A 113750-nucleotide genomic window follows, 5' to 3' on the forward strand; every position below is an offset into this window, starting at 1 on the left:
GCACCGCCCTCCCGCGGGGGGTTCACACCCGGCTGGGGGGGGTTTTAATACACGTATTAATTTCCTTCAAACCCCGGGGCGTGGGGGCCCCCCGCCCCCCCCGTTCAATTTCTCAGGACTTATTCGGTGACGTCGACGCCGTCAAACCGGTGAATGCCAAGCGGGTCCATAACGAAGCCCGAAACCTTCTTGTTCATCGGCATGAAGACCTTGGAGTGGGCGATGGTCAGCCACGGCGCCTCACGCTTGAACACGACCTGGGCTTCCTCGTAGATTTTGGTGCGCTCGGCGACGTCCGTTGTCGCCTTGCCCTTCTTCAGCAGGCCTTCGAATTCCTGGTTGCACCAGATCGCATAATTGGACTGACCGATGGCATCGCAACCGAGCAGGAACAGGAAGTTGTCGGGGTCGCCATTGTCGCCGGTCCAGCCCAGCTGGAAGGCGCCGTCGCGATCCTTGGCCTTGCCGCGCTGGCGGTACTCGGTCCATTCGTAGCTGACGATCTCCGCCTTGACGCCGACGGCGGCGTAGTCGGCCTGGATCAGTTCGGCGACACGCTGGGCGTTCGGGTTGTAAGGGCGGCTGACCGGCATAGCCCAGATCTTCATCGACAGATCCTTGACGCCCGCGTCGGCCAGCATCTTCTTGGCCGCCTCTGGATCATAGGGATCGTCCTTGATGTCCTTGTTGTAGGACCACATGGTCGGTGGGATCGGGTTGATGGCCGGCGCGCCGGCGCCCTGATAGACCGCGTCGATGATCGCCTTCTTGTTGACCGCCATGTTGAGGGCCTTGCGGACCTCGACCTTGTCGAAGGGCGGCTGCGTCGTATTGTAAGCCATGTAGCCGATATTCAGGCCTTCCTGCTCGTCCACCTTGAGGTTCGTGTCGGCCTGCAGTCCGGCGATGTCGGCCGGCGCCGGGTACGACATGATATCGCACTCGCCTGCCTTCAGCTTCTGCGCGCGCACGGCCGGATCGGGCGTGATGGCGAAGATCAGATCGTCGATCTTCTGGCGGCCGCCATAGTAGCCGTCCCATGCGGCGTAGCGGATGACCGCATCGACCTGGTAGTCGACGAACTGGAACGGACCGGTGCCGACCGGCTTCTGGGTGAACTGCTGCCTGGTGCCGGCCTTGTCGAGCTGGTCGGCATATTCCTTGGAGACGATCGAGGCGAAATCCATGCCGAGGTCAGGCAGGAAGGCGACTTCAGGCTTGTTCAGAACGAATTTCACGGTCAGGTCGTCGACCTTGACGATTTCCTTCAGGAGATCGGGGAAGCCCATGCCGGTGAAATATTCCCAGCCGGTGCCTTCCAGATAGCTGTACCACGGGCTTTCTTTCTTCCACTGGCGTTCGAAGGAAAAGATCACGTCGTCGGCATTGAGGTCGCGAGTCGGCGTAAAATAGTCGGTCGTCTGGAATTTCACACCCGGGCGAAGCTTGAATGTATATTCGAGACCGTCGTCGGAAACCGTCCAGCTCTCTGCGAGGCCGGGCGAAATGGTGGTCTTGCCATGCTCGAACTCGACCAGGCGCGAATAGATAGTGCGCGACGAGGCGTCGAAGTCGTTGCCGCCGCTCCATGGCGACGGGTCGAAGCCGGCCGGCGATGCCTCCGAGCAATAGACCAGTTGTTTTGCATTGGCCATGCCGCCGAGGACGCTTGCAGCCAGCAACGCGGCTGCAAAAGTCAGTTTCTTTTTCATTGAGCACTCCCTGATGTTCTTCCAAGCCCCTCTATCAGGCTCGCGAAGCGCGCATATAAGCACCGTTTTTCTAGCTTTGGAACTGCTTGTTTGCCTAACCCACGGGAAGCAGAAAAAAATTCCGGCATGCGGCGGATTGTGGAAAAAACGAGCCGAATCCGCAGATCACGACATTATTAGCGACCTCAATTTTTTGTTGATCGGCGATGCCGCCAATTCGGGGAATCCAGCCGTTCGGTTCGGCAGCGATGCCAAGAGATGCCCGTCCGAAACCCGGTCGCGGCCGAGAGGTTTGAAGGCAAGTCTTGCCGCACTGCCAGGTGGGCGAGGCTTGCACGGCCGCCGCTAGTGGCAATACATAGATAGATGGACGGCGTGCTGGATTTCCCAGGTTCCGGACATTGCGGCAGCGTGGGATACCTTTGTTCGCCAGGGGCGGCGGTGGCGCTCAAGCGTGCCGAAACAATAAGAACGATTGAGGGAGCGACAGGTGGCAAAACCGGCAAAGACAACAACCCCGGCGAAAGCAAAGGCCGAGGCAACATCGAAAGCGGTCAAGCCAAAAGCGGCCGCCGCCAAGCCGAAGGCTACCGCGAAGACAAGCGCGAAGCCGGCGGCGAAAACCGCGGCTGGAAAGTCTGCCAAGCCGGCAGCCAGTAAGACGGCGACCCCCGCAAAGTCCGCCGCTGCTGCCAAGCCGGCGGCGAAGGCAGTGCCGACTGCGCCAAAACCGCCGGCAGGTCCGGCCAAGAGATTACCGAAGGCGATCACGTCGCTGGCCGCCGGCCTGCCGGAAAAACCGTGGCTCAAGAGTTATCCAAAGATCGTGCCGGCCGAGATCGGCGCCCTGCCCTCCAGCTCGATCGGCGACTTTCTCGTCGCCGCCTGCAAGCAGTTTGCGAATCGGCCGGCCTTTGTCTGCATGGGCAAATCGATCACCTATGCCGATCTCGAGCGACAGTCGGCGGCCTTTGGCGCTTATCTGCAATCAAAGGGGCTGCAGAAGGGCGCGCGTGTCGCGCTGATGATGCCGAACGTGCTGCAATATCCGGTCGCGATGATGGCAGTGCTTCGCGCCGGCTATGTCGTGGTGAACATCAACCCGCTCTACACGCCGCGCGAGCTGGAGCACCAGCTCAAGGATTCCGGCGCTCAAGCCATTGTCATCCTCGAAAATTTCGCCTGCACCTTGCAGGCGGTGATCGCCAGGACCGCGGTCAAGCATGTCGTGGTCGCGACGATGGGCGATATGCTCGGCGGGCTCAAGGGAACAATCGTCAACTTCGTCGTGCGCCGCGTCAAGAAGATGGTGCCGGCATGGTCGCTGCCCGGCCATGTCAAGTTCAACGCCGCATTGAAGGCCGGCGCCGGCGTGGCCTTCAAACCCGCCGAGGTCGCGACCGCCGACATCGCCTTCCTGCAATATACGGGCGGTACGACCGGCATCTCCAAGGGCGCGATGCTTTTGCACAGCAATGTTTTGGCGAACGTCGCGCAGAACGCGCTGTGGGTCGAAGACGCCTACACGGTCAAGCCGAAGCCGGCGCATCTGAATTTCCTCTGCGCGCTGCCGCTCTATCATATTTTTGCGCTGACGGTGAACGCGATGATGGGCATGCAGCAAGGCGCGCAGAACGTGCTCATTCCCAATCCGCGCGACATTCCCGGCTTCGTCAAGGAGCTGCAGAAATACCCGATTCACATCTTCCCGGGCCTCAACACACTGTTCAATGCCCTGCTCAACAATGAGGATTTTCGCAAGCTCGACTTCAAGCCGCTGATCTTGACGCTGGGTGGCGGCATGGCGGTGCAGAAGGGCATCGCCGAGCGCTGGAAGGCGCTGACCGGCTGCCCGATCAGCGAAGCCTACGGGCTCTCCGAAACCTCGCCGGGGGCGACCGCCAACAAATTCAGCGACGGAGCCTTCACCGGCACGATCGGCCTGCCGCTGCCCTCGACCGAGATCGCCATCCGCGACGACGACGGCAACAATTTGCCGCTCGGCGAGGTCGGCGAAATCTGCATTCGCGGACCGCAAGTGATGGCCGGCTACTGGAACCGGCCGGACGAGACCGCCAAGGTGATGACCGAGGACGGTTTCTTCAAGTCGGGCGACATGGGCTTCATGGACGAGCGTGGCTACACCAAGATCGTCGACCGCAAGAAGGACATGATCCTCGTTTCCGGCTTCAACGTCTATCCGAACGAACTCGAGGAGGTGGTGGCGCAGCATCCGGGCGTGCTCGAAGTGGCGGCGATCGGCGTACCGGACGAGCATTCGGGTGAAGTGCCGAAGCTGTTCGTCGTCAAGAAGGACCCGGCACTGACCGCCGAGATGCTGACGGCTTATTGCCGCGAGAACCTGACCGGCTACAAGCGACCCAGATATATCGAGTTCCGCCCCGAGCTGCCGAAGACACCGGTCGGCAAGATTCTGCGACGAGCGTTGCGGAGCTAGGCGCAGCTTGAGCGATTGCATCGCCGGCGCCAACACCGGGGATATAGGTTCGCGTCCAGACCCGGCAGACTTCATCCGGGCGAACATGCGGATCACCGCCGTGCCCGCGCTTCCCGAAATCCAGCTTTACACCGCCCATCCGGGAAGCGGGCTCAGGCGGCTTGTCGAGTGGAACCAACACGGGATCGAAGAAGACGGACCTGAACCGGAGCCACCGTACTGGGCCTATGCCTGGGCCGGCGGCGCGGTGCTCGCCCGCTACATAATCGACCGGCCGGAGACCGTGGCTGGGCGGCGCGTGCTCGACCTCGGCGCCGGCTCGGGCCTTGTCGGCATCGCTGCGGCAAAGGCCGGAGCCAGCGAGGTCGTCGCGACAGAGATCGACCGCAATGGCGTGGCCGCGCTCGGCCTCAATGCGGCTGCGAACGGCGTCGCTATCATGATCATTGGCGAAGACATCACCGGCGGTCCGCCGCCACCAGTGGATATCGTGATGGTCGGCGACCTGTTTTACGCCCACGATCTTGCCGGCCGGGTCGTTCCCTTCCTCGACCGCTGCCTTGCTGCCGGCATCGCCGTGCTGATCGGCGATCCGGGCCGCGCCTATCTGCCCCGCTCGCGGCTTCGCCTGCTGGCCGAATACGAGGTGCCGGATGTCGGCGCCGGCAGGAATGCGGCGATGAAACCAAGCGGCGTGTTTTCGTTCGAGCCGGATAGCTGCGCGCTCAAGCCGTCTCGCTGACTCGGGCCGCAAGAAAATCGGGCAGATCGGCAACCGAATCCAGGATGACGTCGGCGATCTGCGATAGCGATTCACGTGTGCCGGTGCCGGACAGCACGCCGATCGCCAGGCCGCAGCCGCCGGCGCGCGCCATTTCCAGATCGTGACGGTTGTCGCCGACCACGGCGATCGTTGCCGGCCTTAGCCCTGTCAGATCCGAGAAGGCAAGGATCGTATCCGGCGCCGGTTTTGGATTGGCCACCGCGTCGTAACCATAGGCGGCTTCGAAAAGCTGCGCGACGCCCAGCGTGACCAGGGTCTTTTCCGCGCCGCTGGTTGAGTCATTGGTGGCGACGCCAAGCCGGTAGGATTTTCTGTGAAGCAGCCCAAGCGTCTCGACCACGCCCGGCAGCGCCACGGCCATCGCCGATCCTTGCGCCGAGGTGATGGCATTGAAGCGGGCGACGGCAAGCATCTGGTCCTCATCGGACAGCCGCGGGAACCACAGTTCGACGACATCCATGTTGGTGCCGGAGGCAAAAATCGAATCCGGCTTGAAGCGCTTGGCGGCGAAATCGAAGCCCGCCGCCGCAAGCAGCCTGTCTGCTTTCCAGCGATCGCCTTCGGCCGCATCCATCGCCATGAAGTCGGCGATGCCCAGCCATGTCGCGTTGAAATCTACGAGCGTGCCGTCCTTGTCGAACAATATTCCCTTGATGTCCGCCAAGCTTTTCACTCCGAGCCACGCAAGCGGTGGATGTGTTCCACCAATCCAGCCGTCGAGGCATCCCGCTTTGCGGCATTCTCCTTGCCTTCAACGACGGGCAGCAGCCCGGTCGCCAGTTCCTTGCCGAGTTCGACGCCCCATTGGTCGAAGGAGTTGATGTTGAACAGCGTGCCTTCGACGAAGACGCGATGCTCGTAGAGGGCAATCAGCCGTCCGAATGTGTGGGGGTCGAGCTTCCTGTAGAGGATCGTCACCGAGGGGCGGTCGCCGGAGAAGACGCGGTGCGGAGCAATCCTGTCGACGTCGGCGGGCTTCATGCCTTTCGCCAGCATCTGCGCGCGGGCTTCCTCCAGAGTGCGGCCCTTCATGAAGGCTTCCGACTGCGCCAGGCAGTTGGCGAGCAGAAGGTCGTGGTGATGCTTCAGTTCCGGCTCGTGGCCGACGGCGGCGGCGAGGAATTCGACCGGGATGAAGTCGGTGCCCTGGTGCAGCAGCTGGAAGAAGGCGTGCTGGCCGTTGGTGCCGGGCTCGCCCCAGACCAGCGGGCCGGTCGGCGTCGTTACAGCGCCACCATCCAGGGTGACGCTCTTGCCATTCGATTCCATGTCGAGCTGCTGCAGATAGGCCGGCAGCCTGGAAAGGCGCTGATCGTAGGGGATGACGGCACGAGCCGGATATTTGCAGATCACGCGGTGCCACCAGCCGATCAGGCCCATCAGCGCCGGCAGGTTCCTCGCCAGCGGCGCGGTGCGGAAATGCTCGTCTATCTCATGCGCGCCGTCGAGAAAGGCGTGAAAATTCTTCGGGCCGATGGCAATCATCACCGGCAGGCCGATAGCGCCCCAGACCGAATAGCGGCCGCCGACCCAGTCCCAGAAGCCGAAGACGCGGTCGGGTGCGATGCCGAACTTGGCGACCAGCTCGAGCGCCGTCGAGACCGCGGCGAAATGCTTGCCGACCGCTTCCTTGCCGAGCGCCCTCTCGACCCATCTGCGCGCCGTCTCGGCATTGGTCATCGTCTCGACGGTGGTGAAGGTCTTGGAAGCGATGATGAACAGGGTGGTTTCGGCAGAAAGGCCCTTCAGCGTGTCATGGATATGCGCGCCATCGATATTGGACACGTAATGCGCGCGCGGGCCGTCATGATAGGGCGCCAGCGCCAGCGTCGCCATGGCCGGGCCGAGATCGGAGCCGCCGATGCCGATGTTGACGATGTCGGTGATCTTCTTGCCGGTCGCGCCGGCCGCATTGCCGGAACGTACCGCATCGGCGAAGGCGCCCATCGCGTTGAGCACGGCGAGGACTTCCGCCTTCACGTCCTGGCCGTCGAGCACGATGCCCTTGCCGGTCAGATTGCGCAGCGCCGTGTGCAGCACGGCGCGGTCTTCAGTGACGTTGATCTTCTTGCCGGCAAACATCGCAGCGCACCGGCCTTCGAGGTCGGCGGCCGCAGCCAGCTTCTCCAGCAGTTCCATCGTCCACGCATCGACCGCGCATTTCGACCAGTCGAGCAGCAGGTCGCCGTCGCTGGCGGAGAATTTCTCGAAGCGCTGCGGATCGGCGGCGAAAGCCTCGCGCATCGAGCCCGATTTGGCCGCACGATGATCGCGCAACGCGTCGAGCTGCTTTTGAAAGGACGATTGATCCACTGCTTCGCTCCGGTCTCTTGAGAGGCATCTTATCAGGCCGGATGTTTCCGGCGCGTGTCGTCGCGGCAAACTATCGGGTCGAATTCCATCTGTTTCAATGCGCAGCGATGCCGCAGCGCAGCGCGGGCCGGCGCAAAGGATCACTGGCATAAATCCCAGCGATCAGAAAAATTGATTGGCGCAACACCTTGTGCCACCGGTACATTCGACTGGTCCAGCCAAGTGAAAATAGCTGGCCATCGAGGAACATCTCCCATGCCACAGCGAAACGACACGGCCATATGGTCCGGCCTGTTCCGGATTTCGGCGGAATCCGGTCAGACCCTGCAGGCGCAGATCCGCCAGGCGATCGTCGCCGCTATCCTCGACCGGCAGATCGCGGCTTCGATGCCGCTTCCGTCCTGCCGGATTCTTGCCGAGAAACTCGGCGTCGCGCGCGGCACCGTGGTGCTGGCCTTCCAGCAGCTGGTCGACCAGGGTTTCCTGGTGGCGCGCGAGCGGCGCGGCCACTTCGTCAATCCCGAAGTGCTGGCGACGCCGGCCAAGCCGCACCAGAAGGCGCCCGACCAGGCCAACGAGATCGACTGGAAGGCGCGCCGGCAGATCGCGGCCAGCGACATGCCGCCGCCGGCCAAGCACGACAACTGGATCAAGTCGTCCTACCCCTTCGTCTATGGCCAGTTCGACCCGGCGCTGTTCCCGACCGCCGAATGGCGCGAGTGCAACCGCATGGCGCTGGCGGTGCTCGAAATCCGCAACTGGGCGTCCGACATGGTCGACCGCGACGATCCGCTGTTGATCGAGCAGATCCAGGCGCGGCTGCTGCCGCGACGCGGCATCTTCGCCAACCCGGACGAGATCATCGTGACGCTGGGCGCCCAGAACGCGCTTTACATGCTGGCGACGCTTTTGATGACGAAGGGCTCCAAGGTGGCGATGGAAGACCCCGGCTATCCCGATGCACGCTCGATCTTCCGGCTGGCCGGCGCCGACATCCAGCCGGTTCCGGTCGACCACTCCGGCATCGTAACCTCTGCCATTCCCAATGATTCCGGCTTCGTCTTCGTCACGCCCAGCCACCATTGCCCGACCATGGTGCCGCTGTCGGCCGAGCGGCGGCAGGATCTTTTGGCGCGCGCCAACCGCTACAACCAGATCATCATCGAGGACGGCTATGACAGCCAGCTCCTGGACGAGGCGCCGCAGCAGGCGCTGAAGAGCCTCGATCGTTCAGGCCGCGTCGTCTATGTCGGCTCGATGTCGAAGACGCTGGCTCCGGGCCTCAGGCTCGGCTACATCGTCGCCTCGGCCGGGCTGATCTCCGAGCTTCGGGCGCTGCGCCGCTTCATGCTGCGCCATCCGCCGGCGAACAACCAGCGCGCCGTCGCGCTATTCCTGTCGCTCGGCCATCACGAGGCGCTGGTGCGGCGGCTGTCGAGCGCCTTCGACGAGCGGCGCAAGCGTCTGGTCCATGCGATTTCCGCCTTCCTGCCGGAGTGGCGTTCGACCGATTCGGCCGGCGGCACGTCGCTCTGGCTCGAAGGGCCACGCGGCACCGATTCGCGCGGCCTGGCCGAGGCCGCGGCGTCGCGCAGCGTCATTATCGAGCCCGGCGACCGGTTCTTCGACCGCACCGACAAGCCGTCGCGTTTCATGCGCTTGGGCATTTCATCGATCGCGCTGCAGCACATCGAGCCCGGTATCCGCGAACTGGCGACGGCAGCTGGACGAAGGCCGGCAGCGGCTTGATCGCCCTCCCCCGACCGGAGCTTGGCGCATGTAGCGCGGCTCCGGTTCTTTAGCACCTTGGCATATGCGACGGGACCGGCTGGCACATAGGCTGTGCCAATGCCGGCGGCATAGTCGCAGTATAAGGGGACGAAGCAGGCCGATGGTGGACCAACCGCCGCGCCCGCTTCGCAGCTAAAGGTGGAGTGCCTTCATGCCGGTGGCTCATGAGAAGCAGGATTCGTCCGCAGACCAGCGTTCGCGGCGTTCCGGCGGGCGCGAGGCGCGCCGCGCCATGCGGGCGGCACCGCTTGCCGACGACATCAAGCCGGTGCGCGCCGGCCTTGAAGGCGGAAGCTACAGCCCGCTTAGCGGGAACGATTGCGAACGTATCCACGAAGCCGTGCTGACGCTTCTGGAGACAGTCGGCTTCGCCAATGCCATCCCCTCCTGCATCGAGGCGCTGACCAAGGCCGGTGCGAGCCTCAGCGAAGATGCCCGTCTGCGCTTTCCCCGCGGTCTCGTGCTCGACACGATCAAGAAAGCGGCACGGCATTTCACCCTCTACGGCCAGAATCCGAGGCACGACATGGTGATCCAGGGCAAGCGCGTGCATTACGGCACGGCCGGTGCTGCGGTGCACCTTGTCGACGTCGAAAAGCGTGAGTATCGCGAGTCGCTGCTGCAGGACATCTACGATGCCGCGCGCTTGGTCGAAGGGCTCGACAACATCCATTTCTTCCAGCGGCCGATGGTGCCGCGCGACATTCCCGACCCGCTCGATATGGATTTCAACACGCTCTACGCCTGCGTCATGGGCACATCGAAGCATGTCGGCACCTCGTTCACTGTGCGTGAGAACGTCAAGCCGGCGCTCGACATGCTTTATGCGATCGCGGGCGGCGAAGAGAATTTTCGCGCGCGGCCTTTCGTCTCCAATTCGAACTGCTTCGTCGTGCCGCCGATGAAGTTTGCCGAGGACGCCTGCGGCGTGCTCGAAGCCTGCGTGGAGGGCGGCATTCCGATCCTGCTGCTGTCGGCCGGCCAAGCGGGTGCAACAGCACCGGCGGCGATTGCCGGTGCTGTGGTGCAGGCGGTCGCCGAAGTGCTCGTCGGCCTTATCTATGTCAACGCCATCAAGCCCGGCCATCCGGCGATCTTCGGCACCTGGCCGTTTGTCTCGGATCTCAGGACCGGCGCCATGTCGGGCGGTTCGGCCGAGCAGGCGGTGCTGACCGCGGCCTGTGCACAGATGGCGCAGTTCTACGACCTGCCAGGCGGTTCGGCCGCCGGCATGACGGATTCGAAACTGCCTGACATCCAGTCCGGCTACGAAAAGGGCATAACCGACGTGATGGCCGGTCTCGCCGGCCTCAACCTAGTTTATGAGTCGGCCGGCATGCATGCGTCGCTGCTCGGCTTCTGCCTGGAGAGCCTGATCATCGACAATGACATGCTCGGCCACTGCCTGCGCTGCGTGCGCGGCATCGAGGTGACGGACGAGTCGCTGTCGATCGACACCATCGCCGATGTTTGCCTGAAAGGGCCGGGCCATTATCTCGGCAACGAGCAGACGCTGCGGCTGATGCAGACCGAATATTTCTATCCGGCCGTCGGCGACCGCTTTTCGCCGAAGGAATGGAACGAGAAAGGCAGGCCCGACATCTTGCAGCGGGCAATCATCGAGAAGAAACGCGTGCTTGCCGAACGCTTCCCGCGCCATGTGCCGAAGCCGGTCGACGACAGATTGCGTGCCCGCTTCGGCGATATGATCAAGCTGCCGCGCAGCGGCATGGGCGGTTGAGCTCTACCCGCTCACCGCCAGCAACAACACACCGGCCAGCGCCGATCCGGCAAGCGTCGGCAGCATGCCGATTTTCAGCTTCAGAATGGCGATCATGGCGGCACAGGAAAGCAGCGCCGCGCGCCAGTCGATCGACGCGAGCACCGGCACGTCCATTCCAAGCCCGACATTGCGCACTTCGCCGAAGATGACGTGTAAGCCGAACCAAAGCGCGAGGTTCATGATGACGCCGACGACCGCAGCGGTGATCGCGCCGAGCGCCGCCGACAGCGCCCTGTTGCCGCGCAGCGCTTCGATGTAGGGCGCGCCGAGGAATATCCACAAGAAGCACGGCGTAAACGTCACCCACAGTGTGAGCAGTGCCCCAAGCGCGCCGGCAAGCAGCGGGGCGAGCGCGCCGGAGTGGCGGAAGGCGGCAATGTAACCGGCGAACTGCAAGACCAGGATCAGCGGGCCCGGCGTGGTTTCGGCCAGCCCAAGGCCGTCGACCATTTCACCGGGTGCGAGCCAGCCGAAGGACTCGACCGCTGCCTGCGCGACATAGGCAAGCACGGCATAGGCGCCACCAAAGGTGACGACCGCCATGAGACTGAAGAACCCACCGATTTGCGTCCACACGCTGGCAGAGCCGGTGAAAGCCCAGATCAGCAGAACAGGCCCGAGCCAGATCGGCAGCCAGATCGCCAAAATGCGCGGCGCATGCCATCGCGTCGGCTTGACGTGGGTCAGTTCGCCGCGCTCGAACATCAGATCGACCGCGCCCTTGATGTCGGGAACATCGCCTTTGCCCTGCGATGTGCCGGAAAAAAATGCCGGTGCAATGCGGTTGCCGATCCAGCCTGTCAGGCCGGCAAGCAGGACGATCAGCGGGAACGGCACGTTTAGCGCGTAGATGGCGATGAAGGCGGCGAGTGCGATCGACACCATGATCCGGTTCTTCAGCGCACGTCGCCCGATCCGGATCACCGCCTCGATGACAATGGCGAGCACCGTCGCTTTGACCCCGAAAAACAGCGCCTCGACGAAGGGTATATCGCCGTAGAGCGCATAGAGGCTGCTCAAGACGAGCATGACAAGCGCGCCCGGCACAACGAAGAGAATGCCGGCAACAAGGCCGCCGACTGTTTTGTGCAGCAGCCAGCCGATATAGATGGCAAGCTGCTGAGCCTCGGGGCCGGGCAGCAGCATGCAGTAATTCAATGCATGCAGGAAACGCTGTTCGCCGATCCAGCGCCGCTCCTCGACCAACTCCTTGTGCATGAGCGCGATCTGTCCTGCCGGGCCGCCGAAGCTGAGCAAGCCGATTTTCGCCCAGAGCTTCACGGCCTGCCGGAAGCTTGGCACAGCCGGAGCTTGGATCTCCGCCGGATCCTTCGAAAAGACGGCGCTCACGACGGTTTGCCCGCGCCGAGACTACCCGCGCCTGCGGCCGGCCAGTTATGCGTTTCCTCGGTGGCATCACGGCACCATCGGAAAAACGCATCGTAAAGCAGCATACCCGCCTCAAGCTGCTCCAGATCATCGCGAAACATCCGCGACAGGCCAAGCGAAGCGGCCAGGAACCCGGCTGCCTGGGGAACCAGACCGAGGTCCGCAGTGTCGGCAGCGCGTATGATCATGGCGAGGCGATCGAGCGGCTCGGATTCAAGCCCGAACTCCTCGATCATGGTGTCGAAGGTGCAGCGTTCGCCGCGGTGGCTCCAGAACACGGCGTCGATGTCGAACGGCACGGCGTGAAAACGATCAGCGACGGCCGACACTTCGGCCGCCTCGACGAAGAGGAAGACCGCGTGAGGATCGATGAAGCGCCGGATCAGCCACGGGCAGGCGATGCGGTCGATCTTCGGGCGAGCCCGCGTGACCCAGACTGTGCGGCCCTTTGCGTCGAGGCGCGGAATCTTTTCAGCGTGGACCAGAAGCCCCTTGGCATCGCGCCAGGCTTCAAACCCGCCTTCGAGCGATTCGGCGGCAATGCCCTCGTGCCGCAGCCATGCGGCCACCCCTTGCGAGAGCTTTTTTCCCTGTTGGCAGACGACCGCCACTTGCCTGCCGGTGAAATCGGCAGCCCAGGTGGAGATGGTCTTGAAGTCACGCCGGGTTGAACCTGGCAGCAGGCGCGGATCGGAATTGTAGTCATCGTCGATGCGGACATCGATGATCGCGGGTGCACCCGGCAGACCAATCAGACGGGATAGTTGCGGTACGGTGATGGTTGTTGTCGACGGCATGGCGTCCACCTCCTTGAGAGAGAAGCTTGGACGCGAACATTGGGCTGACGCCTCACGGGGTCGTCGCGATTAACCCCTTGCGATGATCGTGGATTTGTCGCGCTCGCTTGTCAAGCATTCTGCCGGCTGTTGACACATCCAGTTTGCGAGGCCGCCCGAAGACCAGGGAGAAAGGGCCGGGCCTTGGCGCATGCCAAGAGCCGCAGCACCGACTCATTCGTGTTTGATCGTCTTGGCGCACTCGTTGAGCAACTCCAGCGCTCCGGCAACGCCTTCGGTGCGAAAAACCAGCGGCTGTTCGACACCCGTCACTCGCACAGTCATCGATCCGGCACCGGCGATTGCCTTCTGCTCCTCGCTCGTCAGAGCATAGTCGAGATCGACGATATAATCGACCGTGGTCATCGCCGTCATCACCAGCGGCGTGTCGACGTTCCCAAGTTGCAGCGTCGCAGTCACGGGCATGTCGTCCTTGACGGCACCCGGCCACAGGAACACGCGCATGACAATTCCCGTCCAGTCGCGCGTGCGGCCGAACTTCAGGCCGTTATAGGGGGTGGCGGCGAATTCAACCGGATCGCGGTTGGACGCGTCGCACCAGCGCCCGGCGACCGCAACGGTCCAGCGATCGGCCGTTACCGGAAATTCGGTGGCGGAGGCGACGGACGGCAACAATGCAGCAGCCAGGAAAAGAGCTGCACGCAGCAGTTTTCCTGGCCGCCTCATGCGACGGATCCTGGTCAGTGATTGTCCCTCGGCACGCCGCTGGTATGCGCCACATCCTGGTATTTCACCGCCGGCTTCAGCACCATGCCTTCGGAAAACTGGTCGACCATGCCACGCTGGATCTCCTGCCACGGCGTCTGGTGCTTGGGATAGTGATAGCCGCCATTGTTCTGCAGCTCGGCGCGCCGCCGCGTGATCTCGTCGTCGCTGACGAGGATATCGGCGGTGCCCTTCCGCAAATCGACGCGGACACGGTCGCCGGTCTTCAGCAGCGCCAGCCCGCCGCCGATGGCGGCTTCCGGCGAGGCGTTGAGGATCGAGGGCGAACCCGAGGTGCCCGACTGGCGGCCGTCGCCGATACAGGCCAGCGCGTGGATGCCCTTCTTGATCAGATAGGCCGGCGGCTGCATGTTGACGACTTCGGCGCCACCCGGATAGCCGATCGGGCCGGCGCCGCGCATGAACAGGATGGTGTGCTCGTCGATGCCTTGTGCCGGATCGTCGATGCGGGCGTGGTAGTCCTCGGGCCCGTCGAACACCATGGCGTTGCCCTCGAAGGCTTCGGGATCCTTCGGGTTTGACAGATAGCGCTCGCGGAATTCGGGCGAGATGCCGCTGGTCTTCATGATCGCCGAATCGAACAAATTGCCCTTGAGATTGATGAAGCCGGCATTGGCTTTCAGCGGTTCGGCAACCGTGCGGATGACATCGAGGTTCTCGTTGACGGCGCCGCTGCAATTGTCGCCGATGGTTTTGCCGTTGGCGGTCATGGCTTCCGGATAGGGCAGCAGGCCGCCTTTCATCAGTTCGGCGACGACGGCCGGCACGCCGCCGGCACGATGATAGTCTTCGCCGAGATATTCGCCCGACGGCTGCAGATTGACGATGAGCGGAATTTTGAGGCCGATCTTTTGCCAGTCGTCATTGTCGAGCGGCACGCCGAGATGGCGGGCGATGGCGTTGAGGTGGATCGGCGCATTGGTCGAGCCGCCGATCGCCGAGTTGACGACGATGGCGTTCTCGAAAGCCTTGCGGGTCATGATGTCGGACGGCTTCAGATCCTCATGCACCATGTCGACGATTCGCTTTCCCGTCTCGTAGGCGATCTGGCCGCGTTCACGATAAGGGGCGGGGATAGCGGCCGAGCCCGGCAATTGCATGCCGAGCGCCTCGGCCAACGAATTCATCGTGGTGGCGGTGCCCATCGTGTTGCAATAGCCGGTCGACGGCGCCGAGGAGGCGACGATGTCCATGAACTCGTCATAGCCGATCTCGCCGGCCGACAGGCGCTGGCGCGATTCCCAGACGATCGTGCCGGAGCCGGTGCGCTTGCCCTTGTGCCAGCCGTTGAGCATCGGGCCGACCGAAAGCGCGATGGCCGGAATGTTGACGGTGGCCGCAGCCATCAGCATGGCCGGCGTCGTCTTGTCGCAGCCGATGGTGAGCACCACGCCGTCGAGCGGATAGCCGTAGAGCACCTCTACCAGGCTGAGATAGGCAAGGTTGCGGTCGAGCGCGGCGGTCGGCCGCTTGCCGGTTTCCTGGATCGGGTGACACGGGAACTCGAAAGGAATGCCGCCCATCGAGACGATGCCCTCGCGCACCCGCTTGGCCAGTTCGATGTGATGGCGGTTGCAGGGCGACAGGTCCGAGCCGGTCTGGGCGATGCCGATCAGCGGCTTGCCGGACATCAGCTCGGCCCGCGTCAGCCCGTAATTCAGGTAGCGCTCCAGATAGAGTGCCGTCATGCCCGGATTGTCGGGATTGTCGAACCACTCCTGCGAGCGAAATTTTTTCTTGCTGGTGGGGGCGCCTGCCATCATGGTCTCCGTATTTGTATGACAAATCGATATGACAACGCGCGGGAGCAGGCAAGGGCACGCGTCATCCGAATCCGCACTTTGGTGCGATAGACATGCATCTGCCCCCGCGCTAGACGGGATCGAGGTTTGTCAGTCCGCTATCCGGGAGATTTTGATGGCTTTGGTGATCGAGGGCGAGGAACGCATCGCCGCACCCCTGCAAAAGGTGTGGGAAGCGCTGAACGACCCGGATGTTCTGAGACAAACCATTCCCGGCTGCCTAAGCCTCGAGAAAAGGTCGGACACCGAGATGGCAGCGACGGTGGTGCTGAAGATCGGACCGATCAAGGCGACGTTCAACGGCGAGGTGACGCTGAATAATCTCAACCCGCCGCATTCCTACACCATCCAGGGCGAAGGCAAGGGCGGCGTCGCCGGCTTCGCCAAGGGCGGCGCCGACGTCACGCTGACCGAAGACGGGCCGGAAACGACAGTGCTGAGATATGCGGCCAAGGCCGATGTCGGCGGCAAGATCGCCCAGCTCGGCAGCCGGTTGATCGAATCGACGTCGAAGAAACTTGCCGGGCAGTTTTTTTCGAGCTTTGGCGAGAAGGTCGGCGGCTCCCCTCCCCCTTGAGGACCCCTTGAGGGGAGGGTGGCCCGCAGGGCCGGGTGGGGTCCGCAGCGACGTGCTCCGTCTTTTTTAAGTTTAAGTTCGAAGGTCGAGGCGGTTGAGGCGACCCCCTCCCGCCGCGCTTCGCGCGGCACCCGCCCCTCAAGGGGGAGGGGTCACTCGAAGACGATGCTCGGCACCGCGGCTTCGGCCGCGCCGCGCTCTTCATTGACCCTGTCCCAGACCTTCGCGGCGATGTCGCGATAGATTTTCGCCTCGGCGCTATCGGGCTTCGAAACCACCACCGGCGTGCCAGCATCCGAGCTTTCGCGGATACCCATTTCAAGCGGCACTTCGCCGAGGAAGGTGACGCCGAGACGCTCGGCCTCGCGGCGCGCGCCGCCATGACCGAAAATGTCGTAGCGTTTCCCCGTATCGGGAGCGAGAAAATAACTCATATTCTCGACGATGCCCAACAGCGGCACGTCGACTTTCCTGAACATGTTGAGGCCTTTGCGCGCATCGATCAGGGCGAGGTCCTGTGGCGTCGAGACGATGACGGCGCCGGCCAGCGGCACTTGCTGGGCCATAGTCAGTTGCGCGTCGCCGGTGCCGGGCGGCATGTCGACGACGAGCACGTCGAGCGGGCCCCATTCGACCTCTCGCAGCATTTGCGTCAACGCCGACATCACCATCGGCCCGCGCCAGATCATCGGCGTCTCCTCATCGACGAGGAAGCCCATCGACATGACCTTGAGGCCATAATTCTGCATCGGCTTCAGGATCTTGCCGTCGATGGTCTGCGGCCGACCACGAATGTTGAGCAGACGCGGCATGGACGGGCCGTAAATATCGGCATCGAGCACGCCGACCCGCAACCCGTTGGCGGCAAGCCCAAGCGCGATATTGACGGCAGTGGTCGACTTGCCGACGCCGCCCTTGCCGGAAGCGACGGCGATGATCGCCTCGATGCCGGGCACGCCGCGCTTGCCCTGGCTGTGCGAGGCGGGTGCCTGCGGGGCGGGACGCGCAGGTGCAGCCGCCGGGGCGGGCCTCTGAGCAGGTCTTTGCGGAACCGGCGCCTCCATGCCGCCGCCCTTCTTTTCCGCCGTCAGCGCGACAACGGCGCCGGCGACACCGGGGATCGCCTTGACGACACGCTCGGCGGCGGCGCGCAACGGCTCCATCTCCTGGGCGCGGGCGGCGGGAACAGTGATCGAGAAGAACACCTTGGCATCGGCAATGAAAATCTCCGAAACCATGCCGAGATCGACAATGTTGCCGGTGAAGTCCGGTCCGTTGACCGTCTTCAGGCGCTCGATGACGATTTGCTTGGTGACGGGCATGGCAATTTTCCTGGGTGTTCGGCGCTTCAGATAGTGCAGTTTCCGACCAGAACCAAGTCGTGGAACAACGGTTGCCCGGTGTGACCGGGAAACCGGGTCCCGCGAACGGGCATTCCGGCGGGATGACCCTTCGCCGAACAGTCCATGCGACCTATTTCAGTGATCGCATAGGGAACGACAACCAGGGAAGGAGACGATCATGCTCGCCAACAGCAATGCGACGGCCAATCTCGCGGTGAAGGATTTGGCCAAGGCCAGGGCCTTCTATGAGGACATCTTGGGTTTGACGGAGATTCACAATGAGGGTGGCGAACTGATCGTCTATAAAAGCGGCGATACCAGCATCAACGTGTACCGTTCGAACTTCGCTGGGACCAACAAGGCGACGGCTGTGACCTGGATGGTCGGCGACGAGATAGACAATATCGTCAAGGCGTTGAAATCGAAGGGCGTCGCCTTCGAGCACTACGACATGCCCGGCCTGGCGCTGGAGGGCGATATCCATGTCGGCCAGGGCATGAAGGTCGCGTGGTTCAAGGATCCGGACGGCAACATCCTGAACCTGGTGGACAGGTAGGTTCGGCTGCGCTCAATGGGGGCGGCTGCAGACGCCGGCCCGTTCACATCACTTTGCCAGGCCGACCGCGAAGTAGGTAAGAGCCGCGATCGCGGCCGTGGCCGGCAGAGTGACGATCCAGGCGATGACGATGTTGCCGGCGATGCCCCAGCGAACGGCAGAGACGCGGCGGGCAGCACCGACGCCGATGATGGCGCCGGTGATCGTGTGGGTGGTCGACACCGGAATACCGAGCCAGGTGGCGGCGAACAGCGTGATCGCGCCACCGGTCTCGGCGCAGAACCCCTGCATCGGGTTCAGCCGGGTGATCTTCGAGCCCATCGTGTGGACGATGCGCCAGCCGCCGAGCAACGTGCCAAGCGCCAGCGCCGACTGACAGGTGATGACGACCCACAGCGGCACGTAAAAATTCGCGCCGAGCATGCCCTGCGAATAGAGCAGCACGGCAATGATGCCCATGGTCTTCTGCGCGTCGTTGCCGCCATGTCCGAGCGAATAGAGCGAGGCGGAAAAGAACTGCATGACGCGGAAGGTGCTGTCCACGGCGAACGGTGTCTGCCGCACGAACAACCAGGAGACCGCGAGGATCAAGACGAGCGCCAGCAGAAAGCCGGCCGCCGGCGATAGCACGATGGCCGCCGTCGTCTTGCCCAACCCGGCCCAGACGATGGCGCCGGTGCCTGCCTTGGCAACGCCGGCGCCGACCAGTCCGCCAATCAGCGCGTGCGAGCTGCTGGACGGAATGCCGACGAGCCAGGTGACGATATTCCAGACGATGGCGCCGACAAGTGCTGCGAAGATCACTGCCGGCGTGACGATGCTGGCGTCGATGATGCCGGTTCCCAGCGTCTCCGCGACGTGAAGACCGAAGAACATGAAGGCGATGAAATTGAAGAAGGCCGCCCAGAACACAGCATAGTGTGGCCTCAGCACGCGGGTGGAGACGATGGTGGCGATGGAGTTGGCGGCATCGTGCAGGCCGTTGAGGAAATCGAAGAACAGCGCGACGGCGACAAGGCCGACCAGCACGGGAAAGGCTATCGCGACTTCCACTAGACGTTCTCGATGATGATGCCGCTGATTTCATTGGCGACGTCCTCGAAGCGGTCGACCACCTTTTCCAGCTCGCCGTAGATCTCGCTGCCGATCAGATAGGCCATCGGGTCGCTGCGGCCGTGCCGTTTGAACAGGTCCTTCAGGCCCTGCTCGTGCAGGTCGTCTGCCCGGCCCTCCGCGCGCATAACCTCCTCGGCGATGGCGTTGAGGCGCACCGTATGCGCCCCGACCTTGCTGAGCAGCGGGATTGCCTCGGCCACCAACTTGGCGGCCTCGACGATGACGCTTCCCATTTCCTGCATCAGCGGGTCGAATTCTTTCTTTTCGAACAGCCTTACCGTCTTGACGGTCTTGTGCATCATGTCGATGGCATCATCCATCGACTGGATCAGGTCCTTGATGTCGCCGCGGTCGAAGGGCGTGATGAAGGAGCGGCGCACGGCCAGCAGCAATTCCGCGGTGATCTGATCGGCTTCGTCCTCGAGATCGATGATCGTCTGACACCAGCGGTCGACGTCGTTGCCCTGAAGAAGCTGCTGCAGGGCCTCGGCGCCACCGACCACGGTACGGGAATGCCGTTCGAACAGGTCGAAGAAGCGATCTTCGCGCGGCAAAAGCTTGCGGAACCAGCCCAGCATGTTTGACCTCCCGTGGTACCAGTGCATGACCCAGGTTCCATCCACATAGCGCCGCAGTTCGTCGCGGGAAACAGTAAGCCGGCTGAAAGATGTGGATGCGGGCGATTTGCACATGCGGCTTGCGGACGAAGACAATTTCCCCGACCTTGCGCGCTACGATCGGACACATGGTCCGTGACAGGCTCCCGACGGCATGATCGACAAGCTGGAATTCTTTATAGCACTTGCCAAGGAGGAGCATTTCGGCCGCGCGGCGGAGGTGTGCGGCGTCACCCAGCCGACGCTTTCGGCCGGCATCAAGCAGCTGGAGGGCCAGCTCGGCGTGATGCTGGTACTGCGCGGCTCGCGCTTCCAGGGGCTGACGCCGGAAGGCAAGCAGGTGCTGGTGTGGGCGCGCCGCATCGTCGGCGACACCCGCACCATGCGCGAGGAGATGCGGGCGGCGCGCCACGGCCTGTCGGGGCGCATCCGCATCGCGGCGATCCCGACAGCGCTGGCCATGGTGGCGCGATTGACGACGCCGTTTCGGGCAAAGCACCCCGGCGTCACCTTCTCGGTGCTGTCGCGGACCTCGATCGAGGTGCTGTCGCTGCTCGGCAATTTCGACATCGACGCCGGCATCACCTATCTCGACAACGAGCCGCTCGGACGCGTCACCAGCGTGCCGCTCTATGACGAGCGCTATCAGCTGATCACCGCGGTCGGGAACCCGTATTTTGACCGCGACAAAGTGACATGGGCCGAGCTCAGCCAGCTGCCGCTCTGCCTGCTGACGCCGGACATGCAGAACCGCCGCATCATCGACCAGCATCTGGCCGAAGCCGGCGTGCAGGTGCGGCCGACATTGGAATCCAATTCGATGATCGTGCTGTTTTCGCATATTCGTACCGGCAAATGGTCGTCGATCATGCCGCTTAACCTTGCGGAAACGTTCGGTTTTTCCGAGCCGATCCGGGCGATTCCGATCGTCGAGCCGGATGCCAGCCACACGGTCGGGCTGGTGGCGGCACCGCGCGAACCGCACACGCCGCTGGTCTCGGCGCTGTTGGACGAGGCGATGGCGCTGGCGGACGATTTCCGCGGCCGCCGCTAGGCTAGACAATGCTGGTGAACGCGATCGATAGAAGGTTTCTATCGAGCAACGGATCGGCTTTATTGATTTGGCGGGTTTCCTCTGATTTCCTAAGCACTTAGCGGAAGATCGCTACGACAGGGAGGGCGCTGCATGACGATGCAGCCTGCAAGTACCGAGATCGCATCGCGCACGGCGGCGATCATCCACGAGCTAAAAGGCCTCGAAGGCCCGCTGTTGCCCATCCTTCACGGCATCCAGGAAGAGTTCGGCTATGTGCCGCAGGACGCGCTGCCGGTCATCGCCGAGGCGCTGAACATCTCCAGGGCCGAGGTGCACGGCGTCGTCACCTTCTATCACGATTACCGCAGCCGGCCGGCCGGCCGGCATGTGCTGAAGCTCTGCCAGGCGGAAGCCTGCCAGTCGATGGGTTCGGATGCGATTGCCGCCAAGCTCAAATCATTGCTGGGCATCGGTTTCCACGAGACAACCCACGACGGTTCGGTGACGCTGGAGCCGGTCTATTGCCTCGGCCTTTGCGCCTGCTCGCCGTCGGCGATGCTGGACGGCGAGGTGATCGGGCGGCTGGACGACGAAAAGCTCAATGATATCGTTGCCGAGGTGCGCTCATGATCCCGCGTATCTACATTCCCGGCGATTCCGGCGCGCTGGCGCTGGGCGCGGAAAAGGTCGCCAAGGCGGTTCGTACGGAATTGGCCGAGCGCGGCATCGAGGCCAAGATCGTGCGCAACGGCTCGCGCGGCGCCTATTTCCTCGAGCCGATGGTCGAAGTGGCGACGGCCAATGGCCGTGTCGCCTATGGGCCGGTGAAGCCATCCGACGTCAAAAGCCTGTTCGACTGCGGCTTCCTCACCGGCGGCCATCACAAGCGCTGGCTGGGCGCACCGGACAAAATCCCGTTCCTGGCCAGACAGACGCGGCTGACCTTTGCGCGCTGCGGCGTCACCGATCCGCTGTCGCTCGATCACTACAAGGCGCATGACGGGCTGAAGGGCCTGCAGAATGCCGTGGCGATGACGCCGGCCGACATCGTCAGCCAGGTGACCGAGTCCGGCCTGCGCGGTCGCGGCGGCGCCGGCTTCCCGACCGGCATCAAATGGAAGACGGTGCTCGATACGTCGGCCGACCGCAAATACATCGTCTGCAATGCCGATGAAGGCGATTCCGGCACGTTCGCCGACCGCATGATCATGGAAGGCGACCCGTTCGTGCTGATCGAAGGCATGGCGATCGCCGGCATCGCCACCGGCGCGACCAAGGGCTTCATCTATATCCGCTCCGAATATCCGCATGCCGTGGCGGTGATGCAGAAGGCCGTCGAGATCGCCCGCAAGGCCGGCGTGCTCGGCGTCAATGTGCTCGGCTCGCCCAATTCATTCGACATGGAAGTCCGCGTCGGCGCCGGCGCCTATGTCTGCGGCGAGGAGACCGCGCTGCTCGACAGCCTCGAGGGCAAGCGCGGACAGGTGCGGGCCAAGCCGCCGCTGCCGGCGCATAAGGGCCTGTTCGGCAAGCCGACGGTGATCAACAATGTCATCTCGCTGGCCTCGGTGCCGGTGATCATGGACAAGGGCGCTGCCTACTACAAGGATTTCGGCATGGGCCGTTCGCGCGGCACCATCCCGATCCAGATTGCCGGCAACGTGAAGCATCCCGGTCTCTACGAGGCTGCGTTCGGCATGACGCTGGGTGAGATCATCGACGACATCGGCGGCGGCACGGCGACCGGGCGTCCGGTCAAAGCTGTGCAAGTGGGTGGCCCGCTCGGCGCTTATTTCCCGCGCGCGCTGTTCGACACGCCGTTCGACTACGAAGCGTTTGCCGCCAAGGACGGGCTGATCGGCCATGCCGGCATCGTCGTTTTTGACGACAGCGCCGACATGCTGAAGCAGGCACGCTTCGCCATGGAATTCTGCGCCATCGAGAGCTGCGGCAAGTGCACGCCCTGCCGCGTCGGCTCGACGCGCGGCGTCGAGGTGCTGGACCGGCTCGCCCAGAACGTCGAACCGGAAAAGCAGATCGCATTGGTCACCGACCTTTGCAACACGATGAAGTTCGGCTCGCTTTGCGCGCTGGGCGGCTTCACCCCATATCCGGTGATGAGTGCACTCAACCATTTTCCGGACGACTTTCGGCCGACGCCGGTCGCCGAAGCAGCGGAATAGGAGCGGACAGGCATGAACGCGGCATTCGACATCAAATCGCTGGTCCAGGAAATCGACTACGGCACACCCGCCTCTGAAGCCGAACAGCAGGTGACGCTGACCGTCGACGGCAAGTCGGTGACGGTGCCGGCGGGTACGTCGATCATGCGCGCTTCGATGGAAGCGGGCGTCGAAATCCCGAAACTGTGCGCAACCGACATGCTGGACTCGTTCGGCTCCTGCCGGGTCTGCCTCGTCGAGATCGACGGGCGCGGCGGCACGCCGGCCTCGTGCACGACGCCGGTCGGCGAAGGCATGGTCGTGCATACGCAGACCGACCGGCTGAACGCCATCCGCCGCGGCGTGATGGAGCTCTACGTCTCCGACCACCCGGTGGCGTGGGGCGAGACGGCCGGCACCGGCGCCAGCGAATTCGACAAGGTCGTCAGGACGGTCGGCCTGACCGAGAACCGCTACGGCGTGGACGGCCGCAACCACGTCATGCAAGAAAACGGCGTGGCGCCCGGCCATGGCTCGCTGACCATCGACTATATCGCCAGCGATGAATCGAACCCTTATTTCACCTACGATCCGGCGCAATGCATCGTGTGCTCGCGCTGCGTGCGCGCTTGCGAAGAGGTGCAGGGCACGTTCGCGCTGACCATCGAGGGCCGCGGCTTCGAATCCAGGGTCTCGGCCGGCATGCACGAGGCGTTCGTCGATTCCGAATGCGTGTCGTGCGGTGCCTGCGTGCAGGCCTGCCCGACTGATGCGCTGAGGGAAAAGACCGTGCTGGCGAAAGGCCTGCCCGAGCGTTCGACCGTCACCACCTGCGCCTATTGCGGCGTTGGCTGCTCATTCAAGGCCGAGGTCAAGGGCGACGAGGTCATTCGCATGATGCCCTACAAGGCGGGCAAGGCGAACCACGGCCACTCCTGCGTCAAGGGCCGCTTCGCCTATGGCTATGCGACGCACAAGGACCGGATCCTGAAACCGATGATCCGCGAGCGGGTCAGCGATCCGTGGCGCGAAGTGTCGTGGGAAGAGGCGCTCAGCCATACGGCGAACGAATTCCGCCGCATCCAGTACCAGTACGGCCGCACCTCGATCGGCGGCATCACCTCCTCGCGCTGCACCAACGAGGAGACCTACCTCGTCCAGAAGCTGGTCCGGCAGGGCTTCCGCAACAACAATGTCGACACCTGCGCCCGTGTCTGCCATTCGCCGACCGGCTATGGCCTCGGCCAGACCTTCGGCACCTCCGCCGGCACGCAAGATTTCGATTCGATCGAGCAGACGGACGTCATCCTGCTCATCGGCGCCAATCCGACCGATGCGCATCCGGTGTTCGCCTCGCGCATGAAAAAGCGCATGCGCCAGGGCGCCAAGCTGATCGTGCTCGATCCGCGCCGCACCGACATCGTGCGCTCGGCCCATGTCGAGGCGCAGTACCATCTGCCGCTGAAGCCGGGCACCAACGTCGCCATGCTGACCGCGCTTGCCCACGTCATCGTCACCGAAGGCCTGTTCGACGAGGCCTTCATCCGCGAGCGCTGCGACTGGGACGAGTTCCAGGACTGGGCGTCGTTCGTGGCACTGCCGGAAAACAGCCCGGAGGTCGTCGGCCAGCTTGCCAATGTCGATCCCGACGACATACGCGGCGCAGCGCGGCTCTACGCTCGCGGCGGCAACGGCGCGATCTATTACGGCCTCGGCGTGACCGAGCACAGCCAAGGCTCGACCACCGTCATCGCCATTGCCAACCTTGCCATGGCGACCGGCAATATCGGCCGGCCGGGCGTCGGCGTGAACCCGCTGCGCGGCCAGAACAATGTGCAGGGCTCCTGCGACATGGGTTCGTTCCCGCACGAGCTTCCCGGCTATCGTCATATTTCAGGCGACGCGGTGCGCGCGATCTATGAGAGCCTGTGGGGCGTCAAGCTCGACGAAGAGCCCGGCCTGCGCATCCCCAACATGCTGGACGCAGCCGTCGATGGTTCGTTCAAGGGCCTCTATGTGCAGGGCGAGGACATCCTGCAGTCGGACCCCGACACCAAGCATGTCGCCGCCGGCCTGGCGGCGATGGAATGCGTGGTGGTGCACGATCTCTTCCTCAACGAGACGGCCAACTACGCGCATGTCTTCCTGCCCGGCTCGACTTTCCTCGAGAAGGACGGCACCTTCACCAATGCCGAGCGCCGCATCAACATGGTGCGCAAGGTGATGGAGCCGAAATGCGGCTATGCCGACTGGGAAACGACGCAGGAGCTCGCCAAGGCGCTCGGCCTCGACTGGACCTACACGCATCCCTCCGAGATCATGGACGAGATCGCCAAGACCACGCCGAGCTTCGCCGGCGTTTCCTTCGACCTCCTCGACAGAGTGGGTTCGGTGCAGTGGCCCTGCAACGAGAAGTCGCCGGAAGGCACACCGATCATGCATATTGGCGGCTTCGTGCGCGGCAAGGGCAAGTTCATCCGCACCGAATATGTCGCGACCGACGAGAGGACCGGGCCGCGCTTCCCGCTGCTGCTGACCACCGGCCGCATTCTGTCGCAATACAATGTCGGCGCGCAGACCAGGCGCACCGACAACGTGGTCTGGCATAGCGAGGACCGACTGGAGATCCATCCGCATGACGCCGAAAATCGCGGCCTGCGCGACGGCGACTGGGTGCGGCTGACCAGCCGTTCCGGCGAGACGACGCTGCGCGCGCTGATCACCGATCGGGTGTCGCCGGGCGTGGTCTATACGACGTTCCACCATCCCGACACCCAGGCGAACGTCATCACCACCGACTTCTCCGACTGGGCGACCAACTGCCCGGAATACAAGGTGACGGCGGTGCAGGTCGGCGCGTCCAACGGCCCGTCGGAATGGCAGCGCGACTATGACGAGCAGGCAAAGCAAAGCCGACGCATCGCCTCGCTGGAAGCAGCGGAGTAACCTTGACCGCGCGCCGCAAAGCCATTGCGCAGATCTCGCGGCTGGCGCGCCGCGCCGGCGGCACTCAAGCCGCCAACCGGATGGTGCCGGAAGAGACGCCGGTGGCGTTCTCCTTTGCCGGCACCACGCACGCTGTGATGATGGCAAGCCCGGCCGATTTCGAGGATTTCGCGCTCGGCTTCTCGCTGACCGAAGGCATCATTGCGGCACCTGATGAGATCGAGGCGATCGAGGTCGAGGATCATGGCGCCGGTATCGACATCCAGATCCGGCTGAAGGACCAGGCCAACACCCGGTTCGAGTCGCGGCGGCGCAGGCTGGCCGGCCCGGTCGGCTGTGGGTTGTGCGGCATCGAATCGATCGAGGAGGCGATGCGCTCGGTCGATGCGGTCGGTGTGTCAAAGCTGACACTTCAGGCCGACGACATTGTCCGCTCGGTCAAGCTGCTGTCGAAGCTGCAGCCGCTGCATGCCGAGACCGGTGCCGTCCACGCCGCCGGTTTTTACGTCCCCGGCAAGGGCATCGTCATGGCGCGCGAGGATGTCGGCCGCCATAATGCGCTGGACAAGCTGGCCGGGGCGCTGGCCAGAGCCGGCATTGACGGCGCCAGCGGTGCCGTAGTCGTCACGTCGCGCGTTTCGGTCGAGATGGTGCAGAAAACGGCGGCGATCGGCGCGGCCGTCATCATTGCCGTCTCGGCGCCGACCGCGCTTGCCATCCGCACCGCGGACGACGCCGGCATGACGCTGGTGGCGCTGGTGCGCGGCGACGATTTCGATATTTTCACCCACCCTGACCGCGTGGTTTCCGGAGTTGCCAAGCATGTCGCATGACGAAGGCCACCTCATGAGCACCAGCGAGAAGCTGGTCCGCATGGCCAACCAGATCGCTGCCTTTTTCCACTCCAAGCCGCGCGAGCAAGGCATTGCCGGCGTCGCCGAGCACATCAACAAATTCTGGGAACCGAGGATGCGCCGGCAACTGTTCGAGATGCTGGACAGCGGGCGCGAGGGCTTCGACGAGCTTGTCGTCGCCGCCGCGCCCAGGATCAAGCGGCCGAGCCGCGCCTGAGGGCGCCGGTTTTAGCGTCGGCGGAGCGAAGACCGAGACCGCCGCGTCACAGAAGTAGCCGCCGCCGGCCTATATTCACTCGCTCTAAAGTTTCATCTGACGCAAGCCGCGCGCCTCTGCTATGATCGGCGATAAGAAATCGTCGGGTCGAGCGGACAAATCTCGTGAGGCCGATCGAAACTCGATACGCGCTTAGCGGCGACGTGCGGATCGCCTATCAGGTGGTCGGCCAGGGATCGTTCGATCTCGTCTTTGTGCCGGGCTTCATTTCCAATCTCGACCTGCACTGGGAAGACGAGGGCTACAGCCGGCTGTTGAAGCGGCTTTCGGCGTTCTCGCGCCTGATTCTGTTCGACAAGCGGGGCACCGGTCTGTCCGACCGCGTCGATGCCCACCACCTGCCCAGCCTTGAAACCCGCATGGACGACGTGCGCGCGGTGATGGATGCGGCCGGCAGCGGCCGCGCCGCCTTGCTTGGCGCTTCGGAAGGCGCGCCGATGGCAATGCTGTTCGCCGCCACCTACCCGGAGCGGACGCGGGCGCTGACGCTTTATGGCGGCTATGCGCATTTCCACAAATGGGTGATGCCGCCGGAACGCCTTGAGGCGTTCATCGCGACGGCGGAGACCGCATGGGGCACCGGCGCCACCCTGCCGCATTTCGCGCCCGGCCGCGTCGACGATCCGCGTTTCGCCACATGGTGGGCGCGCTTCGAGCGGCTGTCGGCGAGCCCGACCGCGGCAATCGCCCTGGCCCGCATGAATGCAGCTATCGACGTGCGCGGCGTGCTGGCGGCGATCAGCGCACCGACGCTGCTCATCCATCGCCGCAACGACGCGCGCGTCGACCCGGAGGCCAGCCGCTTCCTGGCAAGGAAGATCCCGAATTCGCGGCTGGTCGAGGTGGCCGGGCGCGACCACCCGATCTGGACCGGCGATATCGACCGGGTGGCCGATCTGATCGAGGAATTCCTGACCGGAGCGCGCGCCGTTGCCGAGGCCGAGCGCGTGCTGGCTGCACTGCTGGTCACCCGGATCTACGACACGGCGCGGCTTGGCGACCGCATGTGGAGCGAGCGCAGCCAGCGTTTTCAGGAAACATGGCGGCTGCTGGTCGGGCGCCATGGCGGCCGCCCGGCCGGCACGCATGGCGAGCTGATGATGGCGCGCTTCGACGGCCCGGCGCGGGCCGTACGCTGCGCGGCGGCGCTGCGCGATGCGGCGCAGGAGATCGGCGTCCTCAGCGCGCAGGGCGTGCATGTCGGCGAGGTCGAGTTGCGTGGGCCGCCGACGGGGTTGACGGCGCGCGTGACGATGCAGCTTGCCGCGCATGCCGGGCGCGGCGACATCCTCGCTTCGCGGCTGGTCGCCGACCTCGCCGCCGGTTCAGGCCTTCATTTCAATGACGCCGGGCGCATCGCGCTTGACGAGCTGGATGAGCCGCTGGCGCTGGTGCAGGCGACCTCGGAACAGCATCTGGAGCCGGCCTGCCGGCCGAAGGCCAAGGCTGCCGAGCCGGCCGCACTGACGGCGCGCGAAAGCGAGGTGGTGAACCTCATCGCCGATGGCAAGAGCAATGCCGCGATCGCCGCCGAACTCGGGCTGAGCGAACACACCGTCAAGCGCCACGTCGCCAATATTCTGCTCAAGCTGGACCTGCCGTCGCGGGCGGCGGCGGCGGCGTTCTCGGCCCGGCACGCTGGCCCGCACGGGCCATAGGAGCCATGGCGCTTTCGGGCGAAGCGGCCGGGCATGCGTAAGCGCTATCACTTCGTCCCATGCAGGCCAGGCGGATATCGCCGGGAAAGGCGCTGCGAAGGGAGGAATAAAATGCTGAAGTCGACACTCAAATCACTGGTGCTGGCGGCAGGCGTTGGCGCGCTGTTGGCGATCGTTCCTGCCAAGGCCGAAGACGCCTCGGCGACGGCTGCCTACAAGGACATCCAGGCAACGCTCGGCTCGGTACCGGACATGTTCAAGACGCTGCCGGACGTCGCCGTTGCCGGCGCCTGGGCCGAGATCAAGGGCGTGCAGCTCAACCCGAACACCGCGCTCGACGGCAAGACCAAGGAATTGATGGGCCTCGCCGTCGCCTCGCAGATCCCCTGCCAGTACTGCATCTATTTCCACACGCAGGCGGCCAAGCTCAATGGCGCCAGCGACGAGGAGATCAAGGAGGCCGTGGCGATGGCGGCGATCGTGCGACACTGGTCGACGATGCTCAACGGCAGCCAGGTCGACTTCACCGCCTTCAAGAAGCAGTCCGATGAGGTGTTCGCGGCCGTCAAGGCCAAGTCGCAGTGAAAGACCACTGCCCGGCGGCGAGCGCCGGGCGGTTCTGATCAATTGAACGCCCGGTGAAGACGGGCCAATGGAGGATAAAATGCTGACCAAGACACAGACGGTAGACGGTGCGGCGATCAAGAAGGCGATCGAGGGCCGTGACGGAAAATTGCTGTCGAGCTTCTATGCCGACGATGCATTGGTGCGGGTGATCGACCGCAACAACCCGCCGAGCAAGCCGCGTGAAATCCACGGACGCGCGGCGATCACCACGTTCTGGGACGACATCTGCAGCCGGGCGATGACCCACAAGGTCGACACCACCATCGCCGACGGCAACAGTCTCGCCTTCACCCAGGCCTGCTCCTATCCGGACGGGACCAAGGTGTTCTGCGCGGCGATGCTGGAGTTGAAGAACGGCCTCATCGCACGGCAGACGGTCGTGCAGGCCTGGGACGAGTGAGGCGGCCATGTTCAGCGCCAGATGGCAGATCGACGCCAGGTTCGGGCACAAGCAGACCGTGCTCGACCTGTTGAAAAAATGGGAACGCGAGATCGGCTCGCAGGTCGGTCTCGACGACCTCAAGTTCCAGATCATGACCGGATCGATCGGCGCGCGGGAGGCGACGATCGAGTCCCACCACCAGGTCGAGAGCCTCGCCCAGCTGGAAGAGTTCTTCGCCAGGATCGGCAAGATCGACGCGCACGCCAAATGGGGCAAGGAGATGGAGCCCTATGTCGTGTCGGGCACCAGCCTATGGAACATCTACCGCATCGTGGAATAGCTGTCCGGCCATCTCCCTTCTCCCCGTCACTTACGGGGAGAAGGTGGCGGCAGCCGGATGAGGGGCAGCGCCCACATCTACAATTACGGAGAGCAACCCCTACTCGCTCTCGCCGTCCAGCGCCGGCACCGACACGCCGGCAAGCTCGGCCGCGAGCAGCCGCGACGCACTGGCGCGTGCGATCCGCAGCATCAGCGCCTTGCGCGTCGCCGCTGCCATGCGGTGCTCGGGCGCATCGCGCAAAATCTCGGCACCGTAGCCGTCGGAGAGAATGAAGCCGCACTCCTCCGGAAAGATCTCCTGGGGTACGCCGGGATGGGTGGCGAAGAAGAAGCGGTCGGAATGCAGCCGGTAGTCAGGCCATTTGCGGTCGACCCTGAAATCCTCGACCGAGGATTTGATCTCGATGATCCAAATGTCGCCGTGGCGGGTCAGCGCGACGAGATCGGCGCGCCGGCCGGTGGCCAGCGACAGTTCGGGCAAGACATGCGCGCCCATATCCCTGAGCAGCCGCTGCACGCCGCGCCTGACCAGCATGGCGCGCTCCGACTGGCGGCCGTCGATGAGCGGATTGAGGGGAATCGGTGAGATGATCGGCATGGCGGCACCATGCCAGATTTTGTTCACGATTTGAACCTGTTTTTGATGGGCGATTACGCACTTTACAAACACGGCGATGTGCCTGATACCTTGAATCCACAGTAGGAATCCGGGTTATGAGTGTCCTTTTCGAGCCACACTTCCACAACGAAGAAGCTGCTTTCGAACGGCTGGAGACGGGCAAGAAGGCCCGTTAGGCAATGGCTGAGTCACAATGAGCGTCGTGAGCGGTGTGGTGCTTTGTACGTCTTCTGTTGAAGATCGATCGAGCCCGAACGGCCTGCCCATTCTCTTCGAGAGCATACAGGAATGGCTGGCAGAGCGCGCCCCCTTCCAACAACTTAACAGCGTCGAGGATAGCTTTGGCGGCAGCAAGCACCCGCAAATGTTTGTAGCCGGTGGTGGCTTCAACCATTTCCCTGAAGACGATTTTGCGGCCTACGTGATGTTGTTGCCTTGGCAAAACCCAGAAAACGTTGTGCTGGTGATCGAGCCCGAAGAAGGGCCTACCCGTGTCTTCAGGCCTTCCTGTTTGTAAAGTACATAATTGCCTTTTGAGAAACGATAGAGGCCCACCCTACCCCAAGGCGGGCCGCTCGCGTTAGCAATGCAATTCCTACGGGTGAGGGGAGCTATGTTTTCGCGAGGCGTCGCCGTTGATCTAATATTCACCGCTGCAGGCCCGATAGTGGTCGCAGCTTAATCAAAAAGGTGGCGAAGCGTGGTTACTGAGAATGCAAGTTTGACGGTCGAGCAGACTAGGCTCAATAGGATGCTCACTCGGGGCATCGTATTTTCCGTTGTTTGGCTTGCCGGTTTCGGGTCTTCTTATGCGCTTTACCAGGGGCTTCTGGCGCGACGGATGATAAAAATGAATCCCATGCTTCGGGGAAATGGCCGCGCCTGGTGGTGCATCATTGTGGGGGGCTTGGGGCCGCAGCCTTATGTGCGATAGTTGGCGCCGGCATTTTCAACGCCATGACACAACCCTAGGTCAAACATCGCCTGCCGATCCGGTGTTGGGTCCATATTGATATGGAGGTCCCGTTCAATGAGTGCATAAATGCGTTTGGTCTCACCCCGCGCGCCCTGCCTATGAGGGCGGTACTCCGGACGAAGATCGTGCGGACTTTTCCGGCGATTATCTGTTCGACAAACCCAAAGACGAATAGGAATATGGTCCTCGACCGGCCGGCATCAACATTTTAAGATGCGTCTATAATTGATTACAGCGGAACAAATCAGCGCCGGTGGGCTGGCTGGAGGTCTGAGTGGGAATTGAACCCACTACGTCGGTTTTGCAGACCGATGCGTCACCGTCCCGCCCTCAGACCTCGGTGCCTCTATGCCCAATCCATCAGCGCAGTCAACCCGTCGATGCCAGGATACCCAGCCGTCGCCGAAGCACGCTTGTCACCAGCCGTCCGCCACCCGCATATCCTCCAAAATCGGGCAGTCGGGCCTGTCGTCGCCGTGACATGCGTAGATATTCGACTTTTAACTAGCCGGCATCATGCCCTCCAGGGCAATGATCCTGGTCTTTGCGGAGCGTTCGCGGATGGCTTTGAGCCGGCCGTATTCTGGAGAGTCGTACCATGCCATGAGGGAGGCCATATCCGGGAATTCGACGATGACGAGGCGATGAGGCTCCCAGTCGCCTTCCAGCACTTTGGTGGGTCCGCCACGAGCGATATATCTTCCTCCGTAGCGCGCTTCGGTTGCCGGCACTTCCCTGCGGTATTCCTCGAAAACGGCGGCGTCGGTTATGGCGACATCAGCAATAAGATATGCTGCCATTGATCTTACTCCCTCAAGGAGGGGATTGAAGCACGTCCATTAGCATTCCCGCAACTAAGCCGGCCGAACTACCCAGCCTAGGGGATGGCCGGCCGTATATTTTTGACACACCGGCTCGGAAACGACTCGCGTTCCCCCGGATCGCGGCGCTTACTATGTCTTCGTGGGGGGCAGCTCTGGGAGGAGACGAACCATGCCGATGTATCTCACGCAATTCAGCTACGAGCCCGGAACCTGGGCGCGCTTGATCGAAAACCCCGAGGACAGACGCGAGGCTGCCCGTTCCTACATCGAGTCGGTCGGCGGAAAGCTGCACGGCTTCTGGTACGCCTTCGGAGAGCACGATGGCTGGAATCTGTGGGAGGCGCCGGACAATGTGTCCATGGCATCTGTCATGCTTGCCATTGGTGCGGGAGGCGCGCTCAGCTCATACCAGACCACCGTGCTGTTAAGTGTCGAAGAGACGATGGAAGCCCTTGGGAGGGCGAAGTCGATCCGGTATCGCCCACCGGGATCATAAGGACGCCTTGCGGCTTTGCCGAGTTTCGAGGCATAGCCGCCGGCCGCGCCCTGCTGCATCGTGAATTCGTCGACGCGGTTCTACGCCGCCGCCGAAGCACTCTTCTCGCCGGCCGGCGCCGCCCGCGCAATATCCTCCAAAATCGGGCAGTCCGGCCTGTCGTCGCCGTGGCAGGCGTGGATCAGCTTCTGCAGGGTTGCCCGCATCGACTGCAGCTCACGTATCTTGTCCTCGATTGCCGTGACATGCGCGGCGGCGATCTCGCGGACGTCGTGGCTGGCGCGGCTGCGATCCTGGTAGAGCGCCATCAGCTGGCGGCAGTCGTCGATGGAAAAACCGAGATTGCGGGCGCGGCGCAGAAACGCCAACCGGTGGATGTCATCGCCCGAATAGTCGCGGTAACCGTTGTTGGCACGCGCAGGCGAGATCAGGCCGATCTCCTCGTAGTAACGGATGGTCTTGGCCGGCAGGCCAGAACGCTGGGCAGCGTCACCGACATTCATGGTGATTTCCTCGTCTGCTGGTTCTTGTTCTTGGCCCATTGATTTTGCAGCATAATCCTGCGGGGGCTGTTGCCGAAATGCCATAGTCGCTGGTTTACCGGCACGCAAGCCCATGGATATAGGCATCGCCCGCTTGGCAAGCAAAGCAAATGCCAGCATGAATGAAGATGAAAAAGCGGCCGACTCGAGCCGCTGTTGTTTGGGCAGGGCATCGGACCTTTTCATGCGCATGAAGTCACTTGCAATCGTCGCGGCCCTGGCGCTGTCGACGGCTGTCGCCGGTTGCAGCACCATCGGCTCGCAGATCTTCACCAACGACTATGGCGCGGTGACCGATGCCGGCTATCACCTGCCGCGCATCCCCATCGAAAAGGTGCCGTTCAAATACCGCCGGCAGATCGTCGACTACGACACCAAGGAAAAGCCGGGCACCATCATCGTCGATACGCAGAACAAATTCCTCTACTTCGTCATGGGCGACGGCGAGGCGATGCGCTACGGCATCGGCGTCGGCCGTGAGGGTTTCGAGTGGCACGGCACCGCCCATATCGCGCTGAAGCGCGAATGGCCGACCTGGACGCCGCCTTCGCAGATGATCAGGCGCCAGCCGGAGCTGGCCAAATTTGCCAGCGGCATGGATCCGGGACTGAAGAACCCGCTCGGCGCGCGCGCCATGTACCTGTTCAACAAGGGCGGCGATATGGGCTACCGCCTGCATGGCAGCCCGGAATGGAATTCGATCGGCAAGGCGATGTCGTCGGGCTGCATCCGGCTGATGAACCAGGACATTATCGACCTCTACGACCGCACCTCGGTCGGCGCCAAGGTCATCGTCTTATAAAACTATCCTTACGCGGACCGTCTAGGCAACACAGACGTCGCAAACAGAAAACCGGGCACTTGGCCCGGTTTTTTGTTTTTTGCCGTTTGTATTTGGAAGCGCGGAAACCGCGTCAGGCTGTCGGCGGAGCAGAAATATCAGGAGACCTGTTCGACGTGCTGCACTTCCGGCACAAAGTGCCGGAGCAGGTTCTGGATGCCGTGCTTCAGCGTCGCCGTCGACGACGGGCAGCCGGCGCAGGCGCCTTTCATGTGCAGGAACACGGTGCCGTTCTCGAAGCCGCGGAAGGTGATGTCGCCGCCATCCTGGGCCACCGCCGGGCGCACCCGCGTGTCGAGCAGTTCCTTGATGGTGATCACCAGCTCCTCGTCGGCCTTGTCGTAGAATTCGCCGGTCTGGCTGGTCTCGGCGGCGGGGCCGGCCCTGGCCATCACCGGGGCGCCGGACATGAAATGCTCCATGATGGCGCCGAGGATCGCGGGCTTCAGATGCTGCCAGTCGGGGCCGTCCTTGGTCACGGTGATGAAATCATAACCGAAGAAGACGCCGGTAACGCCGGGAATCTCGAACAGCCGGCCGGCCAGCGGCGAAGCCGTCGCGGCACTGTCGGCATCGCGGAAATCGGCGGTGCCTTCAACAAGCACTTCCTTGCCGGGCAGGAATTTCAGCGTCGCCGGGTTTGGCGTCGACTCGGTCTGGATGAACATGGCCGTCTCCGTGCCCGTTTCGGGCAACTAGTTTGGAATAATTCTAATTAGGCTTTATCCGCCCGACATTCAAGCGAAAGGCATCGCTGCAACCGGCCGCAGGCGGAATGTTTTACCCCCGGCCCCGAGCGAGGCGCGCTCAGGCGAGGCTGTCGATCTCTTCGTCCGACAGGTTCTGCGGCACCACGGTGACCGGAATGGGAAACGCGGCGCCCTTGCCGGCGACCGCGCCGACCAGCGGCCCAGGCCCTTCCTTGCCGGCGCCTGCCGCCAGCACCAGGATGGCGATGTCCTGGTCTTCCTCGATCAGCTTGTGGATCTCTTCGGTCGGCTTGCCTTCGCGCACCACCAGCTCCGGCTCGATGCCGAGCTTCTGGCGCACCTTGTTGGCGTAGCTGTCCAGTGCCGCGCGCGCCGTGGCGGTCGCCTCCTCGCGCATGATCTTCTCGACGCCCAGCCAGTGCTGGAAATCGTCGGGCTCGATGACATAGAGCAGCACCAGCACGCCGCCCGTGCTTTGCGCCCGCTTCGAGGCGTAGGCGACGGCGCGCTCGCATTCCGGCGTATCGTCGATGATCGCCAGGAACTTGCGGCGATGACCGGCTTCGCGGCTGAGGCGTTTGGAGACCATATTCACCCTGTTCGATGGTTTCGGTTCGCAATCTGCCACCGCCACAGCCCGCCCGCAAGCGACCGGCGGCTGTGGCGATAGGGCGCCGCTCTAAGCTCAGCCTTGCAGCAGGCCGATAATGTCGCGCACGGTCTTCATCGTCGCTTCGGCCAACGTACCGGCGCGCTCGCCGCCATCCCGCAGCACCGCGTCGACATAGGTGCGGTCGCCGGAGATGCGGCGCATCTCGCCGGCGATCGGCGCCAGCTTTTCCACCGCGAGATCAGCCAGTGCCGGCTTGAACACCGAAAACTGCTGGCCGCCGAACTCTTGCAGCACCGCCTCTTTCGATATCTCGGCAAGACCGGCATAGATGCCCACAAGGTTTTCCGCTTCCGGCCGGCCGGCAAGGCCGTCCAGTTCGCCCGGCAAGGCTTCCGGGTCGGTCTTGGCCTTGCGGATCTTCTTCGAGATGGCATCGGCATCGTCGGTCAGATTGATGCGCGACAGGTCGGACGGGTCGGACTTCGACATCTTCTTCGAACCGTCGCGCAGCGACATGATGCGCGCCGCCGGGCCGCCGATGACCGGCTCGGTCAGTGGGAAATAGCCGTTCACGGTCTCTTCGCCTACCTGCATCTCGACGCCGACACCAAGCGCTGCGATGCGGTCCGAAAAGTCGTTGTTGAATTTCTGCGCAATGTCGCGGGTCAGCTCCAGATGCTGCTTCTGGTCGTCGCCGACCGGCACATGGGTGGCGCGGTAGACGAGGATATCGGCGGCCATCAGGCTCGGATAGGCGAGCAGGCCGAGCGAGGCGTTCTCGCGGTCCTTGCCGGCCTTGTCCTTGAACTGCGTCATGCGGTTCATCCAACCGATCCGCGCCACGCAGTTGAAGATCCAGGCGAGCTCGGCGTGCTGCATCACCCGCGACTGGTTGAAGACGATGTGCTTGGCCGGATCGATGCCGGAGGCGAGAAACGCCGCGGTGATCGAACGCGTCTGGTCCTGAAGGTCCTCATAGACGAGCTGCGCGGTCAGCGAATGCAGGTCGACGACGCAATAGATGCAGTCGGAGGTGTCCTGCAGGGCGACGAATTTCTTGATGGCGCCGAGATAATTGCCGAGATGCAGATTGCCGGTCGGCTGGACGCCGGAAAAGACGAGTGGCTTGAAGGCGGTCATGGTGTTTCCTTGGCTTGTGGAGGGCCGTTTCGCGCGCGGCGAAAGTCTTGCGACGGCGCGCTTATGGACGAGAGCGAGGAGACGATCAAGAGGGTGTCGACTGGACGGCGCAGGGCTTTGGCTTCGGCCGAGCAGAAGGCTGTTTGAAGGGGATGTCGCCGATCAGAAACAAAAACCCGCCTTGCGGCGGGTCCTCGGCGCGAATCAGCACCATAGCCAAATTAGTAGCATAGCTGCCGGCACAAAGCAAGAACAAAATAGCTCGCCTTGGCGATTGCGTTCAATTTGGCTCAGGCCCGCATTGACGCATTGATGTAGATAGCTACATAACATTTGCTACACACAACGGAAGCAAAACAATGACGATCAACATCAACAACAAGGAAGCGGACAGCCTGACGCGGGCTTTTGCCAGGCTTGAAGGTGTCGGCATCACCGAGGCAATCGTGATCGCCATGCGCGAAGCTCTGGAGCGCCGGCGCAACCGCGAGACGCCGCTGGAGACGGCGGCACGGCTCCGGGCTGAGTTCGGTATTGAGCTGAGCGAGCAGGCGCGCAACCCGCTGCCGCGCTCGGTCTACGACGAATTGTCCGGCGAAGACTGATGTTCATCGACGCAGCCGCTATCGTTGCAATACTGAGCAACGAGCCCGAAGCCCAGCGCTGCGCGCAGGCGGTCATGAAAGCGTCGGCTCCGTTCACGTCGGCGATCGCGGTTTGGGAAGCCGCGATGGCGCTTTCGCGATCGGAAAAGCTGGCCATATCGGTCGCCATAAGCCTGGAGATAGTCAGCCGTTTTCTCGAAGAGCGTGGAATCACCTTGCGGGAGCTTCCGCCTGCCTCGGACGCAGCATCTCTGTCTGTCGAGGCTGCGTCGCGGTTTCGCGGCAACGCTGGCCGCCTGAACATGGCCGACTGTTTCCACTATGCCTGTGCGCGCTACTACGCCGTTCCGATGCTTTCGACGGCGGACGAATTCCGCTTCACGGATCTGGAGACTGTTCCTTGACCGGCTGGGACCCCTTCCGCCCGATATTGCGCCGGATCATGCCGAAATCGGCGCCGCCGGTGGCGAAGGCGGTGACGAAGTAAAGCAGCGCCCCGCCGGCGACGAGCGCAAGCAGGGTTACCGCCTTGATCACCAGCGGCGAGCCGGAGGCGAGCCTTGCGGCGAACCAATGCTCGGCAAAATAAAGCGCCGCGGCCATCACCGCCGCCGACAGCACCAGCCGCGGAATGCGCTTCATGAGCGGCACGTCGCGGCCCCAATGGCCGCGCCGGACCAGCACGGCGAGCAGCATGAACGCATTGACCCAGCCGGCGACGGCGGAGGCAACCGCGATGCCGGGCGCGCCCATCGTCGGAAACAGCGTCAGCGCGGTTGTAACGTTCACCGCCACCGAGATGGCGGCGAAAATCATCGGCGTGCGCGTGTCCTCGCGGGCGAAATAGCCTGGGGTGAACGCCTTGATCAGCACGAAGGCCGGGAGGCCGAGGCCGAAAATCGCCAGGATTGCCGCGACCGTCGGCGTCGAATTGTTGGCGGCAAAGGCGCCGCGCTCATAGACCAGCCGCACGATCGGCTCGGACATGACCAGCAGCGCCGCCGCCGCCGGCAAGGTCATGAACAAAGTGAACTCGACCGAGCGGTTCTGCAGATTGGCCGCCTCGATCAGATTGCCTGACTTCAGCGCCCGCGACAGTTCCGGCAAAAGCACGATGGCGACGGCGACGCCGACGACGCCCAACGGCAGCTGGTAGATGCGGTCGGCATAGGCCAGCGACGACACCGCGCTGTCCTGGGCGGAGGCGATCGCCGTGCCGATCAGCTGGTTGATCTGGGTGATGCCGCCGGTGATCGCCGCCGGCAGCGCCAGGATCAGCAGCCGCTTGACGTTCGGTGTCATCTTCGGCCGGCGGAAGCCGATCGAGATGCCGGCATGGCGCACCGCCGCCCAGACGATCGCCAGCTGCACCAAACCGGCCGCCAGCACACCCCAGGCCAGCCCGAAACCGACGGTGCGGGCGTCCGAACCCTTGTACCAGGCATAGGCAAGCACCGCGATGAGGATGACGTTGAGGAACACCGGCGCCACCGCGGCGGCGAAATAGCGGCGCAGCGAATTCAGCATGCCGGCCATCATGGCGCCGAGCGACATGCAGATCAGGTAGGGGAACATGACGGTTGCCAGCGCGACCGTCGTTTCGAATTTTCCCGGCGTGTCGGCAAAGCCCGGCGCCACCAGGTAGCGCACGATCAGCGGCATCGCCAGTTCCATGGCGATGGTCAGCGCCAGAAGCGCCGTGAACAAGACGCCGAACACCTCTTCGGAAAAGCGCTTGGCGCCGTCGGTGCCGTGCGTTTCGATCTCCTTGGCGAATAGCGGCACGAAGGCGGCGTTGAAGGCGCCTTCGGCGAACAGCCGGCGAAAGGTATTGGGGAACTGGAAGGCGGCGTTGAAGGCGTCGGCGATCGGCCCGGTGCCGAGTGCCGCAGCCATCAGCATCTCACGGCCGAAGCCGAGGGCGCGGCTCATCAGCGTGCCGGAAGCGACCGTCGCGAATTTCTTGACAAGGCTCATGCGCTTGGAGACTGCCTGTAGGATTGGGGCAAATGGAAGGTAACAGTCACTCGGCGGCCGCTTTGGTCTTGCCGCGCTCGGACGCCGTGCCTTCGAGCACCGCGATCAGCCTGTTGCGAATGGTCGCCGTGCGCGACGGGCTGTCGATCTTCTGGCCGGTGAGGTCGGTGACGTAGAACGTGTCGATGACCTTTTCGCCGAAGGTGGTGATGTGGGCCGAGGCGATGTCGAGCGACAGGTCCGACAGCACGCCGGTGATCTCCGACAAAAGGCCTGGCCTGTCCAGTCCTTCGACCTCGATCACCGAGAACCGGTTCGACAGGGTGTTGCGGATCTCGGCCCGCGGCGGGATGCGGAAAACCTTGGCGCCGCGCCGCGGCTTGGTGCGCTTCTCGATCATCTCCGGCAGCCAGCTCTTGCCCGACAACACGTCCTCGATCAGCCGGCCGACGCGTTCGGCACGGCGGCGCTCGTCTTCGTCGAGGTCGAACTCCCTCGAGATCAGGATGGTGTCCAGCGCGCGGCCGTCCGAGGTGGTGAAGATCTGCGCGTCGACGATGTTGCCGCCGGCCGCCGCACAAGCACCGGCAATCACCGAGAGCAGGCGCGGATGATCCTGCGCCAGCACCGTGATCTCGGTCACCGCCTCGAACTGGTGGGTCTTGACCATGGTGGCGAGCTTCTTGCCGGCGTGGTCGGCCTCGCGGATGAATTCGGCATGGCGCAGCTGGTCGGGAAGATCGACCGCCAGCAGGTAGTTCTCGTAGTGCTGGCCGACATAACGCTTGCGGGCCTTTTCCGGCCAGTCGGCAAGCGCCTCGGCCAGTTGTTCGCGCGCCGCCGCCGTCCGCTTGGCGCGCGACACCTCCGAAAACCCACCGGTCAACAAAAGCTCGGTCTCGTAGTAGAGCGTGCGCAGCAACTGGCCTTTCCAGCCGTTCCAGACGCCCGGCCCGACGCCACGGATATCGCAGACAGTAAGCACCAGCAGCATCTTCAGCCGTTCGACCGACTGCACGATGGCGGCAAAATCCTCGATCGTCTTGCGGTCGTTGAGATCGCGGGTCTGCGCCGTCATCGACATGACGAGGTGGTTCTCGACCAGCCAGGCGACCGTTTCGGTGTCGGCCGGCGAGAGCCCCATATGCGGGCAGATGCGCCGGGCGATCCTGGCGCCGGCCTGCGAATGGTCCTCCGGCCTGCCCTTGGCGACGTCGTGCAGAAGCACGGCGACATAGAGCGCCTCGCGGCTCTTCTTCAGCCCCGGCATCAGCGTATGGGAAAGCGGATGGACCTTTTCGCCGTCGCCGCGCTCGATCTCGGCCAGCACGCCGATGCAGCGGATCAGGTGCTCGTCCACCGTGTAGTGGTGGTACATCGAGAACTGCATCATGGCGACGATCTTGCCGAAATCCGGGATCAGCTTGGCAAGCAGTCCGGCCTCGTTCATGCGCCGCAGATTGAGCTCGGCGTTGCGGTCCGAGGTCAAGATGTCGAGGAACAGCCGGTTGGCCTCCTCGTCGCGCCTGAGCGCCTTGCCGACCAGGCCGAGCGAGCGGGTCAGAAGCTTCAGCGCATCGGGGTGGAATTCCAGGCCGTGCTTGTCGGCGAACCAGAACAGCCTGAGCAGGTTGACCGGATCGCGTTCGAACACCTGGTCGTCGGCGATGTTGATGCGGTGGTTGTCGACGATGAAATCAGCCGTGCCGGCAAGCTTGCGCTTGCGCCGCGAGAAGGTGAGAAAGATGCGGTTGAAACCCGGCACATGCTTGGCCTGCTCCTCCTCGAGCGCGGCGCAGAAAATGCGGGTCAGGTCGCCGACGTCCTTGGCGACGAGGAAGTAGTGCTTCATGAAGCGCTCGACCGCCGACAGGCCGGGATGGGTGGTGTAGCCCAGCCGCTCGGCGATGTCGCGCTGGATGTCGAAATGCAGCCGCTCCTCGGCCTTGCCGGTGAGGAAATGCATGTGGCAGCGCACCGCCCACAGAAAATCCTCGGCCTTCTGGAATTCCCGGTATTCGGCGTCGGTGAAGACGCCCTTGTCGACCAGTTCTTCGCCGGTGCGCACCCGGTAGAAATATTTGCCGATCCAGAACAGCGTCTGCAGGTCGCGCAGGCCGCCCTTGCCGTCCTTGACGTTGGGTTCGACCAGGTAACGGCTCTCGCCGGCCTTGGCGTGGCGCTCGTCGCGTTCGGCAAGCTTGGCCTGCACATATTCGGGGCCGGTGGTGCGCACCACCTCGTGATCGAAGCGCTGCAAAAGCTCGTCATAGAGCTTTTGCTCGCCCCACAGGAAGCGCGCTTCAAGGATCGAGGTGCGAATGGTGATGTCGGTGCGCGACAGCCTGAGGCACTCGTCGATGTTGCGGGTGGCGTGGCCAACCTTCAGCCCGAGGTCCCACAGCATGTAGAGCATGTATTCGACGATCTGTTCGCCCCAGGGCGTCTGCTTGTAGGGCAGCAGGAACAGGAGATCGATGTCGGACCCCGGCGCCAGCGTGCCGCGGCCATAGCCGCCGACGGCGACGACCGCCATGCGCTCGGCTGATGACGGGTTTTTGACACGATAGACATGGGTGGCGGCGAAATCGTAGAGCGCGCGGATGATCTCGTCCATCAGATGCGACAGCCGGGCGGCGCAGGCGGTGCCGCTGCCATCGTCCATCAGCATGCGTTCGGCGACAGTGCGCCCGTCGGCGAGCCGGCTTTTGAGAAGCTTGAGAACGCCGCTACGTGCGGCCTTGCCGGAACCGTCGCCTGCCGTGGCCGCGGTCAGTTCGGTCATCTCGCGGCGCAAGGCTTCGCCGTCGATCAGTTCCTCGAGCTTCAGTGATATTCTTGCCATGGATGCCGTTAGGCCTCGCCGTTTCGGCGGCGTCTATAGCGCGTTTTCGCGGCGCTGGGTATGGGGCGGACGGACGCGTGCTCCGTAGCGGTGGAACGGGACGATCCTATCGTCCCCGCGGTCGGTTCAATTTGGCCTATGGCGCGAAAAGTCGAAATTGGCCCTTGACCTTCCAGTCACTGGAAGCACTACCTCCGCCCCAACATCGAAATACAGAGGCATTTGGCATGACGCATTCCGACCACGATCATCACCCCCATGGCCATGGCAGCTGCTGCTCGGCGAAGGGCGCTTCGACCGCCGCCGTCGTCCGCGATCCGGTCTGCGGCATGACCGTCGATCCGGCTGCCGGCAAGCCAACGGCCGAGCATGGCGGCCATCGCTATCATTTCTGCAGCGAAAGCTGCCGCGCGAAATTCGTCGCAGAACCGGAAAAATACCTGACGGCCATTGATCCCGTCTGCAGCATGAGCGTCGATCGCGTCACGGCCAAGCACTTTTTGCGGCATGAGGGCCAGGGCTTCTATTTCTGCTCGGCCGGCTGCAAGGCGAAGTTCGAGGCCGAGCCGGCAAAATACCTCGGCGACAGGCCGGCGCCGCAGGCGATGCCGAAAGGCACGCAATACACCTGCCCGATGCATCCGGAAATCATCCGCGACAAACCCGGCTCCTGCCCGATCTGCGGCATGGCGCTGGAGCCGATGGGCGTGCCGACCGGCGACGAGGGCCCGAACCCCGAACTGGTCGACTTCACCAGGCGCCTGTGGGTGAGCGCGGTGCTGTCCGTGCCGTTGCTGGTCATCGCCATGGCACCGATGCTCGGCCTGACGTTTCAGGCCTTCATCGACGAGCGGGCGAAGGTCTGGCTGGAACTGGCGCTGGCCAGCCCGGTGGTGTTGTGGGCGGCATTCCCGTTCTTCCACCGCGGCTGGGACTCGGTGCTCAACCGCAGCCCCAATATGTGGACGCTGATTTCGCTCGGCGTCGGTGCCGCCTATCTCTACAGCGTCATCGCCACGCTGTTTCCAGGCCTCTTTCCGCACCAGTTCCGCGGCCATGACGGCACCGTGCCGGTCTATTTCGAGGCGGCGGCGGTAATCGTCGCGCTGGTGTTCCTCGGCCAGGTGCTGGAATTGCGCGCTCGTGAGAAAACCGGCTCGGCGATCCGTGCGTTGCTCGACCTGGCGCCGAAGACGGCGCGGCTGATCGGCGCGGACGGCTCCGAGAACGACGTGCCGCTCGACACGGTCAAGGCCGGCGACCGCTTGCGCATCCGCCCAGGTGACGCCGTGCCGGTCGACGGCATTGTGCTCGAAGGACGCTCCTCCATCGATGAATCGATGATATCGGGCGAGCCGCTGCCGGTCGAAAAGACCGAAGGCGACAACCTCACCGGCGGCACGCTCAACAAGAACGGTTCGCTGATCATGCGCGCCGAAAGGATCGGCGCCGAGACGACACTGGCGCGCATCGTCGAACTGGTCGCCAAGGCGCAGCGGTCGCGCGCGCCGATCCAAGGATTGGCCGACCGCGTCTCGTTCTACTTCGTCCCGGCCGTCGTGCTGGTCGCGATCATAGCGTTCGTCGCCTGGGCGATCGTCGGACCGCAACCCAGCCTGGTCTTTGCCATCGTCTCGGCGGTCTCGGTGCTGATCATCGCCTGCCCCTGTGCGCTCGGCCTTGCCACGCCGATGTCGATCATGACCGCCACCGGACGCGGCGCGCTTGCCGGCGTGCTGATCAAGGAAGCGGCGGCGCTCGAACGCTTTGCCTCGGTCGATACGCTGATCGTCGACAAGACGGGAACGCTGACCGAAGGCCGGCCGCGACTGACCGACGTCGTCGCCGTCGAAGGGATGGCGCAAGACGATCTCCTGGCGCTCGCCGCCGGGCTGGAAAAAGGCTCGGAGCATCCGCTGGCCGAGGCGATCGTCGAAGGCGCCCGCGAACGCGGGGTGAATACTCCCGAGGCCGGCGGTTTCGAGGCCGTCACCGGCAAGGGCGTTTCCGGCACGGTTTCGGGGCAGAAGGTGGCGCTCGGCAATGCCGCGATGATGGCCGATCTCGGCATCGACACGGCGTCGGTCCTGGCCAGCGCCGAGGCGCTGCAGGCCGACGGCAAGACCGCGATGTTCGTTGCCGTCGGCAACAGGCTCGCCGGCCTCGTCGCCGTCGCCGACCCGATCAAGGCGACCACCGCCGAGGCGATCAAGGCGCTGCATGACAGCGGGCTGAAGATCGTCATGGCGACCGGCGACAACGAGCGCACGGCCAAGGCCATCGCAGCCAAGCTCGGCATCGACGAGGTGCGTGCCGGGCTTTTGCCCGAACAGAAGAACGCGCTGGTCGAGGAGTTGCGAGCCGGCGGCGCCGGCGTCGCCATGGCCGGCGACGGCGTCAACGATGCGCCCGCGCTCGCCGCCGCCGATGTCGGCATCGCCATGGGCACCGGCGCCGATGTTGCGGTCGAAAGTGCCGGGATTACGCTGGTCAAGGGCGATCTCAACGGCATCGTCAGGGCCCGCACGCTGGCCCGCGCAACGATCCGCAACATCCGCCAGAACTTGTTTTTCGCTTTCCTCTACAATGTGCTTGGCGTGCCGGTTGCTGCCGGCGTGCTCTATCCGCTCACCGGCACGCTGTTGTCGCCGATGCTGGCGGCGGCGGCGATGAGCCTGTCTTCGGTTTCGGTCATCGCCAACGCATTGCGGCTCAGGACGTTGAAACTCTGAGTCAACTGCCCAGATAGACCCTGTTCAAAAAAGGAGACGATGAATGACCTTGGCCAAGAAGATCGTGCTGCTGATGATGGCGGCGGGAATGCTGCTTGCCGTTTTCCTCGAAAGCGTTCCGGCGCAAGCCGAGGAGATGAAACACGACATGGGCGCGATGGGCGCGCAGAGCCCTTCGACCGACGGCTACAAGGCAGCGATGGACAAGATGCATACCGACATGATGGCGATCGAATATTCCGGCAATGCCGATGTCGATTTCGCCCGCGGCATGATCCCGCATCACCAGGCGGCGATCGACATGGCCAAGGTCGAGCTTGCCAATGGCAAGGATCCGGAAATCCGCAAGCTGGCCGAAGCGGTGATCGCCGCGCAGGAAGCCGAGATCAAGCAGATGCAGGACTGGCTCGCTGCCCATCCGGTGAAGTAGCGGTTCACGCCGTCAGTGGGAATCCAGGAAAGAGGCTTCACCTGGATTTCCCTTGGCGGCTATGATGCCGCCCGACTGGAGCATGCCATGCCATCGACCATAAGAACGACCACCCTGCCCTTCGGCGAAGCCGTGCCGGTGCTCGGCCAGGGCACCTGGAAGATGGGCGAGGATACCCGCCGCCGTGGCGATGAGGCCAATGCCCTGAAGCTCGGGCTGGACCTCGGCATGACGCTGATCGACACCGCCGAAATGTATGCCAGCGGCGGTGCCGAGGAGGTGGTGGCGGAGGCCATCGCCGGGCGCCGCGACGAGGTCTTCCTGGTCTCCAAGGTGCTGCCGTCCAATGCCTCGCGCACCGGCGTGCCGCAAGCCTGCGACAAAAGCCTGAAACGGCTGCGCACCGACCGCATCGATCTCTATCTCCTGCATTGGCCGGGCAGCGTGCCGCTGGCGGAGACGGTCGAGGCCTTCGAGGCATTGCGGCACGCCGGCAAGATTCGCCACTGGGGCGTCAGCAATTTCGATACCGATGAGATGGAAGAGCTGACCAGCTTGCCGGGCGGCAACAACGTCCAGATCAATCAGGTGCTCTACAATCTGTCGCAGCGCGGCGTCGAGTTCGATCTCGCCCCGTGGAGCCGGCAACGCGGCATGCCGCTGATGGCCTATTCGCCGGTCGATCAGGGGGTATTGGCGCGCAACGCCAGGCTCGAAACCATCGCCGCTCGCCACAACGTCACCTCGGCGCAGATCGCGCTTGCCTGGGTGATGGCGCAAGAGGGTGTTATCGCCATTCCGAAGGCCGGCAAACAAGAGCATGTCCGGCAGAATGTCGCGGCGTTGGACATCGAGCTTACGAGTGAAGATTTCGCAGAAATCGACCGCGCTTTTCCACCACCGAGGCGGAAGCAGGGCTTGGCGATGATTTGAGGGTTGCGGCGCGGGACCAGAAACTAAGGTTGCGATCCTTCGCGCCCCCCTCTGTCCTGCCGGACATCTCCCCCACGAATGGCGAGATTGGACGTCGCATCGGCTTTCACCAACTTCAAACATCGAAGAAAAAGCGCTATCAGCGAAGCTGCCAATCTCCCCCCCCAAGTGGGGGAGATGTCCGGCAGGACAGAGGGGGGCGCGAAGGAATGCCGACAGACGGCGGGCTCAGCCAGCGACGGCTACTTCCCCACCATCCCCTTCAGCCTGTACAGCGCCTCCAGCGCCTCCCTTGGCGTCATCTCGTCAGGATTGATCTCGCCTAGCGCCGCGCCCAGCCCATCACTCTTTGCCGGCTGCTGCGCTTGCCGCTTCGCCGCCACGGAAAACAGCGGCAGGTCGTCGACCAGACGGTTGGCCTTGCCCGAGACCTCGCCCGCCTCGAGCTGGTGCAGCACTTCCTTGGCCCGGCCGACGACGGCTTCCGGCAGGCCGGCCAGCCGCGCCACCTGGACGCCGTAGGAACGGTCGGCCGCACCCTTGCCGACCTCGTGCAGGAAGACCACGTCGCCTTCCCATTCCTTGACCCGCATGGTGACGTTGTGCAGCCGCGGCAGTTTTCCGGCCAGCGCCGTCATTTCGTGGAAATGCGTGGCGAAGATCGCCCGGCAGCGGTTTTTCTCGTGCAAATATTCGACCGCCGCCCAGGCGATCGACAGCCCGTCAAAGGTGGCGGTGCCGCGGCCGATCTCGTCGAGGATGACCAGCGCGCGTTCGCCGGCCTGGTTGAGGATCGCCGCCGTCTCGACCATCTCGACCATGAAGGTCGAGCGGCCGCGCGCCAGATCGTCGGAAGCGCCGACCCGCGAAAACAGCCGGTCGACGACGCCGATATGGGCGCTTGCCGCCGGCACGAAGGAGCCGGTCTGGGCGAGAATGGCGATCAGCGCGTTTTGCCTGAGGAAGGTCGACTTGCCGCCCATATTGGGGCCGGTCAGCAGCCAGATCGCGCCGGCCTTCGCGTCGCCTTGCGGCGACAGATCGCAATCATTGGCGACGAACGGGCCTTCGCCGGAACGCCGCAGCGCCTGTTCGACCACCGGATGGCGTCCGCCCGAAATCTCGAAGGCAAGGCTCGCATCGACCAGGGGCCGGCACCAGGCCTCGCTTTCGGAAAGCAGGGCCAGTGCGGCCGAAACGTCGAGCACGGCGAGCGCTTCGGCGCCGGCGCGGATCCTGTCGGCCTGGCCGACGACTTCCGCCGTCAGCGCCTCGAAAGCGGCAAGCTCGATCGCCAGCGCCCGGTCGGCCGCATTGGCGATCTTCGATTCCAGTTCGGCGAGTTCCGTGGTGGTGAAGCGCATGGCGTTGGCCATGGTCTGGCGATGGATGAAGCGCGCCTTGGCGCCGTCGCTGCCGGTCATGATTGCATGATGATTGGCGGTGACCTCGATATAGTAGCCGAGCACATTGTTGTGCCTGATCTTCAGCGAGCGGATGCCGGTCTCGTCGATCAGCGAACGCTCCAGCCCGGCGATCACTTTTCGCGACTCGTCGCGCAGTGCCCGCATCTCGTCGAGTTCGGCGTGGTAGCCGCCCCGGACAAAGCCGCCGTCGCGCTTGAGCAAAGGCAGCTCGTCGCTGAGCGCCTGCGTCAGATGCGCCGCCAGCGCGCTGGGCAGTGCCTTGATCGCCGCCAGCGCCGCTGCCAGTTCGGCAGGCAAGGCAGTTTGCCCGAACAGTTCGGCGATGGCGCAGGCTGCCTCGAAACCGGCGCGCAGTGCGCCGAGATCGCGCGGACCGCCGCGGTTGAGCGCCAGCCTGGACAGCGCGCGCGGCATGTCGGCAACGCTTTTCAGGCTCCCCCGTACCGCCTGGCAGAGGCGCGTCTCCGAGCGGAAGAACGACACCGAGTCCAGCCTTGCACCGATCGCCGCCGGGTCGGTCAGCGGCGCCATCAGCCGGTCGGCGAGCAGCCTTGCGCCGCCGCCGGTCACCGTGCGGTCGATCGCCGTGAACAGCGACCCGTCGCGGCTGCCGGACAGCGTGCGCAGCAGCTCCAGATTGGCGCGCGTCGCCGGGTCGATGAACAGGGTCGAGCCCTGCTCCTCGCGCTCGGGCCGCGACAGCGGCGGCCGCTCGGCCTTCTGCGTCTTCTCGACATAGGCGATGACGCCTGAGATCGCCGACAGCTCGGCGCGCGAAAACGTGCCGAAACTGTCCGGCGTCGCCACCTCGAAGAAGCGGGCGATGCGGCCGGCAGCGGAAGCCGAATCGAACAGCGACGGCGGCTGCGGGCTGGCGACGCGGCCGAGCACGTCGAACACCGGTTTCAGCTCCGGGTCGTGGAACACCGGCTCGGCGACGATCAGCTCGCGCGGGTCGACGCGGAAGACATCGGCGAGCAGCCGGTCGGCGGTGGTTTCGGCGACGCGGAAGACACCGGTCGAGATCTCGGTCCAGGCCAAGGCAAAAGCGTGATCTGCCCCACCTTTCACCCGTCCCAGCGCCATCAGAAAACTCGATTCCGACGGCGCCAGCAATTTGTCCTCGGTGATGGTGCCGGGCGTCACCAGCCGCACCACGTCGCGGCGCACCACCGATTTGCCGCCGCGCTTCCTGGCCTCGGCCGGATCCTCGATCTGCTCGCAGACGGCGACGCGGAACCCCTGGCCGATCAGCTTCTGCAGATAATCGTCGGCCGCGTGCACCGGCACGCCGCACATCGGGATGTCGAGCCCCTGGTGCTTGCCGCGCTTGGTCAGCACGATGCCGAGCGCCCGGCTTGCCTTCTCGGCATCGTCGAAGAACAGCTCGTAGAAATCGCCCATGCGGTAGAACAGCAGCGAATCCGGGTTCGCCGCCTTGATCTCGATATACTGCTCCATCATCGGCGTCGCCGGCGCGAAGGCCGGCGTGGCGTTGTCGCTTCGAATGGGCGTCTCGTCGTTCAAGAAGCTGCTTCCAAAATTTTCCAAGCCATGCTTGGCGGTTTACAGCGGCGAAGTGTAGCCTTAATCCCGAACCTTCCACAAAAGAAAGCATGCGCACCCATCTCAAGCGGTGCCGTACGGGCGAGGAAACCGAAAGTATCATGGCCAAGAAAACCGAAAGCAACGGGCCCTCCGTCAGCGCCCAGGAGGCGTTGGAATTCCACGCCATGGGCCGTCCCGGCAAGCTGGAGATCGTCGCCACGAAACCGATGGCGACGCAGCGGGATCTCAGCCTCGCCTATTCGCCGGGCGTCGCCGTGCCGGTTCTCGCCATCGCCGAGGACCCGAGCCGCGCCTTCGACTACACGGTTCGCGGTAACATGGTCGCCGTCATCTCCAACGGCACCGCCATCCTCGGTCTCGGCAATCTCGGCGCGCTAGCCTCGAAGCCGGTGATGGAAGGCAAGGCGGTGCTGTTCAAACGCTTCGCCGATGTCGATTCCATCGACCTCGAGGTCGACACCGAGGATGCCGACGAATTCATCAACTGCGTGCGTTTCCTCGGGCCCTCCTTCGGCGGCATCAACCTTGAGGATATCAAGGCGCCGGAATGCTTCATCATCGAGCAGCGGCTGCGCGAGCTGATGGACATCCCGGTCTTCCATGACGACCAGCACGGTACCGCCATCATTTCGGCCGCCGGCCTGATCAACGCGCTGGAAATCACCGGCCGCGACATGAAGACCACCAAAATGGTCTGCAACGGCGCCGGTGCTGCCGGCATCGCCTGCATCGAATTGATGAAGGCGATGGGCTTTGCGCCCGACAATATCATCCTCTGCGACACCAAGGGCGTCGTCTTCCAGGGCCGCACCGAAGGCATGAACCAGTGGAAATCGGCGCACGCGGTCAAGACGGAGGCGCGCTCGCTGGCCGAGGCGCTGGACGGCGCCGACGTCTTCCTCGGCCTCTCGGCCAAGGGCACGCTGACCACCAAGATGGTGCAGTCGATGGCCAAGAACCCGATCATCTTCGCCATGGCCAATCCCGACCCCGAGATCACGCCGGAGGAGGTCGCCGAGATCCGCACCGACGCCATCATGGCGACGGGGCGGTCCGACTATCCGAACCAGGTCAACAACGTGCTTGGCTTCCCCTATATCTTCCGCGGCGCGCTGGATGTGCGGGCGACCACCATCAACGACGACATGAAGATCGCCGCGGCCAAAGCGCTCGCCGAACTGGCGCGCCAGGACGTGCCCGACGACGTCGCCGCCGCCTATCAGGGCATGCGGCCGAAATTCGGCCCAAACTACATCATCCCGGTGCCGTTCGATCCGCGCCTGATCTCGGCCATTCCGATCGCGGTCGCCAAAGCGGCGATGGACTCCGGCGTCGCGCGCAAGCCGATCCTCGATCTCGACCGCTACGCGCAGGAGCTTTCCGCCCGCCGCGACCCGATCGCCTCGACGCTGCAGCGCATCTATGACCGCGTCCGCCGCCAGCCCAAGCGCATCGTCTTTGCCGAGGGCGAGGAGGAGCAGGTGATGCGCGCCGCCGTCTCCTATGTGAGCCAGCGGCTGGGCACCGCCATCCTGCTCGGCCGCGACGACGTCATCAAGGAGAACGCCAGGCATGCCGGCATCGAGCTTGGCAAGCAGGGCATCGAGATCATCAATGCGCGGCTGTCGCGCCGCAACGGCGTCTACACCGACTATCTCTACGAGCGCATGCAGCGCAAGGGGTTCCTGTTCCGTGACTGCCAGCGGCTGATCAACAACGACCGCAATCATTTCGCCGCCTGCATGGTGGCGCTGGGCGATGCCGACGGCATCGTCACCGGCGTCACCCGCAACTATTCGACGGCGCTCGACGATATCCGCCGCGTCATCGACGCAAGGCCCGGCCATTGCGTCATCGGTGTGTCGATCGTGCTGGCGCGCGGCCGAACCGTGCTTGTCGCCGACACCGCCGTGCACGACATGCCGAATGCCGTCGAGATCGCCGACATCGCAGAGGAGGCCGCCGGCTTTGCCCGCCGCATGGGCTACGAGCCGAGGCTTGCCATGCTCGCCTATTCGACCTTTGGCCATCCGCAGGGCGAGCGCTCCGAGCGCGTCCAGGAGGCGGTGCGCATCCTCGACAAGCGGCGCGTCGATTTCGAGTATGACGGCGAAATGGCCGCCGACGTGGCGCTCAACGCCCGTGCCATGGCGCAATATCCGTTCATCCGCCTCACCGGTCCGGCCAACGTGCTGATCATGCCGGCCTTCCACTCGGCCTCGATCTCGACCAAGATGCTGCAGGAGCTCGGCGGCTCGACCGTCATCGGCCCGCTGCTGGTCGGCTTGAACAAGCCGGTTCAGATCGTCTCGCTGAATGCCAAGGACAGCGACATCGTCAACATGGCGGCGATCGCGGCGTATAGCGCGGGGGCTTGAGGAGCGAGCTTACCCTCCTCTCGGTGGGGAGGGTCATGCGAAGGCGACGCCCATCGAGGGGCACGGCTATCACATAAGGGGGTCCCCCTCATCCGGCCGCTTCGCGGCCACCTTCTCCCCGCTGGGGAGAAGAGGCTGGCATCAACGCTGGCGACCTCCTCTCCCCTCGGGGAGAGGTCGGATTGCCCCGAATTGCCCTTCGCAATTCGGTTGGCAATCCGGGTGAGGGGGCACTTGCCGATCTGCGATTGTCCTGCCATCGAGCGAGACCAAGCGCTCCTACAGCAGCCCCGCCTGCTCGGCCTCTCGGCGCAAATCCTGCCTTGGCCTTGGGCCGATCTGCTGGATGACCAGCCCGGCGGCCAGCGAGCCGAGATCGCCGCACTGCTTCAGGCTGCGGCCTTGCGTGTAGCCGTAGAGGAAGCCAGCGGCGTAGAGGTCGCCGGCGCCGGTGGTGTCGACCAGCTCCCGGATCTTGGTCGCCTCGATGGTGACCGTCTCGTCGCCGCGCACGATCACCGAGCCCCTTTCCGAGCGGGTGACGGCGGCGATCTTGCAATCCTTGCGGATCCGGGCCAGCGCCTCGTCGAAGGACGCGGTCTGGTAGAGCGACTTGATCTCGTGGCTGTTGGCAAAGACGATGTCGACGGTGCCGGAGCGCATCAGGTCGAGGAACTCGTCGCGGTAGCGGTCGACGCAGAACGAATCCGACAATGTCATCGATACTTCGCGCCCCGCCGCATGGGCGAGCTTCGCCGTCTGCCGGATCGCCTCCTTGGCGCGCGGCGGGTCCCACAGATAACCCTCGAAATAGGTGACCGCCGCGCCCGAGGCCTTGTCGGCCTCGACGTCCTCCGGGCCGAGTTCGATGCAGGCGCCGAGATAGGTGTTCATCGAGCGCTCGCCGTCCGGCGTGACGAAGATCATCGAGCGCGCCGTCGGTGGTTCGCCGTCGAGCGGTTTTGTGTCGAAGGCGACGCCCTGCGCGTGGATGTCGTGCGCGTAAATCTCGCCGAGCGCGTCGTTGGAGACCTTGCCGAAGAAGGCGGCGCGACCGCCGAAGGAGGCGACGCCCGCCGCCGTGTTGCCGGCGCTGCCGCCCGAGGCTTCGATCGCCGGGCCCATGCGGCTGTAGAGCAGTTCGGCGCGCCTTGTGTCGATCAGGTTCATCGCGCCCTTGATGATGCCGTTGGTCTCCAGGAACGCCTCGTCGCACTGGGCGATGATGTCGACGATGGCATTTCCGATACAAAGCACGTCATAGTCCGGCATCAATTCATGTCTCCGCCAAAAACCCACCGGCTTTCTGCCACGCCGGGCGCGGGCGGGTCTAGCGGTTTGATGCGGCTTTGCCTAGACCGCGAGTTATAAATCCGGGCAGAACGCAGATGCTTCGCATTGTGCGGTTGCGCTTGCAGCCTGCGCTATCTCCGCCTATTCCGGGAGACATCAGCCACGGGCACGTTTGACATGGGATTGGAAACGCCGTGATCCTCGACGCTGCCCGCGCCGCCTTGAGCCGGCTGTTCTCGCCCGAATTCCGTTCCGTGTTCCTGAAGACGCTGGGGCTGACCTTGCTGGCGCTGGCGGCGCTGTGGTTCGGGATAAAGAGCCTGTTCGAATGGCTGGCCTGGCCGTGGATCGATGCATGGCTGCCCAGCCTGCCGTCGTGGGCCGGATGGCTGGGCGTCATTGTCGCCGGGATCGGCCTTGCGCTGGGCTTGGCGCTGCTCATCGCGCCGGTGACGGCGATCATCGCCGGCCTGTTCCTCGACGACGTCGCCGAGATGGTCGAGCGCACCGACTATCCCAACGATCCGCCCGGCCGCGCCGTGCCGGCGCTGCGCTCGCTGGTGCTGGCGATCCGGTTCTTCGGCGTCGTCATCCTCGGCAACATCCTGGCTCTGCTGCTTCTGCTGGTGCCAGGCATCAACATCGCCGCCTTCTTCATCGTCAACGGCTATCTGCTGGGGCGCGAGTTTTTCGAGTTCGCCGCCATGCGCTTTCGCCCGGAGGCCGAGGCCAAGGCGCTGCGCAGAAAGCACTCGGTCACCGTGTTCCTGGCCGGTCTGGTTGTCGCCGCTTTCCTCGCCGTGCCGCTGCTCAACCTTCTGACGCCGCTGTTCGCCGCCGCCATGATGGTGCATCTGCACAAGGCCATCTCGGCGCGGGAAGCGAGCTAGCGCAGCAGAAAGCCGCGCCCCAGTTCGTCGTCGTCCTCGACGATGAATTCGGCTCGCCCGCTATAAAAGGCGCGGCCGCCGACGCGGGCGATGATGGCGTCATGCGTCCCGGCTTTGGCCGTCCGCGCGACCGCGCCGGAAAAGCGCGAGCCGGCGATGCTCTCGAACAGCCGCGTCCGGCCAATCTCGATCTGGCCTTTGGCGTGCATTGCCGCCAGCCGCGCGGTAACGCCCGAGCCGGTCGGCGAGCGGTCGACCTCGGCCTCGGCGAAAACGCAGATGTTTTTGGTCGGCGTATCGGAGAACGCATCCTGTCCATCGGTCAGGATCGTGCCATAGAGGAAAGCAAGGTCGGCATGGTCGGGATGCGACAGCGGCAATTCCGCTTTCAGCTTCCCGGTCAGCGTCGTTGCCGCGTCGACGAAATCGCGCACGCGGTTCTTGCCGAACGCCAGCCCGAACTGGCGGCAATCGGCCAGCGCATAGAAGGCACCGCCATAGGCAACGTCGAAGCCGACCGCACCATAGCCCGGCAGCTCGATGTGCTGGTCGCCAGCAAACAGAAACGCCGGCACGCTTTCGAAGGACACCGCACCGGCCTTGCCGTCCTTTACCTCGACCGCAGCCGAGATCAGCCCGCATGGCGCCTCGATGTTGACCGTCGTTAGCGGCTCGCGTGCCGCAACCAGCCGCTCGTCGACGGCGTAGCGGCCGAGCGCGACGATGGCGTGGCCGCACATCGTCGAATAGCCCTCATTGTGCATGAACAGCACCGCGAGGTCGGCGTCCGGCAGGTCGGGTTCCACCAGCAGCGCGCCATACATATCGTAATGGCCGCGCGGCTCGAACATCAGGATCTTTCTGAGGTGATCGAGATGGTCGCGCACATAGGCACGCTTTTCGAGGATCGTGCCCTTGGGAATATTGGGGTAGCCGCCGGTGACGATCCGCAGCGGCTCGCCGCCGGTGTGCATGTCGATGACGGTGAGCGTCATTCGCCGGGCTTGGCAAACAGGGCCTGCAGCTTGCCGAACGGCATGGCTGCGCGGGTGAAGCCGAAGGTGCCGTCCTGCTGGATCTCGCGCGCCGCGGTCTCCAGCATGCCGAAGGCGAAATTGGTGAGCCAAGGCCCAAGCGAGATGCGCTTTACCCCCGCCATGGCAAGATCGGCGATGGTGAAGCCGGGCCTGGCCATGACGTTGACCGGCTTGGTCAGCGCCGAGCAGACGGTTCGCACCATCTCGATGTCGCCGAGGCCCGGTGCATAGAGCACGTCGGCGCCGGCCTTCTCGAAGGCCTGCAGCCGCTTGATCGTGTCGTCGAGATCGGGCTTGCCCCACAGGAAATTCTCAGCCCGAGCGGTGAAGACGAAATCGCGCTTCAGTGCCCTGGCCGCTTCGGCCGCCGCCGCGACGCGCTCGACGGCATGCGAAAAATCGTAGATCGGCTTGTCGGGCTCGCCGGTATGGTCCTCGATCGAGCAGCCGGCGAGGCCCGCCGCCTCGGCGGCGAAGATGGTCTCGCCGGCACTTGTCGCGCTATCGCCCTTGCCCTTTTCGAGGTCGGCCGAAACCGGCAGTCCGGTCGCCGCCGACACTTCGCGGCAATGGTGGATCATTGCCTCGAACGTCACCGCGCCGTCCGGCAGGCCGCGCGAAAAGGCAAAGCCGGCGCTGGTCGTGGCCAGCGCGTTGAAGCCGAATGAGGCCAAGAGCTTGGTCGTGCCGACGTCCCAGGAATTGGCCATGACGAAGATCGATGCATGCAGGTCGCGAAAAATCTTTCCCTTATCCATGGATGCTCCCCTCCAGTGCGGACTATGAAGGAAATTCTAGCCCGGCGGCACGCGCCGGGCAAACAAATGCGGTTGGCTCAGAAGCGTTTGGCGTTCTCTCCTGCCAATCGGTCCAGCGCATCGGAATCCTTGACGTAGCGCGAAGCATTTTTGTCCCAATGGTAGGTGACGGAAATGTCGCGCGAAGACGCCTTTGGCGGCTGCTGGCCATCGCAGCTTTCATCGCCCGGCACCGTCGCGTCGGTCACCGTGACCTTGATGGCTGCATAGGGCTGGCCGTCGGCAATCGCCTGGAAGGCCGCATTCTGCGTCCTTCTGTTGGTGCAGAGGTTTTCGTCGAACGTATAGATCATGTCGATCAGCTCGAACCTGTCGTTGCGGACCATGACCAGCGGCGTGATCACATAGCCCTGGCTCGAATTGAAATGCGTGCTCGTATTGATGATGACGTCATCGCCGAGCCCGATCGATAGCCTGCCCGGATCGCGAAAATAGGTGCTGCGGTCGACGGCGACATTGACCGCGTCGAGCAACGCCGGCTTGCCGGCGATGTCGTAGAGTGCCAGCACGGCATAACCTTCGGCACTGTCAGGCGAGTCGCCGAGGTCGAACAGCATGGTCAGCCGGTCCTTGCCGCCGGCCTTGATGCCGAGCACGCCGGCGTTGGAAAGACCCGACGTCGCCGGCGGCGAGCCGCCGTAGTCCGGCCCAGCGATGTGGCGCATCTCGATCGGCATCGATCCCCGAAAAAAGCCGTCCTTGTCCGCGGCCAGATCGGGAATGACCATCCTGGCGAGATCGAGATAGGTGATATCGCCGTGGCGGGGGACGGCGCTGCCGAGCTCCGGGAAGCTGACGGCCTCAGCGCTGGCCGTCGTCCAGAGACAGGGCAGCAGCAGGCAGGCAAAGAGGAAACGAAGCCGGGGGAAGGTCATGCGCGCGCTCGTTATGTCGGGCGCGCACAAGCTAAATCATTTTGCGGCCAAGAGGAAACACCTGGCGTTGCGTCACTATGCTGGTTTGGCTTCGGTCGCCAGAGTCTGCTGGAACACCGGCACCAGCTGATCCATGGCGGCTGCGAGCCACGTGCCGAGTTCGTCGGGCAGAGTATCGTGGATCCAGACCAGGCGGCTCCGGCCCTCGCTCTCGGCGAAGACCTGCATAGAGGTATTATCGTGGGTGACCTCGTCGCCGAGCCATCCCCACACGATCCGCCGGTTCTGCTCGTCGCGGGCGATGAGCCGCTCTCGTACAACTTTGCCGTCGGCAAAAGTAAGAGCCCGCACGTCGCCCTCATCCACCCGGCAGTCGACGAAAACGCCTGGGGCTATCCGTTGGGCGCCGCCGGCGAAGTCGCCGACCGTCGCCCATACGCTTTCCGGTGAAGCATCTACGATGATTTCCCTGACTATCGAAGCCATTTTCGCTGTTCCTCTGTTAGCGGGTAGACCTGTCTGTCTGTACAAGGCATGTCCGCAGCCCGAACCAATGGTCGACCCGAAAGCCTTGCGCGCCGCCGCATCCTCGATACGGCGACCGCGCTGTTTTCTCTGGGGGGAGTCCGCGCAGTCGGCATCGACCGCATCATCGCCGAGGCCGGCGTTGCCAAAGCGACGTTCTATCACCACTTCGCGGCCAAGGACGATCTCGTCCGCGCCTATATCGAGGAGCTCAGCAAGGGAGGACGGGCCGCCATCGCGAGCCTTGGCCGACGGCCAGCTCGCCAGATGATCCTTGCCATATTCGATCTCATTGCCGATGCGGCAGATCAGCCGGGCTACCGCGGCTGCCCGTTCCAGAATGCCGCTGCCGAATATCCCGACCCCAGCAGCTCGGTTCGCCAGGCGATCGATAAGCATCGTCACTGGAAGTGGGGCATCCTCAAGGACCTGCTGATCACGGACGCAAATCCCGATCCGGACCGCACCGCAGACGCGCTAACAGTGGCGGCCGACGGCCTCCTTGTCGTCAGTCATCTCGACAGGCCGGCCAATCTGCGCACTCTCATACGCGACACGGTCGACCGAGTACTTGGGGCGCCGCGCCCGGTCTGAAATCGAGGGGGATTTGCGCGAGGCGACGAGAGCATTTGCTGGGACCGTCCCGTAAGGCGACACAGCGTTAAGGCATGTAGCCTCAACAAAGGCCCGATCAGTGGATCGGCACCAGCCCGGCCAGTTCACGCATGTCGTCGAACAGGATACCGCCGGCTTCGATCAGCCCGTCGTGGTCGGAAAGCGGGTCGCCGTGGTAGGAATAGACGCGCATGCCGGCGGCGATGCCGGCTGTCGTCCCGGCCACGCTGTCCTCGATGACGATGCAGTCGGCGGGCGCGAAGCCCATCGTCGCTGCCGCATGCAGGAAGAGGTCGGGGAACGGCTTGCCATGGGAGACCATGGTCGAGCTGAACAGCGCGTGCTCGAACAGCGGCAGCAGCCCGGTCTGGCCAAGCGTGATGTGCATTTTCGATACCCGTGCCGACGAGGCGACGCAGGTGGCGATGCCGGCGGCGTGCACGGTTTCGATGAACTCGCGAACATAGGGGACGGCCTCGACGCCATGCGCGAACAGGTCCGGCAGGCCGGCGTTCCAGCGCTCGACGAAATCGGCGCCAAGACTGACGCCGGTCGCCTCGACTTCCTTCTGCACCGAGACCATGCTGCGGCCGGAAAAATTCTTGCGGCAATATTCGAAGCTGGCCGGAAAGCCTGCCGAGGTCAGCCATTCGGCGAGCCGCCGGTTGGCCAGGTTCTCGGTGTCGACCAGAACCCCGTCGCAATCGAAGATGACGAGCTTGGGTATTTTCATTAAGCGGTCCCGGTCGATCCGAAGCCGCCCGAGCCGCGCGCCGTGCCGCCGGCCAATGTGCGCTCCTCGACGGTCGCCTGCGTCACCGGGGCGAAGACGATCTGGGCGATCCGCATGCCGCGCGTCACCGCGAAATCCTCGTCGCCGAGATTGATCAGCAGCACCTTGACCTCGCCGCGATAATCGCTGTCGATGGTGCCCGGCGTGTTGAGGCAGGTGAGCCCGTGCTTGAAGGCGAGGCCGGAACGCGGCCGCACCTGGCCTTCCACGCCCTCCGGAATTTCCAGGATCAGCCCGGTAGGCACCAGCGCTCGCTTTCCCGGCAGGATCAAAAGCGGCCGGTCGTCCGGCACCGCGGCGCGCAGATCAATGCCGGCGGCGCCCGAGCTCTCATAGGCGGGGAGCGGCAATCCCTCGCCATGCGGCAGCCTGACGAAACCGACGGCCGGACCGATGACGGAGGAGGGATAAAGTGCTGCGCGCATAAGGCTGATCCTATCGTCGCGAACGCCGATCCAGTCAACTCGGCGGCAATGCTATCAACGGCTTTCTTTCAGCACAGTTCCGCTTCAGCGCAGTTCCATCGGAACGACGGTGGTCTCCTTGATCTCCTCCATGACGAAGGAGGCCGAGACGTCCGACAGTGCCACCTTGGCGATCAGGCGCTGGTAGAGCCGGTCATAGGCCTTCACATCGGCGACGCGAGCGCGCAGCACATAGTCGAGGTCGCCGGACATGCGGTAGGCACCGGTGATCTCGGCAAAGCCGGTCACCGCCGCCCGGAACTTTTGCAGCCAGTCGGGATCGTGATTCGAGGTGCGGATCAGGATGAACACGGAAAGGCCGAGCCCGAGCTTATCGGCATCGACAAGCGCCACCCGACCGGTGATGACGCCGTCTTCCTCCAGCCGCTTGACCCGACGCCAGCAGGCATTGCGTGACAGCGATATTCTTGCCGAGAGCTGGTCGACGGATAGCGTGCCGTCGCGTTGCAGCTCGGCCAGCAATCTTCGGTCTATTTCGTCGATATCCGGCATCCTGTGGGATGTTTGTCTCAAAATTCAGCCTTATACAAGGATAAATTGAGACGAATGAACCGAGCGCCCATGTCAGGATACTCATGGCCGGCTCTTCATGCCGGCAGGAGGGATTCGACATGACGGCACGGCTCGCAAGACTTTTCACCTCTCACCCGGCCACGGTCGGCGAGAGCTATTTCGGCCATATGGCTTTCGCGGCATGGTTCTCGTCGCGATTGTTCATGGCGGCTTTTGCCGCGCTCGTTCACGCTTTCTTGCCGTTCTTGTTCGAGTCTACGGCAAGCGGCATCATCCGCGAGCTCTACGAGCGGACGCACCACCGAGGACGTTAAGCCGTGGAGGTGCCGATTGCGGCAAGGCCGCGGGACAGCGCCGACCCCTCAACGGATCCCGGCAGCGCAATCCCGATCAAGCGCCGCCCGTCGTCGAAATGCTGAGCCAGGCTTGAAGCCGCGCCGCAATCCGCCATTTTGAGGAGCGCGGCGCGATAGCCCGGAGCACTCCCGATGGATATCGTCTTTTCCTCGACCACCAAACTGGCCTCCGCCATCCGCGACGGCAAGATTTCCGCGCTGGAAGCGATCGACGCGCATCTGGCGCAGGTCGACAGGCACAATGAGGCGGTCAACGCCGTCGTAACCCTCGACCGGGAAGGCGCGCGGCAACGCGCCGCAAAGGCCGACCAAGCGCGGACGCGCGGCGACGCACTCGGGCCGCTGCACGGCGTGCCGTTCACGCTGAAGGACATGCACGAGACCGCGGGCATGAAGACCACCGTCGGCTTCCCGCCCTTTGCCGACTATGTCGCGAGGCAAGACAGCCCGGTCGTTGCCCGGCTGAAAGCCGCAGGCGGCGTGCTGGTCGGCAAGACGAACGTGGCGACGATGCTGGGCGACTGGCAGTCGAACAATCCGCTGTTCGGCCGCACCGGCAATCCCTGGGATCTCCAGCGCACCGCCGGCGGCTCCAGCGGCGGTGCGGCGGCGGCGCTCACCACCGGTATGACGCCGTTTGAGGTCGGCACCGACATGCAGGATTCGATCCGGCTGCCTTCTGCCTTCTGCGGCGTCTATGGCCTCAAGCCGACCGAGCATCGCGTCTCGCTGGCCGGCGCGTTTCCCGATCCGGGCGGGGCATCGCGCAGCGTGCGGCTGATGTCCTGCCTCGGACCGCTGGCGCGCAGCGTCGAAGACCTGGCACTGATCTACGGCCTCATTGCCGGGCCGGATGGAAGCGACACCGACCTTGCGCCGGTACCGGTCGAAGACATGCCCGAGCTGGATCTCAAAAATTTGCGTATTGCCGTCGCGCCGTCCTTCCCAGGTTTTCCAGTGGCAGGCGAAATCAGTGCGGCGGTCGAAAGTCTGGCAAAGGAGCTTCAGTCGGCAGGCGCGATCGTCGAGGAGGCCAAATTGCCGAAGCTCGACCTGCACGACGATCTGGAGCAAGGCGGCGCGCTGATCGGCATGATGCTGGAGACGGCGCAGCCCGAACCACCGGAGAAGCCGACGCCGGTCTCGCGTTGGTTCGAGGCGCTCGCCCGCCGCGACCGCTCCATCCTGGCCTGGGATCGGTTCTTCGAAGACTGCGACGCCTTGCTGTGCCCCGTCGCCATGGTCACCGCCTTCCCGCATTGCGAGCCGGGAACGCCGATCGAGGTCGACGGCAAGAAGCAAAGCTACTGGATGCTGCCGGCCTATGGCGCGGTGTTCAACTATAGCGGCCATCCGGCATTGTCGCTGCCATGCGGGCAGGACAGCAATGGCCTGCCCATCGGCCTGCAACTGGTCGGCAAACGCTGGTCGGAGGCGCGGCTGCTCGGGATCGCCAGGGCAATCGAGCCGCTCACCGGCGGCTTTCGCAGGCCGCCCGGCTATTGAGAAAACCGCGTAAGGCCATAGGGCGCAAGCAGCGGATCGCGCTCGCCTTCGAGGATTTCACGGGCGGCGAACAGGCCGACTGCGGGCGCCAGCGTGATGCCGGAATGCATGACCGCGACGTAAACGCCGCTCCTGCCTTCCGCGCGCCCAATGATCGGAAAGCCGTCGATCGGCGTCGGCCGATAGCCGACGGTGTGGAAATCGAGTTCCAGCCCGTCCGCGCCGCGCAGCATGGCCTTCATCGCTGCAAACAGGTTGCGGGCGGTGGCTGCGGCATCCATGCCAGGATCGGCGCCGCCGAAATCCGAGCCGGCGATGATGCGTCCCTCCGCCGTCTGGCGCATGTGCAGGCGGTCGCCGATCACCAGGCCGTTGAGCAGCTTTTGGTGCGGCCGCGAATGCACGATCAGGCCGGGTGGTGTCTCGATCGGCAGTTCTATCCCGGCTGTTGCCGCTATTGCCGGAGAGCCGGCTCCGGCCGCGATCACCACCTCGTCGGCGGCGATCCGCCCGCCAGATGTCTCGACGCCGGTTATCCAGCCGTTGGCCTGCACAAGCGCGGTCGCGGTAACTCCCATCAGCAGCCGCGCGCCGCGCCGTTCGGCCTCGGTCAGCAGTGCTTGCGTGGCAGCGACCGGCTCGGCGACACCTTCCTCGGCGACATAAAGGGCGAAATCGGGAAGCTCGGTCACATTGGGCTCGATGCGCGCTGCCCCGGCGTGGTCGACACGCTCGATGCCGTAGCCCCATGAGGAATGCTCGGCGGCATAGGTTTCAAGCTCGGCACGCTGCAGGTCCCAGCGGAGGCCACCGCACCATTGCAACGGGATGCCGGGCACCTCGTTCGCCAATCGCCTCCATTCGGCCATCGATCGGATCCGCAGCCGGAAGTACGGCTCTGGATTGCCCCAGCTGGCATTGATCCAGGCAAAGGAATTCGGCGTCGCGACGCCGCCGGCGCCGCTGTCGGCAATGACCGTCACCTTTGCCCCGGCCCTGGTCAGGTGCCAGGCGATGGAGGCGCCGATGATGCCGGTGCCGACGACGATCATTTCTTTCGCCAGTGTCATGCTTCACTCCTCGTTCCAACGCGACCACTCCGATGCCATTGCCGAGGGGTTCTGCCAAGAGAGCGCGGCATCAAACACGCTTCTTAACTCTAATACGTACGTACGTATTATGTCACGATGGCTAGACATTCACTTCGCGAAAAACTCCTCGACACTGGTTTCAAAACCATCTGGAATTCCGGCTATTCGTCCGCCGGCATACGCGACATCGTCGCCGCGGCCGATGCCCGCCCGGGCTCCTTCACCAATCATTTTGCCTCCAAGGAGGCATTCACCAGCGAGGTGCTGGACCGCTATTTCGCCTATGTGAGCGGTTTGGTGGAACAGGCGCTCGCCCGGGACGGCACGGCCCCGGTCGGGCGGTTGCGCCGCTATCTCGACGTCATCACTTCGAAACTGGAGGTACATGGCTGGGCACAGGGCTGCATGATCGGCAATCTCAGCCTTGAGACCGCGGCTCACAGTGAGGCGCTGAGGCTGCAACTCGTCGCCATCTTCGAACGCTGGCGTAAGCCCTTCGCCGAATGCATCGCCGAAGGCCAGGCGGCCGGCGATATCACGGACGCGTTCGATGCCGGGGACCTCGCCGATTTCCTTTTGAGCTCCTGGCAAGGCGCGATGCTGCGCATGAAGATTGAGCGTAGTCCCGAACCGCTCGAGCGTTTCAAGAACATCGTCTTCAAAACAGTCTTCGCAAAAAGGAGCTGATCCGATGAACCCGAAACTCGAAAAGCTGGAAGCCCGCATAATGGTGCCGCGCTCGCAAGTCGCGGTACTCGATTCCACCATGTCCTATATCGAGGCAGGCGCGGCCGGTCCGACGGTGCTTTTCCTGCACGGCAACCCGACGTCGTCCTACATCCGGCGCGACATCATTCCGCATGTGGCGCCGTTCGGCCGCTGCATCGCGCCCGACCTGATCGGCTGCGGCCAGTCCGGCAAGCCGGACATCGACTACCGCTTCTTTGACCACGTCCGGTATCTCGACGCTTTCCTTGAGGCGCTTGGCATCACCAACATGATGGTGGTCGCGCAGGACTGGGGCACCGCACTTGCCTTCCAGCGGCCGCAGCGGATCCTCGGCCTGGCCTTCATGGAATTCATCCGCCGCTTCGAGAGTTGGGACGATTTTCGCCAGCGTCCGCAAGCGCGCGAATTGTTCAAGGCAATGCGTACGCCTGGCGTCGGTGAGAAGCTTGTTCTGGAAGACAACGTCTTCGTCGAAAAGGTGCTGCCGGCTGCTGTGCTGCGCACGATGAGCGATGAGGAAATGGCCGCCTACCGGGCGCCGTTCCCGACACCGCAATCGCGCAAGCCGATCCTGCAGCTGCCGCGCGACCTGCCGATCGAAGGCCAGCCTGCCGATGTCGCTGCCATCAGTGAGCACGACCATCGGGCGCTCCGGGCTTCCTCCTACCCGAAGCTGCTTTTCTCAGCGGATCCGGGCGCCCTCGTTTCGCCGCAGGCGGCACGGGAATTCGCAGCCGGGCTGAAGAACTGCCGCCTGATCGACCTCGGACCCGGTGCGCATTATCTGCAGGAGGGACCATGCCGACAAGATCGGCGCCGCTATTGCCGAGTGGATTCCCGAGATAGCCACCGAGAGCTATGCCGCCGAACCGGCCTGACGCCGGAGTGTAAACCAGCAGCCGCGGCCGCCGGAGAGGTCGACAGCTTAGCTCTGCCGGTGCCGGGCGATGGAGGCGCCGATGATGCCGGCGTCGATGACGATGATGTTCTTGCTCACGGCAGTGCACCTTCAATCGCCAGGACTTTCTTGCCCTCATGCCATCGTGGTACATACTTGCCAAGAACGTTGCCGGGACCGCTCTCGAAGCGCGGTCGATGACGATCGCCTCACTGGAAACGTTCAGCTCAATCACATGAGGGTCATTTGCGCCGCTGGATAAAAGGGCTGGTTTTTGCTGCAGCCGGAGCCGCCATTGTCTATGCCGTCTTCTTCGGCCCGCTGCCGTTCGTTCGATCTTGGTGGCAGGACGACAACTGGCTGGATCCTTTGCATAAGCGCCATCGCATTGCTGACCGTTTGGTGCTGACCGCGGCGTTGGTTGGGAAATCGCGGGCAGAAGTTGTTGCCATGCTCGGCGAGCCGCCGAAGACGGACTATTTCGAGGACTGGAGTCTGGTTTATGTTCTTGGTTCGGAAAGGGGATTTTTTTCGATCGACTCTGAATGGCTGGTTATGCGCCTGGATGACGCTGGCTCGGTCACGCAGGCGGCTATCGTCAGAGACTGAACCTGCTGCCGGGATATCAGCGGTGTTTCCGTTCGACAGGCAGGGAAAGCGCTGCTAGAAGCCCGCGCCACAGACAGGATTCCTGAAATTGGCTGAAGACATCGAACAAGCGGTATCGCGCCGCCGCACTTTCGCGATCATCGCCCACCCCGACGCCGGCAAGACCACGCTGACCGAAAAACTGCTTCTGTTCGGCGGCGCCATCCAGCTTGCCGGCGAGGTCAAGGCCAAGAAGGACCGCATCCAGACCCGGTCCGACTGGATGAAGATCGAACGCGAGCGCGGCATCTCGGTGGTCACCTCGGTGATGACCTTCGAATATGAGGACACTGTCTTCAACCTGCTCGACACGCCCGGCCACGAGGATTTCGCCGACGATACCTATCGCACGCTGTCGGCGGTCGACAGTGCGGTCATGGTCATCGATGCCGCCAAGGGTATCGAGCCGCGCACGCTGAAACTGTTCGAGGTATGCCGGCTGCGCGATATCCCGATCATCACCTTCGTCAACAAGATGGACCGCGAAAGCCGTGACCCGTTCGAGATCCTCGACGAGATCGAGCAGAAGCTGGCGCTGGACACGGCACCGATCACCTGGCCGATCGGCCGCGGCAAGACTTTTTCCGGCACCTACCATCTGGCGCTGAACGCGGTGCGCAAGGGCGACGCCGAGAAGGAGCGCACGCCGGTCAATGGACCCGATTCCAACCGCGTCGCCGGCCTGTTGCCGGAGAACGAGCGGGAGGCCTTCATCGAGGAGCTGGAGCTGGCGCGCGAAGCCTGCCGCCCGCTCGACCTCGATGCCTTCCGCGAGGGCCATTTGACGCCGGTCTATTTCGGCTCGGCGCTGCGCAATTACGGCGTGCGCGATCTGATCGAGGCGCTAGGCGCCTATGGGCCGCCGCCGCGCGCGCAGGAGGCCGACAGCCGCAAGGTCGAGGCGACCGAGGACAAGATGACGTCCTTCGTCTTCAAGATCCAGGCCAATATGGACCCCAACCATCGCGACCGCATCGCCTTCGTCCGCGTCTGTTCTGGCAAGCTCGAGCGCGGCATGAAGGCCAAGCTGGTGCGCACGGGAAAGCCAATGAGCCTGTCGGCACCGCAATTCTTCTTCGCCCGCACCCGCGTCACCGCCGACGAGGCGTTTGCCGGCGACGTCGTCGGTATTCCCAACCACGGCACGCTGCGCATCGGCGACACGCTGACCGAAGGCGAGGAGATCCTGTTTCGCGGCGTGCCGAATTTCGCGCCAGAAATCCTGCGCCGCGTTCGCCTCGGCGATGCCATGAAAGCCAAGAAGCTCAAGGAGGCGCTGCACCAGATGGCCGAGGAAGGCGTCGTGCAATTGTTCTCGCCGGAGGACGGCTCGCCGGCCATCGTCGGCGTCGTCGGCGCCCTGCAGCTCGATGTCCTGAAAGAACGCCTGAACTTCGAATACACGCTGCCGGTCGATTTCGAGATGCCGCGTTTTTCCGTCTGCCGCTGGATATCGGCCGACGACAAGGCCGAACTCCAGCGCTTCATCGAGGCGCATCGCGGCGACATTGCCCGCGACCTCGACAACGATCCGGTGTTCCTCGCCCAGCACGCCTTCTCGCTAAACTACGAGGCCGAACGCTGGAAGGCGATCCGCTTCGCGGCGGTCAAGGATTACCAGGTCCGCGACAGAGCGGCTTGATGCGCCACCTTGCCTTCTCCCCTTGTGGGAGAAGGTGTCGCCGAAGGCGACGGATGAGGGGTGTTCCAGGAAACACCAACGCCTCGTTACGTCCAACACCCCTCAACCGTCTTGGCGCTCCGCGCCAATCCACCTTCTCCCACAGGGGGAGAAGGGGAAGAGCGCCATCGCTCACCCCCTGGCTGCCTCTTCGATCTTCGCGATATCAATCTTGCTCATCTGCATCATCGCCTGCATCACCCGGCCAGCCTTTTCCCTGTCGGGATCTTGCAGCAGCCTGGGCAGTTGCTCCGGCACGACCTGCCAGGAGAGGCCGAATTTGTCCTTCAGCCAGCTGCACTGGCTGGGCTCGCCGCCGCCCTCGATGAGCCTGTTCCAGAAATGGTCGACCTCTTCCTGCGTCTTGCAGTCGATGGAGAGCGACACTGCCTCGGTGAACTTGAATTGCGGCCCGCCGTTGAGCGCCTGGAACTGAACACCGTCGAGCTCGAACGAGACCACCAGCACCTTGCCCTCACGATCGCCGCTGCCCTTGGGCCAGCGCGTCACGCTCAGCACCTTCGAGTTCTTGAAGATGGAGACGTAGTGGTTCATGGCCTCCTCGGCCTGGTCGTCGAACCACAGGAAGGTGGTGATCTTTTGCATTCTCTTGCTCCTCGGGCTGGTTTTGGCTTTGCTTTCACTCGTAAAACGGCCGGCTGGCGATCAATGCCCTGGTCCCCGCCGTTTGACCCAAGGACGCTCGAGCAAACCGCGATCCGACAGCACCTCTGACTTTTTTACTGGGTGGACCGGCTTGCCGCCTTTGGCCCGAGATCACGGCCGCTCGTTCCACCATGCAGCCAATATCTGGCGCAGCGCAAAATTGTGGCCAGACCAGAGCGTGGCGTCTATAAGGCCTGCGGCTCAATTCCGGTTTTCCGCGCCCCCGCTGGCGCGACGCAGACAGCAAGGACAGTTCAATGCCCGCCTACCGTTCCCGCACCACCACCCATGGCCGCAACATGGCCGGCGCACGCGGCCTGTGGCGCGCCACCGGGATGAAGGATTCGGATTTCGGCAAGCCGATCATCGCGGTGGTCAATTCCTTTACCCAATTCGTGCCCGGCCATGTCCATCTGAAGGATCTCGGCCAGCTGGTTGCCCGCGAGATCGAAAAGGCCGGCGGCGTCGCCAAGGAATTCAACACCATCGCCGTCGATGACGGCATCGCCATGGGCCATGACGGCATGCTCTATTCGCTGCCGTCGCGCGAATTGATCGCCGACTCGGTGGAATACATGGTCAACGCGCACTGCGCCGACGCCATGGTCTGCATCTCGAATTGCGACAAGATCACGCCGGGCATGCTAATGGCGTCGCTGCGCCTCAACATCCCCACCGTCTTCGTCTCCGGCGGCCCGATGGAGGCCGGTAAGGTGGTGCTCGCCGGCAAGACCCAGGCGCTCGACCTGGTCGACGCCATGGTTGCGGCCGCCGATGACAATATCTCCGACGAGGACGTCAAGATCATCGAGCGCTCGGCCTGTCCGACCTGCGGCTCCTGCTCCGGCATGTTCACCGCCAATTCGATGAACTGCCTGACCGAGGCGCTCGGCCTCTCGCTGCCCGGCAACGGCTCGACGCTGGCCACGCATGCCGACCGCAAGCGGCTGTTCGTCGAGGCCGGTCATCTGATCGTCGATCTCGCCCAGCGCTATTACGAGCAGGACGACGACACCGCGCTGCCGCGCAGCATCGCCTCGAAGGGCGCCTTCGAGAACGCAATGACGCTCGACATCGCCATGGGCGGCTCGACCAACACGGTGCTGCACATCCTCGCCGCAGCACACGAGGGCGAGGTCGACTTCACCATGGAGGACATCGACCGGCTGTCGCGGCGGGTTCCGGTGCTGTGCAAGGTGGCTCCGGCCAAGGCTGACGTCCACATGGAGGATGTCCATCGCGCCGGCGGCATCATGGCGATCCTCGGCCAGCTGGATAGCGCCGGGCTGATCAACCGCGACCTGCCGACGGTGCATACGGCAAGCCTTGGCGAAGCGCTCGACCATTGGGATATCTCGCGCACCACCAGCCAGAATGTCCGCGATTTCTTCCTGGCAGCACCCGGCGGCGTGCCAACGCAGGTCGCGTTCAGCCAAGACCGCCGCTGGGACGATCTCGATCTCGACCGCGAGAAAGGTGTTATCCGCTCGGCCGAACATCCTTTCTCCAGGGATGGCGGCCTTGCCGTGCTGAAGGGCAATCTCGCGCTCGACGGCTGCATCGTAAAGACCGCCGGCGTCGATGAATCGATCCTGAAATTCACCGGCCCGGCGAGGGTGTTCGAAAGCCAGGACGCCAGCGTCAAGGCGATCCTGTCGAACGAGATCAAGGCCGGCGATGTCGTCGTCATCCGTTATGAAGGGCCGCGCGGCGGCCCCGGCATGCAGGAAATGCTCTACCCGACCAGCTATCTCAAGTCGAAGGGACTCGGCAAAGCCTGCGCGCTGGTCACCGACGGCCGCTTTTCCGGCGGTACCTCCGGCCTGTCGATCGGCCATGCCTCTCCCGAGGCGGCGGAAGGCGGGCTGATCGGACTGGTGCATGAGGGCGACACGATCGAGATCGATATCCCGAACCGCACTATTAGGCTTGCTGTCGACGACGCGGAACTCGCCGCCCGCCGCGTGGCCATGGAGGCCAAGGGAACCGCTGCCTGGAAGCCCGAGGAAAAGCGCAAGCGCAAGGTGACGACAGCCTTGCGCGCCTATGCGGCAATGGCGACAAGTGCTGCCAAGGGGGCGGTGAGGTATGTGCCGGAATAGGTGTGATTCTTCAAAGGGATGACGGCAGATGGATTTCGACCTTGTGGTGCGTGGCGGCACGCTGCCCGACGGCAGGATTGCCGATATCGGCATCGTCGGCGAGACGATCGCGGCGATCGAGTCCGAACTCAACGTCACCGCCGGCACGGCGATCGACGCCCGTGGCAATCTGGTCTCGGCGCCCTTCGTCGATCCGCATTTCCATATGGACGCCACGCTTTCGCTCGGCATCCCGCGCATCAATGTCTCGGGCACGCTGCTGGAAGGCATTTCGCTGTGGGGCGAGCTGAAGCCGCGTCTGACCCACGAGGCGGTGCGCGACCGTGCGCTCGCCTATTGCGACTGGGCGGTGTCGATGGGCCTGCTCGCCATCCGCACCCATGTCGATGTCTGCGACGACCGCCTGCTGGCGGCGGAAGCGCTGCTCGACGTGAAGAAGACGGTTGCGCCGTATATCGACCTGCAATTGGTTGCCTTCCCTCAGGACGGGTTTTACCGCTCGCCGACGGCGCGCGACAACACCATCCGGGCGCTCGACATGGGCGTCGATGTCGTCGGCGGTATTCCGCATTTCGAGCGCACAATGGCCGACGGCACGCGCTCTGTCACCGAGCTCTGCGAAATCGCGGCCAAGCGCGGCCTGATGGTCGACCTGCATTGCGACGAGACCGACGATCCGCTGTCGCGCCACATCGAGCAGCTTGCCTATGAGACGCAGCGCCTGGGATTGCAGGGCAGAGTGGCCGGCTCGCACCTGACCTCGATGCATTCGATGGATAATTACTACGTCTCGAAGCTGTTGCCGCTGATTGCCGAGGCCGGCGTTTCAGCGATCCCCAATCCGCTCATCAACATCATGCTGCAGGGCCGCCATGACACCTTCCCCAAGCGCCGCGGCCTGACGCGGGTCAAGGAGATGCTGGCGCAGGGCATCCGCGTCGGCTGGGGTCAGGATTGCGTGCTCGATCCCTGGTATTCGCTGGGCACGGCAGACATGCTCGACGTCGCCTTCATGGGCCTGCACGTCGCCCAGATGTCGAGCCCGGCCGAGATGGCGCGCTGTTTCGACATGGTCACCAACGTCAATGCCGCCATCATGGGCCTCGACCACCTTGGCCTGGCCGTCGGCAAGCGCGCCAGCCTGATCGTTCTCGATGCCGGCAGCCCGGTCGAGGCGCTGCGCCTGCGCCCCGAGCGTCTCTGCGTCATTGCCAGGGGCAAGGTGGTGGCCGAGCGCAGCCGGCAGGACACGCGGCTTTCGATCGCCGGAAGGCCGGGCACCGTGAACCGGCGCCACGCTTAGTCCAGCCGATTTCCGCCGCTGGTCTTACCGAATTCTCGATTTTCGCCTCGTCACGGCCGCTGCTAGCGACTACGACGCGGGTCACCGTATCCACGGCGAGGAACCGGTAACGGAATGGCGCAGCCCGCAGCCCAGAATTCGGCGATCAGGAACGTGCTGCTGGCCGGCATCCTGCTGATGCTCGCCGGCGATTTCCTGTTTGCGCTGAACGACGCGATGGGCAAGTGGCTGGTCGCCAGTTTTTCCGTCGGCCAGGTCGTGCTGATCCGCTCGATCGGCGCGTTTTTCATACTCGGGCCGATGATTGCACATCAGGGTGCGGCCAAGCTGTTTCGCATGGAGCGGCCGGAGCTGCAGCTGCTGCGCGTGGTGATGACGACGCTCGACACGGCGCTGTTCTATGCGGCAGTCGTCTATCTGCCGCTCGCCGATGTGATGAGCTTTTACATGGCCGGGCCGATCTACGTCGCGGCGCTGTCGCACTTTTTACTCGGCGAACGGGTCGGCTGGCGCCGCTGGGCGGCTATCCTGGTCGGTTTCTGCGGCGTGCTGATCATGCTGAGGCCGTCTTCGGCCGCGTTCTCGCTGTCGTCGATGTTCGCACTCGCCGGCAGCATTTCCTTTGCCTTCGCCATCATCCTCAACCGGCGGCTGCGCGGCACCAGCGACACGTCGCTGGTCACGTGGCAAACCATCGGCACGCTGCTGGTCGGCGCGGTGCTGACCATCGGCAGTTGGAAGGCGCCGTCCTCGCTCGATTTCGGCGCCATGCTGCTTCTCGGCATTGTCTCCTGCGGCGCGCATCTGATGATCACCAGGGCGTTGAAGCTTGCGCCTGCCTCGACCTTGGCGCCGCTGCATTACAGCCTGCTTTTGTGGGCAGTGGTCTTCGGCCTGGCCTTCTTCGGCGATGTGCCTGGGCCGCGCATCCTGGTCGGCTCGGCCATCGTCGTGCTGGCCGGCCTGTTCATCTTCCACCGCCAGAAGGTGGTCGACACCGTGCCGCCCGAAAACGTGCCGAAAGGTGTCAATTAATCCCGGCGCACCGCCGCGAGATGCCGCGAAAATTCCGGCGTCTCCATCAGCGCCTTGCAGCGCGCAAACCGGCCGTCGGCATAGGCGCGAAAGTCGTCCGCCGGATTTTTGTTGGCAAGCTGGATCAAGCCCCAGAGCGTCCACAGCAGATCGCACATCGCCTTGTAGATGACGATGCGGCCGCGCTCCGCCGGTGTCGGCTCACCGCCGAAATAGGCCAGCGTCATCTCCTCCTCCTGCGCGGTGTCGAATTGCCCTTCGACGCTGAGGTCGCCAAGGTCCCAGAGCGGATCGTTCATCCCGGAATATTCCCAATCGACGATCCACATCCTGTCGCCGGTATCGAGAAAGTTTTCGCAGAGCGGGTCGCAGTGGCAGGCGACGATCGGCAGAGGATGAGCGGTGAGTGCCGAGCGCACGCTTTCGGCCTCGCGGACCACGTCATGGTAGCCGGAAGGCAGCGCGACATCCTTGGTCGACAACACCTTCAGGTAGTCGTCGATCATGGCGAACAGCTCGAAGCGGAAGGGAAACACTGCGCCGGATGTGTGCAGTTTGCGAAAAGCCTTGCCGGCGCGTGCCGGGCTGCCGGAGCGGGTCTTGAACTTTTCCGGCGACATCGTCTTGGCGCCCGCAACGAACCGCGTCACCAGCACGCCGGTCCGGGCATCGACATGCAGCACTTCCGGACTGACGCCGGCCTTCGCCGCCTCCCGCGCCGCCACTGCCTCGTTGGCGCGGTTGATATATTCCTCGGTGCCCTTGCCGGGGATGCGCAGGCAGAAATCTCCCGCTCTGAAGACGAGATTGGTGAGGCCGCCAAGCCGTTCCAGCGGTCCCTCGTAGCCGGCCAGCACCGGAATGGCCGCAAGCGCCGCGCGTGCCTCGTCCACCATCACCTCTGCCTCCCTTTCACGGCTTTATTTATCGTGGAGACGGTTCCACAGTTTTCGCCGCTTGGCTATCATAGCGTGGCGTGCGATCCACTCCAGCGCGGCGCGTCCTTTCTGGATGCGCAAAGGACGCGGTAGCACATTGATTTTGCGGCGGACGGAACAGCAATGGCAAACAGCAAACATCAGAGCGCGCTCGCCGCAGCCTATGCGGCGAAGCGGCCGGAAGACGTCGCGGCGCTCTACGACAGTTGGGCCGGCACCTATGACGCCGACATGTCGGCGGCCGGCTATCGCCATCCGACCATCTGCCTTGCCTTGCTGGCCCGCCATTTGCCGCGCGGCGCCGCACCTCTCCTCGATGCCGGGGCAGGCACCGGGCTTATCGGCGAATGGCTTGCCATCACCGGTTATCCGCAGGTCGAGGCGCTCGACATCTCGGAAGGCATGCTGGCCCAGGCGGCGCGCAAGGGCGTCTATTCGGCGCTTCACTGCTTGGCGCTTGGCGGACCGCTGCCGTTCGTGGACGATGCCTATGCCGGGATCATCTCCGCCGGCGTCTTCACTTCGGGCCATGTCGGAGCCGAGGGGCTGGACGAGCTGATCCGCATCTGCCGGCCGGGTGGGGTGATCGTGCTGACGGTGAAGAACACGCTGTGGGATGCCGGGTTTGCCGCGCGGATCGCCGAGCTCGAGGTGCAAGGCATCGTCACCCGCGCCGAAGAAACGCCGCCCTATGTCTCCATGCCGGGCGAGTCGTATACCGTGCCGAGTCGGGGGCTGGTGCTCAGGGTGAGCTGAGGCGAAAACCGGAAGGCTCTACGCCTTCACCTTTGCCCCCGACGGGTCGTAAAGCGGCTCGAGATAGATCTTAGCCGGCGTCCGTTCCATTGCCACCACCAGCTCGTAGTCGCCGGAGGTGAGGAAATCATCGCTGACGCCGTCGGCATTGCGCACATAGCCATAGCCGATGTTCTTGCCCACTGTGTAGCCATAGCCGCCGCTCGTGAGATAACCGACCGCCTCGCCGTTGCGCAGGATGGTCTCACGCCCGAGCAGGACGACGTCCGGATCGTCGACCGTGAAGCCGGCAAAACGTTTCCTGGGCGCCGAACCATCGAGCTTTTCAAGCGCCCGCCGGCCGAGGAAATCGGTGTTTTTTCTGAGCTTCACCGCCCAGCCGAGGCCGGCCTCCTGCGGCGTGTCGTTGGGCGTGATGTCGGCGCCCCAGGCGCGGTAGCCCTTTTCCAGCCGCAGTGATTCCAGCGCCCGGTAGCCGACCGGGCGGATGTCGTAGGTCTCGCCCGCCGCCATCAGCGCATCGAAAACCTCGCCCGTCGCCGCGATCGGCGCATGCAATTCCCAGCCGAGCTCACCGACATAGGTGACGCGCAGTGCCCGCACGATGTGGCCGGCAATCGCGATCTCGCGAACATGGCCGAACGGGAAAGCTGTATTCGACACATCCGCGTCGGTCACATCGGACAGCACGTCGCGGGCGCGCGGCCCCATCAGCGACAATGTGCCAAAATCCTCGGTAACATCGGTCAGCTTCACGTCGAGCCGCTTGCCGATATGATCGGCAATCCAGGAGAAATCATGCGTGCGGAACCCGGTGCCGGTGACGATGTAGAATTTCTCCTCACCGAGCCGCGCCACGGTCAAATCGGCCTCGATGCCGCTGCGCGTGTTGAGGAGCTGCGTGTAGGTCAGCCGGCCGACCGGTTTGGCGACGTCATTGGCGCAGATCCAGTCCAGCGCCTTCAGCGCGTCCGCGCCCGTCATTTCGTACTTGGCGAAGGATGACTGGTCGAAGATGCCGATTTTTTCGCGCACGTGGCGGTGTTCGTCGCCGACCGGCGAAAACCAGTTCTGCCGGCCCATCGAATAGACGTCTTTCGGCTCGAACCCTTCCGGCGCGAACCAGTTCGGCCGCTCCCAGCCGAGCTTCGAGCCGAACACGGCGCGATGTTTTTTCAGCCGTTCATAGAGTGGAGAAACGATGCGCGGCCGGCCGCTGACATATTCCTCATGCGGAAAGCCGATCGTGTAGTGCTTGCCATAGGCTTCAAGAGTGCGGTCGCGGACCCATTGCCGGTCGCGGTGCAGATTGGAGAAACGGCGGATGTCGACCACCCACAAATCAAGCGGCGCCTCGCCGTCGACCACCCATTGCGCCAGCACCCAGCCGGCGCCGCCGCCGGATGCAATGCCGAAGGCGTTGAAACCGGCGCCGACGAACATATTCGGGCATTCCGGCGCCACGCCGAGGATGAAATTGCCGTCCGGCGTGAAGCTCTCCGGCCCATTGATCATCTGCTTGACGCCGACATTGGCGAGCGCCGGGACGCGCTCGATCGCCTGGCTCATATGCTGCTCGAAATGATCGTAATCATCGTCGAACAGCCGGAACTCCCAATCGTCCGGCACATCACCACCGGGCAGACCGGTCGTCCAGGCCTGCGGGTTCGGCTCATAGCCTCCCATCACCAACCCGCCGACCTCCTCCTTGAAATAGGTGCGGCGGTCGGGGTCGCGGATCGTCGGCGCGTCACTCGCCAAGCCGTCGATCCTTTCGGTGATGATGTATTGGTGCTTCACGGGCTGCAGCGGCACGTTGATGCCGGCCAGCGCACCCACCTGCCGCGCCCATTGCCCGGCGCAGTTCACCACCTTGTCGCAGGCGATATCGCCCTTGTTGGTCCTTACCTTGACGATCCGGCCGTTCGTCATTTCGAAGCCGGTGACCCGCACCTCCTCGAACAATTTTGCGCCATGCATGCGCGCGCCCTTGGCCAGCGACTGGGTGATGTCGGAAGGGCTTGCCTGACCGTCGCTCGGCAGCCAGGAAGCGCCGACGAGGTCGCCGGTTTCCAGCAGCGGCCACATTTCCTTGACCTCGGCCGGCGACAGCAAATGCATATCCATGCCGAAGCTCTTTGCCGTCGTTGCCAGCCTCTTATACTCGGTCCAGCGGTCGGCATTGGTGGCGAGGCGCAGGCAGCCAGTCATCTTCCAGCCGGTGGCGAGGCCGGTTTCGGCTTCCAGCCCCTTGTAGAGATCGACTGAATATTTGAGCACCCGCGTGATCGACGCCGACGAGCGCAGCTGGCCAACCAGCCCGGCGGCATGCCAGGTCGAGCCCGAGGTCAGTTTGCCCTGTTCGAGCAGCACGATGTCGGCCTTGTGGTCGCGCGCCAGATGGTAGGCCGTCGAACAGCCGATGATGCCACCACCGATGACGACGATGCCGGCCTGCGCGGGCAAGGTCATGTTCGCATCCCGTATTTCGTCCTGTAATTTTCCAGGGCGGCTTCGAGCCGCTTCAGGTTTTCGTCGGCGTAGTCGGCGTAGTCGACGCCGGGCGCGTCGAGGTAAAGCTCGGAAACCATGCCCCACATCGCCTCGCGCAGCAGCGACGCGCATTGCATGGCGGCGTGCGATCGCCGTATCGCTTCGTCCGGCTCCTTCATGAAATAGGCGGTCAGGAAGGCGAAGGATTCCTCGTCGCTCATGCCGGCATTCGAGGCCGCACCGGCAAGGTCGAACATCGCCGTATTGAAGCCGGCATATTCGAAATCGATGAGCCACAGCCTGTGGCCGTCGTCGATTATGTTAGCCGGCAAGAGGTCATTATGGCCGAAGACGATCGGCAGCAGTTTTTGCGCGCGCTCGAGCTCGTCCGCCAGCGTCAAAAGGCGGGGCAATTCGCTTAGCTTGCGGCTGCCGCCTTCCTCCAGCGTGCGCGCATAGTCGCGGATGACGTGAAACACCCAGAACATGAAGCCGGCGCCGGAGACATGACTGGGCATCTCGCGGTGAAAGCCGCGCAGCAAGGCGGCAACGCGGCCGAGATCGGCGCGCACGTCTTGCGCAACATAGGCCTTGGCGCCGAGATACTCCGTCACCATGACGCCGGGTCCGGTGTAGTGGACGGCTGGAGCGAAGCCTGCCGCGTGCGCTGCCCGCGCGGTCATCATCTCGCGCTCGCGAAAGACATGGTGGAACGGATAGTCCTGGCCGAGCCGCACGACATGCCGTCCGGCCGCATCCTTGACCAGATAATTGGCGTTGCTCAGCCCGCCCGGCAACGGCGCAATGTCGATGTTGCCGGTCCAGCAAGGCAGCGCGCGGATGCGGTCTTCGACAGTCACGATCTCGTCCAACATTGGGTCAATTTTCCACGCATGTCATCGCTGGCCAGCGATGACAATCGGACGGAGGAATGGAGGCAACGCGAAGATCTCGTCGGTGCAGATTTCGGGATCGATATCCCGCACCGCACCGACGAGCCCCTTTGTGCCGGGTTCTTCGACCCCGGCATCCGCCCCCGCGGATCCTAAAATTTCGGTTCCCTTGCACCCGACAATTTCCCAGGCGTTCGGGCAGGTTCCCAGGCGTTCGGGCAGGTTCCCAGGCGTTCGGGCAGGCGATTTTTTGTCCGGCTCAGCCGTCGTCCTCCGTTCCGAGCCTGTCACAGCGATAATGTCGCGCCACGCTGGAGACGTTGTCAACGCGAAATTGTGGTGTTTTCTGCTTTTTTGCCCGAATTTTGCGAAATTTCTTGGAGTTAGTGGCATTTATGCCGTAGAAACGGTCAATGATGCAACAATCCGACCGGATGGAACCCATGGTCCACTCGAAGCGGCATGGCGAAATCCTGCGCCTCCTCAAGGAGGAAGGCACCGTGACCATTGCCAGCCTGGCTGACCGGCTAGGCGTCTCGCTGGAGACAGTGCGCCGCGACGTCAAGCCACTGACCAGCGACGGTTCCATCCTCAAGATGCACGGTGCCGTCGGCCTGCCGTCGATTGCCGGCGAAGCGCCGTTCGAGCGGCGCATGCGCGAGAACGCGGATGCCAAGCGGGCAATTGCCCGCATGGTCGCCGCCACCATCCGCGACGGCGAATCGATCATGCTCGACACCGGCACCACCACCTCTTTCCTGGCCCGGGAACTGCTCGGCCACCGGCGGCTGACGGTCGTCACCAACTCTTCCGACATCGCCCGCACGCTGGCCACCGTCAACGGCAACAAGGTCTATATGGCCGGCGGCGAGCTGCGCAGCGATTCCGGTGCAGCTTTCGGCGTCTCGGCCATCGAATTCGTCAGCCGCTTCTCCGTCAGCCATGCGGTAATTTCGACCGGTGCCGTCGATGCCGTCACCGGCGTCATGGACTATGATCTGGAAGAGGCGGAGTTCGCCCGCATGGTGCTGTCGCGCGGCCAGCGTTCGCTTGTTATCACCGACCACAGCAAATTCGGCCGCCACGGCCTGGTTCAGGTCTGCGGCTTCGACGGCTTTTCCGAACTCGCCACCGACCGGCGGCCGCCGCACGACATCGCCGCCGCCCTCGCCGGGGCCGGCGCGCGGCTCAGCGTTGCCGATGGCGAAAGCGAGGGCTGAGCTCTATCGGGAGATTGGCACCAGCACCCACTTCCCAGCGCCGCCTCTGCCGTGTTTAGTCCGACCATGGCTTTCACCATCCGCCAATTGCAGTTCTTCATCGCCGTCGCCGAGCAAGGCACGGTGTCGGGCGCCGCCCAGAACCTGTCGATCTCGCAATCCTCGGTCACCGAGGCGATCAAGGAGCTGGAGCACGATCTCGGCGTCGAGCTGTTCGAGCGCCACCCGCGCGGCTTGAACATCACCCATAAGGGTCACCAGTTCCTGCGCCATGCGACGAAGATCCTTGCCGACGTTTCCGATGCGCGCCGCGCCTTCTTCGGCGAACGGGTCGCGGCAAGCGGCCGGCTGCAACTTGGCGTCACCTCGCTGGTCGCCGGCTATGTGCTGTCCGATCTTCTTGCCCGCTACCGCCGCGCTTTTCCGGGCGTCGAGGTCTCGGCAATCGAGGACAATGGCGACTATCTCGAGCATCTGCTGATCGGCGGCAAGCTCGACATTGCCGTCATGGTCACCTCGAACCTGCGCGACCGCACGGCGCTGCAGTCCGAAATCCTCGAAGTCTCGGCCTACCGGCTATGGCTGCCGCTCGGCCATCCCTTAGCCGGCGCCGACATCATCGGCATCGGCGACATCGCCTCGGAACCGCTGATCATGCTGACCGTCGACGAGATCGAGGAGAATACCGGAAAGCTGCTGACGGCGATTGGCGCCAAACCGCATGTCGCCTTCCGCACCCGCTCGGTCGAAGCGGTGCGCAGCCTCGTTGCCACCGGGGCCGGCGTGGCGCTGCTGCCCGACCTCGTCTACCGGCCGTGGTCGCTGGAAGGCGACCGCATCGAATCGCGCGATATTTCGGGGTCGTTGCCGGTCGTCCAGGTCGGCATGGTCTGGCGGCGCGGCTCCGGCCTGCCGCAGGCGGCGCGCGACTTCGTCGGGCTTGCCCAGTCGCAGCGCATGGTGCGCCAACGGCCCGAAAAGATCACCCGACAGCTATCGGAAAAATCGATATCGGCTTTCTGATAAATGAATTTGCGAAACCGGAAAATTCACAGCACTTTCCATCAGGGAACAAAGCTGCCGTTAGAGCGACGTGCGTCCAATTGGACGCACATAGTATGCTCTAAGACTTTTAGTTTTCGCATCGGGCTTTTCCGAAAATCGATTCCGATTTTCGGGCCGATGCGAGGAGCACGACGCTTAGAGCCGCGCATCCAACGTTTTTGAACGGGCGCATGACCTTTCCGAAAACCGAAACCGATTTCGGGGTTACGCAAAAATGGGAGATCGACGATGAATTCATTGCTGAAATCATGCACTGCCTTGACGGTCGCGCTGACCTTCTCCGGCCAGGCCATCGCCCAGGTCAAGGAGCTCGGCAAGGGTGAAGGCGAGGTCAATATCGTCGCCTGGCCCGGCTATATCGAGCGCGGCGAAACCGACAAGGGCTACGACTGGGTCACCTCGTTCGAGAAGGAAACCGGCTGCAAGGTCAACGTCAAGACCGCCAACACCTCCGACGAGATGGTCTCGTTGATGAATGAAGGCGGTTTCGACCTTGTCACCGCCTCGGGCGACGCCTCGCTGCGCCTCGTCGCCGGCAAGCGCGTCCAGCCGATCAACACCGACCTCATCCCGAGCTGGAAGACGGTCGACGACCGGCTGAAGGATGCACCCTGGTTCACCGTCGGCGGCGTTCATTACGGCGTTCCCTACCAGTGGGGGCCGAACGTGCTGATGTACAACACCGAGGTGTTCAAGGAAGCGCCGAAGAGCTGGAACATCGTCTTCGAGGAAATGAACCTGCCCGACGGCAAGTCGAACAAGGGCCGCGTCCAGGCCTATGACGGGCCGATCCACATCGCCGACGCCGCCAACTACCTGATGTTCCACAAGCCTGAGCTCGGCATCAAGGATCCGTACGAGCTGACCGAGGACCAGTACAAGGCCGCGCTCGACCTGTTGCGCGTCCAGCGTACGCTGGTTGGACGCTACTGGCACGACGCCGCTATCCAGGTCGACGATTTCCAGAACGAAGGCGTCGTCGCCTCCGGTTCATGGCCCTATCAGGTCAACACGCTGATCGCCGCCAAGAAGCCGGTCGCCTCGACCATCCCCGAGGAGGGCGTCACCGGCTGGGCCGACACCACGATGATGGAAGCCGATGCGGCCCACCCGAACTGCGCCTACATGTGGATGGAGCATTCGCTGTCGCCGAAAGTGCAGGGCGACGTCTCCGCCTGGTTCGGCTCGCTGCCGGTGGTGCCCGCGGCCTGCAAGGGCAACGAACTGCTTGGCGAAGCGGGCTGCAAGACCAACGGCTACGACAATTTCGACAAGATCAAGTTCTGGAAGACGCCGGTCTCGAAATGCGCCACGCAGAACGACCAGTGCGTACCCTATTACCGCTGGGTGTCGGACTATATCGGGGTCATCGGCGGGCGGTGAGTTCCCTCACCCTTCCCCTTGTGGGGAGGGTCGACGCGTAGCGTCGGGGGTGGGGGTTCGCCTCGACAAGTTCTTGCTTGTAAAATCACCCCCACCCGCGGCTTCGCCGCGACCTCCCCCATCGAGGGGGAGGTGAAGTGCCGCGCCATCCGCTGCGTCCTTTGGGAGGCGGTGAGGGCGATCTCGATAAAGCTAACCGGCAACAGACTGACAGCCTATGACATCAGCCGTTTCGTTCCAAAAAGTCTCCCGCCATTTCGGCAACGTGCGTGCCGTCGACGCGGTCGATCTCGATATCGTGCCGGGCGAGTTCTTCGCCATGCTCGGGCCTTCCGGCTCGGGCAAGACGACCTGCCTGCGCCTCATCGCCGGCTTCGAGCAGCCGACGGCAGGCTCGATCTCGATCTTCGGCGAACGCGCCGAGGGCGTCCCGCCCTATCGCCGCAACGTCAACACCGTATTCCAGGACTATGCGCTGTTCCCGCATCTCAACGTGCTCGACAACGTCGCCTATGGGCTGATGGTCAAGGGCGTCCGCAGACCGGAGCGGCAGAAGGCGGCGGAAGAGGCGCTGTCGCTGGTGCGGCTTCCCGGCTACGGTGCCCGTCGTCCGGGCCAGCTTTCCGGCGGACAGCGCCAGCGCGTCGCGCTCGCCCGCGCGCTGGTCAACCAGCCCAAGGTGCTGCTGCTCGACGAGCCGCTCGGCGCGCTCGACCTCAAATTGCGCGAAAACATGCAGGAAGAGTTGAAGTCGCTGCAGAAGGCGCTCGGCATCACCTTCGTCTTCGTCACCCACGACCAGGGCGAGGCGCTGTCCATGGCCGACCGCGTCGCCGTCTTCAACGACGGCAAGATCATGCAGATCGGGACGCCGGAAGACATCTACCAGCGCCCGAAGACCCGCTTCGTCGCCGATTTCGTCGGCTCGTCCAACGTGCTGCCGCCGGATTTCGTCCAGCGTTATGCCGGCCAGCACCGCTGGGGCAGCCTGCGCCCTGAATCCATTCGCATCGGCCGGGCGGCCAAGGGCGACGGCGTTGCCGCCCGCCTGGTGTCGACCAATTATCTCGGCGCTACGACAAGGCTCGCGCTGGACGCTGAAGGGTTGCGACTGCATGCCATCGTGCCGGCGGGTGCTGCCTTGCCCCGGGAAGGCGAGGCGGTCGTGCTCACCTTCAACCGCGAGCATTTGCATCTGATGGACGAGTTGGGCTGATGGCGCTGAAGCTGGCTAATGGGCTGGAGGGGGGCGCGAAGGATCGCGGCCTCTCATATGCCCTCCGCCAAGACAGAGCAGTGTCGTGACCATCGCCGCGCTCAACTCCAATCACACGCCCGCCATCTTGCCGGGAAGCGGCGGCATGCGCGGCGCGCTGTCGGATATTTTTTGGCGCAAGCCGAAGCTGCTGCTGCTCCTGATGCTGCTGCCGCCGGTTCTGTGGCTCGGCATCGTCTATATCGGCTCGCTATTCGCGCTGTTGCTGCAGAGCTTCTTCTCGATCGACGAATTCTCCGGCTTGATCAACCGGGAGTTCACGCTGAAGACCTATGGCGACCTGTTGCAGGCCGCCAATCTCGACATCATCCTGCGCACTGTGACGATGGCGGCGCTGGTCACGCTCGCCTCGGCGATCATCGCCTTTCCCATCGCCTATTACGCGGCGCGCTATGCGCGCGGCCGCTGGAAGGCGCTGTTTTATCTCGGCGTCATGCTGCCGCTGTGGTCGAGCTACCTTGTCAAGATCTATGCCTGGAAGCTGATCCTCGCCAAGGAAGGCATCCTGACCTGGCTGCTCGCCAAGCTGCATCTTCTGTGGCTGCTCGAGGCCTGGCTGTCGCTGCCGGTCGTCGGCGGCAATTCGCTGTCGGTGTCGTCAACCGGCACCTTCATCGTCTTCGTCTATGTCTGGCTGCCCTTCATGATCCTGCCGGTGCAGGCAGCACTCGAGCGTGTGCCGGGCAACCTGGTCGAAGCCTCGTCCGATTTGGGAGCCTCGCCCGGCCAGACCTTCCGCAACGTGCTGTTTCCGCTGGCGCTGCCGGGCATCGTTGCCGGCTCGATCTTTACCTTCTCGCTGACGCTCGGCGACTACATCATCCCGCAGATCATCGGCACGTCGCGGCTGTTCATCGGCCAGGCCGTCTATTCGCAGCAAGGCACCGCCGGCAACATCCCGCTCGCCGCCGCCTTCACGGTGGTGCCCATCGTGATCATGGGCTTCTATCTCTGGGGCGCCAAGCGCATTGGGGCCTTCGATGCGCTCTGACCGCGGCCAGTCGGCTCCGCTCGGCCTGAAGATCGCCGCCACGGCTGGCCTGCTGTTCCTGCACCTGCCGATCCTGCTGATCTTCGTCTACGCCTTCACCACTGAGGAGAAGAGTTTCGTCTGGCCGCCGCCGGGCCTGACGACGCAATGGTTCGCCGTCACCTGGAACCGGCCCGACGTCTGGCAGGCGCTGTCGCTCTCGGTCCGGGTCGCCGCCATCTCGACTACTATCGCGCTGGTCCTCGGCACGCTCTGCGCCGCCGCCGTGTCCCGCACAAAATTCTTCGGCCGCGAAACCATCTCGCTACTGGTCATCCTGCCGATTGCGCTGCCCGGCATCATCACCGGCATTGCGCTGCGCTCGGCTTTCGCGCTCGCCGAGATCCCGTTCTCGTTCTGGACGATCGTGCTCGGCCACGCCACTTTCTGCGTGGTCGTAGTCTACAACAACGCCGTCGCCCGTTTCCGCCGCACTTCCGGCTCGATGATCGAGGCGTCGATGGATCTCGGCGCCGACGGTTTCCAGACCTTCCGGCACGTCGTGCTGCCCAACATCGCCACGGCGCTGCTGGCCGGCGGCATGCTTGCCTTCGCCCTGTCCTTCGATGAGGTTATCGTCACCACCTTCACCGCCGGCCAGCAGCAGACGGTGCCGATCTGGATGCTGGAGGAATTGATCCGCCCGCGTCAGCGTCCAGTCACCAATGTCGTGGCGATGGTCGTCGTGCTGGTGACGCTGCTTCCCATCCTCGCTGCCTATTATCTGACCCGCGACGGCGACCAGATCGCCGGTTCGGGCAAATGACCTCACACGTTCATAAGGGAGAGACTTCCATGGACACGCAGATGCTGATCGGCTCGAAGTTCGAAAGGGGCACCGAGACCGAGGAACCGATCCTCAATCCCAAGACCGGGGCGACCATTCTCAACCTGCCCGAAGCCAGCCCGGCGCAGATCGAGGCGGCGGTGCTTGCGGCCGAAAAAGCCTTCGTCACCTGGTCGCGCACCACGCCGGCGCAGCGCGCCGGCTATCTCCTGAAGATCGCCGATCGTATCGAGGCTGACGCGAAGGATTTCGCCGACCTCGAGGCGCTGAACTGCGGCAAGCCGATCAATGCCGTGCTCAATGACGAGACCCCGGCGATCGTCGACTGCTACCGCTTCTTTGCCGGAGCGGTCCGCTCGATGCCAGGTGTGGTCGCCGGCGAATATCTGCCCGGCCACACCTCGATGGTCCGGCGTGATGCCATCGGCATCGTCGCTTCCATCGCGCCGTGGAACTATCCGCTGATGATGATGGCGTGGAAGCTGGCGCCGGCCATCGCCGGCGGCAACACCGTCGTCTTCAAGCCGTCGGAGCAGACGCCGCTGACGGCGCTGAAGCTGGCTAAAATCCTTGCCGAGATCCTGCCGGAAGGCGTCGTCAATGTCGTGCTCGGCCGCGGCGACAGCGTCGGCAACACGCTGATAAACCATCCGAAGGTCAACATGATCTCGATCACCGGCGATGTCGCCACCGGCAAGAAGGTGCTGCAGGCCGCCGCCAAGTCGGTCAAGCGCACCCATCTCGAGCTCGGCGGCAAGGCGCCGGTCATCGTCTTCGACGACGCCGATCTCGGCGCGGTGGTCAACGGCCTGCGCGCCTTCGGCTACTACAATGCCGGCCAGGACTGCACCGCCGCCTGCCGCATCTATGCCGGCAAGAAGATCTACGACAAGCTCGTCGCCGACCTCTCCTCTGCCGTCTCGACCATCAAGTATAATCGTCCCGACGATACCGAGAACGAGATCGGGCCGCTGATCTCGCGCCGCCAGCGCGACCGCGTCTCGAGCTTCGTCGAGCGCGCCTCGGAGCTCAAGCACATCGAGATCACCACCGGTGGCAAGCCGGGCGAGGGCTCCGGCTTCTTCTATCAGCCGACCGTCGTCGCCGGTGCGCTGCAGGAAGACGAGATTGTGCGCCGCGAAGTGTTCGGTCCGGTGGTCTCGGTCACCCGCTTCTCCGAAGTCGACGAGGCCGTGAACTGGGCCAATGACAGCGACTACGGCCTGGCGTCATCGGTGTGGACCAAGGACGTTTCGCGCGCCATGGCGACGGCGGCCCGCCTGCAATATGGCTGCACCTGGATCAACACCCATTTCATGCTGACCAATGAGATGCCGCATGGCGGATTGAAACAGTCCGGCTACGGCAAGGACATGTCGCTCTACGCGCTGGAGGACTATACCGCCGTCCGCCACGTCATGGTTGCGCACGGGTAGGACCCGGACGCGGGAGAAGGCGGCCTGAAGGGCAGGAAGGGGCGGCGCGACTATTCTTGCGGCTCCTCCGCCTCCTCACCCGCCGCCGGCGCGATCAGAAGCACAGCGGCGCCGAGGATCGCGGCAATGAAAGAGCCGGCGAGGATGCCGACCTTGACCGCATCCTGCAGAGCGACGTCGCTGGCGAAGGCGAGCAGGCCGATGAACAGGCTCATGGTGAAGCCGATGCCGCAGAGCAGCGAAATGCCGATCATGTGCAGCCAGCCGGCATTGACCGGCAGATCGGCAAAGCCGAGCCGGATGGCGAGCGCGGAAGACCCGAACACGCCGACCAGCTTGCCGGCGACGAGACCCGCGGCGACGCCGAGCGTCAGCGGCTCGACCAGGGCGGCAGCGCTGAGACCGCTGAGCGAAACGCCGGCATTGGCAAAACCGAAGATCGGGATGACGAAAAAGGGTACGATTTTGTGCAGGCCGTGTTCGAGCCGGTGCAGCGGCGAATGGTCGAGATCGTGGCCGCTGCCCGGCGAGATCTTCAGCGGTATGGTGAGGGCCAGCGCGACGCCGGCGAGCGTGGCGTGGACCCCGGATTTCAGCACCAGCACCCACAGGACGACGCCGAGCACGATATAGGGCAGCAGCGTCAGCACCCGCATGCGGTTGAGCACCACCAGCAGCGCGATGACGGCGAAGGCGGCGCCGAGATAGGCGAGCGACAGCCCGCTGGTATAGAACACCGCGATGATGAGCACGGCGCCGAGATCGTCGATGATGGCGAGCGCGGTGAGGAATATCTTCAGCGAGCCCGGCACGCGGCTGCCGAGCAGCGACAGCACGCCGAGCGCAAAGGCGATATCGGTGGCGGTCGGGATCGCCCAGCCGGACAGAGCGGCCGGATTGTTGCGGTTGATGGCGACATAGACCAGTGCCGGAACCGCCATGCCGCCGGCGGCGGCGATGCCGGGCAGCACGCGGCGCGGCCAGGTGGAGAGCTGGCCGTCGAGCATCTCACGCTTGATCTCGAGGCCGACCAGCAGGAAGAACACCGCCATCAGGCCGTCATTGATCCAGTGCGAGACGCTGAGCGGTCCGAGATAGGCGTGAAGGGCGGAGAAATAAGCCTCGGCGAAAGGCGAATTGGCGACGATCAGGGCAAGTGCCGCTGCCGCCATCAGGATGAGGCCGCCGGCCGCCTCGCTGTCGAGGAATTCGCGAAGCATGGAGACCCGCCGCTTTTCGTCCTGCATGTTGTCTCCGTCCTGCGGCCGGCAGGGCCGGCGTCATTGCGCGATGATGCGCAAACACCGACAGCGGGGCAAGTCTGTTGTCGGACCCTTTAACGCGGCGCGCGCTTGGCGAGAATGCGTTGCAGCGTGCGGCGATGCATGTTCAGGCGGCGTGCGGTTTCCGAGACATTGCGGTCGCACATTTCGTAGACGCGCTGGATGTGCTCCCAGCGCACCCGGTCGGCCGACATCGGATTTTCGGGCGGCGCTGCGCGTTCGCCCGCCGTGCGGGTCAGGGCAGCAAAAATATCGTCGGCATCAGCCGGCTTCGACAGATAGTCGATGGCGCCGAGCTTTACCGCCGTCACCGCGGTGGCGATGTTGCCGTAGCCGGTGAGGATGATGGCGCGGGCGTCGTCGCGCTTCTCGCGAATGGCGGCAACGACGTCGAGGCCGTTGCCGTCGGCGAGCCGCATGTCGACCACCGCATAGGCCGGCGGATTGGCGCGCGCCTTGGCAACCGCCTCCTCGACACTCTCCGCCGTCTCGACCACAAAACCCCTGGTTTCCATGGCGCGGGCAAGCCGCGTCAGGAACGGCTTGTCGTCGTCGACGATCAGCAGCGAGGTGTCATCGCCTTCGACCATTGCGCCAATCGTTTCATCGCTACTCATCGTGCTGACAATCCTGCTGCCTGATTTTTACGCAGATATAGTTTCGCGACGCTATTGTCCAATTTACGCAGTATCGAACATGCTGGCCGAAGCCGATTCGGGGTTGAGAAAGACGCTGCGCGGCCACGATATCTGAACGATAGCCCCCTCGCCCGGCTCGCTCGAATTGCGAAAATCGAGCGTAGCGCCGGAGCGCTCGAGCAAGGTCTTGGCGATGAAAAGCCCGAGGCCGAGACCGCCGCCGGCTTCGGTGCCCTGGCGCGTCGACATATAGGGCTCGCCGATGCGGTCGATGATTTCCGGCGGAAAGCCCGGCCCGTCATCGATGATCGAGAAGCTTACAGCGGCCTCGCTCCAGCTCCAGCCCACCGTAACGCTCTTGCGGGCGAAGTCGACGGCGTTCTCGACCAGATTGCCGAGGCCGTAGATGACGCCGGGATTGCGCCGCCCCACCGGTTCGGGACCGATGCGCTGGCCAGGCCGAAGCTTGATCGAGATGCCGAAGTCGCGGTGCGGGGCCGTCACTTCCTCGACCAACGAGGTCAGCGGCAAGCGCGAGAGATGTGCCTCGCTCTCGGAGGACAGGCTGGTCAGGCGCTTCAGGATTTCACGGCAGCGTTCGCTCTGCGAGCGCAGCAGCTTCACGTCCTCGCCGTATTTGGGATCGGCGCCGAGCGCCTTCTCCATCTCCTTGGCGACAAGCGTGATGGTGGCGAGCGGCGTGCCGAGCTCGTGCGCGGCGGCCGCTGCGAGACCGTCGAGGGCCGAGAGATGCTGCTCGCGCTGCAGCACCAGTTCGGTGGCGGCGAGCGCGTTGGCGAGCAGGCGCGCTTCCTCGGCCACCCGGAAGGCATAGATCGCGGTGAAGGCAATGGAACAGAACACCGCCATCCACATGCCTGCGACATAGATGAACGGCATCGCCAGCGGCGCGTCCTCATGCCAGGGCAGCGGCAGGTGGTGGAAGACCAGCAGCGTCGCCGCCACCATGACAAGCGCGCCGAGGATGGCGGTCAGCCGCAGCGGCAGCGATGTCGCCGAGATGACGACGGGCACCGTCATCAGCAGTGAGAACGGATTGGTGAGGCCGCCGGTCATGTAGAGCAGGCCGGCAAGCTGCAGGCTGTCGAAGGTCAGGATGGCAAAGGCCGAGAACGGGGTAAGCCGATGCGCCGCCGGATAGCGGAAGGTCAGCAACAGGTTCATCCAGGCCGAACAGGCGATCAGCGCAAAACATATGCTGACCGGCAGCGGGAATTTTAGCCCATAGGCGACAACAAGGACGGTCAGGCTCTGGCCGACGATGGCAAGCCAGCGCAGCCTGATCAGCGTGTTGAGGCGCAGCCGCTGGCTTTGCTGGAAGTCGGGCGCGTGCAGAATGTTTATCATGGCCGGATTATAGAGCGGAAACCGCCGGAGGTCTTTTCCGAAAACCGGGACCACTTTCCGCTGACGCGGACCTTCGGTTTGGGATCATGGTCTGGGAAGCATCAGGTACCACGTGGCTTGGCGCGGCGGGTGGCGGTGGCGAGAAGCGGGTTCTCCGGCCAGACATGCTTGGGATAGCGGCCGCGCATGTCGGCCCGCACATCGGCCCAGGAGCCGCGCCAGAAGCCGGGCAGGTCGCGCGTCGTCTGGATCGGCCGGTGCGCCGGCGACAGCAGTTCGAGCGTCAGCGGCACCTTGCCGTTGGCGATCGCGGGATGCCGGTCGAGGCCGAACAGCTCCTGGACGCGGATCGCCAGCACCGGCCATTCGCCGTCATAGCGGATCGGCAACCGACTGCCCGACGGCGCGTCGAAATGGGTCGGCGCGAATGTGTCTATCTTGCGCTGCAATTCGTGCGGCACCAGCGTCATCAGGCCAGCTGAAAGCACGCCGGGATCGATCGCCGCAAACGACGCCGCGCCGGAAAGGAACGGCAGCAGCCAGTCGTCGAGGCGCTCGATGAGCGCGGCATCGGAGACATCGGGCCATGGCGCGCCGAGGCCGCGATGCAGCCAGCCGAGCCGCTGCCGCAATGTCTCCGCTTCCCTGCTCCACGGCAACAGCGACAACCCGTGTTCGCGCAAGGCGTCGAGAATGGCGCGATCCGCGTCGGCACCGCTCGGGGCCGGCAGCATGCGTTCGGACAGCGTGATGGCGCCAAGACGAACCGTTTCGCGCACCCGCACCGCACGCCTGTCGCGGTCGAAGCTTACGTCGCGGCGGGTCTCGATCTTTTCCGCGAGCGCGGATCGAATATCGGCCTCGTCGATTGCCGCCGCCGCGGTGATGCGGGCGTTCTGCGCCTTGCCCTGCAGGTCGGCGACGACGAGCCAGGTTTCGCCTGCCAGCGGATCGGCGGCGTCGAGCATGGCGCCCGAGCCATTGGCAAGCACGAAGCGGCCGCGCTCGCCGCGCGCCCTGGCAACGCGATCCGGCCAGGCATGGATGAGGAGAGCGCCGACGCTACCCTCCCCCTTGAGGGGGTCCGAAGGACGGACGAGACCCGTGGCTCGCGCCGGCACGTCGATCCGCGAAGCGGAGCGGCGTCGGGTCGGGTCGGGGACGCCATCGGCGACCCGTCTCCCTCGCGTCGGCGCGCTCGCCGACCCTCCACTCGAGGGAAAGGGTGAAACCTGCTTTGCCAATCGCTCGGCAAGCTGCCGGGCGGCGGTGGCGCGCGGCGATCTTTCGGCGCGAAAGCGCATCAGCCGTCGTTCGAGGTCGGCGCCGTCGCCACCAAGGCCGCGCTCGGTCAATAGCACGGCGAGCATCGCCGCCTCGAGCGCCTGGCCGGTCCTTGTAGCCTCGGCGACCATGTGGGCGAGCCGCACCGGCAGAGCCAGCCTGCGCATCGCGGCACCTTGCTCCGTCAGGCGCCCTGCCGCATCGACGGCATCGAGCGCGCGCAGCAGCGCCCTTGCCTCGTTGAGCGCCGGGGCCGGCGGTGGGTCTAGGAAAGACAGGCTCGTCGGGTCGGCAACGCCGAAAGCCGCGCAATCGAGCGACAGGCCGGAAAGATCGGCTTCGAGGATTTCCGGCGGCGTGAAGGCTGGAAGTGCCGCCGTCTGCTCGGCTCGCCATAGCCGGATGGCGACACCCGGCTGCGTGCGCCCGGCACGGCCGGCGCGCTGGTCGGCGGAAGCGCGGGAAGCACGCACCGTCTCCAGCCGCGTCAGGCCGCTGGCCGGCTCGTAGCGCGGCAGCCGCGACAGGCCGGAATCGATGACCACACGCACGCCGTCGATGGTGATGGAGGTTTCGGCGATCGACGTCGCCAGCACCACCTTGCGGCGGCCGGGCGGCGCAGGCTTGATCGCCGCGTCCTGCGTCTTGTTGTCGAGCATGCCGTAGAGCGGCACGATGTCGGTGTCGGCATTGACCTTGCCGGCCAGCCGCTCGGCAGTGCGCTCGATCTCGCGCTGGCCGGGCAGGAAGGCAAGCACGCTGCCTTCCTCCCCGGCAAGCGCCGAGCGGATCGCCTTGGCCATGGCATCCTCGATGGCGATGCCGGCCGGTCGCTCGTCATAGCGAATGTCGACCGGGAAGGCGCGGCCTGCGCTCTCGATCACCGGCGCGCCGGAAAGCAATCTTGCGACACGCGCGCCGTCGAGCGTCGCCGACATGACCAGCAGCCTGAGGTCGGGCCTCAGCGCACCCTGCACGTCGAGTGCCAGCGCCAGCCCGAAATCGCCATCGAGCGACCGCTCGTGGAACTCGTCGAACAGTACCGCCGAGACACCGGGCAGTTCGGGGTCGTCAAGGATCATGCGAGACAACACGCCTTCGGTGACGACGAGGACCCTGGTCTTGGCAGAAGCGCGGTTTTCCATGCGCATGGCATAGCCGACCGTTCCGCCCGGCTCCTCGCCGATGAGCTCGGCCATACGGCGGGCGGCAGCGCGAGCGGCGAGCCGGCGCGGCTCAAGCAGGATGATCTTTCCAGCGCCGAGCCATCCAGCGTCGAGCAGCGCCAGCGGAACCAGCGTCGTCTTGCCGGCGCCGGGCGGCGCCACCAGCACGGCGCTGTTGCCTTGGCCGAGCACTTCTTTGAGGGCCGGCAGGACAGTGGAGACCGGCAGGTCCGGCAAAGGTTTTGTGGTCATTGTCCTAGGATGTGTACCAGGTGGCAGCGATCGCATATCAGCGGTGCTGGTCGCCCCGCAACGTTGGCGCCAGCTCAAAGCCGGGTCCGCGAAAAAGGGTTCCAGCGCACCGTACCAAGCCGCACCTCCTCGCGCACCATCGTCAGCAGGCCGGAACCGCCGACCACGGCGAGCCCGACCAGCGACAGAAAATCGGGATATTCCCTGAAGAACACGGCGCCCAGGACCACCGCCCAGACGATCTGCGAATAATGCGTCGGCGCGATGCGGTTGGCCGGTGCGTATTTGACCGCCAGGAGATGCAGCAGCTGGCCGCCGGCGGTAAACGCGCCGGCCAGCACCAGCCAAGCCCATTGCCTTCCATCCGGCAGCGAGAACGCGGTAGCCGCCGCACCGACGCCGTTGAAGAGCAGGCCGTAGCCGATCAGCACGCCGAGCATCGTCGTGCGCTTCTCCTGCGCGGCGAGCGAACGCATCAGGATGACATTGGCGGCGGCCAGGAAGGCGATGATGAACGCAGCCAGATGACCGAGATGCAATTCGCGAAACCCCGGCCTGACAACCAGCATGACGCCGGCAAAGCCGGCGACCACCGCCAGCCACCGCCATGGGCCGACCTTCTCCTTGAGGACCAGCGTGGCCAGAATGGTGACGAACAGTGGCGCCAGGAAGATCAGCGCATAGACTTCCGCCAGCGGGATGGTGGTGAAGGCGTAGACGCTGAGCACGCCCGATGCGATGCCGGCCAAGGCGCGGGCCTGCACCGCCCAGGGCCGGTTGGTCCGCCAGAAATCACGCCAGCGCTCTCCAGTCGGCCTGGCAAAGAGCAGAAAGCAGCCGGCAAACAATGTCGAGAAGAAGCCGATCTCGAAGACGTTGAACTGCCCGCCCAGGCTTTTGACAACGGCGTCGCTGCACGAATAGCTTGCATATGCGATGAGGGCGAGCAGAATTCCGTTGGGCACGTTTTTCCATTTCCGGGAGAGATGAGAGTGAAGATATTGGCGCTTGGCGCGCATCCGGACGACATCGAGATCTTCATGTTCGGTACGATGGCCGCCTATGTCGCGCAAGGCGCAGAGCTCTTTTTTGCCATAGCCACCGACGGCGCCAGGGGCGGCTATGGCGATCCGGCTGCGCTGGCCCGCACGCGCCGCAAGGAGGCGACTGCGGCGGCCGGTCTGCTTGGCGTGACGCCGCGTTTCCTCGACTTTCCGGACGGCGCGCTGGTGGCGGATGCCGCGCTAATCGGGGCGCTGAAGGCGCTGATCGGCGACATAGGGCCGGATCTGGCGATCACCCACGCGCCAAATGACTATCATGGCGACCACCGCACGCTGTCGGACGGCTTGCGCATCGCTGCGTCATTTTCGGTCCCGGTACTGCATGCCGACACGCTCGGCGGCACCGGGTTTTTGCCGACGCATTACGTCGACATCTCCCGGCATTTCGATCTCAAGGCGGAAGCGATCCGGGCGCACCAGTCGCAGGACCCCGAACGTTTCGTCGACACGGCACGCACACAGAACGCCTTTCGCGCGGGCCAGTGCAACGGTGCGTCCGGCGCCTTCGCCGAGGCCTTCCGCTTCGAGCCGGTTTTCCCCTTCGCCGACATCCGCGCCCTGCTGCCGCCGCCCCCGGTGATCCGTCCGGTGACGGTCAGCGACAAGATGGTCAAATGAGCCGGCACCCCGCGTGCCAAACAACCTGACAGAAGCCGCCTTTCCTGAACCAGCGCCCGGAGCCGACGCGCCATGCTGCGGTGCAGCGACGAATTCGCTTGCCTTGTTTAGTAAAAATTGCATCACTAAACAAATTACTAAACATCCGGCGCGTTGCCCCGCCGTTGTGTTTGGGCCCCCGAGGAGGGGTTAGCGGGCTCTTGAAACCGTCATCCGGACGCGTTTCGCAAATGGGAGGAAGGCATGAAATCGACCTTGAAACTGGCGTTGGGACTGGCCTCGACACTCTTTGCGTCGACAGCCGTTTCGAACGTCGCGCAGGCAGAAGATCTGACGCTTTGCTGGGCAGCCTGGGACCCGGCCAACGCGCTTGTGGAATTGTCCAAGGACTTCACCAAGGAGACCGGCATCGGCATGAAGTTCGAGTTCGTGCCGTGGACCAACTATGCCGACCGCTTTCTCAACGAGCTGAACTCGCACGGCAAGCTGTGCGACCTGATCATCGGCGACAGCCAGTGGATCGGCGGCGCTGCCGAGAACGGCCACTACGTCAAGCTGAACGACTTCTTCGACAAGGAGAAGATCAGCATGGACGATTTCGTGCCGGCGACCGTCGTCGGCTACTCGGAATGGCCGAAGAATTCGCCGAATTACTGGGCGCTGCCGGCCATGGGCGACGTCGTCGGCTGGACCTATCGCAAGGACTGGTTCTCCAAGCCTGAGCTACAGAAGGAATTCAAAGAGAAATACGGTTGGGATCTCGGCCCGCCGACGACCTTCGACCAGCTGAAGCAGATTGCCGAATTCTTCCAGAAGCGCGAGATCGACGGCAAGACCGTCTATGGCGCCTCGATCTATACCGAGCGGGGCTCCGAAGGCATCACCATGGGCGCCATGGACGTGCTCTACAGCTTCGGCTTCCAGTACGAGAACCCGAAAAGGCCCTACGAGATGGAAGGCTTCGTCAACTCCGAGAAATCGGTGAAGGGGCTGGAGTTCTACAAGGCGCTCTATGATTGCTGCACCCCTCCGGGCGCTTCGAACAGCTACATGGGTGAAGGCGTCGATGCCTTCAAATCCGGCCAGGTGGCGATGCATATGAACTTCGCCTTCACCTGGCCAGGCTTGCAGAAGGACGAGAATGTCGGCGGCGACAAGATCGGCTACTTCGTCAATCCCAAGGGTCCGGACGGCGACCAGTTCGCCCAGCTCGGCGGCCAGGGCATCTCGGTGGTCTCCTATTCCGACAAGCAGGAAGCCGCGCTCAAATACATCAAATGGTTCGCCAACAAGGACGTGCAGTCCAAATGGTGGTCGCTCGGCGGCTATTCCTGCCTGAATGCAGTCGTCAAGGACCCGGGCTTCCCGGCCAGCCAGCCCTACGCGCAGACCTTCCTCGACTCTATGGCCATCGTGAAGGACTTCTGGGCCGAGCCAAGCTATGCCCCGCTGTTGCAGGCATCGCAGAAGCGCTTCCACGACTATGTCGTTGCCGGCCAGGGCTCGGCCAAGGACGCGCTCGACGGCCTGGTCAAGGACTGGACCGAGGTGTTCCAGGACGACGGCAAAATGTAACCGGCTCCTCCCGAGCCCATGACCGAACCGTCCCGTGCCGCCCTTGGCACGGGACACAGTTCAGATAAATTCCATTGTCGAGACGATCGAAGTGACCGAAGCAGGACTGACCATGCTCAATCGGACTGCGGACAGCGTTGCCCGGGCTACGCCCGAGCCGTTGGCCCGCAAGGTCCGGGGCATCAGCGACAAGGGCCTCGCCTGGCTGTTCATCTCGCCGACGATCCTGTTGCTTTTAGCCATCAACATCTTCCCGCTGTTCTGGGCAATCTATCTGTCCTTCACCAATTTTCGCGCCAATCGTCCCAATGAGGTGGTGAAGAACCTCGGGCTGGCCAACTACAAGCGCATCCTCGCCGACCAGGATATCTGGATCGCCATGCAGACGACGGCGCATTTCGTGTTCTGGACCATCCTGCTGCAGACGCTGATCGGCTTTACGCTGGCCTGGCTGATCGACCGCAAGTTCCGCGGCCACGCGTTCTGGACGACCATCATCTTGGTGCCGATGATGCTATCGCCGGCGGTGGTCGGCAATTTCTGGCGCTTTCTCTACGAGCCGCAGATCGGGCTGTTCGCCTATGCCGTCTCGTTCGTCACCGGCATTCCGGCAACCGAGATCAGCATGCTCTCCAACGTGTCGCTCGCGCCATGGTCGATCATCATCGTCGATACCTGGATGTGGACGCCTTACGTGATGCTGATCTGCCTCGCCGGCCTGCGCTCGATCCCCGAATACATCTATGAGGCGGCCGAGGTCGACCGCGCCTCCAATTGGCGGCAGTTCTGGTCGATCACCCTGCCGATGGCGCTGCCCTTCATCATGCTGGCGGTGCTGTTTCGCGGCATCGAGAACTTCAAGATGTTTGACATGGTCAATCTGCTCACCGGCGGCGGGCCGGGATCGACCACCGAAGTGGCCTCGATCACGCTGAAGCGGCAGGCCTTCGAAAGCTGGCGGACGGGCTATTCCTCGGCCTTCGCTATCATCCTGTTCGTCGCGGTGTTCGGCCTTGCCAACATCTACGTCAAAGCGCTCAACAAGGTGAAGCAGAGATGAGCCTGACGTTAGCCCATTCTGTCGTAGCACCCTCGGCCACGTCGAAGCGCGTCGCCGGCACGATCATCGTGCTTTATGCGCTGATCTCGATCGTGCCCCTGCTGTGGATCTTCGCCACCAGCTTCAAGACGCCACCGGATTCGATCGCCTATCCACCAAAGATCCTGTTCCAGCCTAGCCTCGAAGGCTACTGCAACCTGTTCACGACGCGGACCAGGCAAACGCCGGAATACATCAACTCGCTGGGGCCGGCGACGGGCCTGTGCGACGAGACGGTGCGCAAGCGCAACATGGTGATCGCCGGCCCGTCGAACTTCATGCCGCGCTTCCTCAATTCGCTGATCATCGCCTTCGGCTCAACCTTCTGCGCGGTGTTCCTCGGCACGCTGTCGGCCTATGGTTTTTCGCGCTTCAAGGTGCCGCTTGCCGACGACCTTTTGTTCTTCATCCTGTCGACGCGCATGATGCCGCCGATCGCGGTCGCCATTCCGATCTACCTGATGTACCGGGAGCTTGGCCTGTCGGACACGGCGCTCGGCATGATCCTGCTCTATACGGCGGTCAACGTGTCGCTGGCAGTCTGGCTGCTGAAAGGCTTCATCGACGAGATCCCGCGCGAATATGAAGAGGCGGCGATGATCGACGGCTACACCAGGCTGCAGGCGTTCTGGCGCACCGTGCTGCCGCAGGCGACCACCGGCATTGCCGCGACCGCCATCTTCTGCCTGATCTTTGCCTGGAACGAATATGCCTTCGCCGCGCTGCTGACCTCGGGCACGGCACAGACCGCGCCGCCCTTCATCCCGACGATCATCGGCGAAGGCGGCCAGGACTGGCCGGCGGTCGCGGCCGGCACGACGATCTTCCTGGTGCCGATCCTGGTCTTCACCATCCTGCTTCGCAAGCAATTGCTGCGCGGCATCACCTTCGGCGCGGTGCGCAAATGAGCCTGACCGCAAAACGCAAATCGCGCTGGCCTGTCTGGGCCAGGCGCGGGCTGATGGAAAACGTGGCCACGGCGATCATCGCCATCGGCTTCCTGATGCTGTTCCAGCCCTTCGCGCTGGCGCTCTACACCTATTCCTTCATCACCATGCTGGCCGGCACGGCGATGTTCATCATCGTCTCGAAGTTCCCGGAGTAGACGATGGCCGAGATCAGAGTCGAACATCTGAGGAAGGCATTCGGCGATTTCGTCGCCGTGCAGGATTCCAACTTCGTCGTCGAGGACGGCGAGTTCTTCGTCATGCTGGGTCCATCGGGCTGCGGCAAGACGACGACGCTGCGCATGATCGCCGGGCTTGAACTGCCGACCGGCGGCAAGATCCTGCTCGACGGCGAGGACGTCACCATGCGGCGCGCCCGCGAGCGGGACATCGCCTTCGTGTTCCAGCTGTTTGCGCTCTATCCGCACATGAATGTGAGGAAGAACATCGGTTTTCCGCTGCTGGCGCAAGGTATGCCGCGCGCCGAAATCCGGACCCGGGTGGGAGAGACGGCGAAGCTTTTGCGGATTGACCATCTGCTCAACAAATCCGTCTCCGGCCTTGCCGGCGGCGATCGCCAGCGCGTGGCACTCGGCCGCGCCATCGTGCGGCGGCCAAAATGCTTCCTGATGGACGAGCCGCTCGGCACGCTCGACACCGAATTCCGCGACCTGATGGTCCATGAGCTGCGCGAGCTGCACAACCGCATCCACGCGACCACCGTCTATGTCACGCATGACCAGATGGAAGCGATGTCGATGGCCGACAAGATCGCGGTGATGAACCATGGCGTCATCGAGCAGTTCGGCACGCCGCGTGAGATCTACGACCGGCCGGCAACGATGTTCGTCGCCGACTTCATCGGCTCGCCGCCGATGAATTTCCTCGGCTTCGGCGGCGGGCTTTCAAAGGGCGCCAAGGAGATCGTGGTGCAGGGCGCCAAGGTGGCTGTGCCGGAGGTGCGCGAGGATATCGCTCCGGCCGAGATGGCGCTTGGCATCCGGCCGGAGCACATCCGCTTCGATGATACTTCGAAGCTGCGTGGCGCCATTTATGGCACGGAATATCTCGGCACCACGCAGATCGTGGCGGTGGAGACGGCGGACGGCATCATCAAGGCCAGGGTGCCAGCCGAAATCCGGCTCAATCCGGGCGATCATGTCGGCTTGGCGCTGAGCAGCGCGCGGCTGTCGCTGTTCGAACAAGGATCCGGCCGTGCGGTGCGCACCGAAATCCATGACGCGGCCTCTCAGGGAAGAGCGCATCATGGCTGACGTTCACATCAAAGGCGTGACCAAGGCTTTTGGCGAGCGTATCGCCGTCGACAATCTCGACCTGCATATTGCCGACGGGGAATTCGTCGTGCTGCTCGGGCCGACCGGCGCCGGCAAGACGACGACGCTCAGGCTGATCGCCGGGCTGGAGCGGCCGGAGGCGGGCTCGATCCATATTGCCGGGCACGACACGACGACGCTGTCGCCGGCCGAGCGCGACACCGCTTTCGTCTTCCAGCAATATTCGCTCTATCCGCATCTGTCGGTCTACGACAATCTCGCCTTTCCGCTGCGCTCGCCGGCGCGGAAAATGCCGGAGGACCAGATCCGCCGCCGCGTCGAGGACGTGGCCAAGATGGTGCGTATCCACCACAAGCTCTCCAATCGCTCGACCAAACTCTCCGGCGGCGAGATGCAGCGCGTCGCCATCGGCCGCGCGCTGGTGCGCAAACCTTCGATCTACCTAATGGACGAGCCGCTGTCGTCGCTCGACGCCAAGCTGCGTGCCGATCTCAGGCTCGAGCTGAAGCGCATCCAGGCCGAGCTCGGCGCCACAATGCTTTACGTCACGCACGACCAGATCGAAGCGATGACCATGGCCGACCGCATCGGCATCCTCGCCGACGGCGTGCTGGTGCAGATCGGTTCGCCGCGCACGATCTATTCTGAGCCGGCAAACCTTCATGTCGCTGCCAGGCTCGGCCAGCCGGCAATCAATTTGTTGCCGGTCGGGCTGCTGCCGGATGCGGGCGCGCCGGCGGGAACGGAGACCATCGGAGCGCGCACCGAACATCTCTCGATCGCGAAGGCCGCGAACGGCCATGCCGACGGTGTCGTCGACTGGGTCGAGCATCTCGGCGACCAGAACCATCTGCACGTGACGGTGGGGACCAGGAAGCTGGTGACGCTGACCGACCCCGACACCGATCTGGCGCAGGGCGACAAGATCATGATCCGCTATCGCTCGCCGCTGTATTTCGGCGCCGACGGGCGAAGGCTGACGTGAGCGGTTTTTCCTAGCATGCTTGCAATTCTGACTGACGATTTCGGGCACAGAACTGGACGAATTCGATGAAGCATTTTTTCAATCGCAGGGACACGATCGTCACCGAAGCCCTGGACGGTTTTCTCGGCACGATCGGCGCCGGTGATCTCGCTCGCCTCGACGGCTATCCCGAGATCAAAGTCGTTCTCCGTGCGGACTGGGACAAGAGCAGAGTGAGCATCGTCTCCGGCGGCGGGACCGGGCACGAACCCGCCCATGCCGGCTTTGTCGGCATGGGCATGCTGACGGCGGCGGTATTAGGCGAGATCTTTGCTTCGCCGAGCGTGGAAGCGGTGTTGGCGGCGATCCGCGCCGTGACCGGTCCCGCCGGGTGCCTGCTGATCGTCAAGAACTACACGGGCGATCGCCTCAACTTCGGGCTGGCCGCCGAGAAGGCGCGCGCCGAAGGCTTTCGCGTCGAGATGGTGATTGTCGCCGACGACATCGCCCTCCCGGACATTGCCCAGCCGCGCGGCGTTGCCGGCACCTTGCTCGTGCACAAGATCGCCGGCCATCTGTCGGAAGCAGGCATTGATCTGGCGGCGGTCGCAGCGGCGGCGCGGGCCGCGGCGGCGGATATCGTTTCCCTCGGCATATCGCTGTCATCCTGCTCGATCCCCGGTCAGAGCCATGAAGAAAGATTTGGCGCCGATGACGCCGAACTCGGCCTCGGCATTCATGGCGAACCGGGCGTTGAGCGGATTGCGGTGCAAAGTGCCGAAAGACTGGTCGCGATCATGTCGGAGCGCCTTGCCGCGCGGCTCGATCCCGCCAGCGACTACGCCTTGCTGATCAACAATCTCGGTTCGGTGCCACCGCTGGAAATGTTGCTTGTCGCCAATGCGGTGTTGGCTTCACCGCTGGCACGAAAGGTGACGCTGACGATCGGGCCCGGGCAGCTTATGACGGCGCTCAACATGAACGGTTTTTCCCTGTCGCTGATCCGGCTCGATGCGCCGCGCGAAGCGGCGTTGCGAGCGCCGGTCGGGCCTCACGCCTGGATGCCGGCAAGAGCCGTTCGCCCAGTGAGCATCGTCCCGGTGGCCAAAGCCGCCGGCCCGGGCAACGCGTCGAAAGCCAGCCAGGATGCGCCCAGCGAGCGGCTGATCATCGCGATCTGCGAACGGCTGATCTCGCTTGAAGGCACGTTGAACGGACTGGACGCCAAGGCGGGAGACGGCGACACTGGATCGACGGTGGCGGCCGGTGCGCGCAGCGTGCTTAGCCGCCTTGAGACACTGCCGCTCGCCGACCCTGCCGCAACCCTCGCCACCGTGGGCGACATCCTGAGCGCCAGCATGGGCGGCTCCAGCGGCGTGCTGCTGTCGATCTTCTTCACCGCCGCCGCGCAGGCGTTGGCGTCCGGCGCGACTCTTACCAAGGCGTTGCTCGCCGGCCTCGATCGGATGTCCTTCTATGGCGGAGCGAGGGTCGGCGATCGCACGATGATCGATGCCCTGGAACCCGCTTTGAAGGCGCTGGATAGCGGCAGTCTGGAGGACGCGGCGGTCGCGGCGCGAAGCGGCGCCGAGGCCACCGCTGCCATGCGCAAGGCCAAGGCTGGGCGGTCCGTCTATATCGGCAGTCATCTCGACGGCGTGGTCGACCCCGGCGCCTTTGCCGTCGCCGAGGTCTTCACTGCCCTCGCCGCGTTGCTAGAAACCGCCTGACGGAGCGGAGGATGCTTCAATTGCCGGATACGCAATTTTCTCGTACTGCCGTCAGCGCAGGGGCCAGGAGCATGGGTGACATGGCGGCAGCGGATCTTTCCAGGCTGATCAAGGCGGCGGCAAACACGATCGCCGCCCATGCCGAAGAGCTGACCAGGCTCGACCAGGCGATCGGCGACGGCGACCATGGGCTCAACATGAAACGCGGCTTCGAGGCAGTGCGGGCCGAGGCCGACGCGTTCGCGGCAAAGCCGTTGCCCGAGGCGCTGAAGGCGATCGGCACCAAACTGGTGATGACGGTCGGCGGAGCTTCCGGGCCCTTGTTCGGCACGCTGTTCATGGCGCTCGGCAAGGAGATTTCCGCCGTGCCGAATCGCGCCAATCTGGCCGCAGCCTTCGGCAAGGCAATCGAAGCGGTGGCCGCCAGAGGCAAGTCGCAGGCCGGGCAAAAGACCATGCTCGACGTGCTGCAGCCGGTGCATGAAGCCCTGCTGCGGGGAAAGACAGCAGGGGAAATCGTCGATATTGCTGACAATGCAGCCGAGGCGACCGTGCCGATGAAGGCCTTGCGCGGACGCGCCTCCTTCCTTGGCGACCGTTCGATCGGCCATATGGATGCCGGAGCACGCTCGACCGCACTTCTGGTGCGGGCCGTCGCCGAAGCAATCGAGGGGCGCGCATGAGCAATGTCGGCATCGTCATCGTATCGCATTCGCCGCTGGTCGCCGAAGGCACCGCAGACATGGTGCGGCAGATGGTCGGCGACGAAGTGCCGCTTGCATGGTGCGGCGGAAACGGCCATGGCGGGCTGGGAACCAATGTCGAGGCGATCATAGGCGCCATCGACAAGGCCTGGTCGGAGGCGGGTGTCGCAATCCTCGTCGACCTCGGCGGCGCCGAGACCAATAGCGAGATGGCGGTCGAAATGATCGGCGAACCACGCGCCCAGAAGATCATCGTCTGCAATGCGCCGATCGTCGAAGGCGCGGTGATGGCGGCGACCGAGGCTTCCGGCGGCGCCTCGCTCAGGGAAGTGGTGGCGACGGCGCACGAATTGTCGCCGTCGTGAACGAACGGGAATTTTGACAGCATGTCCGCAGCAGCCGAAGCCAGCGTCCTGATCACCCATGAGGTTGGACTGCATGCGCGCCCCTCGGTGAAATTCACCAAGCTTGCCAAGACGTTTTCGGCCGAGGTCGAAGTGGCGGTCGCCGCCAACGGGCCGTGGTTCGACGCCAAGAGCATCGTCAAGGTGATGGCAGCGAAGGCGCCGAAAGGTACTGTCCTGCATATCAGGGCCAAGGGCGACGGCGCCGGCGAGGCGGTCGGCGCGCTGGTCGAGCTGGTGCGGCGCGATTTCGACGAAGGCAAGGACCATGCCCGAACCGCTTAGGCTGCAGGGCATTTCGGCATCGGCCGGCTATGCCGAGGGGCCGCTGTTCGACCTGGATCAGGCTGCTGTGCGTTATGTCCGCAAGGCGAGTGCCGCGGACGAGAAGGCGGCGCTTGAGACCGCCATCGGCATTGCCGCAGGCCGGCTCGCCGCATTGATCGAAACCAGTGACGGCGAGGCGTCCGAGATCCTCGAATTCCAGCTCGCCATGCTGGAGGACGACGCGCTGACCGGTCCGGCCTTTTCGCACATTGCCGAGAGCACAGCCGCTGATAGGGCCTGGCGGCAAGCACTCGACGCCGAGATAGCCGGCTACGAAACATCCGATGAGGACTATTTCCGGGCTCGCGCCGCCGACATGCGCGATATACGCGACCAGGTGCTGCGCGCGCTGACCGGGGGCGGCGACATTGCCGCCCCGGCGGGTGCAATCTTCTACGGCGAGGATATCGCACCGACGCGCTTCCTCGAAACCGACTGGAGTGCCGGCGGCGGCATAGCGCTTAAAGCCGGAAGTGTCGCAAGCCATGTCGCCATGCTGGCGCGATCGCGCGGCGTACCCATGGTAGTGGGTCTTGGGCCGGCCGGGTTCGGTGCTTCGCCGGCTCACCTTGCCGAAATCGCGCTGCTCGACGCTGAGCATGGCGGCATTGTGTTGGCGCCGTCGAAAGCGGAGATCGATGCATTCCGGCGATCATCGTCGTCGTTCGCGGCGCATCGCGACAAAGCGGCAGCCTATCTGACGCGGCCGGCAGCAACGAAGACCGGCGTAGCGGTCCGGGTGCAGGTCAACATCGCCGATCCATCCGATGTCGACAGCATTGATGTCGCGACTTGCGACGGTGTCGGGCTGATGCGGACCGAATTCCTGTTCGGCAAGACGCTGCCGGACGAGGAGACGCAATATCGCGCCTACCGCAAGGTGCTGGAATGGGCAGGCGACAGACCCGTGACCATCCGCACAGTCGATGCGGGCGGCGACAAGCCTGTGCCGGGCCTCACCGTCGAGGAAACCAATCCCTTCCTCGGCCTGCGAGGGATCAGGCTGTCGCTGGCGCGTCCGGAGGTCTTTCGCGTGCAGATCCGCGCCTTGCTACGCGCCGCCGTGCACGGCAATCTGAAGGTGATGTTCCCGATGATCGCCGTCCCGGAAGAGTATGAGCGCGCCGCGACGCTGTTCGCGGAAGAGCAGGCCGGCCTTTCCGCACGCGGTATCGAGCAAAGGATGCCGCCGCTTGGTATCATGGTCGAGGTGCCTTCGGTGGCTATTGCGCCGGAGGCATTCGCCAGGGCCGCTTTCTTCTCGATCGGATCGAACGATTTGACCCAATATGTGATGGCCGCCGCTCGTGACAATGCGTCGGTCGCGCATCTGAATTCCGTCAGGCACCGTGCCGTTCTCCGGCTGATCGCCTCGGTTGCCGGCTTCGGCCGCGAGCACAAGATCCCGGTCAGCCTGTGTGGCGATGCCGGCGGCGACCCAGCCTCGATCCCGGCGCTGCTCGAAGCCGGCCTGCGTGATCTCTCCGTCGCTCCCGCCCAACTCGCCATGGCCAAGGCGGCCATCGCGGACATGTCGATCTAGGCGCCGGCATGGCAGACAAGGCGTCTCAATCCGGCCCCGAAGAGGCGATCCGCGCCTACAAGACAATCCTGTCGCAGGTGATCGACCAGCGCCCGTCCGGCATGCGCCAGCGCCTCGCCGACGCGCTGGGCAAGCATCGCAGTTTCGTCACGCAGATTTCCAGCCCGGCCTATTCGACGCCGATCCCGTCGAAGCATTTGCCGGCTATCTTCTCTGTCTGCCATTTCAGCCCGGCCGAACGCGATCATTTTCTTGCCGCCTACCATCTGGCGCATCCGGGAAGGATGTCGGTGGCGTCAGGCATGCGCAAGACACGGCATGTCTCGCTAATCGTTCCCGATTTCGGCGACGACAAGCAGAACGCGGCGCTCGACCGGGCGGTCAATGATTTCATCCAGAAGATCACCAGCATTGCCGGCAGGGGCAGCTGACGCTGGGCTATTTCGGGAGGACAGCCATGAAGAAATTTCTGAATTCGGTCGATACGGTGCTGACCGAGAGCCTCGACGGCTTCGTTGCCGCGCATGCCGATATCCTGGCGCTTGGCGACGAACACAAATTCGTCCGCCGCAAGCTGCTCAAGTCGGGCAAGGTGGCGCTGATCTCCGGCGGCGGCTCGGGTCACGAGCCGCTGCATGGCGGGTTCGTCGGACATGGCATGCTGGATGCCGCCTGCCCCGGCCAGGTGTTCACCTCGCCGACGCCGGACCAGATGATGGCGGCGGCTGAAGTCGTCAACACGGGCGCCGGCTGCCTGTTCATCGTCAAGAACTACGAGGGCGACGTGATGAATTTCGACATGGCCGCTGAAATCTCGGAGGGCGTCATGCAAATCGTGACCAATGACGATGTCGCGGTCGAAAACTCGTCCTACACCACCGGCCGGCGCGGCGTCGCCGGCACGCTGGTGGTGGAAAAGATTGTCGGCGCCGCGGCCGAGCAAGGCATGGCACTGGAGCCGTTGAAGGCGCTCGGCGAGCGCGTCAACGGCGCGACGCGCTCGATGGGCGTGGCGCTGACCAGCTGCACCGTGCCGGCGGCGGGCAAGCCGACCTTCGACATCGGCGACGGCGAGATGGAGTTCGGCGTCGGCATCCATGGCGAACCGGGAAGGCGGCGCGACACGTTGAAGAGCGCTGACGCCATCGCCGAGGAGATCTGCACCGCGATCCTCGGCGATCTGGGCGACAGCGCCAGGGGTCAGGCACTGCTCTTCGTCAACGGCTTCGGCGGCACGCCGCTGATGGAGCTCTATCTGATGTACAACAGCGCCCGCAAAATCTTCGAGAAGCACGGCGTGACGGTGGCCCGTTCGCTGGTCGGCTCCTATGTCACTTCACTCGACATGGCCGGCTGTTCGATCACGCTGAGCATGCTCGACGATGAGGCCGCTGCATTGTGGGATGCACCAGTGCATACGGCCGCGCTGCGTTGGGGTATGTAGCGCCATGGCGGGGATATCTCAGAAATAGTCGGTGACAAGATCGACATCGGCAACGCCGCGCATCGTCAGACAGTTGCCCTCCTCACCCAAGGTAAGATAAGGAATCGGCGGGGTTTGGGGAGTTGCGCATGCGTTACAATTGGGATCGGGCGCCGACGGGGTTCGAGCGTCATGGGAAGATGTTTGCAGCCGCCTTGCTGATCGCCGGCGGTGTCGGACTTATGCTCGCTGCGCTGCCGCTTTAGGCGGGCAACTCGGGTACAGGACTGTTCAGCGCGCCGTTTTCAACGCGTCCGCCCGGTCACGGCGATGAAACGGCGGTCACGCCCTTCAAATCCCTGGCTGAAGCGCTGCACGAGCACGACAAGCACGCCTGGTTTGCCGTCAGGGGTGAAGGCGTAGGATTCCGACAGGCTGTAGGACGTCGGGCAATTCCTCGGACCGGGTACGGCCTTGTCCTCGTGCAGCACCTTGATCGGCTTACCGTCCTGATCCTGCAGCGTCAGGCGGAAACCGAGCGCCTTGCCGGTCGTCTCGCCTTGCTGCGCCCCGTCGAAACTCGCTGAACAATCCGCCGTGCTGTCGGCAAGGATCTGGTCGAGCTGGAAGGTCGAGATGCCAAGCTCGTCATGGGTCGGCGAAAGCCATTTCTGCGAGACCTGCTCGAGACGCGCAATGTCGTTGTAGTCGACCATGTCGTCTGGAAAGGTGAACTTGTCGAAGGCAGTCCGCTCGCCGCGCGGCGCTATGGCATATTTGGCCAGCAAGGGCGCCGCCTGCTCGGCGGCCTGTGCCCTCGCCTGCGCAAGCGTCAGCGTCGCATCCTCCATCTCGTCGACGATGAGGATCGGCTTGCCGCCGACGAACTCATCGGTGCGGGTGTCGATGATTTCGATCTCCGACCAGCCCGAATCCGAAGCACCGGCGTCGAGCGTGCCGTATTGCTCGAAGGCGAAATAGTTGCCGTCGGGCGAAAAGCCGATGATGCGCCGTGCCGCCGCATCGCCGGCCTGAGCAGCTGAAGCAATCATCAGGGCCAGCGTCGCAACGACAGCAAATCCAAGCTCGTATCGCAGTTTCATCGCGCCCTGCCCCCAATGTCGAAAATTCGGCCGATATCAGCCCGTAGACCACGAGGACCCCTGCACTTGCCGTCAAACTAGAACGACGGCAAACGAAAAGCACAAATCCATGGTTACAGAAAGCAGCATACGCTATTTCAACGGCAGCAAACATTTCTGGGGAGGAAGCTGGATGGCGTCACGCTACCACGAGGTCTATGACGGCTGGAAACGCGACCCGGAAAAATTCTGGGCCGATGCAGCGAGCGCAATCGACTGGTTCTCGCCCTTTGAGACCGTTTTCGATGCCAATGCCGGCGTCTATGGCCGGTGGTTCAATGGTGCCTCATGCAACACCTGCTTCAATGCCGTCGACCGCCATGTGGCGGGCGGCCGTGCCGACCAGATCGCGTTGATACATGACAGCGCGATTTCCGGGACCATCAGGAAATTCACCTATGCCGAGTTGAAGCGCGAGGTGGTTGCGCTTACCTCGGTGCTCAAGAATCGCGGCATTCAAAAGGGCGATCGCGTCATCATCTACATGCCGATGGTGCCGGAAGCAGCCTTCGCGATGCTCGCCTGCGCTCGCATCGGCGCCGTGCATTCGGTGGTCTTCGGCGGCTTTGCGTCGCATGAGCTCGCCACCCGCATCGACGATGCCAAGCCGAAGCTGATCATCTCCGCGTCCTGCGGCCTGGAGCCAGGGCGCGTCGTTGCCTATAAGCCGCTGCTCGACAAGGCGATCGAGATGTCGCGGCACAAGCCCGAAACCTGCCTCATCCTGCAACGCGACCAGCTGCGCTGCGAGCTCAGGGAAAATCACGATATCGACTATGCCGACGCCGTGGCGCGCGAGCGGGCCGCCGGCGCCAATGTCGACTGTGTTCCGGTGCTTGCCACCGATCCGCTTTACATCATCTACACGTCGGGCACGACCGGCCAGCCGAAGGGCATCGTGCGCGACAATGGCGGCCATATGGTCGCGCTGAAATGGTCGATGGAAAACGAGTTCGGCGTCAAGCCGGGCGAAGTGTTCTGGGCGGCTTCCGATGTCGGCTGGGTGGTCGGCCATTCCTACATCGTCTACGGCCCGCTGCTGCATGGCTGCACGACCATCCTGTTCGAGGGCAAGCCGGTCGGCACGCCCGATGCCGGCACCTATTGGCGGGTGATCGCCGAGCACGCTGTCGTAGCGCTGTTCACCGCGCCAACCGCCTTCCGCGCCATCAAGGGACAAGACCCAAGGGGCGAATTCCTCCCGAAATACGACCTGTCGAGGTTCCGCACTTTGTTCCTTGCCGGCGAGCGCGCCGATCCGGAAACCATCAAATGGGCGGAGCAGAAGCTGAACGTGCCGGTAGTCGATCATTGGTGGCAGACCGAGACCGGCTCGCCGATGACCATCAACCCCGCCGGACTGGGCCTGCTGCCGGTCAAATACGGCTCGCCCGGCGTGCCGATGCCCGGCTACGACATCCGCGTGCTCGACGATGAAGGCCATGAGGTGAAGCGCGGCGCGCTCGGCAATGTCGTGGTCAGATTGCCGTTGCCCCCCGGCTGCCTGCCGACGCTGTGGAACGCCGACGAGCGGTTTCGCCAAGCCTATCTCGAGGAATTCCCCGGCTTCTACAAGACCGCGGATGCCGGCATGATGGACGAGGACGGCTATCTCTATGTCATGGCTCGCACCGACGACATCATCAATGTCGCCGGCCACCGGCTATCGACCGGCGCCATGGAGGAGGTTCTGGCCGCGCATCCCGACGTCGCCGAATGCGCCGTCGTCGGCATTGCCGATGCTATGAAAGGCCAGGTTCCGCTCGGCTTCGTCGTGCTGAATGCCGGCGTCGACCGCGACGCCGGTATGATCGAAAACGAGGTGGTCGCCTTGGTGCGCGAACGGATCGGTCCGGTCGCCGCCTTCAAGACGGTGGTGACGATCAAGCGCCTGCCGAAGACACGCTCCGGCAAGATCCTGCGCGGCACCATGCAGAAGATCGCCGACAAGGAGGAATGGACCATGCCGGCAACGATCGACGATCCGGCCATCCTCGACGAGATCACCGCCGCACTGAAGGGCCGCGGTATCGGCCTGTAAGGACTCAAACCCGACGGCGCAAATCATCCGCGGCCGGACGTTTCCGGTCGCGTCGCGCTGCATCCCGTCGGCATCCGAAGCTCCGGTATGGAACGATCGGTGCCAGACGTGGTATCCACGCGCTGCGTCGCCATGTTGTTTCGAGATCGAGGCGCATTCATAGCCATACGAGACGCCATTCGTGACCCTGTTCCAGCCATCGAGAAAGCCCCGGACCGCGGCGCGCCAGCGGCTCGAGATCGATATCCGGGACACAGTCGTCTATGCGATCGGCGACGTGCATGGCTGCTATAAGGAGCTTCGCTCCCTGGAGCAGAAGATCCGGCTCGATTCTGCGTCTTTCGAAGGGCGCAAGCTGATCATCATGCTCGGCGACTACGTCGATCGTGGGCCTCAGTCGGCGCGTGTGCTCGATCATCTGCTGGCGCCGCCACTCCAAGGCTTCCAGCGCATCTGCCTTGCCGGTAACCACGAAGTCGTGATGCTGAACTACCTCGACGGGATCCTTTCGAGAGAGTCGTGGCTGGCGATAGGCGGCCTGCAAACGCTGTTTTCCTACGGCGTCGACCCGTCGCGCATGGCCGATCTCTACGGTTCAAGCGAGGAGGTCGACAAGCGCATTCGGGAAATCATTCCAGCCGACCACATCAGCTTCATGCGCGCGCTGCCGGTCATGGTCTGTTCGGCGAAATTCGTGTTCGTTCATGCCGGCATCAGGCCCGGCATCGACCTCGCCGCGCAAGACGAGGACGACCTGCTGAATATCCGTTCGGACTTCTTCGAAGCCGCGCATCTTCTCGACCGCTATGTGGTGCACGGGCATACGCCGGTCGAGGTTCCGAAGCTCGAGGGACGCCGGCTTGGCATAGACACCGGCGCCTTCCAAAGCGGCCGGCTGACCGCCGTCAGGATCGCCGACAAACGCGCCAGACTGATATTTTCCTAGAGCGCGATATCGTCGCTCAGGCAGCCGCCTTTGTGCGCGCTGCCGATTTTTCCAGGTAATAGCTCGAATATCTGTCGAAGAATTTTTCGGAGCCGCCGATCGAGCCATACTTGGCCAGTTTCTTCAGTTCAACCTTGTTCAGGACCGCACCAATGATCTTCTTGGCGATATAGGGCTCCGAGCTCAGCACCGACTGCACCATTGCACGCGGCGTGCGTCCCCACTCGGTGACCAGCACGAAGCCGTCGACAAGCGGAGCGAAGGCTTTGGCGTCGACGACGGGCCCGAGCGGCGGCAGATCGACGATGATGTATTCGAAGGTTTCCTTGGCGTTGTCGATGAAGCGCCGCATGCCGGCCGAAGACAGAAGCTCGCTGGTATGCGAAAAATGGCCACGCAGGACGGCCGGGATGATCGCCAGCTTGGTCTGCCGGTCGATCTTGCCGACCGACTGCCAGGTCCGCCCGCTCACCACCGCTTCCATCAGGCCCTGCTCGGCCTCCATGCCAAGGCTGCGGCTGAGGCCGGGGTTGCGCAGGTCGCCGTCGATCAGCAGCGTTTTCGATCCGTTGGCGGCCAGCAGCCCGGCAAGATTGGCCGCCACCGTCGACTTCCCTTCGCCGGGAAGCACCGAGACCACGCCAATGACCCGGCTGCCCTGGCCTTCCATCACCACGTCGAAGGCGATCTTGGCGTTGCGCAGCGTCTCGGAGAACATCGATGCCGGTGCATCGACGGTGACCCGCATGCGCGCACGTTTTTCGGCTGCCGACAATGTTTTGGAGGACTGGGATTTGGACGACTTGGCGGTCTTGGATTCGGCGACCTTGACGTCGGGCTGACCGCCGTCGCGCTGGTCGTCCTTGCCAGCCTTGCCGATGACCGGCAGGTAGCCGAGGAATTTGAGGCCGACGCGATCGCGCACATCCTCGCCGGTCCTGAAGAACCGTTCCCTGAATTCATTCAGGCCCCCAACCCCGGCCCCCATCATTATGCCAAGCGCCAGCGAAAGCCCCAGCACGATGGCCGTCCGCGGTGTCGCGGCCGACTGTGGCATCGTCGCGTCGGAGATGACCCGGATCTTGCCGACCGGGAAGGATTGCTGCTGTGCGGCCTCCTCATAGCGGTTCAGGAATGTCTGATAGAGCGTCGAGAGCGCCGTCGCCTTCTGGTCCAGTTCACGCAGCTTGACCTGCGACTGGTTGTCGATGGAGCTCTTGCCTGCCGCCAAGGCGACATTTGCGCGGAGCGCGGTCTCGCGCGCCAGAGCGACCTCGTATTCGTTGCGGTAGCTTTCGGTCAGTTGCTTCAGCTCGCCGAAAATCTGCGCCGATATGTCGGCCTTCTCTTTGGCAAGCGCGACGGCCTGCGGATGTTGCGGGCCGAAATTGGCTTCGACGTCCTGCTGCCGCTTGGCGACAGTGAGATAGCGGTTTTTCAGCGTCGTGATGACGGAACTGCTCGGCTGGTCGTTCGATATCGCGGCGTCCTTGAACGCGTTGTCCGAGCCGCTTTCGACGATCGACTTGTACTGCTGATAGCGGGCGCCGGCACGTGCGGTATCGGCCTGCGCGACGATCAGCTGAGTGTTGAGATCGGACAATTGCTTGTCGCTGATCAGCTGGCCGTCATTGACGGCCAATCCATGTTCGGCCCTGAACTTTTCGACCGCCAGTGCGGCCGCCTGCGAGCTCTCACGAAGCTCGGTCAGCCGGCCTTGCAGCCAGACCGCCGCCCGCTCGGTCGCATCGAAGCTGGCATCGAGCTGATCGGCGAGATAGGCGTCGGCGTAGGCCTTGGTGATGGCGGTCGCAAGAGCCGGATCCGTCGCCTGAAAGGAGATGCTGATGACAAAGCTTCGGCCGATCCGCTCGGCATCGAGTTGGTTTTGCAGTTTGAAGATTGCGTAGTCGCGGGGCGACGACGATGCGGTGATCGCGTCACGCGTCGCAGCATCAAGCTGACTGACATCGGTTGTGGTCGCGGCGCGCTTGGGGCGGACAGACTGGATGATACCACGCACAAAATTTGCGGCCTTCGACAGGGCCGATGTCGGAGGGTTCATGAAAGCGTCGTTCTGATCGAGCTTCAGCTTGTCGACGACCACCCCCGCCAGCCTGGCCGACTGTAGAATTTCGATCTGGCTCAGAACGGCGGAGTCGGTCTGCATGCTGACCGACGCCGCCGAAATGTCGTCGACGACCTTGTTCAACCCTTCGTCGATCAGCACGCTGCTCGTCGCCACGTAGGTAGGAGGCGTGGTCTGCAAATAGAGCACGCCGAGAAAGAGACCGATGACGGCGCAGGCGGCAACCACTTTCGCCTGCCGTGCGGCCATGCCAAGCAGGCGCTCGATGTCGATGAAGTCTTCGGCGTTTGCCGCACTCGAAGTCGGCAATGGCGTCCTCTTGTCGACAGGAAAATTGGCATAGTTCATCTTCGGTCCAATTCTAGTTTGCAGGCGCTACCGCCTCGAAGATCGGGACAAAGGGTGCAAACCTTGCGCCGGACAGTGCGCGATGCGCGTGGCCCAACGGCCTGTCCTGCCACATCGGCCGCACCCAATGCCTCGAAAAAATGGACATTATGCGGCTTCTTCCCGACGCTCATGCGACCGGACGAATTCCTGCAGCATCTCGAAGATCGGGCCCTTCATGTCCTCCCGCGCCAGCGCGAAAGCGACATTGGCGTGGATGAAGCCCTCCTTCGAACCGCAGTCGAACATGCGGCCGTTGAAAGGCTGGGCGAAGAAGGCCTGCGTCTGTGCGAGGCGCACCATTGCGTCGGTCAGCTGGATCTCGTTGCCGGCGCCGCGTTGCTGGCTGCCCAGCAGCGAGAATATCTCGGGCTGCAGGATGTAGCGGCCGTTGATGTAGAAGTTCGACGGCGCGTTGGCCGGAGCCGGCTTTTCGACCATGGCCGTCACCTCGAAGCCCGTGCCGACATCCGCGCCGCGCCCGACAATGCCGTATTTGCTGGTCTCGGTCGGATCGCAACGCTCGACGGCGATGACGTTTGCGCCAGTCTGTGCATAAAGATCGGCGACTTCGGCGAGACAGCCGCGCGCTCCAAAGGACACCATGTCCGGCAAAAGTAATGCGAAGGGCTCGTCGCCGATGACTTCGCGCGCACACCACACGGCATGGCCGAGGCCTTGCGGCGACTGCTGGCGGATGAAACTCGTTGCGCCGGCGACAGGAAGCAGGCTCTCGAGTGATTCGAGCTGCGCCTTCTTGCCGCTCTGCTCCAGGGTTCCGATCAGTTCAGGGTGTAGGTCGAAATAGTCCTCGATCACCGCCTTGTTACGGCCGGTGACGAAGACGATGTGCTCGATGCCTGCCTCGAACGCCTCATCCACCGCATATTGCACGACAGGCCTGTCGACCACCGGCAGCATTTCCTTCGGCATGGATTTGGTCGCCGGCAGGAACCGCGTTCCAAGCCCCGCCACCGGTATGACTGCCTTCCTGACTTTTTTCATTGCATGTTCCTTCTGAGGAGATCGATTTCAACCTGTCGCAGGCGGCGAAAACTGTCTTCATTCGCCTGCAGCCCTTCACCTCCCCGCCACTACGGCAAACTGTGCCGCTACCCTTCGTAGCCGGACGGCGATCGGCATGCTCATATGCCGAACCGCCGCCGGATCGCTGAGCGCCGTCCATATCGCCTTGAGCGGGGACCGCGCCTTGATGTGCTGGACCAGCGACAGGAATGATGCCGCCCGGCGCAGGCTGCGAGCGCGCCTGGCAAACGCCGCCGCGGCCGCAGCATCCATGGAATGGGTTCTGGCGAAGATGGCGTCGGCCCTGCGCATCGCCTCGACATGATGAAGCTCGAGCACCCGGGAAATGGAACCGGAGCGGATGTGGTAGACATAGCCTGTCGTCGGCTCGACCACGCATTTGCCGCCTTCGGCCAGAGCATTGGCCAGCAGGATATAGTCTTCGCCGATGATCAGGCTTTCATCGTAACGCAGCCCGTTTTCGTTCAGGAATCGGCGCTGGAAGATCGGCTTGAGATAGCCGAGATTGAATCTCGATTCGAAGACTACGTTGCCGGCGATGTAATCCGCCAGCGAGATTTCACCGAGCCCTTCCAGATAGTCGGCCGGGAACATCGTCTCTTCGGCAACGCCGTCCTCGCGAACGACCTGCAGATTATCGACCGCGATCTCGGCGCCTGCTTTCTCAGCGCGTTCAATCATCGTGCAGATTCGCCCAGGATAGACCGCGTCGTCGGAATCGAGGACCGCGACCCACCTGCCGCGGGCAAGCTCAAGGCCGGCATTCCTGGCGCCGCCAGGGCCGCGGTTTTGCGCAAGGGCGACAACGCGTACGAGGTCTTCGGGATAGGATCTCGCCAGATCGAGCGTCCGGTCGCCCGACCTGTCGTCGACGACGATAACCTCGACGCTGACATTGCGCTGGGCGACGGCGCTGGCGATCGCGCGATCGATTGTCGCCTCGGCATTGTAGGCGGCAATGACGAAGCTCACATCAGGCTGCACGCTTGCCCCCTTGCTGCGGCGAAGACAGGCCGTATTGGCGGATTTCACGAACTCCGACGAGGCCGCTGACGACGCCGACATGCATAATGCCGCGAAGCACGCTGCGGTTCCGGCGCACGGGATCGATGGCGACCGGAATTGCCGACAAGAAACTGTAGGCGGCCTTTGCCGCGGCAAGGCCGACCTGCTTGAGCCGGGCAAGGCCGCGTGCGTTGCGCCCCAGGAGATGACCGTGCGTCTGCCCGACGCGGAACCGGCGGCGGCCGAGCCAGTCGAATGCCGCCCTGGCAGGCGGCACCACTTCGTCGACCCAAGCCTCGGGCGAAAAGGCGATGCGGCCGCCGGCCTTGACCATATGGTCGAAGAATTCGGTGTCTTCGCCGCCGGTCTGGCCACGTGCCAGGCTGAAGCGCCGGCCGCGCAGGCTGTCGGCGCCCATCCCGAGCAGGACGTTGCAGGTGTAGCCGGTGCGGATCTCGCCGCTCACCCAGACCGGCAAGGTCGAGTGGAAATCGCCTCTGCGCATCCA

104 protein-coding genes, 1 tRNA gene and 1 pseudogene (1 of these 106 running past the window's edge) are annotated in these 113750 nt (G+C 63.9%); 61 read left to right on the plus strand and 45 right to left on the minus strand.

What is annotated here, in order from left to right:
- Positions 1-119: 119 nt before the first annotated feature.
- Positions 120-1712, minus strand: a complete 1593-nt coding sequence (locus NKI85_RS04615; protein WP_352522672.1) for an ABC transporter substrate-binding protein — start codon at positions 1710-1712, stop codon at positions 120-122.
- A gap of 366 nt (positions 1713-2078) precedes the next feature.
- Here NKI85_RS04615 and NKI85_RS04620 point away from each other — a divergent pair, with 366 nt between their 5' ends.
- From NKI85_RS04620 to NKI85_RS04630, 3 genes are read left to right on the plus strand one after another with little or no spacing between them, the layout of a single operon-like run.
- Entirely contained in the window at positions 2079-2372 is a 294-nt protein-coding gene (locus tag NKI85_RS04620) for a hypothetical protein (RefSeq protein ID WP_352522671.1), read from the plus strand.
- A 52-nt stretch (positions 2373-2424) separates the two neighbouring features.
- Complete coding sequence (locus NKI85_RS04625; protein WP_352776250.1) at positions 2425-4170, plus strand: long-chain fatty acid--CoA ligase; 1746 nt, start codon at positions 2425-2427, stop codon at positions 4168-4170.
- A 7-nt stretch (positions 4171-4177) separates the two neighbouring features.
- Positions 4178-4912, plus strand: coding sequence for a class I SAM-dependent methyltransferase (locus NKI85_RS04630; protein WP_502896163.1), 735 nt, complete (start codon positions 4178-4180; stop codon positions 4910-4912).
- Here NKI85_RS04630 and NKI85_RS04635 read toward each other — a convergent pair.
- The 3 genes from NKI85_RS04635 to NKI85_RS04645 all read right to left on the minus strand — a co-directional run bounded on the left by NKI85_RS04635 (position 4896) and on the right by NKI85_RS04645 (position 7517).
- Positions 4896-5618 carry an HAD family hydrolase gene (locus NKI85_RS04635; RefSeq protein ID WP_352522669.1) on the minus strand — a complete coding sequence of 241 codons (723 nt, stop codon included), beginning with the start codon at positions 5616-5618 and terminating at the stop codon, positions 4896-4898. The genes NKI85_RS04630 and NKI85_RS04635 overlap by 17 nt on opposite strands.
- A gap of 5 nt (positions 5619-5623) precedes the next feature.
- Positions 5624-7267, minus strand: coding sequence for a glucose-6-phosphate isomerase (gene pgi, locus NKI85_RS04640; RefSeq protein WP_352776252.1), 1644 nt, complete (start codon positions 7265-7267; stop codon positions 5624-5626).
- A 94-nt stretch (positions 7268-7361) separates the two neighbouring features.
- Complete coding sequence (locus tag NKI85_RS04645) at positions 7362-7517, minus strand: hypothetical protein (RefSeq protein WP_254816186.1); 156 nt, start codon at positions 7515-7517, stop codon at positions 7362-7364.
- 5 nt (positions 7518-7522) lie between these two features.
- On the opposite strand from NKI85_RS04645, the gene pdxR reads away from it, so the two are divergent.
- Complete coding sequence (gene pdxR / locus NKI85_RS04650) at positions 7523-9016, plus strand: MocR-like pyridoxine biosynthesis transcription factor PdxR (RefSeq protein WP_352522667.1); 1494 nt, start codon at positions 7523-7525, stop codon at positions 9014-9016.
- Positions 9017-9209: 193 nt separating this feature from the next.
- Positions 9210-10799 carry a trimethylamine methyltransferase family protein gene (locus NKI85_RS04655; protein ID WP_352522666.1) on the plus strand — a complete coding sequence of 530 codons (1590 nt, stop codon included), beginning with the start codon at positions 9210-9212 and terminating at the stop codon, positions 10797-10799.
- A gap of 3 nt (positions 10800-10802) precedes the next feature.
- Here the strand turns inward: NKI85_RS04655 and chrA are convergent, their stop codons facing one another.
- The 4 genes from chrA to NKI85_RS04675 all read right to left on the minus strand — a co-directional run bounded on the left by chrA (position 10803) and on the right by NKI85_RS04675 (position 15573).
- Complete coding sequence (chrA, locus tag NKI85_RS04660) at positions 10803-12191, minus strand: chromate efflux transporter (protein ID WP_352522665.1); 1389 nt, start codon at positions 12189-12191, stop codon at positions 10803-10805.
- Positions 12188-13027, minus strand: a complete 840-nt coding sequence (locus tag NKI85_RS04665; protein WP_352522664.1) for a chromate resistance protein ChrB domain-containing protein — start codon at positions 13025-13027, stop codon at positions 12188-12190. Before NKI85_RS04665 ends, chrA begins: the two co-directional genes overlap by 4 nt.
- Positions 13028-13240: 213 nt before the next feature.
- Positions 13241-13753: a hypothetical protein gene (locus NKI85_RS04670; RefSeq protein ID WP_352522663.1), complete on the minus strand. Its 513-nt coding sequence runs from the start codon at positions 13751-13753 to the stop codon at positions 13241-13243.
- 14 nt (positions 13754-13767) lie between these two features.
- A complete protein-coding gene (locus NKI85_RS04675; protein ID WP_352776256.1) occupies positions 13768-15573 on the minus strand; it encodes an IlvD/Edd family dehydratase in 1806 nt (601 codons plus the stop codon).
- Between the two features lie 157 nt (positions 15574-15730).
- On the opposite strand from NKI85_RS04675, the gene NKI85_RS04680 reads away from it, so the two are divergent.
- Positions 15731-16192 carry an SRPBCC family protein gene (locus NKI85_RS04680; protein WP_352522662.1) on the plus strand — a complete coding sequence of 154 codons (462 nt, stop codon included), beginning with the start codon at positions 15731-15733 and terminating at the stop codon, positions 16190-16192.
- 152 nt (positions 16193-16344) lie between these two features.
- On the opposite strand, the gene NKI85_RS04685 is transcribed toward NKI85_RS04680, so the two are convergent.
- The gene (locus NKI85_RS04685; RefSeq protein ID WP_352522661.1) at positions 16345-17514 is read right to left on the minus strand and encodes an Mrp/NBP35 family ATP-binding protein; all 1170 of its coding nucleotides are present in this window, start codon (positions 17512-17514) and stop codon (positions 16345-16347) included.
- Positions 17515-17713: 199 nt separating this feature from the next.
- Here NKI85_RS04685 and NKI85_RS04690 point away from each other — a divergent pair, with 199 nt between their 5' ends.
- Positions 17714-18091, plus strand: coding sequence for a VOC family protein (locus tag NKI85_RS04690; RefSeq protein WP_352522660.1), 378 nt, complete (start codon positions 17714-17716; stop codon positions 18089-18091).
- A gap of 48 nt (positions 18092-18139) precedes the next feature.
- Here NKI85_RS04690 and NKI85_RS04695 read toward each other — a convergent pair whose 3' ends face one another.
- Positions 18140-19144 (minus strand): inorganic phosphate transporter, encoded by a 1005-nt coding sequence (locus tag NKI85_RS04695; RefSeq protein ID WP_352522659.1) that lies wholly within the window; start codon positions 19142-19144, stop codon positions 18140-18142.
- A complete protein-coding gene (locus NKI85_RS04700; RefSeq protein WP_352522658.1) occupies positions 19144-19785 on the minus strand; it encodes a DUF47 family protein in 642 nt (213 codons plus the stop codon). Before NKI85_RS04700 ends, NKI85_RS04695 begins: the two co-directional genes overlap by 1 nt.
- Positions 19786-19978: 193 nt before the next feature.
- On the opposite strand from NKI85_RS04700, the gene NKI85_RS04705 reads away from it, so the two are divergent.
- The 10 genes from NKI85_RS04705 to NKI85_RS04750 all read left to right on the plus strand — a co-directional run bounded on the left by NKI85_RS04705 (position 19979) and on the right by NKI85_RS04750 (position 30106).
- Complete coding sequence (locus NKI85_RS04705) at positions 19979-20878, plus strand: LysR family transcriptional regulator (RefSeq protein WP_352522657.1); 900 nt, start codon at positions 19979-19981, stop codon at positions 20876-20878.
- A 132-nt stretch (positions 20879-21010) separates the two neighbouring features.
- Positions 21011-21490, plus strand: coding sequence for a formate dehydrogenase subunit gamma (locus NKI85_RS04710; RefSeq protein WP_352522656.1), 480 nt, complete (start codon positions 21011-21013; stop codon positions 21488-21490).
- Complete coding sequence (locus tag NKI85_RS04715) at positions 21487-23043, plus strand: formate dehydrogenase beta subunit (RefSeq protein ID WP_352522655.1); 1557 nt, start codon at positions 21487-21489, stop codon at positions 23041-23043. Before NKI85_RS04710 ends, NKI85_RS04715 begins: the two co-directional genes overlap by 4 nt.
- Before the next feature lie 12 nt (positions 23044-23055).
- On the plus strand, positions 23056-25968 hold the full coding sequence (gene fdhF / locus NKI85_RS04720; protein WP_352776260.1) for a formate dehydrogenase subunit alpha: 2913 nt from the start codon (positions 23056-23058) through the stop codon (positions 25966-25968).
- 2 nt (positions 25969-25970) lie between these two features.
- A complete protein-coding gene (gene fdhD / locus NKI85_RS04725) occupies positions 25971-26801 on the plus strand; it encodes a formate dehydrogenase accessory sulfurtransferase FdhD (protein WP_352522653.1) in 831 nt (276 codons plus the stop codon).
- Complete coding sequence (locus NKI85_RS04730) at positions 26791-27039, plus strand: formate dehydrogenase subunit delta (RefSeq protein ID WP_352522652.1); 249 nt, start codon at positions 26791-26793, stop codon at positions 27037-27039. Before fdhD ends, NKI85_RS04730 begins: the two co-directional genes overlap by 11 nt.
- 164 nt (positions 27040-27203) lie before the next feature.
- Positions 27204-28757 carry an alpha/beta fold hydrolase gene (locus tag NKI85_RS04735; RefSeq protein WP_352522651.1) on the plus strand — a complete coding sequence of 518 codons (1554 nt, stop codon included), beginning with the start codon at positions 27204-27206 and terminating at the stop codon, positions 28755-28757.
- Positions 28758-28868: 111 nt separating this feature from the next.
- Positions 28869-29342 (plus strand): carboxymuconolactone decarboxylase family protein, encoded by a 474-nt coding sequence (locus NKI85_RS04740; RefSeq protein WP_352522650.1) that lies wholly within the window; start codon positions 28869-28871, stop codon positions 29340-29342.
- A 79-nt stretch (positions 29343-29421) separates the two neighbouring features.
- Positions 29422-29784, plus strand: coding sequence for a nuclear transport factor 2 family protein (locus NKI85_RS04745; protein ID WP_352522649.1), 363 nt, complete (start codon positions 29422-29424; stop codon positions 29782-29784).
- A gap of 7 nt (positions 29785-29791) precedes the next feature.
- Complete coding sequence (locus NKI85_RS04750) at positions 29792-30106, plus strand: hypothetical protein (RefSeq protein WP_352522648.1); 315 nt, start codon at positions 29792-29794, stop codon at positions 30104-30106.
- A gap of 99 nt (positions 30107-30205) precedes the next feature.
- Here NKI85_RS04750 and NKI85_RS04755 read toward each other — a convergent pair whose 3' ends face one another.
- Positions 30206-30706 carry an MmcB family DNA repair protein gene (locus NKI85_RS04755; RefSeq protein ID WP_352776387.1) on the minus strand — a complete coding sequence of 167 codons (501 nt, stop codon included), beginning with the start codon at positions 30704-30706 and terminating at the stop codon, positions 30206-30208.
- Between the two features lie 214 nt (positions 30707-30920).
- Between NKI85_RS04755 and NKI85_RS04760 the strand changes: the two genes are divergently transcribed.
- A complete protein-coding gene (locus NKI85_RS04760) occupies positions 30921-31244 on the plus strand; it encodes a hypothetical protein (RefSeq protein WP_352522647.1) in 324 nt (107 codons plus the stop codon).
- A gap of 722 nt (positions 31245-31966) precedes the next feature.
- On the opposite strand, the gene NKI85_RS04765 is transcribed toward NKI85_RS04760, so the two are convergent.
- Both NKI85_RS04765 and NKI85_RS04770 read right to left on the minus strand, forming a co-directional pair.
- A tRNA-Cys gene (locus NKI85_RS04765) sits at positions 31967-32040 on the minus strand.
- A 163-nt stretch (positions 32041-32203) separates the two neighbouring features.
- Positions 32204-32503, minus strand: coding sequence for a DUF1330 domain-containing protein (locus NKI85_RS04770; protein WP_352522646.1), 300 nt, complete (start codon positions 32501-32503; stop codon positions 32204-32206).
- A gap of 193 nt (positions 32504-32696) precedes the next feature.
- On the opposite strand from NKI85_RS04770, the gene NKI85_RS04775 reads away from it, so the two are divergent.
- Positions 32697-33023, plus strand: coding sequence for a GYD domain-containing protein (locus tag NKI85_RS04775; RefSeq protein WP_352522645.1), 327 nt, complete (start codon positions 32697-32699; stop codon positions 33021-33023).
- An 80-nt stretch (positions 33024-33103) separates the two neighbouring features.
- Here the strand turns inward: NKI85_RS04775 and cueR are convergent, their stop codons facing one another.
- Positions 33104-33526: a Cu(I)-responsive transcriptional regulator gene (cueR, locus tag NKI85_RS04780; RefSeq protein ID WP_352522644.1), complete on the minus strand. Its 423-nt coding sequence runs from the start codon at positions 33524-33526 to the stop codon at positions 33104-33106.
- A 223-nt stretch (positions 33527-33749) separates the two neighbouring features.
- Here cueR and NKI85_RS04785 point away from each other — a divergent pair, with 223 nt between their 5' ends.
- Entirely contained in the window at positions 33750-34367 is a 618-nt protein-coding gene (locus NKI85_RS04785) for a L,D-transpeptidase (RefSeq protein WP_352522643.1), read from the plus strand.
- A 137-nt stretch (positions 34368-34504) separates the two neighbouring features.
- On the opposite strand, the gene NKI85_RS04790 is transcribed toward NKI85_RS04785, so the two are convergent.
- The 3 genes from NKI85_RS04790 to trpS form a co-directional block, all read right to left on the minus strand.
- Positions 34505-35074 (minus strand): NifU family protein, encoded by a 570-nt coding sequence (locus NKI85_RS04790; protein WP_352522642.1) that lies wholly within the window; start codon positions 35072-35074, stop codon positions 34505-34507.
- Between the two features lie 139 nt (positions 35075-35213).
- On the minus strand, positions 35214-35705 hold the full coding sequence (locus NKI85_RS04795; protein ID WP_023717912.1) for a universal stress protein: 492 nt from the start codon (positions 35703-35705) through the stop codon (positions 35214-35216).
- 96 nt (positions 35706-35801) lie between these two features.
- Positions 35802-36869, minus strand: coding sequence for a tryptophan--tRNA ligase (gene trpS / locus NKI85_RS04800; RefSeq protein ID WP_352522641.1), 1068 nt, complete (start codon positions 36867-36869; stop codon positions 35802-35804).
- Between the two features lie 359 nt (positions 36870-37228).
- On the opposite strand from trpS, the gene NKI85_RS04805 reads away from it, so the two are divergent.
- On the plus strand, positions 37229-37474 hold the full coding sequence (locus NKI85_RS04805; protein WP_352522640.1) for a type II toxin-antitoxin system VapB family antitoxin: 246 nt from the start codon (positions 37229-37231) through the stop codon (positions 37472-37474).
- Positions 37474-37878, plus strand: a complete 405-nt coding sequence (locus tag NKI85_RS04810) for a type II toxin-antitoxin system VapC family toxin (RefSeq protein ID WP_352522639.1) — start codon at positions 37474-37476, stop codon at positions 37876-37878. Before NKI85_RS04805 ends, NKI85_RS04810 begins: the two co-directional genes overlap by 1 nt.
- Here the strand turns inward: NKI85_RS04810 and murJ are convergent.
- Both murJ and NKI85_RS04820 read right to left on the minus strand, forming a co-directional pair.
- A complete protein-coding gene (gene murJ, locus NKI85_RS04815; protein WP_352522638.1) occupies positions 37853-39451 on the minus strand; it encodes a murein biosynthesis integral membrane protein MurJ in 1599 nt (532 codons plus the stop codon). The two genes, NKI85_RS04810 and murJ, sit on opposite strands and share 26 nt — an antisense overlap.
- A gap of 46 nt (positions 39452-39497) precedes the next feature.
- Positions 39498-42296 carry a [protein-PII] uridylyltransferase gene (locus NKI85_RS04820; RefSeq protein ID WP_352522637.1) on the minus strand — a complete coding sequence of 933 codons (2799 nt, stop codon included), beginning with the start codon at positions 42294-42296 and terminating at the stop codon, positions 39498-39500.
- Between the two features lie 227 nt (positions 42297-42523).
- Between NKI85_RS04820 and NKI85_RS04825 the strand changes: the two genes are divergently transcribed.
- From NKI85_RS04825 to NKI85_RS04835, 3 genes are all read left to right on the plus strand, one after another.
- The gene (locus NKI85_RS04825; RefSeq protein ID WP_352522636.1) at positions 42524-45028 is read left to right on the plus strand and encodes a heavy metal translocating P-type ATPase; all 2505 of its coding nucleotides are present in this window, start codon (positions 42524-42526) and stop codon (positions 45026-45028) included.
- Positions 45029-45071: 43 nt separating this feature from the next.
- Positions 45072-45458 carry a CopM family metallochaperone gene (copM, locus tag NKI85_RS04830; RefSeq protein WP_352522635.1) on the plus strand — a complete coding sequence of 129 codons (387 nt, stop codon included), beginning with the start codon at positions 45072-45074 and terminating at the stop codon, positions 45456-45458.
- 87 nt (positions 45459-45545) lie between these two features.
- The gene (locus NKI85_RS04835) at positions 45546-46391 is read left to right on the plus strand and encodes an aldo/keto reductase (protein ID WP_352522634.1); all 846 of its coding nucleotides are present in this window, start codon (positions 45546-45548) and stop codon (positions 46389-46391) included.
- A gap of 242 nt (positions 46392-46633) precedes the next feature.
- Here the strand turns inward: NKI85_RS04835 and mutS are convergent, their stop codons facing one another.
- Positions 46634-49282, minus strand: coding sequence for a DNA mismatch repair protein MutS (mutS, locus tag NKI85_RS04840; protein WP_352776389.1), 2649 nt, complete (start codon positions 49280-49282; stop codon positions 46634-46636).
- 203 nt (positions 49283-49485) lie between these two features.
- On the opposite strand from mutS, the gene NKI85_RS04845 reads away from it, so the two are divergent.
- Positions 49486-51765 carry an NADP-dependent malic enzyme gene (locus NKI85_RS04845; protein ID WP_352522633.1) on the plus strand — a complete coding sequence of 760 codons (2280 nt, stop codon included), beginning with the start codon at positions 49486-49488 and terminating at the stop codon, positions 51763-51765.
- A 279-nt stretch (positions 51766-52044) separates the two neighbouring features.
- On the opposite strand, the gene NKI85_RS04850 is transcribed toward NKI85_RS04845, so the two are convergent.
- A complete protein-coding gene (locus NKI85_RS04850) occupies positions 52045-53037 on the minus strand; it encodes an adenosine kinase (RefSeq protein WP_352522632.1) in 993 nt (330 codons plus the stop codon).
- A 215-nt stretch (positions 53038-53252) separates the two neighbouring features.
- Between NKI85_RS04850 and NKI85_RS04855 the strand changes: the two genes are divergently transcribed.
- On the plus strand, positions 53253-53948 hold the full coding sequence (locus NKI85_RS04855) for a sulfate transporter family protein (RefSeq protein WP_352522631.1): 696 nt from the start codon (positions 53253-53255) through the stop codon (positions 53946-53948).
- Here NKI85_RS04855 and NKI85_RS04860 read toward each other — a convergent pair.
- The 4 genes from NKI85_RS04860 to NKI85_RS04875 all read right to left on the minus strand — a co-directional run bounded on the left by NKI85_RS04860 (position 53945) and on the right by NKI85_RS04875 (position 57164).
- Complete coding sequence (locus tag NKI85_RS04860) at positions 53945-54943, minus strand: proline racemase family protein (RefSeq protein ID WP_352522630.1); 999 nt, start codon at positions 54941-54943, stop codon at positions 53945-53947. The two genes, NKI85_RS04855 and NKI85_RS04860, sit on opposite strands and share 4 nt — an antisense overlap.
- On the minus strand, positions 54940-55743 hold the full coding sequence (locus tag NKI85_RS04865) for an isocitrate lyase/PEP mutase family protein (protein ID WP_352776269.1): 804 nt from the start codon (positions 55741-55743) through the stop codon (positions 54940-54942). Before NKI85_RS04865 ends, NKI85_RS04860 begins: the two co-directional genes overlap by 4 nt.
- Positions 55744-55820: 77 nt before the next feature.
- Complete coding sequence (locus NKI85_RS04870; RefSeq protein ID WP_352522628.1) at positions 55821-56678, minus strand: hypothetical protein; 858 nt, start codon at positions 56676-56678, stop codon at positions 55821-55823.
- A gap of 75 nt (positions 56679-56753) precedes the next feature.
- Entirely contained in the window at positions 56754-57164 is a 411-nt protein-coding gene (locus tag NKI85_RS04875; protein WP_352522627.1) for an SRPBCC family protein, read from the minus strand.
- 48 nt (positions 57165-57212) lie between these two features.
- Between NKI85_RS04875 and NKI85_RS04880 the strand changes: the two genes are divergently transcribed.
- Positions 57213-57797, plus strand: coding sequence for a TetR/AcrR family transcriptional regulator (locus tag NKI85_RS04880; protein WP_352522626.1), 585 nt, complete (start codon positions 57213-57215; stop codon positions 57795-57797).
- Between the two features lie 97 nt (positions 57798-57894).
- Here the strand turns inward: NKI85_RS04880 and NKI85_RS04885 are convergent, their stop codons facing one another.
- The 3 genes from NKI85_RS04885 to NKI85_RS04895 all read right to left on the minus strand — a co-directional run bounded on the left by NKI85_RS04885 (position 57895) and on the right by NKI85_RS04895 (position 59588).
- Positions 57895-58551 (minus strand): HAD family hydrolase, encoded by a 657-nt coding sequence (locus NKI85_RS04885; protein ID WP_352522625.1) that lies wholly within the window; start codon positions 58549-58551, stop codon positions 57895-57897.
- Complete coding sequence (gene dut, locus NKI85_RS04890) at positions 58551-59036, minus strand: dUTP diphosphatase (protein ID WP_352522624.1); 486 nt, start codon at positions 59034-59036, stop codon at positions 58551-58553. Before dut ends, NKI85_RS04885 begins: the two co-directional genes overlap by 1 nt.
- A gap of 84 nt (positions 59037-59120) precedes the next feature.
- Entirely contained in the window at positions 59121-59588 is a 468-nt protein-coding gene (locus NKI85_RS04895; RefSeq protein ID WP_352522623.1) for an Lrp/AsnC family transcriptional regulator, read from the minus strand.
- A 119-nt stretch (positions 59589-59707) separates the two neighbouring features.
- On the opposite strand from NKI85_RS04895, the gene NKI85_RS04900 reads away from it, so the two are divergent.
- Positions 59708-59923, plus strand: a complete 216-nt coding sequence (locus NKI85_RS04900; protein ID WP_352522622.1) for a DUF6356 family protein — start codon at positions 59708-59710, stop codon at positions 59921-59923.
- On the opposite strand, the gene NKI85_RS04905 is transcribed toward NKI85_RS04900, so the two are convergent.
- Positions 59920-60123, minus strand: a complete 204-nt coding sequence (locus NKI85_RS04905) for a hypothetical protein (RefSeq protein WP_352522621.1) — start codon at positions 60121-60123, stop codon at positions 59920-59922. The two genes, NKI85_RS04900 and NKI85_RS04905, sit on opposite strands and share 4 nt — an antisense overlap.
- On the opposite strand from NKI85_RS04905, the gene NKI85_RS04910 reads away from it, so the two are divergent.
- Positions 60098-61471: an amidase gene (locus NKI85_RS04910; protein WP_352522620.1), complete on the plus strand. Its 1374-nt coding sequence runs from the start codon at positions 60098-60100 to the stop codon at positions 61469-61471. The genes NKI85_RS04905 and NKI85_RS04910 overlap by 26 nt on opposite strands.
- Here NKI85_RS04910 and NKI85_RS04915 read toward each other — a convergent pair.
- On the minus strand, positions 61465-62541 hold the full coding sequence (locus NKI85_RS04915; protein WP_352522619.1) for an NAD(P)/FAD-dependent oxidoreductase: 1077 nt from the start codon (positions 62539-62541) through the stop codon (positions 61465-61467). The genes NKI85_RS04910 and NKI85_RS04915 overlap by 7 nt on opposite strands.
- A 117-nt stretch (positions 62542-62658) precedes the next feature.
- On the opposite strand from NKI85_RS04915, the gene NKI85_RS04920 reads away from it, so the two are divergent.
- The 4 genes and pseudogenes from NKI85_RS04920 to NKI85_RS04935 all read left to right on the plus strand — a co-directional run bounded on the left by NKI85_RS04920 (position 62659) and on the right by NKI85_RS04935 (position 66479).
- A complete protein-coding gene (locus tag NKI85_RS04920) occupies positions 62659-63249 on the plus strand; it encodes a TetR family transcriptional regulator C-terminal domain-containing protein (RefSeq protein ID WP_352522618.1) in 591 nt (196 codons plus the stop codon).
- Between the two features lie 40 nt (positions 63250-63289).
- A pseudogene (locus NKI85_RS04925) lies at positions 63290-64169 on the plus strand (haloalkane dehalogenase).
- A 266-nt stretch (positions 64170-64435) separates the two neighbouring features.
- The gene (locus NKI85_RS04930; protein ID WP_352522617.1) at positions 64436-64798 is read left to right on the plus strand and encodes a hypothetical protein; all 363 of its coding nucleotides are present in this window, start codon (positions 64436-64438) and stop codon (positions 64796-64798) included.
- Positions 64799-64886: 88 nt separating this feature from the next.
- Complete coding sequence (locus tag NKI85_RS04935) at positions 64887-66479, plus strand: peptide chain release factor 3 (RefSeq protein ID WP_352522616.1); 1593 nt, start codon at positions 64887-64889, stop codon at positions 66477-66479.
- Between the two features lie 171 nt (positions 66480-66650).
- Here NKI85_RS04935 and NKI85_RS04940 read toward each other — a convergent pair whose 3' ends face one another.
- A complete protein-coding gene (locus tag NKI85_RS04940; protein WP_352522615.1) occupies positions 66651-67124 on the minus strand; it encodes a VOC family protein in 474 nt (157 codons plus the stop codon).
- Between the two features lie 317 nt (positions 67125-67441).
- Here NKI85_RS04940 and ilvD point away from each other — a divergent pair, with 317 nt between their 5' ends.
- The 3 genes from ilvD (at position 67442) to NKI85_RS04955 (ending at position 71624) form a co-directional block, all read left to right on the plus strand.
- Positions 67442-69286, plus strand: coding sequence for a dihydroxy-acid dehydratase (gene ilvD / locus NKI85_RS04945; RefSeq protein ID WP_352522614.1), 1845 nt, complete (start codon positions 67442-67444; stop codon positions 69284-69286).
- A gap of 28 nt (positions 69287-69314) precedes the next feature.
- Positions 69315-70589, plus strand: a complete 1275-nt coding sequence (locus NKI85_RS04950; protein WP_352522613.1) for an amidohydrolase family protein — start codon at positions 69315-69317, stop codon at positions 70587-70589.
- 114 nt (positions 70590-70703) lie between these two features.
- Positions 70704-71624, plus strand: coding sequence for a DMT family transporter (locus NKI85_RS04955; RefSeq protein WP_352522612.1), 921 nt, complete (start codon positions 70704-70706; stop codon positions 71622-71624).
- Here the strand turns inward: NKI85_RS04955 and NKI85_RS04960 are convergent.
- The gene (locus tag NKI85_RS04960) at positions 71621-72523 is read right to left on the minus strand and encodes a phosphotransferase (RefSeq protein WP_352522611.1); all 903 of its coding nucleotides are present in this window, start codon (positions 72521-72523) and stop codon (positions 71621-71623) included. The genes NKI85_RS04955 and NKI85_RS04960 overlap by 4 nt on opposite strands.
- 162 nt (positions 72524-72685) lie before the next feature.
- Between NKI85_RS04960 and NKI85_RS04965 the strand changes: the two genes are divergently transcribed.
- Positions 72686-73318, plus strand: coding sequence for a class I SAM-dependent DNA methyltransferase (locus tag NKI85_RS04965; RefSeq protein WP_352522610.1), 633 nt, complete (start codon positions 72686-72688; stop codon positions 73316-73318).
- Positions 73319-73336: 18 nt separating this feature from the next.
- Here the strand turns inward: NKI85_RS04965 and NKI85_RS04970 are convergent, their stop codons facing one another.
- Complete coding sequence (locus NKI85_RS04970) at positions 73337-75790, minus strand: GcvT family protein (protein WP_352776277.1); 2454 nt, start codon at positions 75788-75790, stop codon at positions 73337-73339.
- A complete protein-coding gene (locus NKI85_RS04975; RefSeq protein ID WP_352522772.1) occupies positions 75787-76671 on the minus strand; it encodes a phosphotransferase in 885 nt (294 codons plus the stop codon). Before NKI85_RS04975 ends, NKI85_RS04970 begins: the two co-directional genes overlap by 4 nt.
- Positions 76672-77147: 476 nt before the next feature.
- Between NKI85_RS04975 and NKI85_RS04980 the strand changes: the two genes are divergently transcribed.
- The 7 genes from NKI85_RS04980 to NKI85_RS05010 all read left to right on the plus strand — a co-directional run bounded on the left by NKI85_RS04980 (position 77148) and on the right by NKI85_RS05010 (position 84901).
- Positions 77148-77924, plus strand: coding sequence for a DeoR/GlpR family DNA-binding transcription regulator (locus tag NKI85_RS04980; protein ID WP_352522608.1), 777 nt, complete (start codon positions 77148-77150; stop codon positions 77922-77924).
- A gap of 66 nt (positions 77925-77990) precedes the next feature.
- Entirely contained in the window at positions 77991-78947 is a 957-nt protein-coding gene (locus tag NKI85_RS04985; protein ID WP_352522607.1) for a LysR family transcriptional regulator, read from the plus strand.
- Between the two features lie 270 nt (positions 78948-79217).
- Complete coding sequence (locus tag NKI85_RS04990) at positions 79218-80372, plus strand: ABC transporter substrate-binding protein (protein ID WP_352522606.1); 1155 nt, start codon at positions 79218-79220, stop codon at positions 80370-80372.
- A gap of 217 nt (positions 80373-80589) precedes the next feature.
- Entirely contained in the window at positions 80590-81588 is a 999-nt protein-coding gene (locus NKI85_RS04995) for an ABC transporter ATP-binding protein (RefSeq protein WP_352522605.1), read from the plus strand.
- A 145-nt stretch (positions 81589-81733) separates the two neighbouring features.
- A complete protein-coding gene (locus NKI85_RS05000; protein WP_352776391.1) occupies positions 81734-82639 on the plus strand; it encodes an ABC transporter permease in 906 nt (301 codons plus the stop codon).
- Positions 82629-83444 (plus strand): ABC transporter permease, encoded by an 816-nt coding sequence (locus tag NKI85_RS05005; RefSeq protein ID WP_352522604.1) that lies wholly within the window; start codon positions 82629-82631, stop codon positions 83442-83444. The genes NKI85_RS05000 and NKI85_RS05005 overlap by 11 nt, the downstream gene beginning before the upstream one ends.
- Positions 83445-83473: 29 nt before the next feature.
- Positions 83474-84901 (plus strand): gamma-aminobutyraldehyde dehydrogenase, encoded by a 1428-nt coding sequence (locus NKI85_RS05010; RefSeq protein ID WP_352522603.1) that lies wholly within the window; start codon positions 83474-83476, stop codon positions 84899-84901.
- A gap of 50 nt (positions 84902-84951) precedes the next feature.
- Here the strand turns inward: NKI85_RS05010 and nhaA are convergent, their stop codons facing one another.
- The 5 genes from nhaA to NKI85_RS05035 all read right to left on the minus strand — a co-directional run bounded on the left by nhaA (position 84952) and on the right by NKI85_RS05035 (position 91857).
- Positions 84952-86148: a Na+/H+ antiporter NhaA gene (gene nhaA, locus NKI85_RS05015; RefSeq protein ID WP_352522602.1), complete on the minus strand. Its 1197-nt coding sequence runs from the start codon at positions 86146-86148 to the stop codon at positions 84952-84954.
- An 89-nt stretch (positions 86149-86237) separates the two neighbouring features.
- Positions 86238-86801 carry an ActR/PrrA/RegA family redox response regulator transcription factor gene (locus NKI85_RS05020; protein ID WP_352522601.1) on the minus strand — a complete coding sequence of 188 codons (564 nt, stop codon included), beginning with the start codon at positions 86799-86801 and terminating at the stop codon, positions 86238-86240.
- Positions 86802-86864: 63 nt separating this feature from the next.
- Positions 86865-88190, minus strand: coding sequence for an ActS/PrrB/RegB family redox-sensitive histidine kinase (locus tag NKI85_RS05025; protein ID WP_352522600.1), 1326 nt, complete (start codon positions 88188-88190; stop codon positions 86865-86867).
- A gap of 101 nt (positions 88191-88291) precedes the next feature.
- Positions 88292-90892 (minus strand): ATP-dependent helicase HrpB, encoded by a 2601-nt coding sequence (hrpB, locus tag NKI85_RS05030; RefSeq protein ID WP_352776283.1) that lies wholly within the window; start codon positions 90890-90892, stop codon positions 88292-88294.
- Between the two features lie 74 nt (positions 90893-90966).
- Positions 90967-91857 carry a DMT family transporter gene (locus NKI85_RS05035; RefSeq protein WP_352522598.1) on the minus strand — a complete coding sequence of 297 codons (891 nt, stop codon included), beginning with the start codon at positions 91855-91857 and terminating at the stop codon, positions 90967-90969.
- 27 nt (positions 91858-91884) lie between these two features.
- On the opposite strand from NKI85_RS05035, the gene NKI85_RS05040 reads away from it, so the two are divergent.
- The 14 genes from NKI85_RS05040 (at position 91885) to dhaK (ending at position 104606) form a co-directional block, all read left to right on the plus strand.
- Positions 91885-92574: a PIG-L deacetylase family protein gene (locus tag NKI85_RS05040; RefSeq protein ID WP_352776285.1), complete on the plus strand. Its 690-nt coding sequence runs from the start codon at positions 91885-91887 to the stop codon at positions 92572-92574.
- Positions 92575-92817: 243 nt separating this feature from the next.
- Positions 92818-94149 (plus strand): ABC transporter substrate-binding protein, encoded by a 1332-nt coding sequence (locus NKI85_RS05045; RefSeq protein WP_352522596.1) that lies wholly within the window; start codon positions 92818-92820, stop codon positions 94147-94149.
- A 112-nt stretch (positions 94150-94261) separates the two neighbouring features.
- Positions 94262-95209: a carbohydrate ABC transporter permease gene (locus tag NKI85_RS05050; RefSeq protein ID WP_031211681.1), complete on the plus strand. Its 948-nt coding sequence runs from the start codon at positions 94262-94264 to the stop codon at positions 95207-95209.
- On the plus strand, positions 95206-96156 hold the full coding sequence (locus NKI85_RS05055; protein ID WP_352776287.1) for a carbohydrate ABC transporter permease: 951 nt from the start codon (positions 95206-95208) through the stop codon (positions 96154-96156). The genes NKI85_RS05050 and NKI85_RS05055 overlap by 4 nt, the downstream gene beginning before the upstream one ends.
- Positions 96153-96353: a hypothetical protein gene (locus tag NKI85_RS05060; RefSeq protein WP_352522594.1), complete on the plus strand. Its 201-nt coding sequence runs from the start codon at positions 96153-96155 to the stop codon at positions 96351-96353. Before NKI85_RS05055 ends, NKI85_RS05060 begins: the two co-directional genes overlap by 4 nt.
- Before the next feature lie 3 nt (positions 96354-96356).
- On the plus strand, positions 96357-97469 hold the full coding sequence (locus NKI85_RS05065; protein WP_352522593.1) for an ABC transporter ATP-binding protein: 1113 nt from the start codon (positions 96357-96359) through the stop codon (positions 97467-97469).
- Positions 97462-98475, plus strand: a complete 1014-nt coding sequence (locus NKI85_RS05070) for an ABC transporter ATP-binding protein (protein WP_352522592.1) — start codon at positions 97462-97464, stop codon at positions 98473-98475. The genes NKI85_RS05065 and NKI85_RS05070 overlap by 8 nt, the downstream gene beginning before the upstream one ends.
- Positions 98476-98540: 65 nt before the next feature.
- Entirely contained in the window at positions 98541-100184 is a 1644-nt protein-coding gene (locus NKI85_RS05075; protein WP_352522591.1) for a dihydroxyacetone kinase subunit DhaK, read from the plus strand.
- Positions 100185-100264: 80 nt separating this feature from the next.
- Positions 100265-100867, plus strand: a complete 603-nt coding sequence (gene dhaL / locus NKI85_RS05080; protein ID WP_352522590.1) for a dihydroxyacetone kinase subunit DhaL — start codon at positions 100265-100267, stop codon at positions 100865-100867.
- The gene (gene dhaM / locus NKI85_RS05085) at positions 100864-101253 is read left to right on the plus strand and encodes a dihydroxyacetone kinase phosphoryl donor subunit DhaM (RefSeq protein ID WP_352522589.1); all 390 of its coding nucleotides are present in this window, start codon (positions 100864-100866) and stop codon (positions 101251-101253) included. The genes dhaL and dhaM overlap by 4 nt, the downstream gene beginning before the upstream one ends.
- 21 nt (positions 101254-101274) lie before the next feature.
- Entirely contained in the window at positions 101275-101577 is a 303-nt protein-coding gene (locus tag NKI85_RS05090; RefSeq protein WP_352522588.1) for an HPr family phosphocarrier protein, read from the plus strand.
- A complete protein-coding gene (gene ptsP, locus NKI85_RS05095) occupies positions 101561-103162 on the plus strand; it encodes a phosphoenolpyruvate--protein phosphotransferase (RefSeq protein ID WP_352522587.1) in 1602 nt (533 codons plus the stop codon). The genes NKI85_RS05090 and ptsP overlap by 17 nt, the downstream gene beginning before the upstream one ends.
- An 8-nt stretch (positions 103163-103170) precedes the next feature.
- On the plus strand, positions 103171-103593 hold the full coding sequence (locus NKI85_RS05100; RefSeq protein ID WP_352522586.1) for a hypothetical protein: 423 nt from the start codon (positions 103171-103173) through the stop codon (positions 103591-103593).
- A gap of 26 nt (positions 103594-103619) precedes the next feature.
- Positions 103620-104606 carry a dihydroxyacetone kinase subunit DhaK gene (dhaK, locus tag NKI85_RS05105; RefSeq protein WP_352522585.1) on the plus strand — a complete coding sequence of 329 codons (987 nt, stop codon included), beginning with the start codon at positions 103620-103622 and terminating at the stop codon, positions 104604-104606.
- A 284-nt stretch (positions 104607-104890) separates the two neighbouring features.
- Here dhaK and NKI85_RS05110 read toward each other — a convergent pair whose 3' ends face one another.
- Positions 104891-105688 (minus strand): DUF2259 domain-containing protein, encoded by a 798-nt coding sequence (locus tag NKI85_RS05110; protein ID WP_352522584.1) that lies wholly within the window; start codon positions 105686-105688, stop codon positions 104891-104893.
- A gap of 172 nt (positions 105689-105860) precedes the next feature.
- Here NKI85_RS05110 and NKI85_RS05115 point away from each other — a divergent pair, with 172 nt between their 5' ends.
- Both NKI85_RS05115 and NKI85_RS05120 read left to right on the plus strand, forming a co-directional pair.
- The gene (locus NKI85_RS05115) at positions 105861-107768 is read left to right on the plus strand and encodes a propionyl-CoA synthetase (protein WP_352522583.1); all 1908 of its coding nucleotides are present in this window, start codon (positions 105861-105863) and stop codon (positions 107766-107768) included.
- A 181-nt stretch (positions 107769-107949) separates the two neighbouring features.
- On the plus strand, positions 107950-108714 hold the full coding sequence (locus NKI85_RS05120) for a metallophosphoesterase family protein (protein WP_352522582.1): 765 nt from the start codon (positions 107950-107952) through the stop codon (positions 108712-108714).
- A 16-nt stretch (positions 108715-108730) separates the two neighbouring features.
- On the opposite strand, the gene NKI85_RS05125 is transcribed toward NKI85_RS05120, so the two are convergent.
- The 4 genes from NKI85_RS05125 to NKI85_RS05140 all read right to left on the minus strand — a co-directional run.
- On the minus strand, positions 108731-111151 hold the full coding sequence (locus NKI85_RS05125) for a polysaccharide biosynthesis tyrosine autokinase (protein WP_352522581.1): 2421 nt from the start codon (positions 111149-111151) through the stop codon (positions 108731-108733).
- 147 nt (positions 111152-111298) lie between these two features.
- Positions 111299-112195: a UTP--glucose-1-phosphate uridylyltransferase gene (locus NKI85_RS05130; RefSeq protein WP_352522580.1), complete on the minus strand. Its 897-nt coding sequence runs from the start codon at positions 112193-112195 to the stop codon at positions 111299-111301.
- A 75-nt stretch (positions 112196-112270) separates the two neighbouring features.
- Entirely contained in the window at positions 112271-113221 is a 951-nt protein-coding gene (locus NKI85_RS05135) for a glycosyltransferase family 2 protein (protein WP_352522579.1), read from the minus strand.
- Positions 113211-113750, minus strand: partial view of a glycosyltransferase family 2 protein gene (locus NKI85_RS05140; protein ID WP_352522578.1) — the 3' portion only. The gene runs 411 nt beyond the window's last position; the window shows 540 of its 951 coding nt (coding positions 412-951); the start codon falls outside the window, past its right edge — the gene reads right to left on this strand; it ends in the stop codon at positions 113211-113213. Before NKI85_RS05140 ends, NKI85_RS05135 begins: the two co-directional genes overlap by 11 nt.

The sequence above is a fragment of the Mesorhizobium sp. M0571 genome, from assembly GCF_040320985.1.
Classification (GTDB): Bacteria; Pseudomonadota; Alphaproteobacteria; order Rhizobiales; family Rhizobiaceae; genus Mesorhizobium.

What these genes read in the sequence shown, in the direction of transcription:
- dhaL (WP_352522590.1), top strand. Translation starts at nt 100,265, where the DNA reads ATGGCGGCAGCGGATCTTTCCAGGCTGATCAAGGCGGCGGCAAACACG.
- NKI85_RS04750 (WP_352522648.1), top strand. Translation starts at nt 29,792, where the DNA reads ATGTTCAGCGCCAGATGGCAGATCGACGCCAGGTTCGGGCACAAGCAG.
- NKI85_RS04615 (WP_352522672.1), bottom strand. Translation starts at nt 1,712, where the DNA reads ATGAAAAAGAAACTGACTTTTGCAGCCGCGTTGCTGGCTGCAAGCGTC.
- NKI85_RS04770 (WP_352522646.1), bottom strand. Translation starts at nt 32,503, where the DNA reads ATGGCAGCATATCTTATTGCTGATGTCGCCATAACCGACGCCGCCGTT.
- NKI85_RS04680 (WP_352522662.1), top strand. Translation starts at nt 15,731, where the DNA reads ATGGCTTTGGTGATCGAGGGCGAGGAACGCATCGCCGCACCCCTGCAA.
- NKI85_RS05055 (WP_352776287.1), top strand. Translation starts at nt 95,206, where the DNA reads ATGAGCCTGACGTTAGCCCATTCTGTCGTAGCACCCTCGGCCACGTCG.
- NKI85_RS04740 (WP_352522650.1), top strand. Translation starts at nt 28,869, where the DNA reads ATGCTGAAGTCGACACTCAAATCACTGGTGCTGGCGGCAGGCGTTGGC.
- NKI85_RS04915 (WP_352522619.1), bottom strand. Translation starts at nt 62,541, where the DNA reads ATGACACTGGCGAAAGAAATGATCGTCGTCGGCACCGGCATCATCGGC.
- trpS (WP_352522641.1), bottom strand. Translation starts at nt 36,869, where the DNA reads ATGACCGCCTTCAAGCCACTCGTCTTTTCCGGCGTCCAGCCGACCGGC.
- murJ (WP_352522638.1), bottom strand. Translation starts at nt 39,451, where the DNA reads ATGAGCCTTGTCAAGAAATTCGCGACGGTCGCTTCCGGCACGCTGATG.
- NKI85_RS04870 (WP_352522628.1), bottom strand. Translation starts at nt 56,678, where the DNA reads ATGACCTTCCCCCGGCTTCGTTTCCTCTTTGCCTGCCTGCTGCTGCCC.
- dut (WP_352522624.1), bottom strand. Translation starts at nt 59,036, where the DNA reads ATGCGCGCAGCACTTTATCCCTCCTCCGTCATCGGTCCGGCCGTCGGT.
- NKI85_RS05010 (WP_352522603.1), top strand. Translation starts at nt 83,474, where the DNA reads ATGGACACGCAGATGCTGATCGGCTCGAAGTTCGAAAGGGGCACCGAG.
- NKI85_RS04970 (WP_352776277.1), bottom strand. Translation starts at nt 75,790, where the DNA reads ATGACCTTGCCCGCGCAGGCCGGCATCGTCGTCATCGGTGGTGGCATC.
- dhaK (WP_352522585.1), top strand. Translation starts at nt 103,620, where the DNA reads ATGAAGAAATTTCTGAATTCGGTCGATACGGTGCTGACCGAGAGCCTC.
- NKI85_RS04875 (WP_352522627.1), bottom strand. Translation starts at nt 57,164, where the DNA reads ATGGCTTCGATAGTCAGGGAAATCATCGTAGATGCTTCACCGGAAAGC.
- dhaM (WP_352522589.1), top strand. Translation starts at nt 100,864, where the DNA reads ATGAGCAATGTCGGCATCGTCATCGTATCGCATTCGCCGCTGGTCGCC.
- NKI85_RS04990 (WP_352522606.1), top strand. Translation starts at nt 79,218, where the DNA reads ATGAATTCATTGCTGAAATCATGCACTGCCTTGACGGTCGCGCTGACC.
- NKI85_RS05125 (WP_352522581.1), bottom strand. Translation starts at nt 111,151, where the DNA reads ATGAACTATGCCAATTTTCCTGTCGACAAGAGGACGCCATTGCCGACT.
- NKI85_RS05060 (WP_352522594.1), top strand. Translation starts at nt 96,153, where the DNA reads ATGAGCCTGACCGCAAAACGCAAATCGCGCTGGCCTGTCTGGGCCAGG.
- NKI85_RS04795 (WP_023717912.1), bottom strand. Translation starts at nt 35,705, where the DNA reads ATGGTCTCCAAACGCCTCAGCCGCGAAGCCGGTCATCGCCGCAAGTTC.
- NKI85_RS04860 (WP_352522630.1), bottom strand. Translation starts at nt 54,943, where the DNA reads ATGACGCTCACCGTCATCGACATGCACACCGGCGGCGAGCCGCTGCGG.
- NKI85_RS04705 (WP_352522657.1), top strand. Translation starts at nt 19,979, where the DNA reads ATGATCGACAAGCTGGAATTCTTTATAGCACTTGCCAAGGAGGAGCAT.
- NKI85_RS04835 (WP_352522634.1), top strand. Translation starts at nt 45,546, where the DNA reads ATGCCATCGACCATAAGAACGACCACCCTGCCCTTCGGCGAAGCCGTG.
- hrpB (WP_352776283.1), bottom strand. Translation starts at nt 90,892, where the DNA reads ATGACCACAAAACCTTTGCCGGACCTGCCGGTCTCCACTGTCCTGCCG.
- NKI85_RS04810 (WP_352522639.1), top strand. Translation starts at nt 37,474, where the DNA reads ATGTTCATCGACGCAGCCGCTATCGTTGCAATACTGAGCAACGAGCCC.
- NKI85_RS04910 (WP_352522620.1), top strand. Translation starts at nt 60,098, where the DNA reads ATGGATATCGTCTTTTCCTCGACCACCAAACTGGCCTCCGCCATCCGC.
- NKI85_RS04880 (WP_352522626.1), top strand. Translation starts at nt 57,213, where the DNA reads ATGTCCGCAGCCCGAACCAATGGTCGACCCGAAAGCCTTGCGCGCCGC.
- NKI85_RS04850 (WP_352522632.1), bottom strand. Translation starts at nt 53,037, where the DNA reads ATGCCGGACTATGACGTGCTTTGTATCGGAAATGCCATCGTCGACATC.
- NKI85_RS05075 (WP_352522591.1), top strand. Translation starts at nt 98,541, where the DNA reads ATGAAGCATTTTTTCAATCGCAGGGACACGATCGTCACCGAAGCCCTG.
- NKI85_RS04950 (WP_352522613.1), top strand. Translation starts at nt 69,315, where the DNA reads ATGGATTTCGACCTTGTGGTGCGTGGCGGCACGCTGCCCGACGGCAGG.
- NKI85_RS04920 (WP_352522618.1), top strand. Translation starts at nt 62,659, where the DNA reads ATGGCTAGACATTCACTTCGCGAAAAACTCCTCGACACTGGTTTCAAA.
- NKI85_RS04655 (WP_352522666.1), top strand. Translation starts at nt 9,210, where the DNA reads ATGCCGGTGGCTCATGAGAAGCAGGATTCGTCCGCAGACCAGCGTTCG.
- NKI85_RS04985 (WP_352522607.1), top strand. Translation starts at nt 77,991, where the DNA reads ATGGCTTTCACCATCCGCCAATTGCAGTTCTTCATCGCCGTCGCCGAG.
- NKI85_RS04715 (WP_352522655.1), top strand. Translation starts at nt 21,487, where the DNA reads ATGATCCCGCGTATCTACATTCCCGGCGATTCCGGCGCGCTGGCGCTG.
- NKI85_RS04940 (WP_352522615.1), bottom strand. Translation starts at nt 67,124, where the DNA reads ATGCAAAAGATCACCACCTTCCTGTGGTTCGACGACCAGGCCGAGGAG.
- NKI85_RS04895 (WP_352522623.1), bottom strand. Translation starts at nt 59,588, where the DNA reads ATGCCGGATATCGACGAAATAGACCGAAGATTGCTGGCCGAGCTGCAA.
- NKI85_RS04670 (WP_352522663.1), bottom strand. Translation starts at nt 13,753, where the DNA reads ATGAGGCGGCCAGGAAAACTGCTGCGTGCAGCTCTTTTCCTGGCTGCT.
- NKI85_RS04745 (WP_352522649.1), top strand. Translation starts at nt 29,422, where the DNA reads ATGCTGACCAAGACACAGACGGTAGACGGTGCGGCGATCAAGAAGGCG.
- NKI85_RS05045 (WP_352522596.1), top strand. Translation starts at nt 92,818, where the DNA reads ATGAAATCGACCTTGAAACTGGCGTTGGGACTGGCCTCGACACTCTTT.
- NKI85_RS04820 (WP_352522637.1), bottom strand. Translation starts at nt 42,296, where the DNA reads ATGGCAAGAATATCACTGAAGCTCGAGGAACTGATCGACGGCGAAGCC.
- NKI85_RS04775 (WP_352522645.1), top strand. Translation starts at nt 32,697, where the DNA reads ATGCCGATGTATCTCACGCAATTCAGCTACGAGCCCGGAACCTGGGCG.
- NKI85_RS04710 (WP_352522656.1), top strand. Translation starts at nt 21,011, where the DNA reads ATGACGATGCAGCCTGCAAGTACCGAGATCGCATCGCGCACGGCGGCG.
- pdxR (WP_352522667.1), top strand. Translation starts at nt 7,523, where the DNA reads ATGCCACAGCGAAACGACACGGCCATATGGTCCGGCCTGTTCCGGATT.
- NKI85_RS05115 (WP_352522583.1), top strand. Translation starts at nt 105,861, where the DNA reads ATGGCGTCACGCTACCACGAGGTCTATGACGGCTGGAAACGCGACCCG.
- copM (WP_352522635.1), top strand. Translation starts at nt 45,072, where the DNA reads ATGACCTTGGCCAAGAAGATCGTGCTGCTGATGATGGCGGCGGGAATG.
- NKI85_RS04885 (WP_352522625.1), bottom strand. Translation starts at nt 58,551, where the DNA reads ATGAAAATACCCAAGCTCGTCATCTTCGATTGCGACGGGGTTCTGGTC.
- NKI85_RS04865 (WP_352776269.1), bottom strand. Translation starts at nt 55,743, where the DNA reads ATGGATAAGGGAAAGATTTTTCGCGACCTGCATGCATCGATCTTCGTC.
- fdhF (WP_352776260.1), top strand. Translation starts at nt 23,056, where the DNA reads ATGAACGCGGCATTCGACATCAAATCGCTGGTCCAGGAAATCGACTAC.
- NKI85_RS04645 (WP_254816186.1), bottom strand. Translation starts at nt 7,517, where the DNA reads ATGTTCCTCGATGGCCAGCTATTTTCACTTGGCTGGACCAGTCGAATG.
- NKI85_RS05025 (WP_352522600.1), bottom strand. Translation starts at nt 88,190, where the DNA reads ATGATAAACATTCTGCACGCGCCCGACTTCCAGCAAAGCCAGCGGCTG.
- NKI85_RS04755 (WP_352776387.1), bottom strand. Translation starts at nt 30,706, where the DNA reads ATGCCGATCATCTCACCGATTCCCCTCAATCCGCTCATCGACGGCCGC.
- mutS (WP_352776389.1), bottom strand. Translation starts at nt 49,282, where the DNA reads ATGATGGAGCAGTATATCGAGATCAAGGCGGCGAACCCGGATTCGCTG.
- NKI85_RS05090 (WP_352522588.1), top strand. Translation starts at nt 101,275, where the DNA reads ATGTCCGCAGCAGCCGAAGCCAGCGTCCTGATCACCCATGAGGTTGGA.
- NKI85_RS04900 (WP_352522622.1), top strand. Translation starts at nt 59,708, where the DNA reads ATGACGGCACGGCTCGCAAGACTTTTCACCTCTCACCCGGCCACGGTC.
- NKI85_RS04620 (WP_352522671.1), top strand. Translation starts at nt 2,079, where the DNA reads ATGGACGGCGTGCTGGATTTCCCAGGTTCCGGACATTGCGGCAGCGTG.
- NKI85_RS04955 (WP_352522612.1), top strand. Translation starts at nt 70,704, where the DNA reads ATGGCGCAGCCCGCAGCCCAGAATTCGGCGATCAGGAACGTGCTGCTG.
- NKI85_RS04700 (WP_352522658.1), bottom strand. Translation starts at nt 19,785, where the DNA reads ATGCTGGGCTGGTTCCGCAAGCTTTTGCCGCGCGAAGATCGCTTCTTC.
- NKI85_RS04730 (WP_352522652.1), top strand. Translation starts at nt 26,791, where the DNA reads ATGTCGCATGACGAAGGCCACCTCATGAGCACCAGCGAGAAGCTGGTC.
- NKI85_RS04965 (WP_352522610.1), top strand. Translation starts at nt 72,686, where the DNA reads ATGGCAAACAGCAAACATCAGAGCGCGCTCGCCGCAGCCTATGCGGCG.
- NKI85_RS04665 (WP_352522664.1), bottom strand. Translation starts at nt 13,027, where the DNA reads ATGCCGTCGACAACAACCATCACCGTACCGCAACTATCCCGTCTGATT.
- NKI85_RS04675 (WP_352776256.1), bottom strand. Translation starts at nt 15,573, where the DNA reads ATGGCAGGCGCCCCCACCAGCAAGAAAAAATTTCGCTCGCAGGAGTGG.
- NKI85_RS05065 (WP_352522593.1), top strand. Translation starts at nt 96,357, where the DNA reads ATGGCCGAGATCAGAGTCGAACATCTGAGGAAGGCATTCGGCGATTTC.
- NKI85_RS04825 (WP_352522636.1), top strand. Translation starts at nt 42,524, where the DNA reads ATGACGCATTCCGACCACGATCATCACCCCCATGGCCATGGCAGCTGC.
- NKI85_RS05005 (WP_352522604.1), top strand. Translation starts at nt 82,629, where the DNA reads ATGCGCTCTGACCGCGGCCAGTCGGCTCCGCTCGGCCTGAAGATCGCC.
- NKI85_RS04685 (WP_352522661.1), bottom strand. Translation starts at nt 17,514, where the DNA reads ATGCCCGTCACCAAGCAAATCGTCATCGAGCGCCTGAAGACGGTCAAC.
- NKI85_RS04845 (WP_352522633.1), top strand. Translation starts at nt 49,486, where the DNA reads ATGGCCAAGAAAACCGAAAGCAACGGGCCCTCCGTCAGCGCCCAGGAG.
- NKI85_RS05130 (WP_352522580.1), bottom strand. Translation starts at nt 112,195, where the DNA reads ATGAAAAAAGTCAGGAAGGCAGTCATACCGGTGGCGGGGCTTGGAACG.
- NKI85_RS05070 (WP_352522592.1), top strand. Translation starts at nt 97,462, where the DNA reads ATGGCTGACGTTCACATCAAAGGCGTGACCAAGGCTTTTGGCGAGCGT.
- NKI85_RS04690 (WP_352522660.1), top strand. Translation starts at nt 17,714, where the DNA reads ATGCTCGCCAACAGCAATGCGACGGCCAATCTCGCGGTGAAGGATTTG.
- NKI85_RS04790 (WP_352522642.1), bottom strand. Translation starts at nt 35,074, where the DNA reads ATGTTCATCCAGACCGAGTCGACGCCAAACCCGGCGACGCTGAAATTC.
- NKI85_RS05020 (WP_352522601.1), bottom strand. Translation starts at nt 86,801, where the DNA reads ATGAGTAGCGATGAAACGATTGGCGCAATGGTCGAAGGCGATGACACC.
- NKI85_RS04980 (WP_352522608.1), top strand. Translation starts at nt 77,148, where the DNA reads ATGGTCCACTCGAAGCGGCATGGCGAAATCCTGCGCCTCCTCAAGGAG.
- NKI85_RS04785 (WP_352522643.1), top strand. Translation starts at nt 33,750, where the DNA reads ATGCGCATGAAGTCACTTGCAATCGTCGCGGCCCTGGCGCTGTCGACG.
- NKI85_RS04805 (WP_352522640.1), top strand. Translation starts at nt 37,229, where the DNA reads ATGACGATCAACATCAACAACAAGGAAGCGGACAGCCTGACGCGGGCT.
- cueR (WP_352522644.1), bottom strand. Translation starts at nt 33,526, where the DNA reads ATGAATGTCGGTGACGCTGCCCAGCGTTCTGGCCTGCCGGCCAAGACC.
- ilvD (WP_352522614.1), top strand. Translation starts at nt 67,442, where the DNA reads ATGCCCGCCTACCGTTCCCGCACCACCACCCATGGCCGCAACATGGCC.
- NKI85_RS05110 (WP_352522584.1), bottom strand. Translation starts at nt 105,688, where the DNA reads ATGAAACTGCGATACGAGCTTGGATTTGCTGTCGTTGCGACGCTGGCC.
- NKI85_RS04760 (WP_352522647.1), top strand. Translation starts at nt 30,921, where the DNA reads ATGAGCGTCGTGAGCGGTGTGGTGCTTTGTACGTCTTCTGTTGAAGAT.
- NKI85_RS05050 (WP_031211681.1), top strand. Translation starts at nt 94,262, where the DNA reads ATGCTCAATCGGACTGCGGACAGCGTTGCCCGGGCTACGCCCGAGCCG.
- NKI85_RS05100 (WP_352522586.1), top strand. Translation starts at nt 103,171, where the DNA reads ATGGCAGACAAGGCGTCTCAATCCGGCCCCGAAGAGGCGATCCGCGCC.
- ptsP (WP_352522587.1), top strand. Translation starts at nt 101,561, where the DNA reads ATGCCCGAACCGCTTAGGCTGCAGGGCATTTCGGCATCGGCCGGCTAT.
- nhaA (WP_352522602.1), bottom strand. Translation starts at nt 86,148, where the DNA reads ATGCAGGACGAAAAGCGGCGGGTCTCCATGCTTCGCGAATTCCTCGAC.
- NKI85_RS05000 (WP_352776391.1), top strand. Translation starts at nt 81,734, where the DNA reads ATGCGCGGCGCGCTGTCGGATATTTTTTGGCGCAAGCCGAAGCTGCTG.
- NKI85_RS04995 (WP_352522605.1), top strand. Translation starts at nt 80,590, where the DNA reads ATGACATCAGCCGTTTCGTTCCAAAAAGTCTCCCGCCATTTCGGCAAC.